We start from the raw sequence: 115,343 nt of genomic DNA, 5'->3' as shown, positions 1-115,343 counted from the left end.
GAAATCCGTGTCTTGGACGAGTCCTTACAACAAGTTCTTCTCTCCATTCCGAATATGCCGCATGCCAGTGTTCCTGTAGGCCGTACGGAGGAAGAGAACGTAGAAGTACGCCGAATTGGCGACATTCCTACGTTCGATTTCGAAGTGAAGCCGCACTGGGAAGTTGCACAGGACCTAGGCATTCTGGATTTCGAAGCGGCGGCGAAGGTAACAGGTTCGCGTTTCGTGTTCTACAAAGGGCTTGGAGCTCGCCTAGAGCGCGCATTGATCAACTTCATGATGGACTTGCACAGCGATGAGCATGGCTATGAAGAAATGCTGCCTCCTTATATCGTCAACCGTGATAGCCTAACAGGTACAGGACAGCTTCCGAAGTTTGAGGAAGATGTGTTCAAGCTGGAGAATTCGGAATATTTCTTGATTCCGACAGCGGAAGTACCGGTCACGAATTATCATCGTGAGGATATTCTAACGAATGAACAGCTGCCGGTTAACTTCGTGGCGTTCAGTGCTTGTTTCCGTTCGGAAGCAGGATCCGCTGGTCGTGATACACGGGGCTTAATCAGACAGCACCAATTCAACAAAATTGAGCTTGTAAAGCTTGTTAAGCCCGAAGACTCCTACGAGGAGTTGGAGAAGCTTACAGGCCATGCTGAGCGCGTTCTACAGCTGTTGAAGCTGCCTTACCGTGTGCTGTCACTCTGCACAGGCGATATTGGCTTCACATCCGCGAAGACGTATGATCTGGAAGTATGGCTGCCTAACAGCGGCGCATACCGCGAGATCTCCAGCTGCTCCAATTTCGAAGACTTCCAAGCGCGCAGAGCGAACATTCGCTTCCGCCGCGATGCGAAGGCGAAGCCGGAGTTCGTGCATACGCTGAATGGATCAGGTTTAGCTCTGGGTCGTACAGTCGCTGCGATTCTTGAAAATTACCAGCAAGCGGATGGTTCGATTATCGTTCCAGACGTGCTTGTACCTTACATGAACAACGTAAAAGTCATCACGAAAAAATAGCACTTGCAACGAGTTGCGATTATGTGCTACAATGCTTTTTGTCACTGCACAAGGTCGTCTCCCTAATCGGAGACGCCTATCGTGGAGAGGTGGTCGAGTGGTTTAAGGCAGCGGTCTTGAAAACCGCCGAGGTCGCAAGGTCTCCGTGGGTTCGAATCCCACCCTCTCCGTAGCCAAGGTAATACCCAACCAAAAAGTCATGCGATTCTTGAAATCGTGTGGCTTTTTTTGTTTTCATTTTGATAGGGCATCGAGGGAGCGACATTTACATAATCTAAATCATATTTTAACAAAAAGTGGGTATTTAGTAGCTGGAGCTTTTCTTATAATGGACGAGATTATCCAATATGAGGAGAGTGAAAACCCTGTGAAGAAGGTTGGAACGAAGGTAGTCTCGGTACTTTTATCCGTGGCCGTCACGATAAGTTCTTTAGCAATAGCCACTCCAGCAAGCGCTGTAGCGATAACACCAGGAACGCCGTATCAAGCGAATGGCACTTACGATGTGACGGTACCGCATGTATTCATCAATCAGGTCTATGGCGGCGGCTTGAAAACGGACACAGGGAATACAGCATCTTCCCATGGATTTATAGAGTTGTACAACCCAACGAGCAGTGATATCAGCTTAACGGGCTGGTCTTTGCAATATGCGGATCGTGGATCATCTGATCTAATAGGGCCAACTGGAGATTGGGATAAATTAGACCTTGTTGGCACGATTAAAGCTAAATCTTCATTCCTCATTCGTGGGGAAGCGACGTTAGCATCTGCACCCAAATTGAATCTTACAACAACTTATGATCAATTATGGAACAATCGTTTTATTAATAATAAAGGCTTAAAAGTTGTTTTGATGAGCAATCAGACGAAGCTTGATATAACCAATAAAAATCCATTCTCAAATGTACCTAAACCGACTGGCTATGTTGATATGATCGGTACAGGAAGTAATGACGGCGATAATATAAATATTCAAACGGACATTGATGGTTTTGAATTTGAATATCCGAGAGGATCTTCAGAAGGTACTTCCAAAAAGATATCTGTCCGTCGCAAAGCACTAACAGATACGGATAATAACAAGCAGGATTTCGGGCAGTTCGGGATTGCAGATTCGACTACGCAGGAATTGGCAGTTAAAGGACCTAAATATGGCGCATTCGGGCAATGGGACAATAATGTGTCCGTGCTTGGATACTCGAATGAAACGTTTCCTATAGCTTATGAGCAAGAAGACTACTCGGTATTGATGAATGTCTATGGAGGGAGAGCTCCATTTACGTTCGCAGCTACAGGATTACCTGCTGGATTAGCTATTAATTCTGTCACGGGTGAAGTCTATGGGAAGCCGACGGAAGTAGTTACTTCTAATGTATACGTAAAAGTGACGGATAGTTTGTTAGCGCAATATGGCCGTTATTTGACGATTAAGGTTGAACCCGCTTCTAACCTATTCAAAGACACGTTGAGCATTACGAAGCTCACTGATTTTAAAGTAGGGATTACGAATAGTAACGGCGGTGTCGCCGAGATTGTTAAATACAATAAGGATAACAATAAGTTCTATCTGGTTAATGGATCAGGGAATCCACCTAGCTTAGATATCGTTCGTTTAGATCTTGTGCAGGGCCTAGTTAAAGAAAAAACGATTAAAGTAAAAGATTTAGTTGAAAATAACGGCTTCCTATACGGTGACCTGACAAGTGTGGATGTGAATACGACCACCAAGAAAGTATCCGTATCTGTGCAAGAGTTAGATTCCAAAAAAGCTGGTAAAATCGTCGTTCTGGATTATGATGGCAACGTAGTGAAAACGTACGACGCAGGTATTCAGCCGGATATGATTAAATCCACAACAGATGGCAGATATATTTTAACTGCGAATGAAGGCGAGCCTCGCACGGCTGGCATAGATCCAGAGGGAAGTATAACTATTGTAGATACGATTATGGATAGCGTGACGCAACTAAGATTTGCCGATCCTTCTGTCATCGATAATAACGTTCATATTCGTGGTGCATCTAACCCTATACAGATTACGGGTGAAGGCACGAAGCAAGACGCAATTTTTGATCTGGAACCTGAGTATATTGCACTTTCGGAAGATAATAGCAAAGCTTATGTATCCTTCCAAGAGAATAACGCGATTGGAACGATTGATTTAGCGACGAAAGCTGTCATCTCGATTAAAGGGCTAGGACTAAAGGATTTGAGCCTTGAGCGTAATTCTTTGGATCTTGTAAAGGACAATGCGATAAAGTTTGAAAATGTCCCGTTCTACGGCATGTACATGCCAGATGGGATTGCAAGCCAAACCATCAATGGTATCCCTTATGTCTTCTCTGCTAATGAGGGAGATGTCACCGAGTGGCCAGGTGTGAGACTCAATGGAAGCACGATTGGCGCGATGAAAGGCAGCTTGGCACCTAATTCACCTGCAGCGCAATTCTTGGCTGGTAAGACGACTTACGACGGCGTAGAAGTAGCTAGTGATATGGGGTCGGATAGTATCTATCTATACGGAGGCCGTTCCTTCTCAATTTGGCAAGCAAACACGATGGCTCAAGTTTATGATAGTGGGAATGAATTTGAGAAAGTGACTGCACAGCGCGTTCCTAACTATTTCAACACGAGTAATAGCAAGACAGCTTTAGATGATCGCAGCTCGAAGAAAGGGCCAGAGCCCGAAGATGTTAAAGTGGGGAAAGTGGGAAGTAGAACACTTGCTTTTGTTGGACTCGAGCGTGTCGGAGGTATTATGACCTATGACGTATCGGATCCAGTGAATGCGAAGTTCGTGAACTATACGAATTCACGTGTGTTTACACCGAAGGACAATCTGAATACAGATACGGGGCCAGAAGGAATCGATTTCATCCCTGCCGCGATCAGCCCGAATGGGAATCCACTGCTTCTAGTTGCAAATGAGGTCGGTGGAACGGTTGCTGTCTATCAGCTTAATGTACAACGGATTAGCGTGGAAAGGTCCTCACTTTCTTTTACCAAGGGAGACGCTGCAAGCAAGCTCACAGCAACAGTGACGACGGCTGCAGGAGATGCTGTTGGCTCAGGTACGATTACTTGGAAATCTTCGAATTCAGCGGTTGCAAAGGTGAGTGCAGAAGGTCTAGTGTCAGCCGTGGATACGGGTAGCGCGGTAATTACAGCTATAAGCCCTGATGGATATGCGACAACGGAAGTACCGGTAACGGTATCTTCTTCCGGCACATCTTCCTCCGGTCCAGGAGCGGGAACTACACAACCTAGCCAACCAACAACCAAGGGAGACACAACGACGATTACAAGCTCAACTGTCAAAGATAGCACAGGTACTTCAACGGCTAATCTTACAGTTGCACAGGTAACGGATGCTTTAAAACAGTTGACCGAATCAGCAGGGAAATCATCTATTCTTGAAATTAAAGCAACTGTAGATGCTGCTTCGAAAGAAGTGGTTATCAAATTGCCTGCGGAATCACTCGTTAAGGTTGCCAATAGCTCCACTACAGCAGTAAGGCTAGACTTAGGTATTGGCTCCGTGAATTTGGATAAAAATGTGCTGACTGCCATCGCCTCTGCCGCGACGACGGGTGAAGTATCCCTGTCTATCGCTAAAGCGGATCTAACCGCGGTCACACAACAAATGTCAGTAAAGGATAGTGATGCGGTTAAAGCGGCTATTGGTGAACGCCCCGTTTTCGATTTYACCATCACAGCCGGTGGAAAAACGGTTTCCACCTTCAACGGAAGTTCAGTTGAGGTTGGAGTACCGTATAAACTAGCGGCTAATGAAGATACGAATGCCATTATAGCCTTTTACATTGCAGACAATGGCGAGCTCGTCAAAGTCTCGAATAGCTACTACGACGCGGCTACAGGTACGCTAGTTTTCAAAGTAAGCCACTTCTCGCAGTATGCGGTTGGTTATGCACCCGTTGCGTTCGGCGATACGTCAGCAAGCTTTGCTAAGAGCTATATCACATACCTAGCGGCTCGTAATATTATCAATGGAACCGCAGAAGGCCAGTTCTCACCAAATGCTCAAATCAATCGTGCCGATTTCACGTTGATGCTGGCTCGTATGGCTGGCGTGAATCTTAGCGCCTACAAATCGTCTATTTTCCGCGATGTGAAGGCGGACAGCTATTATGCCCAGTCTGTCCAATGGGCAGCTGAGAGCGGCCTTACAAGCGGTGTAAGCGAGGGCGTATTCGCACCTGCTGCCAATATCTCACGTGAGCAAATGGTCACGATGATCGCGAGGTTCGCTAAGTTTCAGAAGTTTACCTTGCCGCAAGCGGTGAGCGCTGCACCTTTTGCAGATGGTGCAGAGATTCCTGCCTTCGCCGTAGACGCGGCGAAAGCGTTGCAGCAGGCTGGTATTATTTCCGGGAAATCGGGAAATACATTTGCGCCGAAGGATTTCGCTTCGCGTGAGGAAGCCGCGAAGATGCTGGGTATGCTTCTGCAGCAAATCGTAAAATAAATGATGATGCATTAGCACTTACCCTCGGCACGAATCTGATTCGTGCGGGGGAGTAGGTGTTTTTTTACATGGATAAAACACGGGCGGCTTCCGCATTTTAATCATGTGGAGGTGTTACCTATGAGCAAATCAGATAAGCCTAGCGTAAATCAAGCTGAAATCGTGAAAGAGTGGATGAATGTCATGCCCACTGTTCTGCAGCCCTCTGATCAAACAAGGGTTTGGGCAGATGAAGGCGATGCCGATGCCATCCGCGTGCACATTATGACGGCGGGGCATACCGGCTATTCGTTTGATTTTAAAGTGACGTATGTGGACGCCAGAGAAGTGAAGGTAGAACTAACTGATGTACAGCAAGGAACCACACATATTGACGAACGCAGCGATGTTATACAGTCGCTAGTCGATGATTATGTGCGACATATTCATGAGTGTGCACAGGCTTTGCAGAAGGTCACCCACGCCTAAGTAAGAAGGAGGACACCGTGATGACGAAGCAAAAAAGTCCCGATAAGAATTTGCAAAATGTAGCTAAAGATTTGGATGCCAATCCAGTCAATGCCCATAATGCGCAACAGATCCAGCAGCAGGTCAACGACCACCGCCATCAAGATGCTCTAAATCACGAAGGAACAAATTCGTAAAGGGAGAGGATGAGGAGCTATGTCTAAACCTAAAAACTATTCCGCAGGCGACAATCTTGTTCATAATGGCAATGTAAAAAACCGAAACAACGCGGGTGGCAATCAGGAGCCGTTGTCGGGATCTAAGAAAGTGAAGAACCAGAATCATCACGGCGGGCACGCTGCGGAAGGGCATGGACACGGTGGCGACTAATTTTTTTATAAAAAATGATTAAGATTTTGTAAATGGGTCATACTATTATTGTCGGCAAGCAGAGAGGTGTGGTTCCGTTGGAGCAATTAGCGAAAGGGAAACAACCATTGCAAAGAGGACTTTTCTACCTGTTATAATCAGGCTGGAGGGCGATGTGCTAAAGACACTTACCGTGTTTTATACGCAGATTTAACTTAAGTTTTATTTGTAACAAGGTTCAAGGAAATATCATCAATGCCGACGAAAAAAGAACCCTTAGGGGTTCTTTTTTTCGTTGTCTATGGAGGCGCCCTGTTGCTTACGATTCAGTAGTAACCGAATGCCACCTCCGATGAGGAGCACAGCGACAATGAAGGTCTGGCTGAAGTTGTTGATCAAATACATGTAATTCCGCGAAGCGGGTAGGAACTGATACATAAATTGCACAAAGACGTCGCTGAAGATATAATAGCCGCCGAATACGATGAGAACAGCGCCAATATAGCGTTGGTAGGCTGTCCAATTTTCGACAAGAGGCTTGTCAGTTAAAGTCCCATTTTCATACTTAGAAATACTCTGCAAGGCATCAAAAAAGCTAAAAAACCATAGAATCGGAATCAAAAAGAAGAAAAGGGACAGCCGCAACACATCCAACACGTAAATGGAAAAAAGAAACACAGCCATCAACTGGATACCGCGTTTGGTCATCGATAAGTACAGGTGCGCCGCACCTGGGAAAATGGCGATAATCGTGGCAAGGGTCCGATTTTTGCGTCCATGTTCATCGCGTTGGAAATCTTCAAACATACTGCGATCTACGAGCTCATATCCAGCTTGCTTGCGATCCAACTGCTTCAACGCATCGAACATGGTATAAAACCAGAGCACTGGCAGCGCCAATAGGAAAACGATAAAACCTTGGTTATGCGTCAGAATGGTGATGAAGAACACGAGAATAGCGATTCCGAAGAAGGAGATCATGGCTGTAAGGCCTCTTTGCATTAAACCAAGCCAGAAATGGCCAACGCCTGGAATGAAGGAGAGCATGAGAACTTTAGATCTTTCTTGTCTTCGTGCTAGTTGAACATAATAGGAAGCGGCATCCCCATTCCAAGATGGAACCTCTTGCTCAGATGGATAAGGACCATAATAAGCTGGCATCGGTTGTTGATAGGTTGTTGGAATTGGCATAGGCGCTGGAGCGTTCAATAGGTAGATAATGATATCAACCATATTGAGGATCCACGTGAGCCCAATAGGAATAAGCAGAAAAGCGAATTTGTCGGCATCATGAGACACAATACCTAAAAAAAGTAAGAAACATAGCCCGAAGAATAGGAAGCCATATAATAAACCGCGAACAGTACGATTCATATACAGATGACCCACACCAGGGATGAAAGATAGTAGGAATGCAACAAGATTACTTTTGGTAGGCATTAAGGCTCTAGGCCTCCTTTTTTGTGTTCATTTTGTAAGGTGTCTAACCATGTTAGTGTTTTATGGATAAGGTGATCTGAAATCGGTACTTGAGCTTCAAGTGAGGCAGGCGCTTCCAGAGGAGGAGCGGGCTTGAAGGCACTGAACGTTCCTAATTCCTGTGATATGCCATGGAAAAAGCCAGTCGCCACAAGCACAAGCGTCGCGGCAGCCGCAATCCCATAATGGAACATGGTCGAGCGGTGCCAAGCAGGCTTCATTCCTACCGTTCTGGCTATGATGCCATTCACATAAGCTGTTGTTTGTTCACCGTCCATGTCTGTTATAGCAATTACTTGCTCCACACACTGCATATAGTTGGCTAGACATTCATCACATTGATATAGATGACTTTCCATCTCATCTTGTTCTTGTAACGGCAGGCGCTCCTCCACATACTGCAACCACGCTTGCTGGTTAAAATGACGATCCTTCATCGAAACTCCTCCTCCTTCCAGTGATTTCGCAGCCACATCTTGGCTCTGTATAACTTTGATTCGACCGTTTTGATTGTAATGCCTTGAGCATCGGCAATATCTTGATACGATTGTTGATGAATATAATAGGCCAATAACACATCTTGGTAGTTTGCTGGGATCTGATGGAGCTTGTGACGAACGAATTCCGTCGTTTCTCTGACTAACACTTCCTGCTCCACGCTCTGCTCTGGAGGCTCTGGTCCTGCTGAAGACAGTGCCTCCTCGAATTCGGCGACGCTGTCCTCTTTGCGCCGGCTGGAGGCGCGTTTGAAATCAATAGCCCGATTCACTGCGATGCGCGTCATCCAGGTTTTCAGGCCTTTCTTTTCATACCGAGGGAGAGAGAAGTAAATGCGGGTCCAAACCTCTTGGGACAAGTCTTCGGCGTCCTTCTGATGACGAACAATCGCAGTGATCGTCTGCAAAATATACGGACGATACCTTGCAATTAACTCACGGAAGGCCGCTTCATCGCCTTTTAGAATACGATCAATTAGTAGGTGCTCCTCAATATGCTTCTCCTCCTCTCCGCATGAATAGACGTGTCCAACCGATCTTACCCCTGCACCTTTATGAAAAAAAAGAGCGAATCGTGAGATTCACTCTTTACAATCATTGCGCCATTGTAGATTTGTTTGTCCCCAGAGGTTGTTTCTTAGCGGAGCTTTGAACGAACAGATATGCGAGTAGTGCACTGCCGGCACCGAGGATGCCGAGTACAATAAAGCCCTCATTGAGCGAGAAATAGTCACCGATGATGCCCATAAGGACAGGCCCTACGAACATACCGAGTCCATAAATCGCCTGGAAAAAGCCCATCGCTGTCGCCCGCTTATCCGCAGGCATATGCTTAATGCTCATCCCCATGAGCAGGGTAAACGAAAGTCCACGACCAAAGCCAGCAAATGCCTGTGTAATCATGAGCAGCCAGAGATGATGGGTGAACGGCACCGTAAAGGTGAAGATCCCCATAAGTAGGAAGCCGGCTACAACCATGCGTTTCTCGCCATATTTCATCGCCCAACGCCTTCCACCGAATAAAGAGGCTAGTGCAACAGGCACGTTAGCGAATAAAGAAAGCATGGAGAGCGAGAATTTATCTGCGCCAAGCTGCATCGCATAAACCGGTGTGAAGCCGAACACCGTAGCAAATATCAGCACCTGCGATAGGATAGCGAGCAGAGAAACAAAGAGAAGTGTGCGATCCGTCGCCACGTTTCCGATTCCGCGCATGGTGATTTTGGGCGCGTCTTTCTCTACTTTTTCGATGAGGAAGAAAGAACCGACCATGCCTAACAGTCCAAGCACTGCACCGAGAATGAACACGGATTCCCAACCCAGCTTGTCTGCTGCCCAGCCTGCACTAAGTATGCCCAGCACCTGACCGAGTGAGTTGAAAAAGGAGATCGTACCGATTGCCTTCGTAGACTCTTCATGCTTGTAATAGCTCGTGAATAGTACTGTAAAATCAACCCAAGTCGCTGCGGCTGCCCCTGCAAGTGCTCGGAGGATCAAGATCCACGTAAAATCGTGCGTGAACCACAGACCGAGTCCCGTAATCGCAGTGAAGAGAAGACCGAAGGTGATGAATAGTCTTCTTTTATGAAATCGATCCGACATAATGCCTACAGGGATACGGAGCAGCATCTGCGAGATGCCATACATGCCGACAATCCAGCCAGCCAATTGATGACTTCCCCCGAGGAATTCCACGTAAGGCGCCATGATTGGAACGCTGGTGTACATCGACATCCAGAACAGCATCGTGACCGCACAGAATAGCGGGATGCGATAAGATGAAATAGCGCGAGTTGTCATCGGAGTGAGGACTCCTTTCGAATATGAATCGATAATGGCAATAACAAAGAAAGGGATTGTCAACCTGAGTTGAAATCCCCTATTACGTATGTTTGTTTAAAAAGAACTATACGCGCCCGATACGATTCGAACGTACGACCTACAGTTTAGGAAACTGTTGCTCTATCCTGCTGAGCTACGGGCGCATAGTATCGTCATTCTAACACGAGATGTTTTCGGGGTGCAACCATTTTAACCCACGTTCAAGCAGGAGGTTTGATTTGGAGTAAGGAAAGTACATAGTGGAAAAAGAAATCCAATCGAAAGCAGGTGTCGTATGGAGCAACGTCCGGTGATTCATCTCGATAGATCTAAAGTTGAAATCATACTCGATGTCATTTCCCTGATCGTTATCGTAAGTATGATCATTTATGTCGCCTACGTGTGGCACGATATGCCTGAGCGAATTCCGATGCATTTTAACGGGAAAGGGGAGATCAATGGCTGGGGGAACAAAATGAGCCTAGTAGCCTTTCCACTCATAGGCGTTATCATCTATGTTGGCTTGACGCTCCTAAGTAAGGTTCCTCATGTGTATAATTATCCGACTCCCATCACATCACAGAATGCCCGAGTGCAGTACCAGAATGCGCGTTTATTAATAAACAGTCTTAAAACAGTGATTGTCATTCTGTTTGGCTTCATTGAATGGTCTGTTATCGAAAGTGCAAAAGAAGGTACCGCGGAGCTTAATTTATGGGTATTAGGATTTATCCTATTGATGCTGTTTGGCACGATCATCTTCTTCATCATTCGTTCCATCCAATTAAAGTAAGGGAGGCAAGCCACAATGACGATTTATGTTGGTTTTCTGCGTGGGATTAATGTAGGAGGCAAGAACAAGATCAAAATGGCTGACTTAAAAAAAACGCTAGAGGCCTTAGAATTAACGCAAGTGCAGACCTATTTGCAAAGCGGCAATGTGTTGTTCCAATCCGAAGAGTCAGGAGAAACCCTACGCCCGCGTATTGAAAAAGCAATCAGCGATGCGGCAGGCGTAGCGCCTACCGTTATTTTGCGCACCGCAGCGGAGCTAGCTGAACTTGTAAGGAATTGCCCCTATGACGCAGAAGCTTTGTCCGAAGGGGAGAGCATTCAAATTTCTGTTCTAACAGAAGAAGCCCCGCAGACATTCACCGACATCTTATCCAAGGGACAGAGTGAAGTAGATGAATTTCAGATACGGGGCTGCACCATATATTTTCTGTTTCGGCAAAGCGTGTTGGATTCGAAGCTGGCAAGTAACATTCAGAAGCTTGGCAATCAAACGACGGCGCGTAATTGGAATACGATGAGTAAGCTCGTAGAGTTAGCCGAGGGCTTAGGCCTTGCCCCGTAATTTCCGGAAAAACTGCGTTAACATCGTGGAACACTCCTCTTGCAAAACACCGCTAACCACGTCGACTCGGTGATTGAATCGGTCTTCCTGCAGCAAGTTCATTAACGTTCCTGCACAGCCGGCCTTCGGATCCACCGTACCATAAATAACTTGAGGTACACGCGCTTGCACGATCGCACCCGCGCACATCGGACATGGCTCCAATGTCACATAGAGCTGGCAATCCAGAAGGCGCCAAGCCTGCAGATACTCGCTCGCTTGTTTAATAGCAATCATCTCTGCATGCGCAAGAGGATCAAGGGTTGTTTCACGTAAATTGTAACCGCGGCCAATGATTTGACCTTGATGGACGACGACCGCGCCGATCGGAACTTCGCGAATGGCTTCGGCTTTCAGCGCCTCACCGATCGCTTCTCTCATCCAAGGGATATGTTGATCCACAGGGGGACACCTCGCAATAATAGTTTATCCACATGTGTATAGAGATCCGAACAAATATTCGTTGTTAACAAGCTGTGGATAACAATGTGGATAACTTATAAACCTGTGGATATTCAATTTCCACTACACATTCATACAATAAAAATAGGGTCCATGCAAGGATTTTAGTTGAAAGAAGTGCATGAGCTACGTATAATGGTGAGTACAGTGGGTCTTTTAGACCAGTTTGGACGAAAGATAGATCATTTAGACCAGTAACGAACAACGATATCTACATAAATGAATAGCAGGGTTCGACAATGGCAAACTTGTTGAAAGGCAAGGACGCAAAGCTGAGGGTCTACGGTTCTTATGAACTACGGCAGCCTGGTTACCGAAAATCGATGCTTTTATTGATTGCGGTGGTAGGCTGTCCCTGTGTGGGGCAGTCTATTTTGTGCGGAAAAATGCTATGAAATCCATCAATAGGGAGGGTGAAGATGAGCATGGCGATGAAGCAGGATACTTTGAAGCGATATGGGAGTAAAGAAGGATATGATGCGGAGGTATTAATGCATTGCCGAGCTGTAGTGGCGAAGGATGATTTCGTGTCAACAGGTATTCTTACCTATGCACAAGGAGACATCATGGAGATTGAGCTGCCGGAATACGATGTATTTCAACTGGGTGATAAAACGAAAATGACGTTATATACGAAATCGGGTCTATTCGTTTTTCATTCGACAGTCGTAGCAAGAGAGCCTGGTTCACTGATCGTGATCAATCCACCTGAGAATCGGAAGAAATTTTCAGAGAAACGGGAGTTTCCGCGGGTCGATGTGAAGAATGTAGGATACATTGTAGGATTTCAAAATATTACTCAAAAAGAGCAGCATCACTTGGAAAATCCAATTGAAATTTCGATAAAAAATATTTCCATGAACGGAATTGGTTATATTATTAATGATAATTCCATGATCGATGGTATTCTTCATAAGAAATGTATGTTGCAAGTTGAGTTGGATTTAGGTTTTGAGATGCCGTGCAGGTTGGAAATTATAAGGAAAGAAAAGCAGGAAGACGGCTACTATTACGGAGCCAGCTTCGAGAGTGTTCCTGCCGAGCAAAGCAATACATTACGGGGGTTTATTCTTCGTAATCAGATTGAAACTTACTTCGAACAGAAGCGGGATGAAGAGTTCAAAAAAGCAAYGGAAAAAAAGTCTGCAGCCAATCAATAGCTTGCAGGCTTTTTTTTGCCCGCTAAGTACTATATAATAAGAAGGATGATTTTCGAAAATTAAGGAGTTGTAACGACAATGGCTTTGAAAGCAGGTATCGTCGGTCTACCGAACGTAGGAAAATCGACATTGTTTAATGCAATTACACAGGCGGGGGCAGAATCTGCGAATTATCCGTTCTGTACGATCGATCCGAATGTTGGGGTAGTAGAAGTACCAGACGAGAGATTGCAGAAGCTGGTGGAAATCGTTGTGCCTAAGAGCATCGTGCCGACGGCTTTCGAATTCGTTGACATTGCGGGTTTGGTTAAGGGTGCGAGCAAAGGCGAGGGCCTTGGAAATAAATTTCTAGCACACATCCGTGAAGTTGATGCGATTGTGCATGTTGTCCGTTGTTTTGAGGATGATAATATTACTCACGTTTCTGGGAAAGTCGATCCGATTGGCGACATCGAGACGATTAATCTTGAATTGATTTTGGCAGACATTGAGTCGGTTGATAAAAAGATCGAGCGTTCACGTAAAAACCTCAAGGGCGGCGACAAGAAAGTGGTTGCTGAAGTTGAGTGTTTGGAACGTATCAAAGAAGCCTTATATAATGATATGCCAGCACGCAGCTTGGATTTGACAGAAGATGAGCGCCTCCTGGTTCGCGATCTACATTTGCTAACAATGAAGCCAGTGCTCTACGCGGCGAACGTGAGTGAGGATGAAGTTTCAACAGCGGATGAGAATGCATATGTTAAAATTGTGAAGGAATTCGCAGAGAAAGAAAACAACGAAGTCGTTTCCATTAGCGCGAAGGTGGAATCCGAAATTGCTGAGCTGGAAGACGAAGAAAAAGCAATGTTCCTGGAAGAGTTGGGACTTCAAGAGTCCGGCTTGAATAGATTGATTAAAGCTGCTTATCGCAAACTCGGCTTGTACACGTATTTCACAGCTGGGGTTCAAGAAGTTAGAGCATGGACGATTCGTAAAGGAACGAAAGCTCCTCAAGCGGCTGGCGTCATTCATACGGATTTCGAACGTGGATTTATTCGTGCAGAAGTTGTTTCTTATAACGATTTGGCTGCTGCTGGATCCATGGCGGGTGCGAAGGAAAAAGGGCAAGTTCGTCTTGAAGGTAAAGACTACGTGGTAAATGACGGCGACGTTATGCATTTCCGTTTCAACGTTTAATTGATGATAAAAATAAGAAAGGAGTGATCCCCTATGTTGGATCGACTTCAGTCCATTGTGGACCGCTACGACAAACTAAGCGAGTTATTGTGTGACCCGGATGTAACGAGTGATACGAAGAAACTAAGAGAGTATTCCAAAGAGCAATCTGATCTTCAGGAAGCTTACGATGCTTATAATGAATATAAGAGCGTGAGCGAACAGCTAGCTGATGCGAAAGTGATGCAGAATGAGAAGCTGGATGATGAGATGCGCGAAATGGTCAAAATGGAGATCGACGAGCTTAGCGAGCAATCCGCTAAACTAGAAGAACATCTTCGCATTCTGATGATGCCGAAGGATCCTAACGATGATAAGAACGTCATCGTGGAAATTCGCGGTGCGGCAGGCGGCGATGAAGCTGCGCTGTTCGCAGGCGACCTCTACCGGATGTATACGCGTTATGCGGATGCGCAAGGTTGGAGAACGGAGATTTTGGATGCATCCGTGAATGATTTGGGCGGATTTAAAGAAATTATTTTCATGATTACGGGTAAAGGTGCTTATAGCAAGCTCAAGTTTGAGAGCGGTGCGCACCGTGTTCAACGTATTCCAGTAACGGAATCCGGTGGACGGATCCACACCTCCACGTCGACGGTTGTTGTTATGCCGGAGGCAGAAGATGTGGAAATCGTGATCCACGATGCGGATATTCGCGTAGACACATTCTGTTCCAGTGGAGCAGGCGGTCAGTCCGTTAATACAACGAAATCCGCTGTGCGTGTAACCCACGTACCAACGGGTATCGTCGCAACGTGTCAGGATGGTAAATCGCAGAACTCCAATAAAGAGTCAGCGCTTCGCGTACTTCGTACGCGGATTTCAGATAAATTGCGTGAAGAAGAAGAAGCGAAATATGCCGGCGAGCGTAAAAGCAAAGTCGGAACGGGCGACCGTTCAGAGCGTATTCGTACGTACAACTTCCCGCAAAGCCGAATTACCGACCACCGTATCGGCTTGACGCTTCACCGTCTAGAGACAGTTCTTAACGGCGATATGGCGGAAATTGTGTCAGCGTTAACGATTGCTGCACAATCCGATGCCTTAGAGGCGATGTAATGACGACTGCAAACATGAGTGTGAGAGAAGCCTTTGTGAAGGCTTCTTCTTTTTTAGCGGAGCAAGGCGTCGCAGAGGCTTCGTCTTGCACAGAGTTATTGTTGCAGCACCTCTTAGGAGGCTGCACGCGGACTGAACTGCTGTTCCGCTGGTGGCAGGAACAGATGCCGGTAGAGCTGGTCGCGACGTGGGACCAGCTCATTGCAAGGAAGGCCGCGGGTGAACCGGTGCAATACATCACCGGTGAGCAGGATTTTTTCGGCCTTCCCTTTGAAGTCGGGCCGGCCGTGCTGATCCCGCGGCCGGAGACCGAGCTGCTCGTGGAAGAGATGCTCCATGAGGGCTCGCGTCTGTTCCCGCAAGGCGCTCCGCTCCTTGCGGATGTGGGCACCGGGAGTGGCATCATCCCGGTGACGATCGCGCACGCGCGCCCTGCGTGGCGTGTGGCGGCCAGCGACATCTCCGCGGCAGCGCTGGAGATGGCTCGCAAGAATGCGCAGCGCCACGGGGTGGCTGCGCGGATAACCTGGCTCGAGGGCGACCTCCTCGAGCCTTATATTGAGCGCGGGCTCGCGCCGGATATGGTGGTGTCGAACCCACCATACATCCCGGATGGCGACCTGCCTGCGCTGATGCCTGAGGTGCGGCTATTCGAGCCGCACACAGCTTTGTTCGGCGGTGCCCTCGGACTCGACCTGTACCGCCGTATGATCTCGCAGCTGCACCGGCTGCCACGAATCCCGACCGTGGTCGGGTTCGAGGTGGGCATCGGGCAGGCGGAGGCGGTTGCGGCGTTGCTGCGCGCCGCCACGGATTGGTCGGAGATCCGCTTCGTGCAGGATCTCCAGGGGATCGATCGCCATGTGATCGCGATCCGCTCCATGGAGTAGCCGATTTCCTTCTAGGATCGGCTGCTTTCTCTCCGCCTTTTTCCCTTGGCGGACCAACTCTATCATTTTACAAAAATAATAGATTCATAGGTTTAGCCCCACCCACTATTGTCCATACTGGCTAGTAGAAGACGGGAACGGGAAAGGGGCTACTCTCCATGGTTAAGAGAACGGAGCGCCACTCAGTTAAGAGCTTATCATTCATTGTTTTTGCACTTATACTTATGATTATGTGTTGGGAATCCAATCGTACGAATGCGGCGGTTATTTCGCCTACGATACCTGAAGAATCGATTCGTTTGCGTATTCTAGCAAACTCGGATTCTGCGCAGGACCAAGCTTTGAAACGCGAGATTCGCGATGCGATTATTGCTCGTATGTCAGATTGGGTTGCCCAACCCCATTCCTTGGACGAGGCCAGAGCGGTTGTGAATGCGCATTTGCCTGAATTCGATCAACTCGTTGGCGAGATGATTGCATCCCGCGGCTACAACTATCCGCATACAGTGGAGCTAGGTGTTGTCCCTTTTCCAACCAAAATGTACGGTAATGACGTCTACCCAGCTGGGGATTATGAAGCTTTGCGCGTTGTGATTGGTTCTGGTGAAGGACAAAATTGGTGGTGCGTCTTATTTCCACCGTTATGCTTTGTAGATTCCGTATCGGGTGAAGCGGTTGCTTCGGCAGCAGTTGTGGTGGCCAAAACGACGGATGAGAACGGCAAGGAAAAGCAGCCGGTAAAAGAAGATAAGGCTAAAACTAGCAAAGACAAAGCTGCTTCTACTGAGAAAGTTGTAAAGAAAGACGCTAAACCTGAGGTCGTAGCAGCTTCAGTTTCAACTTCCACGACCGAAGAGCCAGCGCAACCGAAAGTGAAGTTCTTCATTTGGGAAATGTTTAAAGCGATCTTTTCGTGGTTTAGCTAATTTTATTTCATACAAGTAAGGATGAGAGTGATAGTGACAACCTATTGGAACGTGAATCAAGGCGAACAGAGAGCGTCAGCCCAGGATATAGCAGAGGCAGCGAGTCTCTTGCGACAAGGGGATACCGTCGCTTTTCCGACTGAAACGGTTTACGGACTTGGTGCCGATGCGACGAATACCGAAGCGGTTTTACAGATTTTTGCCGCAAAAGGGAGACCCTCCGACAATCCTCTAATCGTACATATCGCTGATGTGACGCAGCTCTCAGGCCTTGTTCAGCCAGATAGTCTCACACCTTATCATCAAGCGCTTATGAATGCTTTCTGGCCTGGACCACTAACCATTGTGCTACCTGTTCGCGCAGGTAGCCTTTCGCCGTTCGTTACAGCTGGACTGCAAACGGTCGGTATCCGTATACCTGATCATCCAGTGGCACTACAGTTGCTGCGAGAAGCGGGACTTCCGATCGCAGCGCCGAGCGCGAATAGCTCGGGTAGACCGAGCCCTACGCTGGCATCGCATGTGCGTGATGATTTGGATGGAAAGATTGGCGGGATTGTAGACGGTGGTGCAACGGGTGTCGGTGTAGAATCAACAGTTATTCAACTTGTAGGCGGTGAGTTATACGTGTTGCGGCCAGGTGGTGTGACTGCGGAGCAGTTGCAGGAGGTTTTGTCAGACTTGCATATTCATGTGGCTGAACCGACAGAGGTTGAAGTTGCGGATACGCCTCGGGCGCCAGGTATGAAGTACACGCACTATGCGCCGAAAGGCTATATGCACATCGTTCAAGGGGACGACCAGCTGGAAGTCTCAGCATGGATTCAACGCGATATCGATGCCGCGAAGTCACGGGGAGAGTCGACGGGTATTCTCACTTTCGAAGAAAGAGTAGGTGGATACCGAGCGGATCTCGTTGTCGCATGCGGTTCCTTATCACAGCCAGAAACGATAGCTCGAGACCTTTATGCCGCACTGCGAACTTTTGATCACAAGGGCATTAGCTATATTGTTGCAGAAGGTGTTCCAGATGCAGGGATTGGCAGCGCCATTATGAATCGACTACTCAAAGCAGCGGGTCATGAACGGGTCCGCCTCTAAAATATAAGCTTTTATAAGTTTCACGCACTAAATTGTCTTATATTTCTGGATAAACGCTACCGTCCAAGTAGGACGGCGTAGCCGTTTATTGTGATTAGCATGATTCCCAGTTTGTCCGCATATCTTGAGAAAGAATCGTGGACAAGGGGGATCGTGCTATGCTCGCATCTGGGGTACAAGTTGGGGAACTCATGACAATTGGAATAATGGCGATTGCTTTGGGTCTAGATGCTTTTTCATTGGGAATTGGCATAGGGATGAAGGGCATTCGTTTGATTGATATTTTGAAAATTAGCATTGTCATCGGCCTTTTTCACGTGCTAATGCCATTGATGGGGATGTTTATGGGGCAGTATGTCTCCCTCCTTCTGGGGAATGTCGCTACGGCGGCAGGGGGATGTTTACTTATTTTGCTTGGCGCACATATGGTATATAGCTCGATACGCGGGGAAGAGGCTTCGGCCTTTGATCATCGAACGTTATGGGGGCTTATTATTTTTGCCCTCAGTGTTAGTATAGATTCCTTCTCAGTGGGCGTTTCTCTTGGGATGTTTGCCACGGACATTGTGCTTACAGTACTGATCTTCGGTCTATTTGGCGGCTTGCTCTCGATAGCGGGCTTACTGCTAGGCAGACGAGTTAGCGGTTGGGTTGGGGAATATGGTGAGGCATTCGGTGGACTTATTCTATTAGGGTTTGGGATCAAGTTTTTACTATGATACAATACGGGTAAGTACGAACGGTGATATAGCCGTTTATTCCAGGGAGGATTTCATGTTGCGAATTCTATTTGTCTGTACAGGAAATACGTGCCGCAGTCCGTTAGCTGAAGGTTTGCTGCGTATGAGGGTGCATCAAGAGGGGCTTGCGGCGGAGGTTCGTTCGGCAGGTGTATCTGCGATGACGGGTGGTCCGATTTCGCGAAACAGCCAGTCACTTCTTCATGAAGCGGGTTTCAAGGAGTCGATTAGTTCGCTAGCGATTAGTGCTGCGGATCTCGATTGGGCTGACCTGGTCTTGACGATGACGACAGGGCATAAACGTACCGTGATTGGGCGCTTTCCTCATGCGGTCGAGAAGACATATACGCTCAAAGAATATGTAGAGGACGATGCTCGCATTCTCAAGGCGATTGAAGAGCGAGAGCAGCTTGCGGCAGAGTTTCAGCTCAAACAAGCGCTATCTCAGACGGTAACTGTGGAAGAAAGAAGCCGCTTGTATGCGTTGGAAAACACGATTCCAGACTATGATATTTCGGACCCCTATGGCGGGTCACTAGCCGATTATCGGTATACAGCCGAGGAAATTAGTCGGAGTCTAGATAAATTGGTGAAAAAAATACGTTAGTCTTCCAAGGCTAACACAGACGTTTGTTTTTTCCATCAAGGTCCTTAGTGGGATAGGTCAATAGAGCTTTACACATCGCTGGGAATGCGATAAAATACAAGTAACAAGCAAGACTCAATGTAACTGGCGACGAGTGGGAGTAACCACAATGGAGCATTGAGCTATACGGCCGGTCGCCTGGGCAAAAGAGCAACGCGCGTTTTTTAGCGTGTGCGCTCTTTTTTTCGTTTTTGGTGAGCTTTGGGATATAATAGGATGGTCGAATTCGAACAGTCAAAAAGGAGCGTTTTATTCATGAAAATTGCTTTAGGTGCAGATCATGCAGGCTATCGTTTGAAAGATGTTATCATTCCTTTTATTGAATCATTAGGTCATCAAGTGATCGATTTCGGATGCAGCTGCGGCGACTCCGTCGATTATCCGGATTATGCACTTCAAGTTTGCGAAAAAGTTGTATCGGGAGAAGCAGATAAAGGTATTCTGCTTTGTGGAACTGGCATTGGGATGTCCATTGCTGCCAATAAAGTTCCGGGAATTCGCTGTGCACTTGTGCATGACCTCTTCTCCGCGAAAGCGACACGTGAACATAATGATACGAACGTGCTAGCGATGGGTGAGCGAGTTGTTGGACCTGGGGTAGCTGAAGAAATCGTCAAAATCTGGTTGGAAACCGAGTTCTCGGAAGGTGTCCGCCACAAGAACCGCATCAATAAAGTGCAGAGCATCGAAGATCGTTTCACGGTACATCCCTAGAAATGAGGGAGCCACAATGACAGATTCTATGTATGAACCTATCGCAGAAGCTTTGGAAGCGAATCTGCGTGAGCTGGTAACTGTCGGTAGCTTACGTCCCGGTCATATCTTGGTGATCGGTACGAGCACGAGTGAAATCCTCGGACATCGGATTGGGACATCGGGCACGTTGGATGCAGCGAAGCCGATTTTCRAGACGGTTGCGCGCATTTGCGGCGAGTTTGGGCTGCATGCGGCGTTTCAATGCTGCGAGCATTTGAATCGTGCGCTGATTGTGGAAGAAGAGTTGCTGGCGCTGGTGCCGCAGCTTGAACCTGTATCTGTAATTCCCGTGCCGAAGGCCGGGGGTTCGATGGCTTCCTACGCGTACAGACACTTCGCGAAGCCGGTCGTTGTCGAGACGATTCAGGCGCATGCAGGCATCGATATCGGCTCAACGCTGATTGGGATGCATCTGCGCCGAGTCGCTGTTCCCGTGAGGCCGCCGGTTCGCCATATTGGCCAGGCTTATGTCACGATGGCATTCGCGCGGCCGAAGCTCATCGGTGGTACTAGAGCTGTGTATTCCGCGGATCAGGCGGATCAACTTTATCAACAAGCTGCACCTGATGCAGATTGCTAATTACATGTTAACTATCATCTTTAGGAGGAATTCCATATGACAAACTTTTTGAGCAAGCAAGATCCGAAAATCGTAGAAGCAATGAACCTTGAGCTTGGCCGTCAACGCGACAAAATTGAGCTAATTGCTTCCGAAAACATCGTGAGCCAAGCGGTTCTTGAAGCTATGGGTACTGTACTTACGAACAAATACGCAGAAGGTTACCCAGGCAAAAGATACTATGGTGGCTGTGAGTACGTAGACATCGTGGAAGACATCGCTCGTGATCGCGCGAAAGAGCTTTTCGGTGCTGAGCACGCGAACGTTCAACCACATTCCGGCGCACAAGCGAACATGGCTGTTTACTTGGCTGCCCTAAACCCTGGTGACACGGTTCTTGGTATGAACCTTGCGCATGGTGGTCACTTAACACACGGTAGCCCGGTTAATGCTTCCGGTATCCTTTACAACTTCGTAGCTTACGGCGTAAGCGAAAAAGATTTCCGCATCGACTACGATGATGTTCGTAAAGCAGCTTTCAAACATAAGCCTCGCATGTTAGTTGCTGGTGCAAGTGCGTACCCGCGTACGATTGATTTCGAAGCTTTGGCTTCCATTGCAAACGATGTAGGTGCATTGTTCTTCGTTGATATGGCGCACATTGCAGGTCTAGTTGCAGCTGGTTTGCACCCGAACCCAGTGCCGCACGCACATTTTGTTACAACAACAACACACAAAACGCTTCGTGGTCCTCGCGGCGGTATGATTCTTACGAAGAAAGCTTGGGCTGCAGCAATTGATAAAGCGGTATTCCCTGGTTCCCAAGGTGGTCCTTTGATGCACACGATCGCAGCGAAAGCTGTATCTTTTGGTGAAGCTCTTCAACCGGACTTCAAAGTATACGGTCAAAATGTAATCAACAACGCACAAGCTTTGGCAACTGCTCTTACAGCTGAAGGCATCAACCTTGTTTCCGGCGGTACGGACAACCACTTGATGTTGGTTGACTTGCGTAACCTGAACATCTCAGGTAAAGACGCAGAGCACGTTTTGGATGAAATCGGTATTACAGCGAACAAAAACGCGATTCCTTTCGACCCAACTAGCCCGTTCGTAACAAGCGGTATCCGTTTGGGTACTCCGGCTGTAACTTCCCGCGGCATGGACGAAGAAGCAATGAAAACCATCGCGAAAGTTATCGCTCTTACGTTGAAAAACCCGAAAGACGAAGCTACGCTTGAGAAAGCTCGTGGCATGGTGTCCGATCTAACGGCGCAATTCCCGCTTTACCAAGGTTTGACTTACTAATAGCTAATTTTGTAGGGCCAGCTCTTTGGAGCTGGTCTTTTTTTGTTTCTACCCAACCAGGCTACCTCCAGCTTCCACTCAGAGATCTAGCTCCCTTTTCCGCAAACTAGCTTTCCTTAACGCTTTCCATTATCCTCGACTTCCACCTAATTTGGTTACCTTCACCTCCCCCTCCATATGACCGCTGCAATCCCAAAACTATCTCTCCCTAGCCACTTTACACATATTTCACCTTCATCTCCAAGCCCCCGAATTAGCTCCCCGCCTTCATCTGGCACATCCAACCATCTCGGGCCTCCCCCGCAAACTAACTGGATTTTCTCCATCTATTTGAACCGGATTTCTCGAATCTGAAGAATTAAATGTATTTCCTGTAGTTAAATTCCCTCGATTCGCTCGATTCTGCAAGTGTGAGATAAATTAGATGTACCTTTTCCATTTATTCACGAAAACACGTTAGATTCGAGCAAATTAGCTGTAGTTTATACATCTAAACACGAATCTTCAGTCACCAGTCGCTCACCATGCGTCCACCAGCTGTCACCAGCTGTCCACCAGCCGCAAAACAAACATAATCCAGCCTCAATCCTACGCCAAATGTTCAAGTACACACCAATCCGCCAAAGACACATCCCCAAAACTTCAAACCATCTTACGAAAATATGAAACCTTTCCGCGCAGCAAACGCCTTACACTGGTTTTGTACGAATGTAAACCCTTATACAGCTAAGTTAGGAGAGGTGTGCATGAATTTTCAGGAGATGCTTCAGCCAGTGCCGGCTGGGGCGAAGTTCGAGTTAGAAGGATGGCATGTTTGGTGTGGATCGATGACACGAGATGCGGAGGGAAGGTATTACTTGTTTTATTCGCGTTGGCCGGAATGTGCTGGTTTTGAGGCTTGGGTCACGCATTCCGAAATCGCTTATGCGGTTGCGGATAATCCGCTGGGCCCGTTCCACCATGTGGATACGATCTGGACTTTCAGAGATGGCGCAGCGAGCTGGGATCGGGATGTGGCACACAATCCAGCGATTTTGCACCACGGTAACCGTTATTACCTGTATTACATGGGGACGTATGGCCCTGATTTTGATCTCGACCAACCTGCCGATGAGGCAACATGGTGGGCGTATCGAAACCATCAACGTATCGGGGTTGCGGTAGCCGACCATCCAACAGGTCCATGGATCCGTGCGGCGTCGCCGGTGCTCGATGTCTCGCCAGGAGAGTGGGACGGACTCATGACGAGCAATCCCACAGTTTGTGAGACTATGGATGGTCGGATTTTGATGATGTACAAAGGTGTGGCCGAGGGTCCTCCGCCAAAGGGCGGAGCTGTTAACGCTGGCGTAGCTTTTGCTGATCATCCGCTAGGACCGTTCAGCAAGCAGCCGGAGCCAACAGTAACGAACCCAACGAATGATTGGGCGGTAGAGGACCCTTACGTATGGTGTCAGGGCAACGCGTACTATGCATTGATGAAGGACTTTCAAGGTTATTTTACGAAATCTGAACGTGGTTCTGTGGCCTTATTTGAGTCATCAGACGGCATTGTGTGGCGGCCATCGCGACATGTACTGGCTTTTGATCTTCAAATTCCCTGGGCTCATCAGGCTGCACAATCTGTCCTTAGACTGGAACGCCCCCAGCTATGGTTCGATGAGAGCGGGTTGCCTGCCATCCTGCTGTGCGCTGTACTTGAACGGGAKGGAAGCCGATCGTATAACATCCGAATTCCATTAGGAGGAGTTTTAATGAAGCCGTCTCCCCAGTAGGAGACGGCTTTCAGGTTTCCGAAGATTTTAGACCATCTGCCAAAGATATGAAAAGGATCGCCCCTTCCGCGGCGCTACAATAAAGGTATAACAAACAGAGAGAGGAGAGGCAGCTCATGCATCGAACGATGAATCTACTGCGAAGATACGGTGTCATGTATACCCTGTTAATTCCGGGCTTGCTGTACTTTGCGGTATTCAAATATGTGCCGATGGTGTACATCGCCGCTGCATTTAAGAACTACAACGTCCTGCAAGGACTCTGGGAAAGCCCGTGGGTCGGCTGGCAGAACTTTCAGCTATTTTTTGATGGTGTATACTTCAAACAAATTATCGGAAACACCATTCTGATTTCGTTTTACAAGCTCGTTTTTTCATTTCCAGCACCGATTATTCTGGCGCTAATGCTCAATGCCGTTACTGGGGCAGGGTTTAAAAGAACCATTCAAACCTTGACCTACCTGCCTCACTTTCTATCATGGGTCATTATTTACGGCTTGCTGGTGGCTTTCCTCGCACCTGGAACAGGGCTTGTTAACCAATTGTTAACCGCCTTCCACTTAGACCGCATATCCTTCTTAACGGAGTCTGGTCTGATCCGAACGCTTATCGTAACGACAGACATTTGGCAGTCAGTCGGCTGGGGAGCCATCATTTATTTGGCAGCGCTCACAGGTATCGATCCAAGCCTATACGAAGCAGCAACGATGGACGGCGCGTCTCAGTCCCGTCAGTTACCAATCGGCTAAGCCGGTGGAAGCTGACAAGAAGTATAAAGTTAGCTTTTATAATACAGTTGGTTATCGGTTAACAACGCCAATGCCAGCGAAAGAGCAGGATCCGATTCGTCAAATGATCGAGAAAGACAATAATATGGATCTCGATATGATCATGGGCGGTGAGAACTGGAAGGATAAGCTCAACTTGCTGATCTCGTCTAATCAAATTCCGGATATCGTCTCTTTTCCTGACCGTGCCTCTGCGATTAAATATTACGATCAAGGCTTGCTTGCCGATCTCGATGAATTGTTGAAGGAGTTCCCAGAGCTTCCGAAAGCATTCGACCCTTCGCGCCTCGAGCCTATGAAATATAAAGGTCATACGATTGGTTTACCGGCTTCCGAAGCCGTTGGCGGCGTGAATGGTTGGTGGATCAACAATACGTGGCTCAAAAAGTTGAACCTGTCGGTTCCCACTAATCCACAAGAGTTACTCAACGTTATGAAAGCGTTCACGTTCAACGATCCAGATGGCAATGGCAAGAACGAAACGTATGGCTACGTCGCTATGCTGCCGAAAGACGGCTCACTTGGATACAGTACGAGTGGTGCGCAAGGCTTCCAACAGATTTTCTGGATGTACGGTGTACAGCCTAACTTTGTAGATGTGAAAGACGGTAAGGTTATTGTCTACAACACCGACGCGAAAACGAAGGAAGCACTGACGTTCATTAAAGAAATGATCGATGCGAAGGTTGTTGATCCGGACTGGGTAACAATCGATGACGGACTCAAACGTGATAACAAAATGTACCAAGGCAAGGTCGGTATTATGATCGAAGACTGGCGCCGTTCGGAGCCTGCGGAAGCGAAGAAAATGCAGGATGCCGGAGGAAGCGTGCCGGATTGGAAGCAAATCGCGCCTCCAAAGGGACCATATGGGGATCAAATCCTTGATGTAAAGCCATTCCAGCAGTCACTCATTGGACTTTCCAAGGAAGCGATGAAGGATGCAGGCAAAGCGAAGCGTGCGATGCAGTTCATTCAATATCTTTACACCAATAAAGATGCGTATCCGTTCCTAGCTTATGGTATCAAAGATAAGTCCTTTACGGTAACGAATGGCACACCGAAGTTAATTGATAGAGCTACTTATAACGAGAAGGAAATTGAATGGCGCTATAACTATGCTTTCGTTCGTAAAGCGACGGACGGCGTGTACTTCGACTTCCAGAAACCTGATATCACCAACGCGAACCAGAAGATTAACACGAGTTATTTGAAGGATAACAACGTCAATCCACGTGTTTTTGACGATCCGGCTGACCCGATGTCGCAAGATCGCCTCAAATACGCGAATGAAATGATGCTCAAATTCGTAACGGGGAAAGAGCCTTTAACGAACTGGGATACGTACGTGAAGACGCTGCAAGACAAATTCAAGCTGAACGATGCGATTGCGAATTATACGAAGCAGTTGCAGGGTGACGGTGTAATAAAATAAAGGGTCGGGAAAAGGGGAGGAGTCTCCTCTTTTTTCCACATTTCTATACTAGCTACGAGGGGTGCGCACATGCGAGATTGGATCAAGAAATGGTTTCACAACATATCATTCCGATTGTTTCTGGTCTGTTTCGTCTTCGTACTCAGCTCGGAGGCTATTCTAAGCGGGTTATCCTACCGTTACATTAAAAATGAAATTACCTCGAGTCAGCTCAACCAAGCGACACAGTTGCTGCATAAGGAAGAGGAATATATCGATCTGTACTTTCTTCTTGTGCAAAATACGATCGGCCAACTCTCCACTTCAGCGGCTTCGTGGCGTAATGATCTGACAGCTGCGCAGGCTGCGCTGGAGAATGCCTATCGGGAGAACGCGATCATGCTGACAGACGTGTACGTGATTCGCAAGGATTTGTCCATTCTGGGCGGAAATCCTGTAACCAAGGTCATTAACGATTCTAGAGATGATCGTGATCCAATATATAAAATGGCCTACAGTAACGCCTACGGGGCCGTGACAGTTAGTCAGCCGTATCAGAATTTCTTCTCCGGTTGGACAGTCACTTTCACCAAAGCAATTACCATAGCGGGCGAGCCCATGGCCGTGGCTGTGGATCTGAATCTAACTGCGATGCAAGAGCGATTGCAGAAGGTTGGTGGTGGCAGCAACGATTTGCAGCTAGGCATTATGGACAAAGAGGGACGTGTCATTCTGGAGCCAGCGGGCAGCCGCCTGTTCAGTATCGTCGATCATCGTCTACGCTTTGATGACCGAGATGGTCGGGAGCTTGTCGAGTCCAAGGATGATGTCTTTACTGACCATATGAATGGCACGGCTGTGACCATTATGAAGAGCATTAATCCACGAACCAAATGGATTGTATTTGCCTTCTATGACGGAACGACGCTGCAAACCTCTCTTAAGCGGATGGAGACATTTTTCATAGGCCTGCTGTTGCTGGGCTTCTTGCTGAGTGTGTTGACGGCTGGCTTCGTGGCCCGCATGATTCGAACGCCTGTGTATTATCTGATTCGCAAAATAAACCAAGTCGGTCACGGAGATTTGAACGTTAGCATATCGAGCGCACGCCGGGATGAGTTCGGCAAACTGGCAGCAACATTCGACGACATGCTAGGTCAGATTCGCACCTTAATTGAGCATGTGAACCGTGGTGAGCGCAAGAAGAAAGAGTTAGAGATTCAAGTGCTGCAGTCTCAAATCAATCCGCATTTTCTATACAACACGTTAGGTTCAATCTCCAATGTGGTTGCATTTGGGCGATATCATGAGGTCGATAACATCATTGAAGCACTGATCTCGATTCTGGAGTATGGCATTACAGAGTTCTCAGACCGTGTCAATTTGGAGCAGGAACTGCGAAATGTGAAGGATTATTTGTATATCCAAAAGATCCGTTATGACTGTGAATTTGAGCTCATTGAAGAGATTGATCCAGCTACCTTAGAACTTCCTGTATTACGAATGGCGTTGCAACCGATTGTGGAGAACAGCATTTTCCATGGCTATGCAGGTGGACGTAAGTCGGGGGCTATTCGGTTGTCTGCTATCCGTCGTGATGGCAATCTCATCGTTGAGGTTGAGGATCAAGGGATTGGTATGACACCTGATAAGACAACGGAGCTACTGATAGAGGATCCTGTGGGGAGAAATTTTGATCACCGTAAACGAATAGGCTTGTATAACATCCATCAACGCATCCGTTTGAATTACGGGGAGCCTTATGGGCTTAGTGTAAGGAGTGAACCAGGTCGTGGAACATGTGTAACACTGACATTCCCTGATGATACAGCACACAACCAGCTTGAGGAACGCGGAAGGGGTGAGGCGCAATGAGAGAGGTGACTTGCCTCGTTGTGGATGATGAGCCGCCGATGGTGCAGCGGCTAGAGACATACTTCGGGCGGTGGGCGGAGCGGCGGATGCCATTCCGGCTTGTTGGTCGTGCTTATTCGGGCGCTGAAGCGCTGGAGAAGGCTACGGAGCTGCGTCCTGATCTCATTATTACGGATATCGTGATGCCTGGCATGGACGGGATAGAGCTCGTTCGTCAGCTGCGGGAGCGGTTGCCTGGCGTGGAAGTCATCATTTTAAGCGCCTACTCGGATTTCGCCTATGCCAAACAAGCAATTGCCATGGGTGTGTTTGAATATTTGGTCAAGGTGCCCCTGCGCGAAGAAGACGTACGCACCGCCTTGTCCAAAGCACGCGATAACGTGATCGCACGCGAAGAGAAGGAACGACGCCTACAAAGTCTCAGCGGATCTGTGAAGGAGAATTCCTATCGTCTGCGTAAGCATCTACTGGAAGAATTGCTCCGTGGAGAGGTATCTGATCCTGTTATGGAGAGAAGAAATGCGGAGCTAGTGCCAGGCTTTGAGCCGCGGCAGTATGGGTGCTTTGCTGTGCGTTTTGATAATTACGATGTATTCTGCTCGGAGTATTCACCAGCGGATCGTAACATGCTCAAGTACGGCATGTTAAATATTATCGAGGAAGTGCTCCGGGAGAATGGGAGCTGTTTCGCTTGTGAGTTGCAGCAGGGCGTCATCGTTGCTCTGGCTACGATTCGGGCAGGCAGCGAACAGTCGTTCGACCGGAACTGTTACGAGCTTGGGGAAAGTATCCGTGATGCGATCAAAACGTACTTGCGGATCTCGGTTTCGATGGGTGTGAGCCGGATGTACAACGGTTGGGGTTCCGCACCGACGGCCTACGAGGAAGCCAAAGGTGCACTTGAGGACACTTTCTATGCCAGCTTTGGCACGGTTATTACGCCAAACCGCAGATTAGGCTATAGCGAAAGTGACTGGCGCGAGCTCACAGAACGTTTTGAGCAAACGCTCGAGCGCTCTAGTGCGAAGTCGTCGGGCGGCGAAGCACTTGCGCCTTTGCTGCATATTTTGCATAACCATCAGATTATGCCTGGCAAACTGCTGGGTTATATCGAGGGCTGGTGCGCACGCCTTCGCCAGCGAATGATACCAACTGATCATGAAGTTACAGCCGATGTAGTTACATTTGCGGACTGTACGCATCTGCATCAACTGGTGGAGCGTCTGCGCGTGGAGTGGGAGAAGCTGCACGCCCGTGCAGAAGGGAGCGGTTTGCGCCTCGAAATGGTGAAGGCGATGCGTTTCGTTGAGGATCACCTGAAGGAATCGATTTCCCTAGGCGTTGTAGCAGAGCATATTCATTTGAATCCGACGTATGTGAGTGAGCTCTTCAAGAAAGAATTAGGGATCAATTTCACTGATTATGTCTCCAAGCGTAGGATTGAGCGGGCCATCGAGCTGTTGCGTAAGCGTGATTATTCGAATTTAGAGCTGGCAGAGGCTGTTGGCGTTCATAATGAGAAGTATTTTTGTACCTTGTTCAAAAAAATAACCGGGACCTCTCCACAGAAGTTTGTCTCAGCAAACTGGAGGGATTGACGAGGAGAGAGTTGCTTTGTTACCAAAGGAAGCTCGAGATCAATTCGAAGCATCGATTTTTCATAATCCACCTGCTACCTATAGAAGCACGCCATTCTGGTCATGGAACGATAAGCTGGAACCCGAGGAGCTTCGCAGGCAAATTGGTGAAATGAAGCGGGCCGGGTTAGGCGGCTTCTTCATGCACACGAGACAAGGGTTGCTTACACCCTATATGGGTGAGGCGTTTCTGGACGCGGTTGAGATATCGGCGGACGAGGCTAAGGTTCAAGGGCTCGAAGCTTGGTGTTACGATGAGAACGGTTGGCCTAGTGGAACGGCGAATGGCGTTGTGCCAGCATTAGGGGCTTCCTATCAACAGAAGTCTCTAGAGGGTATCCGAGTCGAAAGAGTGGATGCAGGGCAACAGGTTGAAGCGCTTAGGCAGGATCAAGATTTCCTGTACCTGCTTGTTCGTCGAGAGAACGAGCAGCAATGGCGGGTACAAGAGTCGGCTGTGGCGCTGGAGGATGGGGATGTCGCAGTGGCTGTAATGTGCCGCGTGAATCCTTATTATATTGATATTCTCTCTGAAAAAGCCATGGAGGCTTTCCTGCAGGCGTGTCATGATGTTTATTTCCAGCATATGGGGGACCGCTTCGGTGAAAGAGGAATGCCGGGCATTTTTACCGATGAGTTTAAATTCTCAGGCGTGCCGTGGTCCGTTGATTTGGATCAGGACTACTCGGAGCGTTACGGGGAATCGGTTGCGAATGCGATCGGTTGGCTGCTAACAGAAGCGGATGAGTCTATGAAAGATGCGGCCTATCGAGCACGCTATCAGTTCTGGCATCTAGTAAGTGAACGATTCCGAACGTCAGTTCGATTGGTAGCTGACTGGTGCGATGCACATCGCTGGCAGCTGACAGGTCATTTCATGGGGGAAGACACCCTCATGGACCAGATGCAGTACACGGCCGGAGTGATGCCGCTGTATGAGCGGATGCACATGCCGGGTATTGATATGCTGGGGCGGACGCCGCGAAGCGTCTTGCTGCCTAAGCAGGCTGCCTCGGTAGCGCGGCAGTTGGATAAAACGTTCGTAATCACAGAAACCTTCGGATGCTGTGGCTGGAACTTGAGCTTTCACGAGATGAAGCGGATCGCGGAGTGGCAGTTTGTCCTAGGCGTAAACCGACTATGCCCGCATCTGCAATCGTATTCGATTCGCGGGGTTCGGAAGCGGGATTATCCGCCATCGCTTTACGTTCAGCAACCATGGTGGGACGTGTACAGCCAGTTTAATGATTACTTTGCTAGACTTACGTATTTGTTGACGCTTGGGAAGGCAACGCCAGGGCTTCTTGTGCTGCATCCGATTCGATCGGCATGGCTGCTGAAGAATGTTCGTGCTTTGGAACGCATGCAGGACCGTATGGATGCGTTAGCGGATGACTTATTAGCGCTTCAGCGCGATTTCGATTATGGGGACGAGGCGTTGATGGAGCGTTACGGCAGCGTTCTGGGCAGCGTTTTGCAAATTGGGGAGCAGGCATACGACACGGTGATCGTGAGCGATGTGCTAACGCTGGAGGCTTCAACCTTAGCATTGCTGAAATCATTCGCAGAAGCCGGTGGCAAGATCATCTTGGTGGGCAAAGCACCAGCTTACTTGAATGGTGAACGTTGTGAAGAATTGACATCGTGGTTTTTGACCGATAACGTGGTTCGCGTTGCGGATTTAAGGGACGTGCGAGAGCATGTGCAAGTGCGCCAGGATTGGCTTCCAGTGAAGGGCACATCGCAGGAAGCATTGCGGAAGCTCTATGTGCAGGAGAGGCGATTGCCGGGCGTGACTTTGCTGTATGCCGTGCATACGGGAGATACCGAGACGATCGAATTGAAGATTCCTGCGTCTGATCAGCGAGTATGGATGGAGATGGATCTGGAAAACGGGGAAAAGGCCGAAGCTGATGCACGTATGTTGTCGTTGAGTGTGAAGCTGGCTCCAGGCGATTCGAAGCTCTTCGCCGTTTGGGATGGCGAGGCTGCGAAGATGGAACTAGCCCCATTCGGACAGCCGCCTCAGGCAGCAGCACTTTCACCGATTGAGAAATCATTCTCAGTGGTTGGAGCGAACATTGATGCTCCGTGGGACTACCAGTTGTCCGTACCTAATGCCCTGACACTGGACTATGCCATCTATCGCTTAGACGGAGCGGAGTGGTCACCCCCGACTTACGTACTCAACATCCAAGAACAGTGTATCGCGATGAGGAGACCCGTGTACATTGAGCTCGAGTTCACATTCGAGACGGATACTGAGTTAATGCGGCATACAGATCGCTCACTGTGGAAGCTCGCTATTGAGCGCCCTGAGCATTGGGAGCTAGCGATCAATGGACAGCCTGTGCGTGAAGAGGATGCTGACGGCTGGTTTGGCGGAGACCGCAGCTTCCCGACGCTGAGAATCGGCGAATTCGTACGGGAGGGTCGTAATCGTATTCGCATCTCAGGCGACTTTTACTGTAACGACGATGTCTATCGGTTTTTCGGCGTGGCAGGCGCCAATTTGGCCCCGATTCGCAATAAGCTCTTATTCGATGTTGAAGTCGAAAGCATTTATGTGCTAGGACCCTTCGCCGTGAAACCGCGTGTCGGCTGGGAACAAGCGGAGCGTGAGGCACTGTGGACGGAAGGTCCGTTCACTTTGACCACATTGCCGAAGCAGCTCCAGTTGACCGATGTCACGACGCAGGGATTGGTGTTCTACTCGGGACGAGTGACCACAGCCAAAACGATTACCCTACCCACGTCTGTATTGAATCGTATGCGGGACGAGGGCAGCAGGCTTGTCTTACAGTGGGACGCTATGCGCTGTCCAGCTATGAACATCACAATAAATGGTGGAACCACCCATACGATCCTTTGGGGAGCTCAAGAGCAGGATGTAACAGATGAAATAGCAGGCGAGCAGCTGCAGCTTCAAATCGAGTTGCTAACCAGTGGTCGCAATACATTTGGACCTCATCATCTAAAAGGTGAAGTCACTTTCGTCGGCCCCACCAGCTTTACCGATAAAATCGGTTGGGTTGATGCAGGTGCCGATCGAATATGGACGGATCGCTATTGTTTTGTCAGCTGCGGGCTGACGGGCTTACAGCTACGACTTAAGCAATAATGAAAAACTTCGCTACCCCATTCTCAGATGTAGAGTGGCGGGCTGGCGAAGTTTTTTTGCAAATATAGAAGCTCTATCTAAGTAGGATACCGCTCGCTCCAGCTACGCTCCCCTATCTCAACTCCCCCCCTACTTCATACACCAACTTTGCTCGCCCCAAACTAAATGGATTTTATACAGTTATTTCACCCGAAATTTCACGAAATTAAGCAATAGCTGGATTTTATGTAGTTAATAATTGAAATTTTGAGTGAATTAGGTAAATGAAGTGAAATTAACTACAATTATTCCATTTAACTTACAGAAGAGGCGAGAATCTTGATAAATAGCTGGAGTTTTTGTAGTTAATTACATCAGTCCCTCCCTTCACTAGCGTGGAGCGTGGAAAAATGGAGGTTGTCTGAAACCAGTTCATATTGTTCGTTTCTACAGCAGATAAGTTGGATAACATATGATATAATGGACGAGGTTTGCCTGACCTATAAGCTTAATTAGGAGGAACATATGGGTAGAGTACATATTTGCGATCATCCGCTTATCCAGCATAAGCTTACTTATATTCGGGATGAGAACACGACAACGAAGGATTTCAGAGCGCTTGTCGATGAAGTTGCTACATTAATGGTTTACGAAATTACAAGAGATCTGCCACTACAGCAAATGCAGGTGAAAACGCCCGTTACAACAGCAGATTGCCAAGTTATCTCGGGTAGAATGTTAGGGCTGATCCCTATTTTGCGAGCAGGTTTAGGTATGGTTGACGGTGTATTAAAGCTGATGCCAGCTGCAAAAGTAGGACATGTTGGTCTCTATCGCGATCCGGATACGCTTCAACCTGTTGAGTACTATGTGAAGCTGCCAACCGATGTGTTGGAGCGGGACTTGCTCGTTATTGATCCTATGCTTGCAACAGGTGGATCTGCCAATGCAGCGATCGAGGTGCTGAAACGCAGGGGCTGCTCACGTATTAAGCTAATGTGTCTCATTGCAGCACCTGAGGGCGTAGCTTCTGTACAAAAAGAACATCCTGACGTCGATATTTACGTCGCAGCTGTTGATGATCATTTGAATGATCACGGCTACATTGTGCCAGGTCTCGGGGATGCTGGGGATCGTTTGTACGGCACGGATTAATTTTTTTGAACAAAAGTAAGGCTTACGAAGTCAGTTTTCCTGTAAGAAAACTAAGCTCATGCTTACGAAGGTAGCTTTCCGTAGGAAAGCTTAGCTCATGCTTACGAAGTCAGTTTTCCTAAAGGAAAACTTTAAGGGGAGAAGAAACCGATGAAACGTTTAAAAGTGATTACGATCTTCGGAACAAGACCTGAAGCTATCAAAATGGCTCCGCTCATTCTCGAGTTGGAGAAGCATCCTGAGCAGATTGAGTCTCTGGTATGCGTAACCGCACAACATCGTCAGATGTTGGACCAAGTGCTTGATATTTTCAAAATCACACCGAACTTTGATCTTAACGTTATGAAGGATCGCCAAACACTGAATGAGATTACGATGCGCGTGCTGCAAGGCTTGGAGCCTGTGTTCCAAGAAGCGAAGCCAGATCTGATTCTTGTGCATGGGGATACACTAACAACGTTCCTTGCCAGCTATGCAGCCTTCATGCAGCAGATTCAAGTAGGACACGTGGAAGCGGGCCTTCGGACGTGGAACAAATTGTCGCCATATCCGGAGGAAATGAACCGTCAATTAACGGGCGTTCTCGCTGATCTTCATTTTGCGCCAACTGGGCAATCCGCTGAAAACCTGCGCAAAGAAAATAAATCAGAGTCCCAAATTTATGTGACAGGAAATACAGCCATCGATGTGTTTAAGTACACGGTGCAGGAGAATTTCGAGCATCCCATTCTAGAATGGGCGGCGGGCCGCAAGTTGATCTTGATGACAGCACATCGCCGGGAAGCTCAAGGTGAGCCGCATCGTCAAATATTCCGTGCCGTGAAACGTATCGCCGATGAGTTTGAGGATATTGCGATTGTTTACCCGGTTCATCCGAACCCGGTGGTTCTCGAGCCTGCTCATGAAATTCTAGGCAACCATCCACGGATTAAGCTGATCGATCCGCTTGATGTGTTCGAACTGCATAATTTCTATCCCCATACGTATATGATTCTGACAGACTCCGGTGGGCTTCAAGAAGAGGCGCCGACCTTCGGAGTTCCAGCTCTTGTTCTTCGCGATACAACAGAGCGTCCAGAAGGCATCCAAGCGGGAACATTAGAGCTTGTTGGGACGGACGAAGAGGTGGTCTACACACGTGCGCGCGCGCTCCTGACAGATCCAGAACAGTACAATAAAATGAGCCAAGCTGCGAACCCTTACGGAGATGGAAAAGCGTCAGAACGCATTGTTCAAGCGATTCTTCATCACTTCGGTAGGACTACTGAACGCCCGGAATCTTTCTAACCGTGACAAAATCATGACAAACGCTACAGCGTACAGTTGGACTGTTCGGTTTGAAAAAGCGCAAACCTTAGAGCCGCAAGGCTCTAAGGACTTTTGTGAGATGTGACAAATGAAGTTCCGTCAATTGACAAACTTAGCATGGCTTCGATACAATGAATGAGGATTCGTAGCAGATGAGCTACGAGACGCGTTTTCCCATGTGGAAAACACCCAGGAGGGTGCAATGAAACGGCCAAATTCCAATGATAATCCTTGGCGGGCAGTAGCGTTAACTAGTGCAATTGGCATAGACCTTGTCGTATGTTTGGCAGCCGGATATTTCTTCGGTGATTGGTTGAGTGGCGCACTGGGCGGACAGATCTGGTTGCTAGTCGGATTTTTACTTGGGCTTGTAACCGGCATCATGAGCATTTACTTCATGATTAAGCGGTACGGAGGGCTATGATGGACGACTTTTCAGCCACTCTGAAAACGGTTCAAAACGTATTTCTATTCTTTTTATCCTTTTGTTTGGCTGCATGGGCGCTTCTTGTCGATTACCGGGTTTACGTTGCGGGGATAATGCTCGGAGCTTGTGCGAGTATGATCAATGCAAGGTTCTTAGCCTGGAAGATTAACAAGCTGGCAGCAGCTGCGATAGAGCAGTCAGGGCGCAAGGTAACCCTTGGCTTTCTGACAAGGGCAGCAATCGCGGGTTTTGTCGGTTTGATTGCCGTCAGGTATCCCGAACATGTTGCATTGACCACGACGATTGTTGGATACTTTTTTGCTCAATTGGCAACACTCGTACTGGGTATTCTTTCTATTAAGAGGTCTAAGAAGTAATTCCACGATGTAACTTCAACGGATGAAAGGGGTGAAAATGGAAAATATGGAACATCACGCGCCAATATATAATTGGTTTGGTATTGATTTCGACGCATCAGCACTATTGATGATCGGGATTACCACAGTTATCGTGCTAATTCTTGCTATTGCAGGAGCGAGCCGAGCATCCGTAACAAATCCTTCGAAACTTCAAAACTTCATGGAATGGACGATTGAGTTCGTAGAAGGCATTATTGGAAGCACGATCGGTTCCAAGCATGGCAAAGGATTTATCGCACTTGGTCTTACGCTCATTATGTATATCTTTATCGGCAACATGCTCGGCCTTCCTTTCTCAATCGTGACGGAAGATCATGTATCTTGGTGGAAATCACCGACAGCTGATATCGCTGTTACAGGAGCACTAACAGTAGTTGTTATCGTACTAAGTCATTACTTAGGGATAACTCGTAACACGAAGCATTACTTCGCGCATTACTTTGAGTTCAAAGGGGCAATGTTGATCCTTCATTTAATTGAAGTTGTATCGAAGCCGCTTACGCTTGCGTTCCGTCTTTACGGTAACATTTATGCAGGTGAAATCATGATATCTGTCATTATTGGAGCAGGTTGGTTTGGAATTGCGCCTCTCTTCGTATGGCAGGGCTTCAGTGTGTTCGTAGGTGCGATTCAAGCCTTCGTATTCACGATGTTGACCATGGTTTATATCTCACAAACATTGATTCATGAAGAAAAGCACTAAGTATTAGACTTACCTCGGGAAGTCTCGAGTCACTTATAAAACAACAAAAAACCTAAGAGTTTAAGGGAGGATTTTATCAATGGGAGCAATAGCATTAGTAGCAGCAGGTATCGTATTCGGTTTGGGAGCACTAGGTGCAGGTATTGGTAACGGTTTGATCGTAGGTCGTGCTTTGGAAGGTATTTCTCGTCAACCAGAACTTCGTGGTACGCTTCAAACAACAATGTTTATCGGGGTAGGTCTAGTTGAGGCAATGCCGGTCGTTGCATTGGTTCTTGCGTTCATCTTTATGGGAAAAGCTTAAGAAACCGCTTGGCGTTGATGGCCGAAGTCGCCACCACGCCTTCGTTTTGCCCATGTTATCAGAAGGGAGTGACGTTACTTGCATATTGAATGGTCCACATTTTGGATACAACTTGTCGCGTTTTTAATATTATATTTGTTGCTTTCTAAATTTGCGTTCGGTCCTCTGTTCGGCATGATGGAGAAACGCAGACAATTGGTGAAAGACCAAATTCAAACAGCTGAAACTAGCCGTAAACAGGCAGAGCAACTGTTGGAGGAACAAAAGCAAGCGCTGCAACAAACTCGTAAGGAAGCTTACGACATCATTGAGCAAGCGAAGCACACAGGCTCCAAGCAAGCTGATGATATTATTCATGCAGCTAGTGCAGAAGCAAACCGTCTGAAAGACGAAGCGCTTAAAGATATCGAAAATGAGAAGAACAAAGCGGTTGCCGCTCTTCGCAGCCAAGTTGGCGCGATGTCCGTTCTGATCGCATCCAAAATTATTGAGAAACAAATCGACGAAAAGTCACAAGAAGAACTTGTTGAGCATTACCTCAAAGAGGTAGGAGGCAACGTATGAGTGACATCGTCGTAGCGAAGCGTTATGCCAAAGCTTTATTCGAAGTAGCGAAGGAAAAGAATATTATTTCCCAAGTTGAAGATGAGCTTAAATCTGTAGCTAGTGCGATTAGGGATAATGCAGACTTGCAGAAGTTCCTGAACCATCCGAACATCGGGAATACCGCTAAAACGGACCTGCTGAAGCAGATTTTCGAAGGCAAAGTTTCCGAACCGGTGTGGAACACGCTGCTTGTCTTGATTGATAAAGGTAGACAGTCCATTGTTTCAGCGTTGGCGAACGATTATGCCAAAGTTGCGAATGAAGCGCTTGGTCAAGCCAGTGCGACTGTATACTCTGCATACGTACTTTCGGATGCACAACAAGCTGAGATAGCTTCACATTTCAGTAAAGTAACTGGTAAAACGATCCGTGTTTCGTCTGTAGTTGAGCCTAAGCTGCTCGGCGGCATTCAAGTGCGTATCGGTGATCGTTTATATGATGGAAGCTTGGCAGGCAAACTTGATCGTTTGGCCAAAGCGTTAGTTTAATATAACCACTGTAAGAATAGGGGTGAAGTTCGTTGAGTATCAAACCTGAAGAAATCAGCTCATTGATTAAACAACAGATCGAAAACTATAATTCCGATATCCAAGTAGTTGATGTAGGTACAGTCATTCAAGTAGGTGACGGTATTGCTCGTGCTCACGGCTTGGAAAACGTTATGGCAGGCGAGCTGCTTGAGTTCCCGAGCGGCGTACTAGGCTATGCTTTTAACCTTGAGGAAAGCAACGTAGGTATCGTTATTCTTGGACCTTACCGTGATATTCGTGAAGGAGACCAAGTTAAACGTACAGGCCGTATCATGGAGGTTCCAGTTGGTGAAGAACTTCTAGGTCGTGTAGTTAACTCCTTGGGTCAACCTGTCGATGGCAGAGGTCCAATCAACACAACAGCATTCCGCCCTGTAGAGAACATGGCTCCAGGCGTAATGGCTCGTAAATCCGTACATGAACCAATGCAAACAGGTATTAAAGCGATTGACGCTATGGTACCAGTTGGCCGTGGTCAACGTGAGTTGATCATTGGTGACCGTCAAACAGGTAAAACGGCGATTGCGATCGACGCAATCATCAACCAAAAAGGCAATGGCGTTAAATGTATCTACGTTGCAATTGGTCAAAAACAATCCACAGTTGTAGGTGTTGTTGAAACCCTTCGTGCTGCTGGTGCGCTTGACTACACAATCGTAGTAACAGCTTCCGCTTCCGAGCCTTCACCGATGCTATGGTTAGCTCCATACTCCGGTTGTGCTATGGCTGAGTACTTCATGTACAAAGGCGAGCACGTTCTTATCGTATACGATGACTTGTCCAAACAAGCTGCCGCATACCGTGAGTTGTCCCTCTTGCTTCGTCGTCCACCAGGTCGTGAAGCTTATCCAGGGGATGTATTCTACTTGCACTCCCGTTTGCTAGAGCGTGCTGCGAAATTGAACGATGAGCTTGGCGGCGGTTCCATTACGGCGCTTCCATTCATCGAGACACAAGCAGGCGACATCTCAGCTTACATTCCAACGAACGTAATTTCCATCACAGATGGTCAAATTTTCTTGGAATCCGATTTGTTCTACTCCGGTCAGCGTCCAGCGGTTAACGTTGGTAACTCTGTATCCCGTGTAGGGGGCTCCGCTCAAACGAAAGCGATGAAAAAAGTTGCGGGTACACTTCGTGTGGACTTGGCACAATATCGTGAGCTTGCTGCGTTTGCCGCATTCGGATCCGATTTGGATAGAGCGACTAAAGCTCGTTTGGATCGTGGGGTTCGTACGCTTGAAATCTTGAAACAAGGCGTTCACCAACCAATGTCTTTGGAGAAGCAAGTTGCTTCCCTTTACACGGTTGTCAAAGGTCACGTGGATGATATCCCAGTTCAAGACGTAACGCGTTTCGAAGCACAATTCTTGGCTTTCTTGGAATCCAACCGTCCTGAAGTTTTGAATAGCATTCGTGATACGAAAGATATTACTGCGGATAACGATAAAGCATTAGTTGATGCAATCAATACATTTAAAAAGAGCTTTGCTGTTTCTGAATAAATCATGAAGGCAGGGCTTCATGTCAAGTGAAGCTCTTGCTACCATGTGAATCCTGGGCAGGCGGACGCCTGAATTCAGGTCTTCGAATGAAGGCTTTTTAAGCCTCAAAAGAGAGGTGAGCAGGTATGGCAAAAGGAATGCGCGAGATTAAGCGCCAAATTAAATCCACACAAAGCACGAAGCAAATCACGAGAGCAATGGAAATGGTTGCAGCAGCTAACTTACGTAGAGCACAGCAATCAGCGGAAGCGGCACGTCCGTACTCCGAGAAGTTGAAAGAAGTGGTTGCAAGCATTGCAGCTGGCACCAAAGGCGTGAAGCACCCGATGCTACAATCACGTGAAGTGAAGAAAACGGCCTATTTGGTCATTACTTCCGACCGTGGTCTCGCTGGTGGTTACAACGCAAACGTGTTGCGTAAAGCAATGACTGAAATTCGTGAAAATCATAAATCTACAGCTGAGTACTCCGTCTTCGTTATCGGACGTAAAGGAAGCAATTTCTTCTCGAAACGAAATATTCCGATTGTTGAAGAAGTAACCGGTGTTCCGGACACGCCTAAATTCTCGGATATTAAGCCTGTTGCAACAGCAGCGGTTGCTAATTTCGTTAACGGTACGTATGACCAACTGTTCCTGATTTACAACAAGTTCCAAAACGCGATTACCCAAATTCCAACCATGATTCGTCTGCTTCCTATGGAAGATGTATCCGGCGTGGCTGCAGCTAGCTATGAGTATGAGCCGTCACCGGAAGGCGTTCTGGAAGTACTGCTCCCTAAATATGCTGAGACGCTTATTTACAGTGCTGTTCTGGAAGGTAAAGCGAGTGAGTTTGGCGCGAGAATGACAGCGATGAACTCCGCAACGAAGAATGCAACGAAGATGATCAGCAGCTACACATTGGCTTACAACCGTGCACGCCAAGCTTCGATTACGCAAGAAATTTCGGAAATCGTCGCTGGAGCAAACGCGAACGCATAATGAATAAACGGTCTCGATGGAGACACAAGCTTTACTTAGGAGGGAAACCATGAGCAAAGGGCGCGTTGTGAATATTACAGGGCCTGTCGTCGACATTGAGTTCGAACGCGGACAACTCCCTGAAATTCTGAATGCTATCAAAATTGAAAGAACCGAAGGTGGACAACAGTCCACTATGACGGTTGAAGCGGCTGTTCACCTTGGTGACAACCTCGTACGTTGCGTAGCAATGTCCTCAACAGACGGACTTGTACGTGGTGCCGTAGCAACAGATACTGGCGCAGCGATTACTGTACCGGTTGGTGCAGCAACACTAGGTCGTGTATTTAACGTATTGGGCGATCCGATCGATGGTAACGAAACGGTTGACCGTACATTTACTAGCCCAATCCACAAAGAAGCTCCTGCATTCGACAACTTGTCGACAAAATCAGAGATTCTTGAAACGGGTATCAAAGTTATTGACTTGATGGCTCCTTATGCAAAAGGTGGTAAAATTGGTCTCTTCGGTGGTGCCGGCGTAGGTAAAACGGTAACCATGCAAGAGCTAATTCACAACATTGCACAAGAGCACGGCGGTATCTCCGTATTTGCGGGCGTTGGTGAGCGTACTCGTGAAGGTAATGACCTTTACCACGAGATGAAAGACTCCGGCGTTATTGCAAAAACAGCGATGGTATTCGGTCAAATGAACGAACCTCCAGGCGCGCGTCTTCGCGTAGCTTTGTCCGGTTTGACAATGGCTGAGTATTTCCGTGACGAAGAAGGAAGAGACGTTCTTCTTTTCATCGATAACATCTTCCGTTTCACACAAGCAGGTTCCGAGGTTTCCGCTTTGTTAGGCCGTATGCCTTCCGCGGTAGGTTACCAACCAACCCTTGCTACAGAAATGGGTCAATTGCAAGAGCGTATTACCTCCACGAAAAAAGGTTCCGTTACATCCATTCAAGCGATTTACGTTCCTGCCGATGACTATACGGATCCGGCTCCAGCTACGGCTTTCGCTCACTTGGACGCAACAACGAACTTGGAGCGTAGCATCGCGGCTGCAGGTATTTTCCCTGCGGTAGATCCACTAGCATCATCTTCCCGTGTTTTGACACCAGAAATCGTTGGTGAAGAGCACTATAAAGTAGCACAAGGCGTTAAACAAATTCTTCAACGTTACAAAGAGCTTCTGGATATCATCGCGATCTTGGGTATGGATGAGTTGTCTGATGAGGACAAATTGGTCGTTACTCGTGCGCGTCGTCTTCGTCTGTTCTTGTCTCAGCCGCTTCACGTTGCTGAGCCGTTCAACGGATTCCCAGGCTTGTATGTACCAATGAAAGATACCGTGCGCAGCTTCAAAGAAGTTCTTGAAGGTAAGCACGACAACCTTCCTGAAGTAGCTTTCCACAACGTTGGAACGATCGAGGACGCTATCGAGAAAGCAAAAACACTGTAAGCTTGGCATCTTGCTAAGATCAGCTTTTGCTACACTCTAAGCAACGCTTACGAAGCTAGTTTACCTATGGTAAACTTTTAGGAAGGAGAATCCAAGTGAGTACATTCCTACTGGAAATTGTAACACCGGAGCGCAAAGTGTACGCTGAACAAGTAGACATGGTTAGCGTGAAGGGTGCTGAAGGGGAGCTTGGAATTCTGCCGAATCACATTCCATTGGTCACTCCACTTAGAATTGCTCCGATTACTGTGAAGAAAGCGGGCTCCAAAGACGAAGTCATCGCAGTGAACGGCGGATTCATGGAAGTGCGCAAGGATAAGGTGGTTATTTTGGCGGAAAGCGCCGAGCTGCCTGAACAAATTGATATCGATCGTGCGAGAGCAGCGAAAGAGCGTGCGGAGAAACGTCTTGCAGAAACGAAGCAAGATAACGTGGATTTCAAACGTGCTGAAGCTTCTTTACAAAGAGCAGTGAATCGTATCGGTGTGTCCGGGAAATAAATAGATGGAATAAAAGCGGGGGAACTTCGGTTCTTCCGCTTTTTTGCGTATAAATGGCGAAGAAAAAGCTGCCCTCTCGATGAGAGGAACAGCTCGCGTTAGGGTTTCATTTTAAGCGTGATGCCAAATGGTGGATTCCCCTGTTTTCGGGCACGGAGGGAAGGTTTCACCTGCGGTTAGTTCAATGCTTTGCCCGTCGGCATCGCGATAGCGGCCGGTTTCGGTAACTTTGTCATTGGTTCTATGTTGGTGATTAGCGTTCGATGCATTTGCCATAAGAAATTGCTCCTTTCGCTTATCAAAATAGGGAACTTGGACAAGACTGGAATGCCCAGTGAATAGTATTACCCACATCTGTGAAATGCTACTCATACATGGAAAGAATTAATGTCGACGCCCAAACCCCTTTTTGTTATACTAGTAAAGGTGATTATTACCAAAACTATCGATATCGTAAGGAATGCAAATAAGAAATGGAGGCGGTTACATTCACATGATGTATACAAATAACTATGTAATCGTAGCGGTTTTTCTAGGGTTAGGTATTTTCCTTCCCATAGCAGCGCTGACGATTGGCAAATGGTTAAGACCGAGTAAACCCATCGATGAGAAGTATACGACGTATGAGAGTGGGAACGAACCTGTAGGTGAGGGACAAATCCGGTTTAACATTCGATATTATTTGTACGCTTTGATGTTTGTCATCTTTGATGTGGAGACCGTATTCCTGTATCCGTGGGCCGTTGCCTTTAATCAACTTGGATTATTCGCATTAATTGAAATGTGTATTTTTGTAGCCTTGCTTGCCATAGGATTAATATACGCTTGGAAGAAGAAGGTGCTGCGATGGACTTCAGTCTAGAATCAATCTCTCCCGAGGAACGGGAAGAAATAAACCGTAATGTATTTATGACAACCCTGGAGCAGGTAAAAGCTTGGGCTCGCAGTAATTCGCTTTGGCCATTAACCTTTGGCCTAGCTTGTTGTGCCATTGAAATGATGGGAACAGGCGGTTCTCACTATGATTTAGACCGATTCGGAGTCATCTTCCGTACGTCACCAAGGCAATCAGATGTCATGATTGTAGCAGGGACAGTTACGAAGAAAATGGCTCCTTTGTTGCGCCGACTTTATGAACAAATGCCTGAACCGAAGTGGGTTATCGCGATGGGTTCCTGTGCAACAGCAGGCGGACCGTATGTGAAATCGTATTCGGTCGTGAAGGGTGTCGACCAAATCGTTCCAGTGGACGTGTATATCCCAGGTTGTCCGCCGAATCCAGCTGCACTGATCTATGGCATCAACAAGCTTCAGGAGAAGATTCGTTATGAAGCGAAGACTGGGAAGCAGGTGATCAATCGATGAGTGAGGAGAACAAGCCGGAAGAAACCACGGTTCCGACTCCTCCTTTTGGTGAGGATGGGAAAGAGGAAGAATCCGCCCTCGAGGAAGCAATTGCTGAGGTAGGCAAGCTTACCCCGGAAGCACGAGCGAGTAAGACGCCGCTTAGCGCAGACGTGCAAGCATCCGTGGACCGCGCAGCGGAGAAGCAAGCTGCTGATCCAGATGTGCAGACGACAAGCGAGCCAAGCGATGCGCCTGCGGCTGAGCTAGCGGAGCGTGCGCAGGGCGCCGATGTCCCGACGGCTACGCAGAGCAGCGACGCGGCGGCAGAGCGCGCCGCGGCAAGAGCCGCGCGCCTCGCAGCACGCGCGGCAGCAGAGGCGGGCGAGCCTGCGCCCGCCGGGGCAGCAATGCCAGCGTCCGCAGACGCTGGCTCTGACGAAGAGAAGGCGGCCAAAGCCCAGGCCGCCGCAGAAGCCCGTGCCGCGCGAGCCGCAGCACGCGGAGCAAAGCCCGAATCGGCGGATCCAGCCGCGCCGAAGGAGCCATCACCGAACCAGCCGCTGCTGGACCGGCTGGTCGCGATCCTGAAAGCCGAGGCAGGCGAAGACGCCGTCGTCGAATCTTTCATCAACGAAAGGGACGCGCATCGTCCTTACGTCATCATTCACAGCTCGCGCTGGCCGCAGGCCGCGCTGACGCTTCGCAATCACGAAGAGCTGCGCTGTGATTACTTGCGCAATCTCTCCGGTGTGGATCAAGAAACGCACCTTGAGGTGGCGTATCATCTGCTTTCCCTCACACACAAGCATGAGTATTGTGTGAAGGTGAAGACAGACCGTGAGCAACCTAGCATCCCTTCGGTAGCTGATGTCTGGCCGACGGCCAACTGGAACGAGCGCGAAGCTTTTGACCTTTTCGGCATCGATTTCCCTGGCCACCCGAACTTAGTACGGATCATGATGCCTGATGATTGGGTGGGTCATCCACTGCGCAAAGACTACGAACCGCTTGACCCGGAGGTGTAGCACGTGTTACGGACAGAAGAGCTCCTGTTAAACGTTGGTCCTCAGCATCCAAGTACACACGGCGTTTTCCGCGTGATTGTAAAGCTGGATGGTGAAGTCATTCGAGAAGCCATACCCGTTATGGGCTACTTACATAGAGGAACAGAGAAATTGGCTGAGAACCTCAGCTATACCCAAATCATCCCATACACCGACCGCATGGATTATGTGTCGGCGATGACGACCAACTACGCGTTAGTTAACGCCGTTGAGAGAATGATGCAACTCGAAGTACCCGAACGAGCGGAATTTCTTCGCTTAATCGTAATGGAGCTGCAACGGATCGCGTCACACATGGTGTGGTGGGGAACGTACCTGCTGGATATCGGGGCAATGAGCCCGTTCTTGTATGCGTTTCGTGACCGTGAAATCATTATCGATCTCTTCAACGAACTGTGTGGAGCTCGTTTAACGTACAACTACATGCGTGTAGGAGGCGTGAAATGGGACGCACCAGACGGTTGGATCGAGAAAGTGCGGAAATTCGTTCCGTATATGTACGGCAAATTAGAAGAGTATCATACACTTGTCACCGGGAATGAGATATTCCTGTCACGGATCAAGGGGGTAGGTAAATATGACGCTGAGACAGCCATTGCGTATGGCCTTAGCGGGGCGAACCTACGTTGTACGGGTGTAGATTGGGATATTCGCAAAACGCAGCCCTACAGCCTGTACAGCCGCTTCCAGTTCGATGTGCCTGTGCGTAGCGGCGGGGATTGCTATGACCGTTATTTGATACGTATGGAAGAAATTAAACAATCCCTTCGTATCCTGGAACAAGCCTTAGACGTGTTCCCTGAGGGTGGCGAAACGATGGGCAAAGTGCCTAGAGTCATTCGCCCGCCAGAAGGCGAAATTTACGCAGCAATTGAGTCTCCGCGAGGAGAAATTGGCTGCCATATTATTTCCCGAGGTAAGCAAGAACCGTACCGCTTGAAATTCCGCAGACCGTCCTTCGTAAATCTGCAAATATTGCCCAAGCTTCTGGTCGGGGAATCGATGACCAATCTAATTACGATTCTGGGCGGCATCGATATTGTCGTTGGGGAGGTGGATGCCTAATGGTCAATTTATTGGAGGAGAGTCTGACATGGACGAACTTCTTCGTATTCCTATTCTGGGGCATCGTAATGCTCATGCTCGTGTTGGGGTTCGTTACCTATGCGATCTACTTCGAGCGTAAGGTCATCGGTTGGATGCAGTTGCGGATCGGGCCGAACCGGACAGGACCTTTTGGGCTGCTGCAAAGCGTCGCCGACGTATTCAAGCTTCTCATTAAGGAAGATACGATTCCTAAGAAAGCCGAGCGTGAACTTTTCATACTCGCACCGATCATTACCTTTATCCCGTCCTTTACGATCATTGCGACCATTCCGTTCTCGGATCGGATGTTTGGTGCGAATCTGAATGTGGGATTGCTTTATTACGTGGCACTAACAGGGATCTCAACCATCGGAATTATTCTGGGTGGTTGGGCATCCAACAATAAATATGCGTTGCTGGGCGGCATGCGTTCGGCAGCTCAAATGATTAGTTATGAAGTACCGTTAGTTATTTCGGTTGTTGGTGTAATTATGATGACGGGCAGCTTGAATCTACATACGATTGTCGATCATCAAACAGGCGGCTTCTGGCATTGGAATTTCATTCCGCAGATCCTGGGTTTCATTATTTTCGTGATTGCGGGTGTGTCGGAGCTTAATCGTACGCCGTTTGACTTGCCAGAAGCAGAATCTGAGCTCGTTGCGGGCTATCATGTGGAATACAGCGGTTTCCGCTTCGCTTTCTTCATGCTATCCGAGTATGTGTACGTCTTCGTCATTGCTTCACTGGTGAGTCTGATTTTCCTTGGTGGGTGGCACGCGCCATTCGGATTCCTTGATTTCATACCAGGCGTTATCTGGTTCCTGTTGAAATTCTCGTCGGTCGTGTTCTTCCTCTTCTGGCTGCGGGCGACACTGCCACGTGTTCGAATTGATCAATTGATGGGGTTCGGCTGGAAAGTGCTGCTTCCACTGGCACTGGTCAACATGCTGGTGACGGCGATTATCATGACCATCTTCTAAGCAAGCAAGATAATTGATCTTGGTCGGATCTTTCCTCTCCGCAAAACTTTAAGTCCATGCTTTCGAAGTTAGTTTTGCTAACGCAAAACTTGAAGGAGTTGAAACACATGAAGGGCATTATGAAAGGTTTAGGCTTCACGTTCAAGCATTTGACTGAGAAGAAAGTAACGTACGCATACCCGGAAGTTCCGATTAAAATGCCGGATCGCTTTCGTGGTATTCAATATTTTGATCCCGAGAAATGCATTGTGTGCAATCAATGTGCGCGTGTGTGCCCGACGGAGTGTATTACGTTAACTGGAAAAGCGAACCCAGACCCTGAGAAAAAGGGGAAGGTCATTGATACGTATGACATCAACTTCGAAATTTGTATCCTGTGCGACCTGTGCACAGAAGTGTGTCCGACAGAAGCGATCGTGATGACGAATAATTTTGAGCTTAGCAGCTACAGTCGGGATGATTTGTTCAAAAATATGGAGTGGCTGAGTAATAACACCCAAAACATTCGTCAAGAGAACAATTCTGCGATGCCTAAAGGGGGCGCGAAGAAAGATGTTTAGTGGACTCGGCGATTTCTTATCCAGTGGTACGAGTTGGGCGTTCTTCATTTTCGCGTTGCTCGCGATCGGCGGGGCGATCTTTATGATCTCTTTTACGAAAGTCGTGCACATGGTTGTTGCAGTGGCCCTCACGTTTATTAGCTTGGCTGGCTTGTATGTCATTCTTGAAGCAGAGTTTGTCGCTTTCGTGCAGGTCTTGATTTATGCCGGTGCCATCTCCATTCTGATGATTTTCGGCATTATGATGACGAAGCATAGACAGGGTGAAGACGAGGGACTTAAGCGTCCATGGCATGAAGGCTTGGCCATTCTTGGCGCTGTGGGATTGTTCGGCGTTTTGTTCTATGCGATTCAGAAATCGACCTTCGTCTCTTCGGGGACATTGGATGCTGGCAAGGATAATACGCTCGAAATCGGGAAGTTGCTGTATAACGTGCATGTCATTCCCTTCGAAATCATGTCCGTGCTGCTGACGGTAGCGTTCATTGGTGCCATCGTAGTTGCAAAGAGAGAGGAGGATTAGCGTTGGGTAACTTAATTACTCCTTATCTTACATTAGCGGCGATCCTATTCTGCATTGGACTATACGGTGCATTAACGAAGAAAAACGGGGTTATCGTCTTGCTCTCCATCGAGCTTATGCTCAATGCGGTGAACTTGAATTTGATTGCCTTCTCAAAACTAGGAGATCACCCCGCATTGACGGGGCATATCTTCTCCCTCTTTAACATTACGATTGCAGCTGCAGAGGCGGCTGTGGGGATTGCGATATTGATCACGATTTACCGAAATAAAGGCACCGTCGAAGTGACAGATTTGGATTCTATGAAGCGCTAGGAGGCTAACAAGGCTATGGTATCGGACTATTCACAGTACGCCTGGCTCATTCCATTGTTTCCGTTGCTTGCTTTTCTAGCGCTTACGGCAATGGGGCGTCAACTAAAAGATTTAGGCATTTACATTAGCATTTTTGCGATGCTGCTTTCGTTTATTGTGGCTTTGCTCATTTTTGTGGAGCGGATTGGCGGCAATGTTGAGGATTTCACGTGGGATAAAATGAATTGGCTGCAAGTGGGCGATTTTACGCTGAAAATGGGGTTTGAGGTCACCAATCTAAACTCCCTGATGCTCGTAATCGTCACGCTGGTTTCACTGCTGGTGAACATTTATTCCAAAGGCTACATGAAAGGCGACGAGCGTATTCACGTGTTTTTCGGTTATATTGCGCTGTTCTCCTTCTCCATGCTAGGCCTTGTTATTTCTGAAAATATGCTGGAACTCTACATCTTCTGGGAGCTAGTAGGGGTATGTTCCTTCTTGCTTGTTGGATTCTGGTACTTCAAGCCAGAGGCGAAGGCTGCCGCCAAAAAGGCATTCATCGTCACCCGTATCGGGGATGTGGGCTTGTTTATCGCGATCCTGTTGTTGTATCTCTACATGCCAGGACATGCGCTAGATTTCACATCGATACATAACGCCTTCACCACTGGCAAAATCGACCCTACAATCGTCACGTGGATCGCAGTTTTGATTTTTATCGGGGCGATGGGTAAATCCGGTCAATTCCCGCTGCACACGTGGCTACCCGATGCAATGGAAGGACCGACGCCGATTTCCGCGCTGATCCATGCCGCAACGATGGTTGCTGCTGGGGTGTACCTTGTGGCACGGACGTTCGATATTTTCCACGCCTCGCCGGATGCGTTGACGGTCGTTGCTTATGTGGGTGGATTTACCGCCATTTTTGCTGCAACAATCGGTATTGCGCAGAACGATATTAAACGGATTCTCGCGTACTCGACGGTAAGTCAACTTGGTTATATGATGATGGCGCTGGGGATTGGCGTTTCATTCACCTCAGGAATGTTCCACTTGTTTACACATGCCTTCTTCAAAGCGCTGCTCTTCTTGGGTGCAGGTAGTGTGATTCACGCGGTTCATACGCAGAATATCAACGAAATGGGCGGCTTATCCCGCAAAATGAAGATTACAACCTGGACTTTCGCAATCGGAACGCTGGCTTTAGCCGGTATCTTCCCATTCGCAGGCTTCTGGTCGAAGGATATGATTCTCACGGAAGCATACGAGCATAACCAGCTTCTGTTCTGGGTCGGTGTGATTGCGGCTTTCTTCACCGCTTTCTATATGTCACGTCTGTTCTTCCTCGTGTTTATGGGCTCACCTAGAGCGAAAGCAGTGGCTCCGGAGGATCACGATGGTCATGGGCATGACCACGCGCATGAGCCGCATGAGTCTCCAGCTTCGATGACGACTCCGCTTATTATTCTTGCTGTGCTTGCTGTCGTGGCAGGCTTCGTGAATACGCCATTCAATGAATGGCTGGGCCACTGGCTAACAGGGCAGGAACATGAGGAGACGGCCAATTGGACGGTTATTATTTTGTCTACATTAGCTGGATTGCTTGGTATTGGCCTTGGTTACCTCATTTATCTGAAACGCACGATCCCTCGGGACATTGTTTCGGGCAAAATGCCTTGGTTGTACACGTTGCTAAATCGCAAATATTTCATCGATGAAATTTACGACGCCATTGTAGTCAAACCGCTTCGTGGCCTTGGCTATATCTTGGAATTGATTGATATTTACATCATTGATGGGATTGTTCGCTTAGTTGCTTTCACGGTGGTTAGTCTTGGACGCTTAGGCTCCCGACTCCAAAATGGTCAACTGCAGTCCTACGGGGTCATCATGCTGCTCGGGATGCTGATTCTGGCACTTGCCATTGCAGGAAKGAGGTTCATACATGCCGGCTAATTTACCCATTCTTAGTATGATTGCCTTCTCCCCTCTGCTTGGTGTGCTCGTCCTGCTCTTCCTTCGGGGTGATCGTGGACGTTTGATCAAAACAGTTGGTATCGTCACGACGCTGATTCCACTGATTTTAGCGGCATGGCTGTACGTGGACTATAACTATCAAGGGGATCCATTACAGTACAAAGAACAGCTCGATTGGATCAAAGTCCCTTTAAACCACGAGGGTATTCAGCAAATTACACAATTCTTCTTCGAGTTTAAATATTCGTTAGCTGTCGATGGCATTTCGTTGCCGCTCGTCTTTCTAACGGCACTAATTTCGTCGATGGCCGCTTTAGCGTCTGTTTACATCAAGAAACGTTGGAAAACGTATTTCATTTTGTTCCTTCTGCTAGAAACGGGTATGTTCGGTGTATTCATGGCACAGGATCTCTTCTTATTCTTCCTGTTCTTCGAAATTACACTCGTGCCGATGTTCTTCTTGATCGGAATTTGGGGGTATATGAACCGAGAGCAAGCGGCAAACCGCTTCTTGCTGTATAACGGTCTTGGCTCAGCGATTATGCTGATTGCCTTCCTTATTCTGGTTACGACTGCAGGATTTAACCAAGATCCATCGCAGACAGAGGCTATCATTTACTATAGCGGCGACATTCATACGATAGCTCATAATCTATTGCAGGCTCCTGAGGCTTATGTGAATCAGAGTGGTACGCCATTCTTTATGAGTCAAAACATGAAATGGACTGTGTTTATCATGCTGCTGGTCGCTTTCGGGATCAAGCTGCCGATCTTCCCGTTCCATACGTGGATGCTGAAAGTACATACAGAGGCTCCGCCTGCTGTCGTTATGATTCACTCCGGGATTTTGCTCAAAATGGGGGCCTACGGCCTCATCCGTTTTGGCATTCTGTTCTTCCCGGCGGAAGCCCAGCAATGGGCGTGGGTGCTTGCGCTCCTCGGCGTTATTAACATCGTGTACGGTGCGCTTCTTGCGATGGTCCAGAAGGACTTCAAACTCGTGCTCGCTTACTCGAGTATCAGCCACATGGGCATCGTCCTGTTGGGACTTGCTGCGTTCAACATTGCAGGTCTGCAAGGGGCCGTGTTCCAGCTGATCTCACACGGTTTGATCTCAGCCCTGATGTTCTTGCTCGTCGGCAGCATCTACGAGCGAACCGAAACTACGCAGCTTGATCGCTTGGGCGGTCTCGCTCGCAATATTCCCTTCATCAGCGGTATTCTGCTGATCGGGGGCATGGCCTCGCTCGGATTGCCAGGCTTATCCGGCTTCATCAGTGAGTTCCTCGCGTTCGTCGGACTCTTTGAAACCCACCGTGTGTACGCGATTGTCGGTACACTGGGTATTATCTTCGCAGCGGTTTACGTGCTGCGCGGGGTACTGAACATCACGTTCGGCCCTAAGCAGCCGAGCTTACTGCAGCAAGGGATGCGCGACGCGCGTCTCATCGAGGCTGTGCCGATGATTACCTTGGTCGCGTTCATTCTCTTGCTGGGCGTGTACCCAAGCGTGCTGAGTCAGCCGCTTCAACAAACCATTGGCAGCTTGGATCAGTTGATCCATAGCGTAGCCGGGAAGATAGGAGGTTAGTCCAGTGGAACAGATTAGACTCCATGCTAGTGATTTATCGTATCTGCTCCCTGAGCTTGCGCTGGTTGCTACCGCGATCATCCTATCTCTCTTGGATTTGGTTCTGCCGAACCGATTCAGTCGTTCGATTATCGGATGGTTGACCCTTGTCGGCCTCGCGATTTCCGCCGTGTTCGTTGTTCTGCAGCTGAATCCGGATGAGGCGATTCAACTCTTAAATCAAAGTTATCGCGTCGACGACTTCTCGAACTTACTTAAATTATGCACCCTTGTCGGTACGGGACTCATTGTTTTCATGAGCCTAGGCTTCGTGAAAGAGGATAGCATCCCGCATGTCGGGGAGTATTATTACTTCTATTTGCCTGCTGCACTAGGGGCAATGATCATGTCATCCTCGGGTGATTTAATTACACTCTACGTTGGGTTGGAATTGCTGAGTATCACTTCTTACCTCATGGTGGCTATGAAGAAGAAAGACAAGAAATCCAATGAAGGAGCATTCAAATACTTGGTGATGGGTGGTATCTCATCCGCGATTATCCTGTATGGTATGTCCTTCCTGTATGGGATGGTCGGTTCTGCGAATCTGCAAGAGATTGGCGCAGCACTACCTACGTTGGTCACATCGTACGAGCCGCTGCTCTACGTTGCTTTCTTCTTGCTGCTAGCGGGATTCGGTTTCAAAATTGCCGCCGCACCTTTCCACAGCTGGGCGCCGGATGTATATGAAGGTGCGCCAACACCGGTTACGGCATTTTTGGCTGTCGTGTCCAAAGCGGCCGGATTCGCCATCTTGTTCCGTGTCTTCTATGTCTTGTTCGGATTTAGCGACTTCGGCGAGAGTAAGTTGCAATCCGATGTCTTCCTAGCGATATCCGTTATGGCGGCTATTGCGATGGTCGTGGGGAATTTCATTGCGCTGAAACAAACGAATATGAAAAGGCTACTCGCCTATTCGGGAATTGCCAATGCAGGTTATCTGCTCGTTCCGATTGGAACGTACTTTTCGGCCACGCATTACGCCAATTTCTCGGAATTCATATTCTACTTAATCGCGTATATGTTTATGAACATCGGAGCTTTCGCTGTATTGATGATTATCGAGCAGGCTGAAGGTCATACCGAAGCCAAAGGCTTCGCGGGTCTGTACTATCGCGCACCTTTGACAGCTGTGGCGATGGTATTGATCATCCTTTCCTTAGCTGGTATCCCGTTATCAGGCGGATTTTTCGGTAAGCTCTACATCATCTTAGGAACGATGCAGACGCAGCAATACTGGCTTGGTGCTCTAATGATCGCAACCAGCGTTGTTTCGTTCTACTACTATTTCAGCATCGTGCGTCAAATGTTCATGCGCAGCGATTACGAGCCAGCCGCGATCAAAGTGTCCGTGCCGTTAGGCATAACCGTTTGGTTATGTGCGCTAATCAGTGTAGCGCTTGGTGTGGTACCTCATTTGGTGCTGAAAGGCATCGAAAGCGTCTTTACTTTGACGAAGGATTTTATTATCCAATAATCCGTACCCTAGAAACCCTTCCTACGTAAATGTAGGGAGGGCTTTTTTTGCTGCGAGTAGAGATGGTGTGAGTGGAGAGGAGTAGAAGTAAGAGTAGAAGTAAGAGTAGAAGTAAGAGTAGAAGTAAGAGAAAGAGAAAGAGTAAGAGTAAGAGTAAGAGTAAGAGTAAGAGTAAGAGTAAGAGTAAGAGTAAGAGTAAGAGTAAGAGTAAGAGTAAGAGCATGAGTTGCTAAGTCAGAATAGTGAGTTGATCGGATGGAAGTTTCGTAATTCTCCTGTGCGCTTGATGAATAGATGGATTTTATCCAGTTAAATATTGGGGTTTTCCGACTGAACGCAGAATAGATGGAAAACCTGCAGTTAATTTTGATCAATCCACCCAATCTGAACAAAACAGGCGGTTTTAACTACATGTTATACAGTTAAATCAAGTTTCAGAGGAAATTTCACTTAAATAGCTGTACATTTTCCAGTTAATACAAATGTGTAGAGCATGAGACCTTCCAAACCTTGCTAAGCATCTCCCCCAGTCCCCAGCCCACCACCACCGACGTCCCCATCACCCCCATCAGCACCCATCCCACAATCACTACACCACCCGCATCACCACCAACACCGTCCGAGCGCCGAGATTCCGTGTTTTGCATTTCATACTCGCATCCCGTGCGCCGTAATGAGCACTTAACTTTGCCCCAATTTTTGAAGTTGTTGGCCCAAAGGCATTTGCCATCGATTTCACCTCATTTCCCCGGAAATAAAGGTTGATAGGTCCATCGTCCCCCACTTGTACACATCAATTAAATCAGTCATTGACCAACTCCCAAAAAATACTTTAAAAATTTATTGTAAGATCTGAACTTTTTGCGAAGTTGAACCGTTATAGGTATCGAGAAGATGTTTAATATGGTATAGATATATAAGTAACTGACAAAGAGAGTTATTTTGGGATAAAGGACCTGATGTGATGACATATTTTCGATACGTAGGCCCCATGATATTAATGACAATGCTAGTCCTAGGACTAACGGGTTTCGTGCCTAACGTAGATGCGGCTTATGCGGTGTCTTCGGATCCCATGAGAGTGAAGCAAACTTATTTGGATATGATTCGCGTTGATCAAGCATGGGCTGCGGCAGGTGATGCCCGTACGCCGATCATCGTCGCCGTGGTTGATACAGGCGTTGACCTTGGACATCCAGATTTAACTGGCAATTTAGTGGATGGTGTGAACTTGCTGCAGGCTTCGAAGAAGCCTTTTGATGATAATGGACATGGAACGAACGTAGCTGGCTTGATTGCCGCTACGATTAATAACGATAAAGGCATCGCGGGAATTGCCCCTAATGCCAGAATTATGCCAATCAAGGCGCTTGAAGCAGATGGAACTGGCGGCGAAGCCAAGCTGGGTGAAGGCATTAAATATGCCGTGGACCATGGGGCGAAAATCGTAGTCCTTTCCTTGGGATTGAACAAATACTCGGATTATCTGGCAGGTATTGTGCAATACGCAGAGGACCGTAATGTCTTACTCGTCGCCGCTGTTGGTAATGAAAGCACGAGTGTGAAATACCCCGCGGCGTATCCGACTGTACTTTCTGTTGGCGGTGTGAGTATCAATAAACAGGCTGATCCACGATCGAATTACGGCCCAGAGCTCGACATTATGGCGCCTTGGGACGTCTATACGACGGCGCTTGGCGGTGGCTACCAGTACCAAGATGGAAGCTCAATGGCTGCGCCGCAAGTGGCAGCTGCAGCTGCGCTGGTCTGGGGGAAATATCCGGCAATGTCGGCGTATCAGGTGCGTTCACAGATCGAGCAAACAGCCACGGACTTAATGTCCAAAGGGTGGGACGCTAAGACGGGTTACGGCTTATTGAATATCGAAAAGGCACTGACGGAGCCTTATAAGCAAGATCGCTTCGAGCCGAATGATGTTGTAAGTCAGGCTGCTTCGCTTCCTAATCATACGTTAGTCAAAGCGAACCTCAGCTCGGGGCAGGATCAGGATTGGTATGCGATTGATGCAGCTTACGACGGCTATATCCAGTTAGCAGTACAGCCCGAGGACGGCGCAGGTATTCGTGTGAATTTTGATTCCGGACAGAGCTTTGTCGCGGCTAGTGGAGATGCTGTAGCAAACCAGTCGTTCACTGTGGCTGTGACCAAAGGCATTACTTATGTGCAGTTGGAGAATGTTGATCGAGCACGCAAGACCCTGCTTAATTACACGTTGCGAACGGATTTTGTGATTTATACGGATCCTTTTGAGGATAATGATAAGCAGTATAAAGCTTTTACATTGCCAGAACGCAGTCAGACCATTCGAGGTACGTTTCATAAAACAGACGATATCGATTGGTTCGCACTCACGCTTGAACACTCTGGCACAATGCGCCTCAGACTATCGACGGATACGGGACGGATCGACCCTATGCTTCTTTTCCAGAAAGAAGGGGAGAAGTCGACGACGATCGACCAAGCTGGTGATGGCGGTATAGAAGTGAGTTCCCAGATGGAAGTACTGCCTGGCCAATATTATATTCGTGTTAGCAATGTGAAGGATTATACCGGACCGATTACGGGTGAGTACACGTTAGAGATAGAGTATACGCCTAAATTGATTGACGCGAACGAACCGAATGATAAATCGTATCAAGCTACTTTTGCTGCGATGAATGCAGGGTATGAAGGTGTTTTTAGTAAAAATGAAGACGTTGATTGGTTCGAATTCCGATTGACTTCCGATAGTTTGGCCCAAATCAGATTGACGAATATTCCTACCTCACGTACGTTGTATGCTACGTTGTATAATAATTCGTTACAGGAACAAGGCACCTATCGTAGTGATAGTGGTTCGAGTCAGCTTAATTTCGAGAAGCCGTTGCCCGAAGGAACGTATTATATTAAACTCCAGGCGAATCAGTGGTTCATGAGCCAGATGTATCGCTTGCAGTTGAATAGTTATGGGCTGGTCAGCGGTTATGTTGATATTGCTGGACATTGGGCACAAGATGCCATTAGCCAGCTTACCGAGCAAGGGATGATTAGCGGCTACGGGGATTATCGGTTTGCACCGAATCAATCCATTACAAGGGCTGAAGGAGCTACCGTGCTATCCCGTGCTTTGCGTTTATCGAAACGCAAGGATTTGCGATTCAGCGATTTGGCCGTTTCACACTGGGCTTACGCGGATATAGCCAAAACCGTTCAAGCCTCTATTGTAGATGGTTACCCGGATGGAACGTTTAACCCGGATGGCAAGCTAACCCGTATGGAAATGACGCAAATGCTTGCGCGCAGTATGAATATGACAGGGAAGCTGAGAGGCAATACACCTTTTAGCGATGTAAGTGAATCTTACTGGGGTTTAGGCATCCTCAAACAGATGGCGGCAGATGGTTGGGTCAGCGGATTTCCCGATGGTACCTTCCATCCAGAAGATCAGGCAACACGGGCTGAATTTGTGACTTTGCTGGCTAGAGTCGTAAATCGGTAAAATCGAAGAGGAGTGACCTATGGGCGAGACGGACAAATGGAGTGAAGTGGCGCAATATGCGTCGTGGATGAATATGGCTAGTATAGCTGTCTATATTCTTTGCATTGGGTTGGCATGGTGGTCGCTGCAAGCGTTCCGCTTTGATGTTTTGCTGCGAAGCCCCAAAGGCGCACAAGCGATTATGCTGCAAATTTTACTTTCGATCGGACTCGGGCAGCTGGTTGCAGGGTTTTTCATTCAGTATTTAGGTCTGTCGATGAGCTTCAGCAAGATGTTTTAATGCGATTTTCCGAATAATGCAGAAGTTTGTTGTCAACAATGGATATAGAACGGAATGAAAATCACATGACGCTTCGAACTCTATGTAGGGCATCTCTGACTGCCAAAAGAACACAGTTGTATCTATGTGGCTCCAAATGATAAACTTAGGAAATGTGCAAAACCTGTCTTTTAAAATAAGTGCGCGGAGGGACCATGATGAGCAAAATTATCGTCCGCGGTGGCCGAAAGCTAGCTGGCAATGTAAAAATCAACGGAGCAAAAAATGCGGTACTGCCGATTATTGCGGCTTCCATTCTGGGGTCGGAAGGTGAAAGCGTCATCCATGATGCGCCTCCCCTTGACGATGTGCTAGTCATTAATAAAGTATTACAAAGCTTAGGAATTGAAGTCGAATATAACCGTCAGGTGATTCGAGTAAGAGCTGGGCAGATTAATACCTGTGAAGCTTCCTATGATCTAGTCCGTAAAATGAGAGCCTCTTTCCTCGTGATGGGTCCTTTGTTAGCTAGGTTGGGTCAAGCGAGAATTTCGCTTCCAGGCGGTTGTGCGATTGGCACAAGACCGATTGACCAGCATCTCAAAGGCTTTGAAGCGATGGGTGCCGATATTGAACTAGGTCAAGGCTATATCGAAGCTAAAGTGAAAGGGCGCCTGAAGGGTGCCAAGATTTACTTGGATGTCGCCAGCGTAGGTGCAACCGAGAACATTATGATGGCTGCAACGCTTGCAGAAGGCACGACAACGATTGAAAATGCGGCAAAAGAGCCGGAAATCGTTGATTTGGCTAACTATCTGAATGCGATGGGCGCTGTAATCCGCGGTGCGGGAACGGGTGTTATTCGTATTGAGGGTGTAGAGAAGCTTCGTGGTTGCGTACATACGGTGATCCCAGATCGCGTAGAAGCCGGCACATACATGATCGCTGCAGCCATTACAGGCAGTGAGCTGTATATGGAGGGCGCGATTGGAGACCACCTTCGTCCTGTCATTTCCAAAATGCAGGAAATGGGTGTTACGATCGAGGAAGATGAGAACGGCATTCGCGTTCGAGCTACAGGCCCGTTGCGCGCGGTAGACGTGAAAACGTTGCCGTATCCAGGCTTCCCAACCGACATGCAGTCGCAAATGATGGCACTGTTGATGGTAGCGGACGGAACAAGCCTTGTAACGGAGACGGTGTTCGAGAACCGTTTCATGCATGTAGAAGAATTCGCGAATATGAATGCAAACATTAAAGTGGATGGTCGCACAGCGATCGTAAGCGGTAATTCCAAACTGCGTGGTGCCAAGGTATGTGCAACAGACCTGCGCGCTGGTGCAGCGCTCATTCTCGCGGCATTGGCGTCTGAGGGTGAGACGGAGATCACGGGAGTTCACCACATTGATCGTGGCTATGTAGATATCACCGACGTTCTACGTGAACTAGGTGCCGATATTTATCGCTCAGTCCCACAAGAAATTGAGCAAGAAGTGGCGGAGCTTGGATTTTTCAATATCCAGCCGACGCTAGCGTAAGCAAGAGGAATCATCAGGGAACGGACCTGATGGTTCTTTTTTTTGAATTAACTCCTATACTTAACTTGACCTCTATTTTCACACCTACTTCTACGTCTATCTCTACACCTCCCCCGAAGCTAGATTTTACGCTACTCCTATCCTCTCTTCCTGCTTCTATGGCATGTAAAGTAACCCTCTCACATGGTTAACTGTAAAAACTACAGTTAATTCCGCCACTTTTCTCGCTTAATATGAACTAACTGGATTTCCTGTAGTTAATTTAGCGAGATTTTACTAATATAGCCGATTGAGGTGATTTTACCTGTAAGTTTTCAATCTATTTGGAGATTTCGGGCCTTCCCGGCGAAAATAGATGGAGGTTTTCCAGTTAACCCTCTGCCCGACAAGGGGAGCATATCAGATGCCTATCAACTACTTCCCAGCCTCGTTCGTGTTCTATTCTAGCAACCCCTCTCATAAGCTAAGACATACCAAAATTGCTGCTAGTAAACGCGCTTATGGAGGCTGCTCAGACATATGTTTAAAAAGAAACGCGTGCTCAGAAAAGAAGTCATCCTGTGGATGACTGTTTGCTTATCTTCCATGTTGTGTGTCACTATCATCGTGCCTGGATTGCTAGTCAAGAAGATTCCGACCGACGAGGTGTACCCGATCCCCATTGAAGGCACAACTTTGCAAGAGACTAGCGCGGGGCAAGGTTTGATGATTCCCGTGTATTTAACGAAGCAGGAAATCGTGCAAACCGTTCCACTTGAACAGTATGTAAGAGGTGTGCTGGCTGCCGAAATGCCCGTAGATTTTGAGTTAGAGGCACTCAAAGCGCAAGCGATGGCGGCAAGAACCTATGTTGTGCGTAGAGTCATAGAGATGGATCATAGCAATATGCCCGTGAATGATGCACTAGTGACAGACACGACAGCCCATCAGGCCTATCTAACGGATCAAGAGCTTCGAATGAAGTGGGACAAGACCAAGTACGAAACGAATATGGCCAAGATTGATAGAGCCGTCAATGAGACCAAAGATAAGATACTTACGTATGGACATGTACCGATCAACGCGACTTTTTTCTCAACAAGCAATGGGTATACCGAGAATTCAGAAGAATATTGGCCGTTCGCAAGCCCTTATTTACGCAGCGTGCCCAGTCCGTGGGATATTAAGCTCTCCTCTCGCTATCAAGAAAGTGTCACGATTAGCTATAAGACGATGCTTCAGAAGTTAGGTGTAGCTAGTATCTCAACGACAGATACCAGTGCCAAGGGCATGAAAGTACTCTCTTGGTCTACTGGACATCGTATTAAAAGCATGACGATAGGAGGCAAGGTATTCTCAGGACGCGAAGTAAGAGAGAAGCTAGGTCTAGCATCCTCTCAATTCGCTTGGAAATGGGCGGGCTCTCAAATCACGATTACTACGTTCGGATACGGACACGGAGTAGGTCTCAGTCAATGGGGCGCCAACGGTATGGCGAAAGAAGGGAAAACCGCGGAGGAGATCGTAACCTATTATTACACGGGCATCTCTATTGAAAATGCAGCTTCTTTTCTGGGCAAATCATAAACTTTTAATGTTTCTATAAAAATATCTTTCTGTAAGTATAAAACCTTGTAAAGTGTCAAGAATGGTTGATGAGGTGATAACCATGAGTGATAATAACAAAGGTTTTCAGAAAGAAGAAGCTCCTAAAACTGTTCAAGGAGCACAAGGTCCAACATCTGCATGGAAGAGGTTGCTTGCTAAGAAATGGGTATTCCCAGCGACGTATGTGGCAGCAGCAGCAATTATCTTAACCTTAATGTGGGTGTACCAGGGAGCAGGAACGAAAACAGTCAGCCTAGATGATCCAGGTCTTAAGGTTAGCAGCAGCGAACAAACCGATAATCCGAAAGCACCACATGATGGGGCTATCGCGGTTAATGGAACCACGGAAGCCATGCAATGGCCTGTGAAAGACAGAGCTGCTGTCGAAGTGGCAATTCCTTACTATGACACGAATGCATCCAATGATGTGAAAGCAGCGGCAATGATCGAATACCTCGATCAACTGACACCGCACACAGCAATTGACTTGAAAGCCAAAGATGGCTCAGCATTTGATGTTCTAGCGGCACTGGGTGGTAAAGTTACAGCGGTTGAGCAAAGCCCTGTTGTTGGTAAGCTAGTTGAGATCACACACAGTAACGGGTTGATCAGTATTTACCAAAGCTTATCTGACGTGAAGGTAACGAAAGGTGCAGAAGTGAAGAAGGGCGATATCATCGCCAAAGCTGGCAGCAACGATTTCGAGAAGGAAGATGGCGTGCATTTACACTTTGAAGTACGTCAAGTTAGCGACAATGCAGCCGTTAACCCAGAAACCCTCTTGAACGTGAAGCAATAAGCAGCATTTCGAGCATTACGATACATGAGGCTAAGGCCTACATACAGTGAACGGCAGCGGGTATATACCTGCTGCTTTTTCACATTTTTATTGAACATTTGACCCGGAAAGGCGTCTAAAGCTGATTTTCTTTGATTATTTTGAAAATAAATATGGGAAATGAGCTTGTCAGGCTTGGTTACGTAGAATATCTAGTCATGCCCCTCATATACTTTACCAAACTATCTCGAGTAGGGAGGCGAGGGGAGTGCACGATTACATCAAAGAGCGAACCATTAAGATTGGTACCTGTATCGTCGAGACCAAGAATACGGTTCGCACCATTGCTAAGGAATTCGGCGTTTCCAAAAGCACAGTGCATAAGGATTTGACGGAAAGACTACCGGAAATCAACCCGGACCTGGCCAATCAGGTGAAGCACATTTTGGAGTATCACAAGTCAATTCGGCACCTTAGGGGAGGAGAAGCGACGAAAATTAAGTATCGTAAGACCCGTAATCCTAAGCTTTCCGAGGTCTTGGTTACGGTTAAGTCCTAAGATACCCTTCATCCCGAGATGTTTCCTATGTTTCCTTTAACTGGGCGTGTCGAAATTTCACGGAAAAAGAGGAAAACATGCATTTATAGCGAATTTAGCTTATAATTAGAACTGTATATCAGAGCGCCGATTCTTCACGGGATGGACGGTAGGTTTAGGGAGGATTAATTAGAAATGTTCAGCAAGGATATTGGAATAGATCTCGGCACGGCAAATGTGCTTATTCATGTAAAAGGTCGCGGAGTTGTGCTTGATGAGCCATCCGTAGTTGCGATTGAAAGTGATACGAAACGTGTATTGGCTGTTGGAGAAGAAGCCTTCCGCATGGTAGGTAGAACACCTGGTAACATTATTGCGATTCGTCCTCTTAAGGATGGTGTTATCGCGGATTTTGATATTACGGAAATGATGTTGAAGCATTTCATTGCCAAAATTGGGGGCAAGAATTGGTATTCTCATCCGAGAATACTGATCTGCGCCCCTACCAACATTACCTCAGTTGAGCAGAAAGCGATTCGTGAAGCAGCTGAGCGCAGCGGTGCCCGAGAGGTATTCATGGAAGAAGAACCGAAGGCGGCGGCAATTGGCGCTGGTATGGACATCTTCCAACCTAGCGGTAACATGGTTGTTGATATTGGTGGAGGGACGACGGATGTTGCCGTGTTATCCATGGGCGACATCGTCACCTCCTCTTCCATCAAGATCGCGGGCGACAAGTTCGATATCGCGATCACGAAGTATATCAAAAATAAGTACAAGCTGTTGATCGGTGAACGGACAAGCGAAGATATTAAGTTGAAAATTGGAACGGTATATCCACATGGGCGTGATCAAGAGATGGATATTCGCGGAAGAGATATGGTTTCTGGACTTCCATTGACGATTACAATTCACTCCAGTGAGGTACAGGAAGCGTTATGGGATCCAGTTTACTCCATCGTCACAGCGGCGAAGAGCGTACTTGAGCGGACACCTCCTGAGTTGTCTGCGGACATTATTGACCGTGGCGTAATTCTGACAGGCGGCGGCGCATTGTTGCATGGTCTTGATCAACTGCTTGCGGATGAGTTGAAAGTACCTGTACTTATCGCTGAAGATCCAATGTCTTGTGTGGTTAAAGGCACAGGCATTATGTTGGATAATTTAGATAAAGTAACCAAACGTAAATTTTAATGATGAAATAACAACCTATCTAAGAGGTGACTAGATGTTAAGAGGACTGTATACCGCGGCGGCAGGGATGATTTCTGAGCAACGCAGACACGATACCATAACGAATAATATTGCTAACTTGAATTCCCCAGGCTTTAAACAGGGTAATGCCTTGTCGCGTTCGTTTCCAGAAATGCTGATCTCTACGATTCGCGGTGGACAAGGTGCCTCTCCAGCACCGCTTGGGAGGATGAGCTTAGGTGTGTTCTCAGAGGAGAGTATCTCCGTTCACACCCAAGGTGATCTGCAGGAAACGCAGAATCCCTTCGATTTCGCATTGGTTTCCAACATTCAACTACCGGGAATTGCATTTGATGCAACGGGTAAATACGTAAATGCAGAAGGGGAGCGAACGTTCCAACCGCAGGCACTATTTACCGTCTTAAACCCGAATGGCGAGCAACGGTACTCTTTAAACGGGAAGTTCACTGTCGATGCAGCAGGTCAGCTTATTAATGCCAATGGCGAACAAGTATTGGGCCGAGATGGACAACCCTTAGTTTTGTTGGATGGAGCCGGGCAGCCGATCTCCAATTTCAAAGTAACGGCTAAGGGCGAGTTCATGGATAGCGACGGACGCCCGATTCTTGATGGGGCAGGTGCTCCGATTGGTTTGATGCTTTCGCGTGCAGAGAATCCGAATCTATTGCTCCGCGAGGGGAATGGGTTGTTGCGTATTAATCCAGGAGATGAAGCGACGATCTCGCAAGTAGCGCCAGGCGACCAAGTTGAAGTGCGCCAAGGCTTTATCGAGCGATCGAACGTGGATTCCGCGCAATCCATGGTGGATATGATGTCGGCGCTGCGCGCCTATGAGGCGAATCAGAAAGTAATCCAATCGTATGATAAAAGTATGGACAAAGCAGCAAATGAAGTAGGACGCGTCTAAATCTAGCTTGCGAAGGAGCCAGCCATGAACAATTCCATGATCAACTCATCGGTATCCATGCACAGCTTACAGCAAAAGCTGGATATTCTCTCCAATAACATAGCAAATGTGAATACAAACGGCTTTAAGAAGAAGGAAGCCTCTTTCGAGGATGTGTTGACCAATGTACAAGCACAACCTGAAGGGTTCCGTCAGCAAGGTCGCTTCTCGCCACTCGGTTTTAACCAAGGCTGGGGATCAAGGCTTGTGCAAATTCAGACGAATTTGGCGCAAGGGCCGATTCAGCCAACTGGCAATACAACGGACTTCGCCATTCAAGGCGATGGCTTGTTTGAAGTAGCTGTCAGCAAAGTGGACGATAATGGTAATCAAGTATTTCAGCCGGCTTGGACGCGTAACGGAGCATTCAGCTTAACGCCGGACGGACAAGGCGGAACGGTGCTTACGACGAAAGAGGGCCATTATATCTCAGATATCGATGGAAGCCCGATTAACGTACCATCAGGGACTCGACCAGTCGTTGAGAAAGACGGTACGATCAAAGGCTACAATGAACAGGATCCAGCTGCTGCACCCGTAATATTAGGTCAAATCAAGCTGGTGCGTGTCGTACGACCGCAACTTCTTCAAGATGTGGGGGATAATTTATACACACTTCCAACAGGGATTACTGCGGCTGAGAAAGCGAATATCTTGCAAGATGTGAACGGTGTGGCTGCAACAGAAGCGACTCGCGTTAGCTTAATGCAGGGCTTTCTGGAACAATCGAATGTGACACTCTCGGATGAAATGACGGACCTAGTTATTGTCCAACGCGCATTGCAGCTGAATTCCCGTGCCATCACATCCTCTGATCAGATGATGAATATAGCTAACAATTTACGTGCTTGATCCAAAATAAACGGCTATTATGTCCTTTAAGGACGTATCACAGTGTTTATGGAGAAATATAAGCATCGTATAAAGTGAAACTTATACTTTCTTATATTTGTTGAAAGGTAGGGATAGGCTCGATGGCAGACAAGCCAGCTCCAGTCAAGAAGAAGCCAAGGCCGAAATGGCAGAAGATCCTATGGCTTATTTTCAAAATTGTACGTATTCCCGTGCTAGCCGTTGTAGCGATCTATGTTGGTTTATGGGTAGGCTACACGAAGCTCGGAAATCAACCTTCATCAGAAATCTTACATATTAGCACATGGCGGCATTTATACGATCTCGTTTTTGCGAATTAATCGAACTCCCGTATGGGAGTTTTATTTTAATATAGACATTATTAGTTTCACTTCATAAGTGAGCTATATTTCTAGATAAACCCATCCGTCCAAGGAGGACGGGTTAGTGGTTTATTTTGTGTAAGAGCAGTTGTATAATGAAGAAAGACTTTATCTACCAAATATTGAAGTTTCGGATCGGATACTTAGGCGCAGGAGGAGTACCTTGAATATACCGAACATGCTCACGATCAGCAGGTTTGTACTAATCCCCGTGTACCTCGTGCTTTTTTTCAATGGCTACATCCGAACCTCCTTCATCATTCTACTTGTAGCTGGATTAACGGATATTCTAGATGGCTATATCGCTAGAACGCGCAAGCTGGTCACCCCGATGGGTGTTATGTTAGATCCGCTTGCCGACAAGTGCATGATGATTGCGGTCATCCTCTCCCTCCTCATCTCAGAGATGATTCCTTGGCAGGCAGCAGTGGCCATGTTCATCCGTGACGCAGGCATGATTATAGGCTCCGCCTTCTTTCATTTCAGAGGCAAACTGACCGTTCCAGCGAACGTTATGGGGAAGCTAACGACGGTACTCTACTATTTCGCCATCCTCTTTATTGTGTTTGAATTCGACTTTGCCATCAGCTATTTGTGGTATGTGATCGGAGTCTCTTTTTTAACGTCATTCATTTATATTTTCCAGTTCCTTCTATTGAATCGTGGAGCTCGAGCGAAATAATCGTTATAGGCTAAATGAAAAAAGAGCCTATGTAGGGGTCTGTCATACAGACCGTTACATAAGCTCCCCTTATATGAACCTTCACTTCTGCAGGATATGAAGGGACCTCCCTAGTGTAAGTAATTCCCTTGTATTTTATACAGGTATTCGAAAGGAGCACGAACGCAAGATGCTAGATATCAATCAAATTCAAGAGATCATTCCTCATCGCCCGCCTTTCCTTCTGGTCGACCGTATTTTGGAGGTAGAAGAAGGGGTTAGAGCAGTAGGAATTAAAAATGTTACGATCAATGAACCTTTCTTCGCAGGGCATTTTCCTGGCTATCCAGTTATGCCGGGGGTTTTGATTGTTGAAGCATTAGCACAAGTTGGTGCTGTAGCTGTATTGTCCATGCCTGAGTATAAAGGCAAAATCGGCCTATTCGCAGGTGCAGATGGCATTCGCTGGCGTCAGCAAGTTGTACCAGGAGATACACTTACCTTAGAAATGACCATCACACGGGTAAAAGGCACCATTGTGAAAGGTCAAGCTGTGGCTAAAGTTGGCGACAAAGTGGTAGTCGAAGGTGAGCTTATGTTCGCCCTTGCTAATAAATAGCCCATACATATAAAGGAGATGAACCTACGACGATGACGCGTGTGCAAACAGAGTATCAATTATGGCTCCAAGATCCAGCTGTCGATGAGCAAACGAAGCAAGAACTTCAAGCTATTCGGGAAGATGAAAGAGAAATCGAGGATCGCTTTTATAAAGATCTTGAATTTGGGACAGGCGGTCTCCGTGGGGTCATTGGTGCAGGTACCAATCGTATCAATGTATACACCGTTGGTCGTGCTAGCCAAGGCTTAGCACAATATGTAAACGGAACAGGCGCGGCTAATCCGGCTATCGTTCTAGCCTATGATTCCCGCCACATGTCACCTGAGTTCGCATTGGAATCCGCGCTTGTTTTTGCGGGTAATGGGATTAAAGCCTATCTGTTCCAGACGCTGCATGCGACACCTCAGCTTTCTTTTGCCGTGAGATACCTAGGCGCGACAGCGGGTGTGGTTGTTACAGCGAGCCACAATCCACCAGAATATAATGGATATAAAGTGTACGGTGCAGACGGTGGGCAATTGGTTCCTGAGTTTGCAGAGCAAGTGATTGAGCAAGTACAGAGCATCAACACCTTTGATAAAGTGAAGAAGTTGTCTCAGCAGGAAGCGGAAGCGCAAGGGCTTCTTGCTTGGTTAGGCGATGATGTTGATCAGGCTTACATACAGGCGGTTACGGACGTTAGTCAAAATCCAGACGTCATTAAGGAAATCAGCGATGATTTCCGTGTGATTTTTACACCGCTGCATGGTGCAGGGAATATACCGGTACGCGAAGTTCTGAAGGCCGTTGGCTTTGAAAAAGTGCGTGTTGTTGCTGAACAAGAACTGCCGGATGCACAGTTCTCAACCGTCAAATCGCCGAACCCAGAAGAGCGTGAAGCGTTCACACTAGCGATTGCACAAGCGAAGGAATGGAATGCCGATATTATTATCGGAACCGATCCGGATGCTGACCGTATGGGTGCCGTAGTGAAAGATCCAAATGGTGAATATGTCGTGTTATCCGGTAATCAATCCGGTGCGATTATTGTGAACTATTTATTGTCGAGTATGAAAGAACGTGGAACACTTCCAGCTAACGGTGTTGTGATCAAAACGATCGTAACGAGTGAGATGGGTGCAGTTATCGCGAATCACTATGGAATTCCAACACTGAATACCTTAACGGGCTTTAAGTATATCGGTGAAAAAATGTCGCAATTCGAGAAAACGGGTGAACATACCTACCTGTTTGGCTATGAAGAGAGCTATGGTTACCTGGCCGGCGATTATGCAAGGGATAAAGATGCAGTCATCGCAGCTATGTTAATCGCGGAAGCTGCGGCTTACTATAAGAAGCAAGGCAAGACCCTGTATGAGGTGCTGCAAGAGCTGTACGAATCCTTTGGTTACTTTTTGGAAAAACTGGAATCAAGAACCCTTAAAGGGAAAGACGGCGTGGAACAAATTGGCCGCATGGTGGAAGCTTGGAGAACGAATCCGCCAACTGAGATCAGCGGTACACGTGTAATCGCGGTTGAGGACTATGCACAAGGGATTAATGGTTTACCTAGGGAGAACGTTCTTAAGTTCAAGCTAGAGGACGGTTCATGGTTCTGTTTACGTCCATCCGGCACAGAGCCGAAAATTAAATTTTATTTTGCTGTCCAAGGAGCAACAGGACCTGAGGCTGCACAGCAGCTAGATGGCATCATACAATACGTACTTAATCGTGTAGACGAATAGTACAAATAGGTGTACAAAACCTCTTCAGAACCTAAGTGAGGGATAGCTCGTCTAATACATGGCTGGATATGTAATCTACCATGTAGTGGGCGTATTCCCCGCGTTTGGGGGCGGAGAGGTTTTCAAATGTATACGGGATTGGAAAGTATTAAAAAAAGTAGATGCTCTAAGGAGTGGACGAACTAGTGAATTTGTATCAAACCTGGAATAACCCGTTAAGAAATATTTTGTGGTGGATCGTGATTTTGGGGATGCTGTGTTCCTTGCCGCTGGCCTATACACGTCACCAAACCGAAACGTCGGCGAATCAAGTTGAATTCGTGTTCGACTATCGTGATTTATTGGATATTGCTGATGTGCAGACCAATCCACAGAACTTTGTGAACACAGAGCTAAAGAACATGAAAGCCGCGGGGATAAGTTCTATGGCTGTTTACGAAAGTACGCTGGGTGAGTTCAAGGAGAGCCGTCGCATTGAGATGTACAACTCTCGTGACGCGGCTATGCTGACGCAAACACTTGGTAATCCTAGCGAGAACTATACGTATATTCTGTTCGCAGATAACCAAACGCAACAGAAGCTAGAGCCGCTTATCCAGAAAACCTTTGCGGATTTGAATGTAGGCGTAAAGCCGTGGAGCTTCAAAAACCGTAATGGTCTCATCATTCAGATGAGCACGGATGATGCTTCTATTAAGGCGATGGACCCCGATCCGATCACGTTACAAATGCTGAAAGAGCAAGGATTCCAAATCGTCGTACGGTTAGCGAATCGCAGACCGTTTCACACCAATGAGATGGATGCTATGCTCAAGCAGTTCCATGATCTTGGTGTAAAACGCATCATCGTGGATGGGAATGAAGTCCCTGGGTATACCGAAGAAGATACAGAAGTGAATTTGAATAAAATGGCTGATCTGCTTAATAAGTACGGCATCGGACTCGCAGCAATTGAGTTATTGAAGGAGCCGCAAAAAGGATTCAGTACATTAGCTAAGCAAACGAATTATAACGTTGTGCGTCTGCACTCTTTTACAGAGAAAGATGGCGAGAAACTAACAGAGCCGCTGAAAAAAGCGGAGCTTGCAGATCGTGTGCAAGGTGTGTCAGATCGGCTTGTATTGGCTGTGAAGGATCGTAATATCCGCATGGTATTTCTGAATGCTAGACCGGTGAAAAGCTTAGATAAAGGCAAGATTGTTGACCCGCTTTCGTCCTATTATGCAGCCTTACAGGGTAAAGACGGTGCGATTCCTCGTATCCAAGACGTAGGCTTTACATTAGGACCAGCTGAGGCATTCGATGTACATACAACAGGTTGGCAGAAGATTGCTCGATTCTTCTTACTGTTAGGCGGACTAAGCTTGATTGTATGGATGATTTCGTTCTTCTTGCCTGAATTGACGATTGTTTTCTTCGTTGTGGGCTTGCTTGGTTTAGTTGCTCTACACACGCTTTCGGCGAATTTGTACGCGCAAGGACTTGCGTTGGCGACAGCGATTAGTGCACCTAGCGTTGCGGTTATGCTGGCGATCCGATCAGTGAGATCTGGTGTTGCAGCGAAGTGGAAATCAGGACTTGCGTTTGGGTTATGGATGCTGCTTCGAACATCGCTAATCTCACTGCTCGGTATGGTGTATGAAGTAGCGCTGCTGAATCATGTCACGTACTCCCTGGTGTTGCAGCAGTTTAGAGGTGTCGGCATGCTGCATCTCCTACCGATTGCCATTACTGGGTTGTATCTCTTGTTCTTTAGTGAGAATAATACGTATAAGGAAAAAATCGCGAACGTTCGTCGCATACTTTCTTCGTATATAAGTGTGCTGTGGATCGTCATCGCAGGTGTAGGTTTGGCCGCAGTGTATTACTACTTGTCTCGTACAGGCAATGAAGGACAAGCTTCCACTATTGAAAAACTATTCCGTTCCTTCTTAGAAAATACATTAGGCGTACGTCCGCGAACCAAAGAGTTCTTAGTGGCTCATCCGATTTTCTTGCTTGGTGCGTATTTGTCGGTCCGCTATCGCCATGCTGTGTACTTGCTGTTCATCGGTGTCGTTGGTCAACTTTCCTTAGTGGATACGTTTGCTCATCTGCACACACCGCTGCACATTTCCTTAATCCGTATCTTCTACGGACTTGTGCTAGGTGCAATCATCGGGTTAGTTCTCATTGCAGCTTGGGAAATCATCACAAGGAGTTGGAAACGATGGGTACAGCCCCAATTGTCAAAATAGCGTTATCCGGCTACTACGGTTTCGATAATAGCGGGGACGAGGCTGTACTGCAGTCGATTTTGTTCGCTTTGCAGGAGCAAGGTCAAGAGCAGGGCATTCAGATTGAACCTATCGTGCTTTCGGCCAATCCAGAGAAAACAACAGCGATGTACGGGGTGAAAGCTTATCATCGCATGAAGCCAGGCTCACTATTGCGAGCTTTACGCGAATCGGATGGGCTAATTAGCGGCGGTGGCAGCTTATTGCAAGATGCCACTAGCTCGAAGACGATTCCGTATTACTTGGCTGTGTTGAAAATAGCACAATGGCTCGGGAAGCCAACGTTTATTTATTCGCAAGGCATCGGGCCGGTGAGCCGGCCGATGTTTTACGGCTGGATCCGCAGCGTGTTCAAGCGCTGCGCCTTCGTGTCGGTCCGCGATACAGAGTCCGCGGACTTATTGGGTAAGATGCGCCTCCCGCGGGAGCGCATCACGGTCGTGCCTGACCCGGTGATGGGCTTGCCCCTCCGGGATGCAGTGGAAGGCGGTGGCGCGACGGTTGGAGCCGCGCTTAGTGGTAGTGCGGTGCGGACGATCGGCGTGTCCGTCCGCTTCTGGAACGAGGACCGCTCCGAGCTGGAAGCTCTCGCGCGGTCCCTGCAAGAGCTGCTCGCAGCACGCACGGACGTGCAGCTGCGGTTCTTGCCCTTCCACCTCCCTTCGGATGAGGTGGCCTCGCAGTTCGTGATCGATCGCTTGGGCGATCACAAGAACAGGGCGGAGATGGTGCGTGGCATCACGCATCCGCAGGATATGCTCGCGCAGGTCGCGGCGTGCGACCTGCTGATCGGGATGAGGCTGCATTCTTTGATCTATGCAGCCTCGCAGTTCGTGCCTATGGTGGGGATCTCGTACGATCCGAAGATCGACCAGTTCCTCCATAGGCTTGGTATGAAAGCCGCCGCATCGACAGCTAGCTTCGATGCTTCTGCCTTTACAGAGGAGGCGCTGGGCCTCCTCGATGCTCGCGAGCAGTGGGCGGCGTCGAGCCGCGCCGCCATCGAGCAGCTGAAGGCGCAAGCGCAGCTGCCCGCGCAGCGGATCATCTCCTTTTACAAAAGGAAATAGTAGATAGATTTTCATCCACATTCCACCAAATAGCAACCAAATAGCAACCTACAACGTCAATAATAAGGAAGAGATATAATGAGCTCTACTTCTGTTACCAATCAGCCAGCAGCACTGGCATCCTTGCAAGCCATACCGAAAGTGCGAATTTACGGTGTACCTATCTCCAAAATGAGTATGAAACAAACCGTCGACTACTTAACGAAGGTCATTGAGTACAAACAGCCGCATCAGGTGATCACGGCTAATCCCATTATGGTGATGGCTGCGCAAGAAGATCCTTCTTACCTAAAAATGATGCAGCGCGCAGAGTTGATCGTTCCAGATGGAACAGGTGTCGTTTGGGCTGCTAATCACGTCGGTCAACCTGTCGCAGAACGAGTGCCTGGTTACGATTTAATTCACGAACTAATGAAGGTCGGGGAGAAGAAGGCGTGGAAGGTCTATCTTTTAGGTGCTTCTAATGAAGTTATTCAAGCCGCGGCGGAGAAAATTCGCACGACTTATCCGAAGGTAAACTTGGTCGGAGTAAGGGATGGCTATTTCGGTGATGCCGAGGACGCGCAAGTGATCCAAGCCATTAGAGATGCTGAACCAGATCTGCTTCTCGTAGGTAGAGCGGCAGCGAACCAAGAGCCATGGATCGGGAAATACAAAGAACAACTGGGTGTACCCGTAATGATGGGAGTCGGCGGAAGTTTTGATGTGCTTTCGGGCAAGCTAAAGCGAGCACCTAAATTTTTTCAAAAACTACGTCTTGAATGGTTCTACCGCCTTCTTCAGGAGCCGTGGCGCTATAAGAGAATGCTTCTATTACCGAAATTCGCAGTGAAAGTGATGCGCGACAAAGAGAACGTCACAAAATAATGAAAATATCTTTGGAAATTGGCTGAAAACGGTCATTTCAGATGAATTTAGCAGTAGTATTTGTGACGGAATGGGAGTATAATTCATTTCGGCGGTCATCAGCCTGCCACCCATGACAAGAGGAGCTGTGAAGAAGACATGTATGGATTATATGCGATAGGGTTTATTGCTGCGTGCGTTATGGCGTTGTTGCTGACACCCCTGGTCAAAAAATTTGCCTTCTGGGTAGGAGCTGTTGATGCCCCGAACCATCGGAAGGTTCATACGCGAATTATGCCGCGTTTAGGAGGATTAGCGATATTCCTCGCGTTCGTGGGAGCTTATTTCGTCGTCTCTCCAGCACTTGATGCTGTGAACTCAGATGCTGCTTTTGGACTTCTGCTCGGAGGCTTTGTGATTGTTGTCACAGGCGCTCTGGATGATCGTTTTCAATTATCTCCCAAATGGAAGCTTTTAGGACAGCTTATTGCTGCCTGTATCGTTGTTTCATTTGGACTCAAAATAGACTTGGTTAATATTCCGTTTGGCGAAACGAACTTGCCGATAGGCTGGTTGAGTATCCCGATTACAATATTGTGGATTGWTGGTGTATCCAATGCGATTAACTTGATTGACGGTCTAGATGGCCTGTCAGCAGGGGTATCGGGTATCGCGACAACAACCATTCTCATTCTTGCCCTGATGATGAATAATGTAACAGTTATTTTACTTTGTGTGATTTTGCTAGGAAGTATTTCAGGCTTTATGTTCTTTAACTTCCATCCGGCCAAAATCTTCATGGGCGATTCCGGCGCCTTGTTCCTGGGCTTCGCCCTTGCGACACTTTCGATTCTCGGCTTTAAGCAAGCTGCTGTTGTTTCACTACTAATCCCGATTATGATTTTAGGCGTGCCATTATCCGATACTTTCTTCGCTATGCTTCGCCGTTATGTGAATAAACTGCCCATCTCGGCTCCGGACAAAAGCCACTTGCATCACTGTCTATTGCAAATGGGCTTCAGTCATCGTACAAGCGTTCTGATCATCTATGGAATTGCTGCTATTTTCGGTGGTAGCGCGGTGGTCTGCTCGGTATTTATTTCCCAAGACTCTACGTGGGGATTGATTATGATTATAGTCACCTTGTTCCTCGTAATGCTTGTTGGGGCAGAAGCTATCGGTATTATTAGCAAAAGCCGCAAGCCTGTGATCAACTTCCTGCAAAGATTAGTTGGTAAACAGGTACAGAGCGATCGCGTAGGTAAATAACTTTATAGGAATTATCCAATCCAGCCTTCGGGGCTGGATTTTTTGTATTTATAAGGAAAAACGTTCTTTCTCTAAACATTTCAAGGTGATCTACCGATAAGTAATGTACAACAACTTTTGGCGTTCAGCCACGTCTAATCATGTAGAATGGTAGAAGGAAATAGGAGGGATTGTCGAATTTAGTAAGTGATAAGTGAAAGTGATACACCTGCCCCATACATAAACAGCTAATAACATTTAGATAACATAAGGAGGAAATTGCTTTGAAACGATTACAGACCAAACTAGCAAGCATACTGTTGATCCTATCATTGATGATTAGTTTAATGCCTGCGATGACAGCGAGTGCAGCTTCAACGCTAGTTATCAAAAACTTATACACGGAAACCGATAATGCTGGTACATCCACAGCTCGGCCTACGGATAACAACTTGGTAACACGGATTACTCAACTGCCCTTTGTTTTAAATGTAGAAACAACGAATTTAACGGATTCACAGATTCCATCCATCTATTTTGAGATCACGAATATTAACTCTGGTGCTGTTGTAACAGAGAAGAATAATAAGGCTCAAATTGCTGGATCCAATCTAGTTAAATTCGATAACATTCAGTTGTCGGAAGGTTTGAATAAAGTTGTTGTATATCTAGGAGAATCGAGTGCTATCGCGTCTGCGCCAGGCTGGCTCTACTATGCCCCAACGACGAATTTATCTAACATTACCGTTAATAATGAGCAACTTGACGATGGTAAGATCTATCCAGTCGACCGCGGCCCGCTGAAAGCAGGCACAACAGGTATTCAAATCAAAACAAAAGCCTCCAATGCAAGCGCAGTCCAAGCTACTCTTTCAGGGGATAGTCTGCCTAAGCTGGGGTTCAAAAGTAATGATGGTTATTTCTATTTCACAGGGGATGATAAGAATAAGTCGTCTTCCACTTGCTCTTCAGTGACAAGCTTCTGTTTGACCGCAGGGGATAATATTATTAACTTCACAGCAAGCAATGACACGAACAAGTATCAAGTCGTCAAAAAACTATGGTACGACAATGGTCAGCCATTTGCTTTTAATGGTAAAGTCTTAGCTACAGGGCATCCTGAAACTTCGAAAGATTTAATCAACATCCCGACGTTTCAAACCAGTGCGCTTACTTTTACAGCGAATGTTAAAAGTGACTTTGATGCTACAGGTACATCTTTGAAATATCGTTATGTCGATGTTGCGATAAATGATGCTTCCGTTGGTATTATTGATTTAGGAGCAGTTGGTGATGTATTGGCTGCACCCGGCTCTGTTACCGGCTCAACGTACTCTTCGGTTAGCTCCTCTCTAACACGTAGTCAGGAGTATGCAGTTAAGAGTGTATCGGTAGAAATCCCTACCCTTACGGGTTATGCGCTTAATGAACAACGACTTACGTTTACATTTCGCGATATCTCGAATAGTCTAATACCAGTAACGACAGAATATAAGTTCAAATATGTAGATCCAGCTAAACCTTATATTGATAAGACAACACTTACCAACGGAACGATAGAGAATGAACTAAGCTTAACGGATGACAATTTAGTGAATGAGCTGCCAGGGCTAATTCATATTTACACCAATACTATAACTGATCATATTAGAGTCAAGCTTGATGGTTTTGATTATCCGGATAGTAATGATGTGCAGGGCACTGTTTATGGAACAACTGGTCTGAAGAAGTTTGATATAACGCTGCAAGGGATTAGCGACGGTAACAAGAAGCTGAGCATCGAGCTTTATGATGTTAATGATGTGAAATATAGTACGACGGACTACAAGCTAACCATCAGCAATGCACCTTATGTTATCATCAATAATATTTCGAATAGCATGTCCATCAGAAATATCAAGAATTTGACTTGCGGAACGACGGAGGCTTGTATTTCAGGTCGATTAGTGAATTTTTATCAAGATCCTGTTGTGGCTCCAGCCGTACCAGGGAATAAAGTAGAAGTGTTTATGAATGAGAGCTTGTATACATTGGACTCTCAAACAATCGACACCATATTTGCGCCAGGAACCAATGCTTTTACATTGCCTTTAAACTTGTTTAATCCCACGAATCCTACAGATATTTCCAAGGTTTTAATCGAAGGGAAAAACACGTTAAAATTCAAAATTTACGTCAACAATGTCTTCATTACAGAGCAATCCTATGACATCTACTTGTTTTCAACTGATGCGCCGCAATTCACCTTGATTAAGCCAGTAGAAAATGGTGCAATCGGTGCAGGTACCCAATATGTCGCAGGAAAAGATGCAGACACCTACACAACAACCCAGCGTACCGTTTCCTTTAGTGGTATATTTACGAGTCTTGATGCGAATGGAGCGGCTTCGCCAATTAAAGCACTGACACTAGTTGTGCATACGAAGGATGCCAAGGGTGATGCCTTGGTGTATCAGCAAACGATTAAAGATACGATCACTGTTATTGACCAAACACCTAATTCGAGGATAGTTACATCCTTGGGAACAGATTTCTTCTCAGGCGTATCCAATACACTTCCTGTACAAACCTTTACGACGAATGCATTCAAGTTATTAGATGACTCTGATGTTGTATTTGAATTTAGAATTACGAACAATTCCAACATCACATCAACCAGATCTATAACGATTACTAGACAAAATGTCCCTTATACAGTTGTTCAACCTCTCCTGATTAAAAATCCAAAAGGAGAACTGCAATCCAATATTAATAGTGACTTCTATAATATTATCCTTGAAGCAGAGAATGCGGATAGTGTCGTGTTTGGAAAAGATGAAGCGACGAAACGCACGGTGAATTCTGTGGATCAGTACTTGTATCAAGTGAGAGGGTTGAAACCTGGCGCGAACGCGATCAAGTTTACGATTACGCGTAAGGGTGCCAAGGTGAATGGTAGTTTCGTTCTCTTCAATACCAATACGAATGTGCAAGGAATGCAAACATTACAGTTAATGAATACTAAATTCAAGATTTTTAATGGAGGGGTTCAATTATCCTTCCCTAAAGACACTAAATTAATGAGAAATGTTCCAGATAGCAATAACAATCAGTACATTTCAACGAATCGTAAAATCTTATTTGGTATAGCGGACACGGATGATGGAAGAATGGATAAGACCCTGTATCCGGTAGCGAACGGTTATTTTAAATCTAAGATCAGCGTTAAGGTGCCAGAAGATACATTCCATGCAGCGAGTAATCTATACTACATGGATGCAGGTTACATTCCTGCGCCAAGTACAACGACAACGACAGCAGACGATTTGAGCAAAGGTCTTAATGGAACAGGTTTGGATCCCTATGATGCTACAACTTTAGGCCGTCCTTATTTCAATCGCCTTAACGATGAACTCGTTGTGCCTTCCCAAGAAGGATCATTACTGTTGCAGTTCGATCCAGCTATTCGTCAAGATGCAGGTAAGTATATTACTGTATTCTTCTATGACATTTATGCTAATTACGCGAACACGACAGATTATGGTTGGAAGAACCTTGGTGGTGTAGTAGATAACAAGAATAACACGATAACAGTGCCATTCCGAAAGTTTGGTTACTATCAAGTTATGTACATGGATCRCAGCTTTGATGATATGACTGGTCATTCCTTTGCGAGAACGGAATTAGAAACTCTCTACTCCAAAGGGGTTATGAGAGCCAAAACAACATTCTCATTTGGACCAAATGACTACATTACACGTGGTGAGTTTGCTCAAATCTTAGTGAAGGTCTTTAAGCTTCCTATGAACTATAGTGGCAGCTCAACGTTCTCAGACGTATTGAAAATCGATAATGCCATCGGCATGCTTTATGATTATAAGTACATTGAGACCGCGGCAAGAGCAGGTATTATTCGTGGTCAGGCAAGTAATAGATTCAACCCTAGTGGATCCATAACGCGTCAGGACGCCGCTGTCATGATTGCTAGAGCCGCTGAAATGAAAATGAACACGGACCTTGCGAAATCACTGACGACGTTGCAGAAGACATTTACGGACGCCGACAATATCGAGTCCTACTCCAGACCGGCTGTTGAAGCTGTTTCTAAGGCTGGATTAATTGAGGGCATCGAGAATACCTTGCTGGTGGGGCAAACAAAATCAACCGTTCGCTTCGATCCAACCGAACTGTTAACGCGCGCCCAAGCCTCTATCATTTCTTATCGCGTTATGAAACAACAGAAGATGGTTCCTTAAGCAAGAGTTGATAAGAACTAAAAAAACAGCCCCGTCACCTAATGGTGATGGGGCTGTTTTTGATGCGATCATAGAATGCCGTGAGAGACTTATTTGGAAAATACTTATCAATGAAATGTAGTATAGAGTGTCGTATACTAAGTTTGTAGACGAGGTGATAGACGCGAAGCTACACGAAAGAGAATCAGAGATCGCCGAGTAAGTAGATTCAAAAGTCGCCCCGTTGGTTATAAGTTTTTATAACAAAAAAACTTTAAAATATTAGGAGGAAATACCCTTTATGAAGAAAACTCTATCCGTAGTTCTTACGTCCGCAATGGCTCTTTCCATGTTTTCATCCGTAGCATTTGGTAAAACATCTGCAGATTTCACGGATTTGAAAGACCTTGACGCAGCAACAAAAGCAAAGTTTGACGCGATGATCTCCGCTGAAATCTTTGATGGCGTAAGCGACACAACATTTGGTTTGAAAGAAGAAATGAACCGCGCACAATTCGCTAAAGTAGCAGCTTTGATCATGGGTCTTGAAGTAAATAAAGATCTTAAAACATCAAGCTTCACTGACGTTAATGTAACCGACCCAGCGAATGGTTATGCACTTCCTTACATCGAAGCATTGAAAACTGCTAACGTAACTGATGGTTATGCAGAAGGTCAATACAACCCAGCTGGTAAAGTAACAAAAGAACAACTAGCTACTTTCTTGGTTCGTGTACTTGGTAAAGACGCAGAAGCAAAAGCTTTAACTGGTACAGATAAAACAGTTTCTGGTTGGGCACAAGGTTATGTAGCTGAAGCACTTGCATTGAAAGTTCTTGCTAACAATGCAGACGGTACTTTTGGTGGTATGACTAATGCAACTCGTGATCTTCTTGTAACTGGCGCATACGAAGCAAAACAACAGTACGTACCAGCTGGTCAAGTTTCATTGACTGAAGCAAAAGCTACTGGCGTACAACAAGTAACAGTAACGTTCAACAAACCAGTTGATACAACGAAAGCAACTGTTGCTTTGACAAAAGGTACAACTAACGTTGCAACAACAGCTAAATTTGCAGATGATAAGAAATCAGTTGTTCTAACTTTGACTAACGTTAAAGTAACAGAGGGTAACTACACAGCAACTCTTTCCGGTTTAGATGCAGCTAATATAGCTAAAGCAACAGCGACATTTACAGCTGAAAATGAAAAAGTATCAAAATTAAGTTTTGTAAATGCAAGTGATGTAGTTCCACAAGTAAAAGATTTCATTATCCAACTTAAAGCTGAGAATCAATATGGTGAAAATGCAACATTAAATGGTGGTAACTACTCAGTATTCGGTTACACAGGCACAATTACCCGTAACGCAGATAATGGTTACCTTGAGCTTAAAGTAGATACGAGCGACACATCCAAATATCCTACGGAAATCGGTGTATTACCAATCACAGTTAGCTTGAATCAGTCAGCTGTAACAGTATCCAAAACGTTCAAAATTGGTACTGAACAACGTGTTTCCAAAGTTGAGCTAGGAACTGCAACTTACGAGAACGGTAAAACGGCTCTATCAAGTGAAGGCGATAAAGTAACGTATGACATCACAAGATATGATYAATACGGTTACAAAGTAGTAGCGGATGCTGCTGCATCAATTACGCCTGTTATCACACCTACTGACATGAATATTTTAGATAAAAAAGTTGAAGATAACAAAGTAGTAGTTACAGTAGCAGCTGGTAAAAAGGTAGATAAAACGAGCGATTACACAGTAACTTACTACGAAGGCGGAGCTTCTGCGACAGCAAAAGTATCACTAAAAGCTGGTTCTGTACCAACTAAACTAGAATTCGGTACTTATAATGGAGTGGTTGCTGAAGGCGACACAAATGCGAAATACATTCCAATTACTGCATATGATGCTGATGGTAAAGCACTATCCGCACAAAACATTGTTGACAATGCAGATAGCATTAACTTCACGATTTCTGGTGCAACAGTAGCAACGGGTACGGATGTAACTTCGAATGGTATTGTAAAATACGGCGAAAACAAAGGTAAGTTAAAACTAAGCTCCATTCAAGCAAAAGAGAGAGGCGTTGTATACCTATACATGTCCATCTACAATGCTAACGTACAAACACAAGCCCAACTTCCATTGACTGTAGTTGCAGCCCGTACACCAGAGAGCGTAGTGCTATCAGGTAGTGAGCCAACGACAAAAGCATTGGTAGATGCTACAACAACGTTTAAAGTTCTTGTAAAAGACCAATATGGTGAAACACTTGATGCAGTTCCTACAGGATACGAAGTGAACGTAAATGTAGACGGAACAACTGCAGGTGTTACTGTAGATTCCGCAGCACAAGCTGCTGGAGATAACTTCAAGACTGATCTAAAAGGAAAGCTTAATGACAAAGAGATTAAGTTCACAGCAGCTTCCCTGGGTAAAACAACAGTTAAAGTTGCACTTACAAAAGGTGGGCAAGAAGTAGCACCAGCTTTGAAAAGGACTGTAGAAGTTGTAGATAACACAGATCTAACATACAAAGCGAAAGCAATTTCTGACGTATTTGCAATTACAACTAATGAAGTAGCAAAAACAGGTGATTTTGCAAATGGAGCAGTAAGTAAATTTGCGAAAGCTGTAGATGTTACTGTGACAGACAAATCAGGTAATACAGTTGCAGTGCCTAGTACTCTTAAAGCGGTAAAAACAGCTTATACTTCCGATTCCAATATTGCTACAGTAACAACTGATGGTAAAGTATTAGGTCAACGTGTAGGTACAGCTACAATTACAGCTGTGGTATTGAAGGCAAATGGTGAAACACAAGACTTCACATACACAGTGAATGTAAAAGCAGATGCTCCTACAGTGGCAACTCTAACTGCAGATGCTAATGCAACATACAGCGCTTCTAAAACTGTTGCTCAAATGTTGAATGTAAAAGCTGTTGATAACTATGGCACAGAGTATAAATTCAATACAGACACTAACGTGAACGAAGTTAGTAAGTACAAAGAGTTCTTGGGAGTTCAATACATTATCTCTGACGTTCAAGGTGGAGGTACTGTACAATACGATCCAAGCACTGACAAAATCACTACAAGCGGAACAGTTAATGAGTTTGTTGTAAAAACAATCGCATCTAACGGTAAAACAACAACTACTTTGGTGACGAAGTAATAAAAAAATAATGCTTACCCAAAAGGAGACCTCATGGTCTCCTTTTGGATTTTAATAAGTATTTGGCGATTGAAAAGTTGGGATTTGGCTGAGAGCGGTTAACTATACATTCAGCATTCTTTCAGGTAACTTTTAAGTTCTATTAAGCTTCCATTCAAATTTTTTTTACAATTATTGATTACAATTTAATTAAGTAGTCGGGATGTGGCAAACGGTGACGGCCATGTTTGGAAAATACTTAGCAATGAAATATCGCATATATTATCGTATACTCAATTTGCAACAAAAGATGATATACGAAATTATATACGAGTGATATTGCAATGTTAATAGAAAGTGTTACATCAATTTAGTTATAAGTTTTATAACAAAAACTTTAAATATTAGGAGGAAATACCCTTTATGAAGAAAACATTATCCGTAGTTCTTACTTCCGCAATGGCTTTTTCCATGTTCTCGGCTGTCGCTTTTGGTAAAACATCTGCCGACTTCACTGACTTGAAAGATCTTGATGCAGCAACACAAACGAAATTTGATGCTATGATCTCTGCTGGTATCTTTGACGGCGTGAGCGACACGACTTTTGGCTTGAAAGAAGAAATGAATCGCGCTCAATTCGCTAAAGTAGCAGCTCTGATTATGGGTCTTGATGTAAATAAAGATCTTACAACTTCAAGCTTTACTGATGTTAGTGTAACCGACGCGGCTAATGGTTATGCACTTCCTTACATCGAAGCTTTGAAAACAGCTAATGTAACGGATGGTTATGCAGAAGGTCAATACAACCCGGCTGGTAAAGTAACAAAAGAACAACTAGCTACTTTCTTGGTACGTGTTCTTGGTAAAGACGCAGAAGCAAAAGCTTCGACTGGTACAGATGCGACAGTTTCTGGATGGGCACAAGGTTATGTAGCTGAAGCACTTGCATTGAAAGTTCTTTCCAATAATGCAGATGGAACGTTCGGTGGTATCACGAATGCAACTCGTGATCTTCTTGTAACTGGCGCATACGAAGCAAAACAACAATATGTACCAGCTGGTCAAGTTTCTTTAACGGAAGCGAAAGCTACTGGTATTCAACAAGTAACAGTAACGTTCAATAAACCAGTTGATACGACGAAAGCAACAGTTGCTTTGACTAAAGGTACAACTAACGTTGCAACAACTGCTAAGTTTGCAGATGATAAGAAATCAGTTGTGCTAACTTTGACTGATGTTAAAGTATCAGAAGGCGAATATACAGCAACACTTTCCGGCCTTGATGCAGCTAGTGTAGCTAAAGCTACGGCAACATTTACAGCTGAGAATGAAAAAGTATCAAAACTAAGCTTTGTAAATGTAAGTGATGTGGTTCCGCAAGTAAAGGATTTCGTCATTCAACTTAAAGCTGAGAACCAATATGGTGAAAATGCAACATTAAATGGTGGAAACTACTCGGTATTCGGTTACACAGGTTCAATTACCCGTAATGCAGATAATGGCTACCTCGAGCTTAAAGTAGATACGAGCGACACATCCAGATATCCTACTGAAATTGGTGTACTACCAATCACGGTTAGCTTGAATCAGTCGGCTGTATCAGTATCCAAAACATTTAAAATTGGGACTGAACAACGCGTTTCTAAAGTTGAACTAGGAACTGCGACTTATGAAAATGGTAAAACGGCACTATCAAGTGAAGGCGATAAAGTAACATATGACATCACAAGATATGATCAATACGGTTATAAAGTAGTAGCTGATGCTGCTGCATCAATTATGCCTGTTATTACACCTACTGACATGAATATTCTAGATAAAAAAGTTGAAGATAACAAAGTGGTAGTTACAGTAGCAACTGGTAAAAAGGTTGATAAAACGAGTGATTACACAGTAACTTACTACGAAGGCGGAGCTTCTGCGACGGCTACAGTATCTCTAAAAGCTGGTGCTGTACCAACTAAACTAGAATTCGGCACTTATAACGGAGTTGTTGCTGATGGTGATACTAGTGCAAAATACATTCCAATCGTAGCTTATGATACGGAAGGCAATGCTCTATCCACACAAGATATTGTTGACAATGCAGGTAGCATTAACTTCACAGTTTCTGGTGCAACAGTAGCTACAGGGACAGATGTAACTTCGAATGGTATTGTAAAATATGGTGAAAACAAAGGTAAACTAAAACTAAGCTCGATCCAAGCAAAAGAGAGAGGCGTTGTATACCTATACATGTCCATCTACAATGCTAACGTACAGACACAAGCACAACTTCCGTTGACTGTGGTTGCAGCTCGCACACCAGAGAGTGTATTGCTATCAGGTGATGAGCCAACGACAAAAGCATTGGTAAATGCTACAACAACATTTAAAGTTCTTGTAAAAGACCAATATGGCGAAACGCTTGATACAGTCCCTACAGGATACGAAGTGAATGTAAATGTAGAAGGAACAACTGCAGGTGTTACTGTAGATTCCGCAGCGCAAGCTACTGGAGATAACTTCAAAACCGATCTAAAAGGAAAGCTTAATGATAAAGAGATTACTTTCACGGCAGCTTCCCTGGGTAAAACAACAGTTAAAGTAGCACTTACAAAAGGTGGGCAAGAAGTAGCGCCAGCTTTGAAAAGAACTGTAGAGGTTGTAGAAAACTCAGATCTAGTGTATAAAGCAAAAGCAGTTTCAGATGTATTTGCAATTACAACAAATGAACTAGCAAAAACAGGCGATTTTGCAAATGGTTCAGTGAGTAAATTTGCAAAAACATTAGGGGTTACAGTAACGGATAAATCAGGTAACACAGTTGCTGTACCAAGTGATCTTAAAGCAGTGAAAACAGCTTATACAACTGATTCTAATATCGCTACAGTAACGACGGATGGTAAAGTATTAGGTCAACGTGTAGGTACTGCGACAGTTACTGCTGTGGTGTATAAAGCGAATGGCGAAACGGAAGACTTCACTTACACAGTAAATGTAAAAGCAGACGCGCCAACAGTTGCAACACTGACTGCAGATGCAAGTGCAACATACAGTTCAACTAAGGATGTAGCTCAAATGTTGAATGTAAAAGCTGTTGATAACTATGGCACAGAGTACAAATATACAGATGGTGGCGTAAATGAAGTCAAAGCATACCAAGATTTCTTAGGGGTACAATATATTATCTCTGATGTTCAAGGTGGCGGAACTGTAGTATACAACCCGAGCACTGATAAAATAACAATTAGTGGAACTGTTAATGAATTTGTTGTAAAAACAATTGCATCTAACGGTAAAACAACAAGCACTGTAGTTTCGAACTAATAAATTTAATAAAAAAGGAGTCATCTTTGGGAATTTCCCAAGGATGACTCCTTTTTGTTTTTAATTATTTTTATAAGTTCAAGCGATTCAAAAATTATTTTTTATTTTTTTATAGGTAAACGCAACTTTTTAAGATTATATGCGTTTAATACTTTGAAAACAAAATGAAGTGATCAAAAATAAAAAAAACTTTACGGAGCTATTCGACCATTGTATAATGTGAATTGGTATGAATGGATATTATCGTGAAATTACTAGTTTCTAAAGTAGCCAATAGAGCTACTAATGAACTTAGTTATACTTTATGCTCTAACTCTGGAAAGGAGGTGAACCAAAAATGAGTACATCGAGCTCAAATAATAATGGTTTTAAAGAAAAAAATTATACAGATATTCAAGGAGGAGAAAAAAAGGTTATGAAAAAAAGTTTATCCGTAGTTCTAACAGCAGCAATGGCATTATCCATGTTTTCTTCCGTAGCATTTGGTAAAACATCCGCTGATTTCACAGATCTTAAAGATCTTGACGCAGCTACAAAAGCAAAGTTTGACGCTCTTATCAGCGCTGGTATTTTTGATGGCGTGAGCGACACAACTTTCGGTTTGAAAGAAGAAATGAACCGTGCTCAATTCGCGAAAGTTGCAGCTTTGATCACTGGTATCGAAGTTAATAAAGATCTTAAAACTTCCAGCTTCTCCGATGTTAAAGCGGATGACGCAGCTAACGGCTACGCACTTCCTTTCATCGAAGCTTTAAAAGCTAATGGTATCACTGATGGTTACGGTGAAGGCACTTACAACCCAGCTGGTAAAGTAACAAAAGAACAACTTGCTACTTTCTTGGTTCGCGTTCTTGGTAAAGATGCTGATGCTAAAGGCAAAACAGGTACTGATGCAACAGTAACTGATTGGGCACAAGGTTATGTAGCACTTGCACTTGAATTGAAACTTCTCTCCAATGGAGCAGACGGTAAATTCGGTGGTACATCCAACGCAACTCGCGATCTTCTTTTGACTGGTGCATACGAAGCGAAAGCTCAATACGTATCCCCAGGTAAAGTATCCGTTTCCGAAGCAAAACCAACTGGCGTACAACAAGTAACAGTTAGCTTCAGCAAACCAGTTGATGATACTAAAGCTAAAGTTGCTTTGACAAAAGGTAGCTTGGCAGTAGCAACAACTGCAAAATTTGCAGATGACAAAAAATCAGTTGTTTTGACTTTGACTAGCGTTAAACTTACAGATGGCAGCTACACAGCTACGCTTTCCGGTCTTGATGCAGCTAATGTTGACAAAACAACAGCTACATTCACAGCTGAGAACGAAAAAGTTACTAAACTTAGCTTCGTAAACGCTAGTGATAAAATTCCACAAGTAGCTAACCTAGTTCTTTCAGTTAAAGCTGAAAACCAATATGGTGAGAATGCTACTTTGAACGGTGGTAACTACTCCGTATTCCCTTCAACTGCTGGTACATTGACTCGTAATGCTGACACAGGTTACCTTGATTTGAAAGTAGACACTCATGACGCAGGATTATATCCAACCGAAATTGGTGTGTTCCCAGTAACTGTAAGCTTGAATCAATCTGCTATTTCCGTATCCAAGACATTTAAAATTGGTACAACGCAGCTAGTATCCAAAGTTGAGCTTAAAGATGCAGTTTATGCAACTGGTAAAACTGCTCTATCTGCTGAGGGCGACCAAGCTACATTTGATATTACAAGATATGACCAATATGGATTCAAAATGGTAGCTAATGCTTCAACTAGTATTACTCCTGTTATTACACCTACAGACATGAACATCTTAGATAAAAAAGTTGAAGATAATAAAGTGAAAGTTACAGTAGCTACAGGTAAAAAGGTTGATAAAACTGCTGATTATACTGTAACTTATTATGATACTGGAGCTTCAGCAACTGCAAAACTATCCTTAAAAGCAGCAAGTGTACCTACGAAATTAGAATTTGGTAGTTTCACTGGAACAATTGCAGACGGTGATACAGCTGATAAGTTTATTCCTATCGTTGCTTACGATGCTGAAGGGAAACAACTTTCTGCACAAGATATTGTTGACAATTCCGACAGCATTAGCTTCACAGTTTCAGGTGCCTCTGTTGTTAATACTGGTTCAGAAGTAACTTCCAAAGGTATTGTTAAATATGGTGAGAACAAGGGTAAATTGAAAATTAACAATGTGACTGCAAAAGAGAGAGGCGTAGTTTACCTCTACATGTCAATCTACAATGCTAACATTCAAACGCAAGCTCAATTACCATTGACGGTTGTGGCTGCACGTACACCTKAGAGTGTAATTCTTTCTGGAACTACAGAACCAGCTAAAAAAGCTCTACCTACTGCAACTACAACTTACAAAGTTTTGGTTAAAGACCAATATGGCGAAACATTGACAGATGTACCAAGTGGTTATGCAGTAACAGCAAATGTTGAAGGTACTTCCTCTGTTGTAACTATCGCTAATGCAACAGTAACACCAACAACATTAAATACAGGCGACAATCCTATTAATTCTGTTCTTAAAGATAATCTGAATGACAAAGAGATTAAGTTCACTGCAGGCTCAACTGTAGGTAAAACAACTCTTAAATTCACGATTACTAAAGGTACGACTGAAATCTCTACACCGTTCAAGAGAACTGTTGAAGTTATTGAAAACAAAGACTTGACATACTCAGCTAACACGCTTTCCGATTTGTTCGCTATTCAAACAAATGATAAAGCGAAAGTAAGCACAAGCATCTTTGCTGACGGAGCTCAAAGTAAATTTGCTAAAGGTGTAGCTGTTACTGTTAAAGATAAGGCTGGCGACACTGTAGCAGTTCCAGATGCATTGAAAGCAGTTAAAACTGCATTTGTGGTGGATCCTAACATTGCTACTGTAACTGCTGCTGGTAAAGTGCTTGGTCAAAGAGTAGGTACAACTACTGTTACCGCTGTTGTTTACAAGGCTAATGGTGAAACACAAGACTTCACTTACACTGTAAATGTAAAAACTGATGCACCTGTAGTTGCAACATTAACAGCTGATGCAACTGCAACTTACAGTGCAGCAAAAGATGTTGAGTATTTGGTTAATGCTAAAGTTGTTGACAACTACGGTGTTGAGTACAAATATGTTACTGGAAGTCCAGATGTGAACAACATCAAGGTATACAATGACTTCTTTGGAGTTCAGTACATCATCTCTAACGTACAAGGTGGCGGAACTGCGAAAATTGATACAGATCCAGCAAACACTGCAACATATGGTAAAGTAGTTTTGACTGGCGTTGTTAACGAATTTGTTATCAAAGCAGTTTCTAGCAATGGCAAAACAACAACAACACTTGTAACAAGATAATAATTAATGTTAAGTTTAAAGAGACCCTTCGGGGTCTCTTTTCTCATTTATTCAAACGGAGGAACACCAAATGAACAAACAGAAAAAGCTCCTACTTCTGAGTGCTTGTAGCTTTATAGTTTTAACTTTTTCATCTACTTCCCAAGCCGAAGCCCCATCACCAGGTACAACCGACCCGCTGATCACCCAAAGCTATTTCGAACTGCACACATTGAGCGAAGCCAAGGTGAAGGAGATTGTGGCCTCCGCGATCGCAGCGAATGCTGGCGGGAGCAACGGAGGCACGAGCACTACCCCTACGGCAGCTGCGATTATGAAGGTTGTCCAATTGGAAAATGGACAAACCTTGTATGCCGGCGCTGGCGCGGAATTTATCGTGCGAAGCGGCAAAGTACTAGCCGTGAGCAACGATGAGAACGGCATCCCGGATGTAACGGGAGGCAAGGATCTGCCAGCAGGGACGGAAGTCGCGCTGAATCATCTTTTAATTTTCCCAACGGAGGGCCGCGGGATTAAGCCTTCGCCAAAAAATGACACGTCCATATATGTCATGGTACGTGGTGGATTTTTGATTTTGAATGCAGACGGTAGTAAAGTTCCGCAATAAATAAATGTCTACTCCATAATTTTACCCAAAATGACAACTTCTTATTCGGTTCACGGAGCCGATTCTAGCCATACTATTAGCGTATCCCGTTAATCGGGTAGCTGCTTATGGAGTGCATGATCTGAACAAAAACTCTAAGGAGGCGTTTGGGTATGGCTAGAAATAAAGTGGTTCCGGAATCGAAAAAGGCTTTGGATATTTTAAAATACGAAATTGCTGCTGAATTAGGTCTGCCAGTAGGCCATTCGATGTCTGCCAATGCAGATACAGAATTTGCGGGTGAGCTTGGTTCTATTCCTTCAAGTTCTATGAAAAAAGACTACTGGGGACATATCACCTCCAGGGATGCAGGCGCTGTAGGCGGGCGTATTACGCAGCGTCTGATTCAGAGAGCAGAAGAAACCTTGTTTACCTTGTAGGTATTATTCCTTCTATTATAGTGATGAGAAAGAGGTCGGCTATAGGCTGACCTCTTTCTTCAAATTTTCAGAGATTACAAAATGTTCACGAACTCAGTTGTTAATATATAGAGTAGTATAGATAATAGCTGTGAAAAAAAAGTGAAGCGTACCTTAAAGTAAACTTAATAAGAAGATTAATGATATTGGAAATTATAAATTGACATTACACGACAAATAAAGTAGGATGGTTAATTGAAGGTCAATATTCAATTTAACCTTTTCCAATAGGGGAAGGTTCATTTTAATGTTGTCTTTATTCATGTATTGTCTTTATTTATGCTTTATCTATTTGTACCAGTGCGGAATTCAAAGATCTTATCAGCGCATGAGCGCAAAAGAGGGATTCCGTTTGGCGAGAAAAGCTAACGCTAAAGCCGGGCCCGATTTTTTTATCATAGAGGCATCGAGTAGAAGCTTTTCAAACATACTAAATGTAATGTAGGAGGATGAATAATATGGCTCAAGTTCGTGGACGTCGTTTATTTACATCCGAATCCGTAACAGAAGGTCATCCAGATAAAATTTGTGACCAAATTTCTGACTCGGTTTTGGATGCATTTCTTGCTAATGATCCGAATGCTCGTGTAGCATGTGAGGTATCTGTAGCAACTGGTTTGGTTTTGGTAATTGGTGAAATCACTTCGAAGTCTGAATATGTAGATATTCAAGCAATTGCAAGACAAACAATTAAAGACATTGGTTACACACGCGCGAAGTATGGTTTCGACTCCCAAACATGTGCGGTTCTCGTTTCGTTGAACGAGCAATCTCCTGATATTGCACAAGGTGTTGACAGAGCCCTTGAAGCAAGAGAAGGTAACATGTCTGATGAAGAAATCGAAGCAATTGGTGCTGGTGACCAAGGGTTGATGTTTGGTTTTGCAGTAAATGAGACGCCTGAGCTTATGCCTCTTCCGATCTCTATTTCTCACCAATTGGCTCGTCGTTTGACTGAAGTTCGTAAGAACGGCACTCTTCCATACTTGCGTCCAGATGGTAAAACTCAAGTAACTGTTGAGTACATCGATGATAAACCTGTTCGTGTAGATGCAATCGTTGTATCCACACAGCATGATGAGAACACAACTTTGGAGCAAATCCAAAAAGATATTAAAGAACATGTTATTCTTCCAATCGTTCCAGCACATTTGTTGGATGAGAAGACGAACTACTTCATCAACCCAACTGGCCGTTTTGTTATTGGCGGTCCTCAAGGGGATGCAGGTCTTACAGGTCGTAAAATTATCGTTGATACGTACGGTGGTTATGCTCGTCATGGCGGCGGCGCATTCTCCGGTAAAGATCCGACAAAAGTTGACCGTTCTGGTGCCTACGCGGCGCGTTATGTTGCGAAGAATATCGTAGCAGCTGGCCTTGCTGAGAAATGTGAAGTTCAATTGGCTTACGCGATTGGTGTTGCTCGTCCAGTATCCATTGCTATTGATACGTTCGGTACGGCTAAAGTGAGTGAAGAGAAGCTTGTAGAGCTGATCCAATCCAACTTTGACCTACGCCMAGCGGGTATCATTAAAGAACTTGATCTTCGTCGTCCGATTTACCGTCAAACTGCGGCTTATGGTCACTTCGGCCGTAACGATCTAGATGTTCCTTGGGAGCGTACAGATAAAGCAGAATCATTGAGAACTCAAGCGTTAGAGCTTAAGCATTAATAGAGAGAGGCCGTCCTTTTGGGGCGGCTTTTTGTTTGTATATTACCAACAAAATCTTAATTTGCTACAGTAAACATTTTATTTTCCTTTTGCTAATAAACGTGGTACTATATATATATGTCATCTGATGCTAATTCATAGGGAATTATGTTATGATGAATACTAGATAAGTTCTGGTTTATTAGAGGAAGGGAGAGCGATATCTTGGAAAACGAATTGAAAGACGCACTTGCCGCTATACTTAAAGCAGAATTATCACCAGTACTTATGGGCCTTGATGGGATTGATTCTCGATTAAATGGTATGGATGTAAGATTTGATAGTATCGATGCTCGCTTAGGGAGAATAGAGTTAGAACAAGCGCAAATCAAACAAGCCGTATTGGAAACTAATGAGATTGTGAAGCGGATAGAACTTGTTCAAGCGCAACAACATGAAATTATTGTTCTTCTGTCAGCACGTTCGATTGAACACGAGGCTAAACTTAGACGAATTTTGTAAACATATATAAGCATCTCAAGCAGAGAGCAAACCCAGTAGGGTTGTGCTCTCTTTTTACTTTTTTACCCATTATCTGTGACATATGAATACAACATGGGGAATATCGTAACTTTTTCCATAGTTTAAGAGTCTATATAGTTATCGGTTTAAAGATAGATACTAGACTTAGATTAAAAAGAGGAGTGGAACGGCAACGTGAAGGTACAGAGGCAAGTAGGAGTAGCAGCGCTGGCTTGCGCTATGGTGTGGCAGTTGGTATCGGGAGTTACGGTAAATGCGGCAGGCACGAAGCTGACGTTGAGCTCGCAAGAGACGATCACATCAGGTGCAATTATGAAGAATTATGTATGGTCGACAACACGAAGCAATAAGGATGTATCGGTGAACGCCAATGTGATCGAAGTGGATCTGACGAACCCGAACGTGAAGATAGACGCAATGGCAGGAACAAACAATCAGTTCACGAAGAACCAGAGTGTGCTCGGCATGGTGAAGGATACAGGCGCTGTAGCAGGCGTGAACGGGGATTTCTACAATACCCAGGCGGAAGGCGTACCAGAGGGGGCGCAAATCACGAATGGACAGGTGATGGCGACGCCAGCGAAGATTTCGGGATTGTACTCGTTTGCTATTACGAAGACGAATCAACCAATTATTGATATTTTCGATTTCCAGGGTACGGTTACGGCAAAGGATGGGACAAAGTTCGAGCTGGGTGGCGTGAACAAAACGTTCTACTGGGACGATAACGATGTTCCGCTGATTGCGGATGGTCTTTTCCTTTATACAAGTGCTTGGGCGATGACACAGCGAGCTGTGGATGGGACACACGTACCTACTGAGGCGCTTATCCAGAACGATATCGTTAAGGAAATTCAAGTTGATACGAATGTGAAAATGATTGCTCCTGCAGATGGGTATATCCTTAGGGGCTCCGGTTTGGCTAGAGAATTTATTGTAAATCATCTCAAGGTTGGCGATAAAATCTCGACGAAGTACGACATGATTCCACACGATGCGTCGAAGACATATGATTGGAAGAACTTCAAAATGCTAATCGGCGGTAGCACATTGCTGGTGGATGAGGCGAAGCCGAGCTATTTTACGCGGAATATTAATGATTTCAACGGATATAGTCCCGTTTCTAGGACAGCAGTGGGTTACTCCAAGGATCTGAAGAAGGCTTATATTATAACAGTGGATCGCAACGGTCCTAGTGCAGGGATGACGCTGCCAGAGCTGCAGCAATTCATGATTGATGCTGGTGTATGGAGAGGGATGGTCCTCGACGGCGGTGGATCGACACAGATGGTGTCTAGGCCGCTTGGTGATGTAGATCCGAAGTTAGTGAACAAAACACAGAACGGGAATCAACGTGCGGTAGCAAATGGTTTGGGCGTATATTCGACAGCGCCAAAGGGTGATTTGTTAGGTCTTATTTTAAAAGGGCAATCCTTATTATTCGTAAATGAATCCAGCACTTATCAATTCAAAGCTTATGATGATTATTATAATCCTATAGCCGTAACAGGTATTGTACCACAATGGAGCAGCACGATGGCCAATGGCTCGTTCAAGGATAACGTATATACACCAACAATGCCTGGGAAAACGCAGATTGTCGCAAAATCAGGTAAAGGATCCGCAACGATGGATGTCGAAATTGTCGGGCGTGATCAAATTACGTCGATGGCTTTTAGCTCAGGGTCATTTTCATTGACAGAAGGTGGCGATTTCAAGCTTCCTATTACTGTTACAACACGAAGTGGAGCAACTCGGGAATTACCCGCGGCATCAGCGACTTGGGAGCTAAGCGGAGTTAAAGGTACCATTACGAACGGGGTTCTCCACGTAGATAGTACAGCGGGCGCACAAACGGCTCAGGTTATCGCACGATACGATGGGTATAGCACCATGGTCACTTTGCCTGTAGGACAGGAGAAAGTGTGGTACGATTTAGATAAATTTGCTGTTATGACAACAGGGGACAAATATCCGGCTGAGGTCGTTTCCACCGTTAATATTGTGCAAAACAATGGAAATAAGAACTTAGAAATCGCCTATGATTTCTCCAAGGGACAAGGAACGAAAGCAGCTTATGCAAGGTTTAATAATGGGAATGGCGCGCCGATTGAGGGTGAACCTGAATTTATAACGGCTAAAGTCTTGGGTGATGGCAGCTTCAACTGGGTCCGTGCAGAGGTCATTGATGCGGATGGTAAGTTGAATTATGTTAGTTTTACGGAAAATATGAACTGGACAGGCTGGCGCAAGGTGACGGCGGATGTGTCGGATCTGAAGGCACCGTTCCTTGTGAAAAGCATTTATGTCGCAAATCCAGCTAACGGGCAGGATGAAAGAGCCGCGAAAGGGAAAATTAATATTGACGATATTTCATTCATTTATAAAGGACAAATGCCAGCGCTACCGAAGAGTGCAGTTAAACTTACTGTAAATAAGAAGCAAGCAACTTTGAATAGCAAGCCGATGACGTTGGAACAAGCACCGACGATCGTGAAGGATAATACGTTGGTTCCGATTCGTTTTGTCACAGAAGCATTGGGTGGCACTGTAAAGTGGGATGACAAAGAACGTAAGGTAACTGTCCTTCGAGGTGATAAACTAATTGACCTATGGATTGATCAAGCTGATCTGCTTGTAAATGGCGGTCGTGTCACGGCAGAAGTGGCTCCAGCGATCATGAATAATGTGACAATGGTCCCATTACGGCTCATTTCGGAGCGATTAGGCTTCAAAGTAGGCTGGGATCCCCAGAATTACGGAATTTCTATTGAATAAATAGTACTAGAAGTACACGGCAAACGGGAAGAACTATGCTACAATATGGGGTAGACAACTTACTATTATAAGGTTTTATTAAAAGGAGCTCGTTTCATGTGCAACCAGACGCTATAGACAAGGTCATAACCAACGCCATTAACGTCATGGAAAGCAGCAAGTATCAATTGTTTGAGATTGCTGAGTCATCACGCTTAGAGAAGGAGTCGCTTACTCGGGAGCTCAATGACATTAAGCATGAGACGGGTGTCACGATTGATCTCGTGGATATGTTAGAGAAAGAATATAAGAGGTCGCGGATCCGGCTCACGGAAGTGAGTCGAGATTTCAACAAGTATCGAGAAGAAGATATCAAGATTGCTTATGAAGCCGCTATCGCTTTTCAATTACAGCTAACCGTTGCGCGGGAAAAAGAGAATAATCTCAAGATCCGCCGCAATGACCTGCAGGTTCGCATGAAGAATGTGGACAAGCAGGTAGAACGCGCCGAAACGATCGTCTCTCAGATGAATGTTGCACTGGAATATTTATCAGGGGATCTCAATCAGTTAACCCGTATTATTGAGTCGGCTAAGAATCGACAACTGCTGGGGCTCAAAATTATTTTGGCCCAAGAGGAAGAACGCAAACGAATCGCTCGCGAAATTCATGATGGAATGGCTCAAACCTTGGCGAATGTTGTGCTTCGGACTGAAATTGCCCATCGGATGCTCGTCAAGGAAGATATTTCGGCGGTGAAGGATGAGTTAGTTGATTTAAAGGGACAAGTCAGAAATGGCCTTGAAGAGGTTCGCAAAATTATTTTCAACCTCCGACCAATGGCGCTCGATGATTTAGGGATTGTGCCTACATTACGGAAATATGTGCAGGATTTCGAAGACAAATATCGAATCCACACACAGTTTAACTTGGTCGGGAAAGAAACACGCATCCCGTCTGGGTTGGAAATTGCCATTTTCCGCTTGGTGCAGGAAGCTTTATCGAATATAAACAAACATGCCAAAGCAACCTTCTTGTCTGTTGAACTCACGCTAGAACCAGATCAAGTACAGATTTACGTTGTAGATAACGGAATCGGCTTTGATGTTCCGCTAACAGAACTAAGAATAGCCAAGGGGAATAACTTTGGTTTACTGGGAATGAGAGAGCGTGTGGAGCTGCTAGAAGGTACCATGGTTCTGGAGTCCGAGAAAGATTCAGGAACAAAAATTACGATGCTCATCCCTATCGGCGGCGTTGGAGAGAACAAGGAGGAAAACTAGAATGGACAACACGGCGAGTCACAAACGCAATGTACATATTGTCATTGCAGACGATCATCAGCTTTTTCGTGAAGGTGTTAAACGGATCATTAATATGGAAGATGACATGGAAGTTATCGGCGAGTGTGGCGACGGCATCCAAGTCATTGAATTGTGCAATCAAATCACGCCCGATATCGTGCTCATGGACATCAATATGCCTCTGGAGAACGGTGTCATTGCAACAGAACGTCTGAAACTGATTTTTCCTGATATTAAAGTCATCATTCTATCTATCCACGATGATGAGAGCTACGTGTTTGAGACGCTTCGTAAAGGAGCTTCAGGTTACTTGCTGAAGGATATGGAAGCAGAGTCGCTGATTAATGCGATTCGTTCTGTCGTTGCAGGACACGCCTACATTCATCCTAAGGTAACGGGTAAGCTAATCAATCAACTAAGACGTATGACGTATCTGGATGACGTTGGTGTGGTTGGTACGGGCACAGGCGTGAAGGATTCCGGATTGAAATACATACATAATGCGAATAGCCCACTAACCAAAAGGGAAGCAGAAGTGCTTCGACTTATGGCGGAAGGCAAGAGCAATAAGCTGATTGGCGAATTCTTGTACATCAGTGAGAAAACAGTGAAAAACCACGTGAGTAGTATTCTTCAAAAAATGGAAGTCGATGACCGTACGCAAGCGGTAATTATTGCAATCAAGAATGGTTGGGTAACATTGTAACTCGCTATCCTGCTTTTCTGCGCCTATAGGAACCCCCCTTTGCACTGTCGCATACACTGCAGGTAAGGGAGGGACCCGCTATGTGGATTGGATTGCTTTGTATCTTCGGTTGCTATGGCGTGAGCATTATCGTGCTGCATCTCTTATTGGGTACCCGTAAGGGAATGAAGAAGAAGCCTGCTACAGTGTTACTTGTTACGAAAAACAATCAAAATCAAATTGAGTGGGTTATTCGCTCATTATTTTTCTTTTCACGTGTAAGAGGAAACCAGGTCAAGGCTACGGTTATTGACGAGGGGTCGTCTGACGATACAAGAGAGATCATTGAGCGTTTATCCCAAACGTATGCCATAGAGCTGCGTGTACAGTCTGACTATGATGCTGTTGATCGTTTTCTGAGTCAGCATGATGAAGATCCTGTTATACTTGTTCACCTCAGTAATAGGGAGGATCTCGTGAAGATTCCTGTTGTCTGAGAGCAAACGCTTTCAATAAATCCTACACTTCAACCGACATACGCGCCAAATAATTTGATGAAGAGAGTACGGTGAGGAATGAAGGTTCAGATCTATGCCGTTCACAAGGGACATGTGTGGGAGTGGCAATTCACGATACATGCCCAGACAGATATCCAATATTGGTTCGAGCACTACGCAGCCGACGCCGGCCTCGTATTGTTCGAACCTTTTGTTTCGTTAKGGCAGGGCATGGAACTGCTTGAGAAGTTAAGAAAAAGTGATGCGATTTCTAAGGATACTAGTGAGAGTCGCTTACTTGCAATGATTAAGCGGGAAGCCGCTGTGCTTGGAATAGCGAAGGTGGATGAAATGCGTTCGGAAGTGATGGACTATAAGTTGTGGCGTGCTAAGCATGTGCGCAGCTTCCAGCTACACTCGTCCACTTATATTAGTCTCGTTGAAGCTTGCAGAGGGCGTTCGCTGTTGGTGGATGAGCTTCAGCAGCTAATAGATGCTTCTGGTGTTGAGTCGGCAGGGTTGGCGGGGTTGGAAGCTTCGTGGCCAGCCTATTTGCAACTCGCCTATCTCAATGGCGATGTGTCGCTTACGAGTGGCTTACACTTACAGGTAAAGCGTGACTGGCGGCGATGGTTCAGGAAGACTTCGCATTACGCTTGTAAACGCTGCGGCAGCGGCGAAGAGCGGATGTTCTGGTCGCCTTGCATGCATTGCGGCCAAGACTGCCCCTATTGTGAGGAATGCCTCACAATGGGCAGGGTTCGATCCTGCTCCTTGTTAGTGCTCGGCGGCTCGGGTGATGCACTGTCCACCGCTGCCGCAGAGGCTGCCGACGAATTTCAAGCTTACATAGAGCCCTGGGGGCTCAGTGATGCTCAGACCCACGCTTCCATGGAGGGGCTGCGCTACATCCAAGGCAAGCAACCTGGCCGCCCAGGCAAGTTCCTCATCTGGGCCGTTACAGGCGCCGGGAAGACAGAAATGATCTTCCCGTTCATACACTACACCGCCGCCCGGGGCGGGCGTGTCCTCATTGCTACACCACGCAAGGACGTGGTGCTAGAGCTGCAACCGCGCATCCAGCGTGCGTTCGCTGCATACAGCGTGGTCACGCTGTATGGCGGAAGCGAGCAACGCTGGGAGCAAGGGCAAATCACCATCGCAACAACGCATCAGTTGTTGCGGTTTCATCAAGCTTTTGACCTCGTCATCATCGATGAAATCGATGCCTTCCCGTACCACAATAACCCTATGCTAAGCTATGCAGCAGAGAAAGTGTGCAAACCCAGCGGGACGAATATCCTGTTGTCAGCGACTCCGCCTACGTGCGTTAGGCGCGCCGCAGAGCGCCGACGTCTTCCACATGTTCGTGTTCCCGTACGATTTCATAAACATCCCCTACCAGTACCTCAGTTGATATCTACGCCTACATTAAGAAAATCCATCGCTGCTCAATCCATCCCGCAGTCGATTCAATCCCGATTAGAAGTATCTATTGAACGTGGAGCGCAAGTTTTTGTGTTCGTTCCAAATATTCAGCTTGTGGAGCCGATGGTCATGCTGCTGAGAGAGAAGTTGAGCAAGGCCCCTAAAAGCGCAGCGGTTCGTGTAGAGGGCACCTCATCCAAAGACCTTTCGCGTACAGAGAAGGTACAGCTTTTCCGAAATCGGGAGATCCGCGTACTTGTCACGACAACCATCCTCGAACGTGGGGTAACAGTGCCCCAATCCGATGTTTTCATTTTGGATGCAGACTCGAAGTTGTTCGATGAAGCCGCGCTTGTCCAAATGGCAGGTCGAGCTGGGAGATCGAAGGATGACCCACATGGCAAGGTATACTTGGCAGCTGCAGAAATAACGAAATCACAGAAAGAGGCTGTTCGACAGATCCGTACGATGAATCGGATTGCGCGTAAACAGGGATTTCTACAAGGAGGCCAGGTATGAGCAAGTGGAGGCGGCTGGGGAACACGCTATTCTCACTATTAAGCCCTAAGCGGGAAGTGTGTTTATTGTGCAAACAGGCGACTAGTCTGGAAAGAGGCCAGTTGGGGCTTTGTCACACGTGCTACACCCGAATTCCGTGGATTCGAAAGGTGATTTGTTTATCTTGTGGACGAGGTGAGTATTGTCCAGATTGTCGTCGGAAGCCGCACACCTATTTCGCCAAAAGCCGAAGTGCCGTCCGATATGATGAGACGATGAAAGAGCTGCTGGCTAGATACAAGTATCGGGGAGACGAGCGTTTGAAGGCAGTTTTCGGTCATATGCTGGTTCATGCGTTTCAGCAACTTCAATTGGATCGGGTGCCAGCGTCAGCGGAGCGAGTTCGAGAGGTTATCACCTACGTGCCCGTAAGTGAGCAACGCATGCAAGAGCGTGGATTCAATCAAGCGGAACAAATGGCGAGAGAGTTAGGTAGAAGAGTTGGCCTCCCGGTCGTACGTCTACTCAATCGTTCCAAGCATACGGCGAAGCAAAGTTTTAAAAAGCGAAGTGAACGGATCGATGACCTTGCGCATGTTTTTAAATTTGATGTCACGGAATTGCGAGAAATAATGGGTAACGGGAACGCCGTCATCATTTATATCGTAGATGATGTGTACACAACGGGGAGTACGATGAATCAATGTGCGATGGTGTTAAAAGAGAAATTGTCGATACCTGTCGAAATTTGCGGACTTACCTGGGCGAGATAAATAGGTCAAAGTCCTATTTTCACAAAAATAGTATTAGGCAAAAGCTGTCGAATTGCGGTAAACTGGAATTAAAAAGTGGAAACTGGGCATGCTGAAAAGGGGGACATACTGTGAGTATGAATGTGGCAAATTGTCCGCGTTGTGGGAAAATATACGTGAAGGGCTTCGTAGAGCTTTGTCCGAATTGCGTGAAGGAGCAGGAGCTGCAATACGAGAAGTGTTTGAAGTACCTGCGTGAGAACAAGAGTGTCAACATCACTGAATTAAGCGACGCGACTGGGGTTAGCATTAAGCAAATCACTAAGTTTGTTCGTGAAGGTCGTATCTCCATTTATAATGCTCCGAACATGTCTTATCCGTGCGAAGTTTGTGGAACGCTCATTCGTGAGAACACGATTTGTGAGTTGTGTCGTCAGAAACTTGTGAAGGATGTTAGGAATACCTCGGAAGATGAGCGGCGGGATGAAGAGCGGAGACAGCAAGAGAATAAAATTACCTATAACATTCATGATCGACTGAAAAATAAGCGGTAATTTGAAATAGGTCTACAGAGATATAAAGTTTTATATAGAAGGTGCCGATAATAGTACTAACGATTATCGGTTTTTTGTTTTTTTTTAGGTCAGTGAGCATAGGAGTGTATCGGTATGAAAATTAATGAGAATGGTCGCATCGGCGCTGTGAATCCGTATAAGAAAGCTGGAGAGGCAACTTCCGCACAAGCTGCTGGTAAGAAAGGTAAAGCGAAGGATCAGGTTGAGATCTCTGCAGAAGCGAAGGAGCTTCTAGGAGCTTCAGGCAGTGCTCGTACGGAAGAGCAAAGCCTCAGAATCGAGTCATTGAAGAATTCGGTTTCTTCAGGGACTTATCACGTAGATGCTAAGAAAATTGCAGAGAAGCTGCTCCCTTATTTGAAATAAGTGTTTATATAGATTTATAAGGATTAGGAGAACGCACATGTCTATTCAACCGTTGATTACGATATTGGAACAGCTTCTTGAGGCGCACGAATCGCTGCTGGAGCTTTCCAGAGAGAAGACCCAAGAACTCGTCAGCAACAATGTGAATCAACTTAATCTAATTGTGAATAAAGAGAGCAAGCTTGTTAGGCATATTAGTGAGCTAGATAAGCAGCGGTTTCATGAAATCGGTAAGTATCTCATTTCGCGCGGTTACAATCCGAATCCTCAAGTAACAGTGAGCGACTTGATTAGGTTGATTTTCAAAGCGGAAGAGAAACAAGCCCTTTTGCATGCACATAAGCAGCTTGTAGTTGTTTTGGAGAAGTTGAAAGAGATCAATATATCCAATCAACAATTGATACAGCAATCACTTTCATTTATAGATTATACCATCGACCTTGTGATGGGACCCTCTGAAGAGGATGTCGTTTATCGAAATCCCACCCTCCAGAAGAGTGACAAGCGAATGGGGATGTTTGACAGAAGGGCATAGCTTTAAATCGGATCTGACTAAGAACATCTAGGGGGAATTGCTGTGGGATCTACATTCTCTGGCATTGAAATTTCAAAACGAAGTCTATTCGCACAACAAACGGCATTGCAGACGACCGGACATAACGTAGCGAATGCGAATACGCAAGGATATACAAGACAAAGAGTAAATATGGTTGCTTCTCTCCCCTATGAACCTGCGAGCATGACAAGAAGCGCAGTGCCAGGTCAGTTGGGACAAGGTGTTGAATTTGATCAAATCAAGCGAGTTCGCGAAAAGTTTCTTGATACGCAATTTTATGATGAGAATAAGACATTAGGCGAGTGGACTATTCGTAGAGATACACTAGAGAAGTTGGAAGCTATCGTGAATGAACCTTCGGATACAGGGATCAGACAAGTGGTGGAGGGCTTTTGGAGTGCTTGGCAGGATGTCAGTAAGGAACCTGATAACCTGACAGCTCGTGCCGCACTTAAGGAAAAAGCATTAGCTATGACCGATGCTTTTAATCATACAGGCAAGCAATTGGATGATCTAACCACGAATCTGACTGATAATATATCGGTTAAGGTTTCTGAAGCCAACACGATGTTGAAGCAAGTTGCCAATTTAAATAATGAAATTTTTAAAATAGAAGGATTGGGCAATAACGCCAATGATCTAAGAGATCAGAGGGATCTATTAGTTGATAATTTGTCCAAAATAGTGAATATAACCTCTGTTGATACAACTGGCGGATATACATTGAGAATGGGCAGCGTTGAGCTAGTTAATGGGATTAATGTCACCACCCCAATTGATGCCAGTACAGTTGCTGCTAATTTGAAATCAGGTGATCTGCAGAGCGGTGAGATCTATGGAATGCTAGTTTCCCGAGATCAATACTTAGACAGTTATAAATTTCAATTCAATTCTATGGTTAAAGCACTTGTCCAAGGTCCGGTATCGATAACGTTGCCTGCAGGCTCGGTAATCCCGGCTGGAGCAACACTGACTGGAGCGACACCAGGAACTACCCTAGCAGCCGACACGAAAGTCACGGTCAATGGAATTAACGGTCTGCATGCATTGGGATATACGTTGGAAGATCCACCGAAAAGCGGAATTCCGTTCTTTACTTTAAAAGAAGGTGCAACTGAGTTTAATGCAAACAGCCTTACCGTAAATCCTGAAATCGTCAAGAAAGTGGCCAATATTGCTGCTTCCTCTCGTACATATGTGGATACGGATGGTAACACCAAAGTAGTCAGAGGGAATAATGATATCGCATTAGCGTTGGCATCTTTCCAGAATCAGAAGTTTGACTTTGATCCAAGTTCTAACGGAACACCGCTCTTGACTAGCGGTACGTTTGATGAGTTCCTTCGTGCTATCGTAGGACAGTTGGGTGTACAGTCACAAGAAGCTACAAGACAAACTACAAACCAACAAGCACTTGTGGATCAGGTCGATTCGAGAAGACAGTCTGTTAGCGGTGTATCTTTGGATGAAGAGATGGCGGACATGATTAAATATCAACACGCCTACAACGCTGCGGCTAGATCATTAACAACATTTGATGAAATGCTGGATAAAGTAATTAATGGTATGGGAACCGTTGGCAGATAATTATTTTAAATGAAAGGTGGGGACTTAATGCCAACCAGAATCACGCAAACGATGATTAATACCCAGATGGTTCGAAATTTGGGAACGAACCTCAATCGTATGGATAACTTGCAGAACCAGTTAGCGACTGGAAGAAGAATAAATAAGCCATCGGATGATCCGGTTGGACTTAGCTTTGCTATGAGATACCGCAGTGAGTTGTCTGCGAATGATCAATATCAAGCGAATGTGGAGTCTGCTACATCTTGGTTGGATTATACAGATTCGACGCTTGGCAAGGCAAATGAGGTCCTTCAGCGAGTACGCGAGCTTACTGTTAATGCAGCTAATGGATCAAACCCACAAACGGCTGAAGACGCTATTAATAGCGAAATTAAGCAGTTATACAGCCAACTCGTCGAGTTGGGCAATAGTGAATTTAATGGTAAACATGTGTTCAATGGACAGTTGACGGATTTAGCACCGTATACGGAGGAAAATGCTGCTACAACCGATGCGGATAGTTCAGCCATTCAATATGAAATTGGTGCAGGTGTACGGATTTCCGTTAATATTACAGGTGAACAAGTGTTTGGCAAGTCAACAGATGCAGACAATGCATTTAAAATCATGCAAGATTTAATGACCGCTATGGGGACAAGTGATTTTAAGGGGATCAGTGATGGTTTAGCTCGTTTGGATACCAGAATGGAGAGTTTCTTATCCGTTCGCGCTGATGTAGGGGCCAAGATGAACCGTGTGGACTTATCAAATGAACGCCTGAAAGATATTAATACTAATCTACAGACACTGCAAACGCGAGTGGAAGATGTAGATGTTGCCGAAGCGATGACCAACCTCAAAACTTCGCAGAATGTGTATGAAGCTTCCTTGTCGATAGGTTCACAGATTATACGTCCAAGTCTAGTTGATTTTCTCAAATAAGGCGGTGTAGATCATGTCGTCCGTTCCTTTGATTAGACTTGATATTCAGTCTGGCCGAATTGGTATAGATGTTCAGCGTGGACAGTGGGATATTCGTCAGCCTAAAGCTGACATGGAGATGCATACGACTCCCCCTTCTATGGAAATACGCTCTCCTCAAGGGGAGCTGCACATTGATCAGAGTAGTGCTTGGGATGCGCTTGGGATGGGAAGCCACACAACCTTTATGAATCGGATTTACAGCGAGTCGAAGAATATAGCTCTACAGGGAATCGCAAGCATTGTAGAAAAAGGAAATCGACTAGCTGCCATACATCAGGGCGGAAGCCCGATTGCCGATTTGGCAGCACAACGGGCTTTTGAACCAAGCACTATGAATTATCTCGGTGAGGCCTCTTACGACAATGTCGAGCTGGATTATACGGCGCACAAGGTAGAGATCGATGTGAATCCGGGGAATGTCGATATACAAATTACACCGCATCAAGCTGAAATTAATTACACGCCTGGTAAGGTTTCGATTTATATGCAGCAATATCCGAAGGTTGAGATGATTCCACCTGAAATCGATATGAAAGTATGATTGCCCAACAATGTAGGGTATAGTTGAAACTGTAGATTGCCAAATCTATAGTTTTTTGTTTATTCTTTAACCACTAATCCGTATAGGAGTTGTCACTCATGAATATAACCACGTTGCAGTTCGGTGAATTAACGATTGCCGAGAAAGAGGTATTCACTTTCCCTCAGGGTATTCCAGGGTTTGAGCAGTATGTTCGTTATATGTTCATTCAACCTGATATGGAGTCGCCGTTTATCTTCTTACAGTGTGTGGACGATGGGAATGTAGCACTTTTATTAACGAATCCATTCGAATTCTTTCCTGATTATGATATGGAATTATCAGATAGTGTCGTTACGGAGTTGGGGATTGAAAGCAAGGAAGATGTGGCTGTTTGGTCGGTTGTATCCGTAGGAGTACAGCTGGAAGAAGCAACGCTAAACTTATTAGCCCCTATCATTGTGAATGTGAATACGAGATTAGGGAAGCAGGTCATCCTTCACGGCTCTTCCTATAACGCCAAACATAAATTGATGCAATCGGTTCCATCCGATAACAAATAAGGGGTGACAGGCATGCTTGTTCTAACTCGTAAAAAGGGTGAAGCCATTATGATTGGCGACCATATTGAACTTATCGTATTGGGTACGGAAGGGGATACAGTTCGTTTAGGTATTTCCGCTCCTAAAAGTGTTGAAGTATTCCGGAAAGAGATCTACCTATCTATTCAGCAAGCTAACAAAGATGCCCTTGGCAGCGCATCAAATTATAACGGTCTCAATGAAATGTTCAAAAAGCGAGAAAAACAGAGTAAATAGGCTAAGTTTGGGCGAAATGAAATGATATCTGGGACTTTATAGTTGTAAATGTCGGAATTTCGCGAAAATAGGACTTCAGAAATAGTCGCCCCCTGTCGATATTAATAGTATGAGCGATTCCAAGGGCGGCCGACCTGGAAGAAACGCTAATCCACATGGATGTGGAATTCATATATTCAGGGAGGAATTACCAATGAGAATTAATCACAACGTAACAGCATTGAACACGCACCGTCAATTGTCCACGAACACAGCTAACCAAAGCAAATCCATCGAGAAATTGTCTTCCGGTCTTCGCATCAACCGTGCAGGTGATGATGCAGCTGGTCTAGCAATCTCCGAAAAAATGCGCGGTCAAATCCGTGGTCTAGATCAAGCTTCCCGTAACGCTCAAGATGGTATCTCTTTGATCCAAACAGCTGAGGGTGCATTGAACGAGACTCACGATATTCTACAACGTATGCGTGAACTTTCCGTTCAATCAAGCAACGATACAAACACTTTAGACGACCGTAATGCTCTTCAAGAAGAAGTAAAACAGTTGAAATCCGAGATCGACCGTATCGGTAACACAACTGAGTTCAATACACAAAAATTGCTTGATGGCTCCAAAGGCGCTAAGACTACTAGTGCATCACTGACGGCTGGTCAAGTTGTTGCAGCTTCGGCTGCTAGCCCAATTAAAATCGTTGATGGTACTGAAAGCAAAAACAATGTCATTAATGTTGTAATTAACGACAGTGCTTCTGGTGAAGATTTTAATATAGCAGTTGAATTAACTGAAGGAAGTTATAACGATCTTGTATCTTTCACCAAGGAATTTAACACAAAGTTCAACGAATCCTTGGATGCAATGAAGAATGCTGGCGGTAAAGATTTAACAGCCTATAAAGATAAAGTTAAATTAGGCTTCGATATTGATACCGCTACAGGTAAAGCTACATTCCAGCTGCAAGAGGTTGCAACTAGTGGTTTGACTGCTACTGACACTGTAAAAATTAATTTTTCTTCCTTGGATTCTGATATTGCCACCAAGTTGAACGTAACTGCAGATATTACATTGACTATTGATGGAACCAATGCAGGTGCACAAGCTTTTAGTGGTAACGCAGGAGATTGGGACAAGTTTAGCGTTGAATTTGAAGATGGACTGAATCAGGATGTCAGACAGAACAACCAACTTAAAATTACCGTTGATGGAAAAGAATATACAGCAAATATTGCAGAGAAAAGCTATACTGATTTGAATGGCGCAGGTTCCTTATCCGAAKCTGTCAAAACAGCTATTACTTCTGCAATTACAACAGACGTGGGATCAATGTCTAGTGCTGACCTTACAGCTAAAGGTTATAAAGGTGCAGTAGCTGATCAAAGAACTGCGTATATCAGCGATTTGACAGCTAACTTAAATGTTTCATACAATACGGATGGTAAATTGGAGATTTCCAATACTGTTGAAATGAAAGTTGATGAAACTTCCAAAGGTGCTATTGCTGCTGGCATGACTAACGTTAATGCTGACATCAAGAACTCCKGTGTATCCTTCCAAATTGGTGCAAACGCAAACCAAACGCTACAAATTAGCATTGCTGATATGAGAACAAGCGCAACTGGTAAAACAACAATTGACGGAGTAGATAAATTCGTAGCTGACGTTGATATCTCCAGTAAAGAAGKGGCTCAAAATGCTACAAAAATTCTTGACGAAGCTATCAAGAATGTATCTGCTGAACGTTCCAAATTGGGTGCTTACCAAAACCGTTTGGAGCACACAATCAACAATTTGAACACATCTTCCGAGAACCTGACAGCCGCTGAATCCCGTGTTCGCGACGTAGATATGGCGAAAGAAATGATGCAACAATCCAAAGCTAGCATCTTGGCACAAGCTGCTCAAGCTATGCTCGCACAAGCAAACCAACAACCACAAGGCGTGCTTCAATTGCTTCGTGGCTAATATTAGCCCTACTGAAGGGGACTCTAGACTCTCTAGAGTCCCCTTTTCATACGCTGAAATAACAGCACGATCTTGACCTGAATAAAATTAGTGGAGGTACTAAAATGGATATTGCGGCAATGTCAATGGTTATGAGCCAAACTAGCTTAGTGCAAAATGCAAGCTTGTCTGTAATGAAAATAGCAATGGATTCAGCTAAAAATGAGTGCAACTAATCTTACGGAGATGTTAAGTCAAAATACAGTTATACAGCAATCAGTACAGCCACATCTCGGTGGGAATTTTGATGTGAAGGTATAAATAATAGACTGTAGTAGTTAGTGGCGTTTTCCCGCAACTAATCGTATCTAAAGGCGGTTAATAGTATTAAGTTTAACTACGAAGTAGACCGTGACCTTAGCTAGCTCGGTCTATTTCTATTTGTTGTAGTAGCTAATGATTAGAGTTAATAATTTTGATGAAGGGATTCAGAAAAGTGATGCTAATACCGATATAAAGAGTAGAGAATACTTTCCGGGATATTGTTAATAAATTTAATGTTAAGTGGAGGAATCATGATGACATCGGTCACTCGAATCAGTGGAATGGCCTCAGGTCTGGACACAGATGCGCTGGTAAAAAAGATGATGGCGGCTGAAAGTATCAAATTAAACAAAATGAAGCAAACTCAGCAAAAGTATACCTGGCAAAGTGATGGCTACCGTCAGTKGAATTCAGACTTATTTGCGTTTAGGAGTAACACGTTATTTAATATGAAGCTATCGAGCAACTACAACACTTATTCGACAACTCCCTCTAGTCCTGATTCGATGAGTGGTGTATCATCAGCCGATGCTGTTGTGGGAACATATAGTTATCAGATTTCAAATCTTGCCCAATCGGCAACGATGAAGTCCAATATCGATATTGATCAGACTGCTGAATTGGGGAGTGCGACGGAGTTAACTATAACAACCAAAGATCAGACGGGTGCTTCCTATACGACGAAGGTCAGCATTGCTGCCAAGGATAAGATAGCTGATGTGATTGCTAAATTAAACGCGGCTAAAGATACTACAACTGGTAAACCGGAATCTGGAAAGAGCATGGGTCTCAAAGCGATCTATGATTCCACTCTCAAACAGTTTATTTTGAAAACAAAAGATACTGGAGCGAACACACAAATCTCAATTTCAGCAACAAATACCGATACTACCGACACTACGCCTAATACATTCCTGGATACAACACTCGGTTTTAGCAGCTCCGCAGATACTGACTTTGCTAATGGATTTAACGGAGGCTCTGGGTCCTATACGACAGCTCAAAAAACAAGTGCAACTCGTGTGCCAGACACTAATGCGACTAACTATGTAGCTGGTTCAGCAAATATGTTTAATATGAGTGCTACTGATGCTACAAAGAATGCCAGTATTACAGTTGACGGCACAAACTTCGATATTGCTTTAGCTTTGCAAAAAAACTGGTCTGGTAAGACACTTACTGATGTGGTTGCCGAATTAAAGAAAGTAACCTCTGGCACTAGTAAACTATCTGATTTGCTTGATATTACGACAAACGGTACAGATATTAGTTTCAAGACTAAATCGGCGGGTCCTTCGAGCTCTATTGAGATTGATGTAGGTGATGGTACAATGGCTGACGAAGTAGCAAATCTTTTCTCGCTCATAAATGTATCCGCAGCGACCGCATTGGGGAAAATCGTTGGCAAGGGTAGTTCTGATTCAACGAATCAAAATATTGCACAAGACGCTAAGATTAAGTTTAACGGTACGGACGTAACCTCAGCATCTAATAATGTAAAAATTATGGGTGTCAATTACACACTAAAAAATGTTACGACAACTGCCCAGACGGTGACTGTTGCAAGTGATATAGATGCTGAGATTAAAAATATTAAAGATTTCGTAACTAAATATAATGAGATGTTGGATAAACTCAATAAAGCGATTAATGAGACTGTCTATAAGGACTATCTGCCCTTGACCGATGAGCAAAGGGAAGCCATGTCAGAAACACAGGTAACAGCATGGGAAACGAAGGCTAAGAGCGGATTGTTTCATAATGACAGTAGCTTAAAAGAATTGATTAATAGTATGCGAAATCATATCACATCTAAGGTGGATAATGGGAGCAGTTACAACTCTCTTTCCTCAATCGGTATCGCTTCTCAAAATTATACGGATAAAGGAAAGCTGTATATTGATGAAACGAAGTTACGAGCGGCGATTGTGGCTGATCCAGAGGCAGTTAAAAACCTATTTTCACAAACCTCCAGTGATACAACGACAGATGCGAAAAAAGGGTTGGTAGTTCGTTTGTATGATGATTTCCAAACAGCATTTACTAAAATTAAAGATAAAGCGGGGAGTGCTGGAAATACTCAGTTTGATCAAAGTGTGATCGGAAAGTTGATGAGCAAGACATATAAGGACATTAATACCGAGACAGATCGACTTAGCAAGAAAGAAACTAATTTTTACAAAAAATTTACTGCTATGGAAACAGCGATGAATAACTATAATTCGCAAAGCTCTTACCTTTCACAATCTCTATCAAGTGGTAGTTAATCATTTCCTATAAATAATATGTAACTGTTCACCGATATTAGTAATAACTATTATTTTAGGAGGTCCTTGCTTTGAGTATGAACCCATCGATTGGAAATGTTCCAAAGTCTAGCGTTAACGTAGCTCCTGCAGCACCTAAAGTTTCGAGCAATGACGGCATTCAAAGTGTTCATGATTTGAAGCAAGCTCAAGCACAAGGTCAGAATATCCCTATTAGTGAGCAACAACTTGTAAAGGCTATTGAACGTGCAATTAAAGCCGTAGAAGGTACTTCTACAACGCTTGATTTTTCAATTCACGAACAGACAAAGCATATTATTGTTAGAGTATTAGACAAAAGCAATGGTGAACTTATTCGAGAAATCCCGAATGAGAAATCGCTTGATTTTCTAGCTAGGGTATGGGAAATGGCTGGAGTTATGGTAGATGAGCGTAGATAATAAAGAAACAAGACAAAACTTTAKGGGGCATTCTCATGATTTCGGCGCAGCAGAATAAGTATATGCAAAATTCAATTCAAACAGCGAGCCCAGCTCAGCTGCTCATCATGTTATCAGATGGTGCTATCCGATATTGTAAGCAAGCCATTGAGGCACTCTCGCAGAAGAATTACCAAGATGCTAATAACTATCTGATGAGAGTACAAGACATCATCCAAGAGTTTATTATCACTTTAGATAAGAAAGCTCCTGTGGCTGACGAGTTGCTACGCCTATATGATTATTTCCTCTTCCGCCTAGTCGAAGCGAATACGAAGAAGCAGGTGGAATCCGCGGAGGAAGTATTAGGGTATCTAGTAGAGTTGAAAGAAACGTGGGTTCAGGCAGCCAAGCTTTCTTTGGCGTCGAAAAATGGATAAGCTACTTCAAACGTTACAGCGGATAACGCATGAAATCATCATAGAGCTGGATCAGATGGAGTATGAGCAGTTAGCTAGCTTTGTTGAGGACAGACAACTCATTATTGATGAATTACAATCGATGAATCAGCGTTATACTGATCAGCAAAAGTTGGTGATTCAAGTCATTCTCCAACATGATGAGGCGATCGTAAGGCGCATGCAGCAATTAAGAGATGAAGCGAAGATCGGCATCGATAAAATAGAACGGGCCCGTGTGCATAACAATGCGTATGAGCAACCCTATGCACAGGAAAGTTACTTCTTCGACAAGAAGAAATAGTCTATCCACACCAACCTTTTGCCGCGGCAGGAGGTTTTTTCTTTTATCCCCTGTTTTCCTCATACCCCTACAGTATTCCGTGGATAAACAATCCGATCTGACCCCACGATGTGAATAAACGGACCGTTTTAGCGCGAGTTATCCATAATTCTCTCCATTCTATCTGTGGATAATGTGCATAAACTTGTGAATAACTTTGTTAATAACATGTAAAGAAGCCCGCCATGACAGGATTCTACAAATTCTGCAGTTATCCACGGGATGTAAATACTCGAATTTTCTAAATATTCAATCTTATTAAAAGTTATAAATTGACAGGTCAAGCAGATAGATGGTATAGTCAAAATGTAAGGGTTTTCATTTCTCGCTCTTATCATTTATATTTTTTAAAACGAAAGGATTGTGTACGATATGCAAGGTAAAGTGAAATGGTTTAACGCAGAAAAAGGCTATGGGTTCATTGAGCGCGAAGATGGTGGGGATGTATTCGTTCATTTCTCCGCGATTCAGTCCGAAGGGTTCAAAACGCTAGACGAAGGTCAAGCTGTTGAGTTTGATATCGTAGAAGGCGCGCGCGGACCACAAGCTGCAAACGTAAGCAGACTATAATTATTTGGCACGTATTGTGCCATCGCATACAACGATGAACAAATCACCCTGGGGACATACTCTGGGGTGTTTTTTATATTTTGGCTAGAAAGTTTAGCTCGGAATTTAAAGGAATTATGAAGTTGGAGTGGAATGTAGTATAATGTAAGAAGGAAGGGAGATGTTTAACTATGGAAATTAGCATTCGCGGAGAACACCTTGAAGTTACTGAAGCCCTCGGAGACTATGTCGACAAGAAGTTGAATAGACTAGAGAGGTATTTTGAAGCTCCCCTTACATCTGATGTACAAGTAAAGCTAAGCGTGGTTAAAGGTCTTCAGACCATCGAAGTAAGCATCCCGTTAACAGGTGTGTTACTACGAGCAGAAGAACGCAACACCGACATGTACGCATCCATTGATCTGGTTGTGGACAAATTAGAACGTCAAATTCGTAAGCACAAGACTAAGACGAATCGTAAAATTCGCCAAGATGGCGGCAAGCGTGATCTGTTCAAGGCAGAAGTCGCGGCAGCTTCCTACATGGAAGAAGAAGAGGACTTCGAACTCGTGCGCAACAAACGCTTCAATTTGAAGCCGATGGACGTGGAAGAAGCGATTCTCCAAATGAATATGGTGGGTCATAACTTCTTTGTATTCTCGAACATGGAGACAGACACAGTCAATGTGGTCTACAAACGAGACGACGGTAAGTACGGTTTAATCGAACCGGCGATGTAATGCATAAACAAATGGCCTAATACATTTAATCAACATTCCTATACAAAATGATCAAGTGAGCTTAATTCGATATCATCGGATTAAGCTCTTTCCTTTAGCGATGAAGTCATAATCTTTGCTATGCATGTTAGCGGCATCTCCATTTCATACTAAGAAATACGAAAAGCATGGTTTTTAAGTCCTATTTCTATAGGTTTTAGAAGGAAGAGAATGCTCGTTTGTTGCGGCAGGACTGTCATAAGTGGTACAATTTAAGGATACGAACGCAAGGGAAAGGGGTTCACCGATGCTAGGACTAGTGAAGAAAATTTTTGGTGATTCCAATGAACGGGAGATTAAACGGATGCTCAAAGCCGTTGACTACATCAACGAGCTTGAAGCCAGCATTAAACCGCTGACCGATGAACAGTTAAAAGGGAAAACAATCGAGTTCAGAGAACGTCTTGAGAAAGGCGAAGAAATCGATGATTTATTGCCTGAAGCTTTTGCAGTAGTTAGAGAAGCAGGTATCCGTGTACTAGGAAAACGTCATTATGACGTTCAACTTATCGGGGGTATGGTGTTGCACGAAGGCCGTATCGCGGAGATGAGAACAGGGGAAGGGAAAACGTTAGTTGGAACACTTCCTGTTTATTTGAATGCTTTGCTTGGTAAAGGCGTACACGTTGTTACCGTCAATGACTATTTGGCACAACGGGATAGCGCCGAAATGGGCCAAATCTACGAGTTCCTCGGCTTAACCGTTGGGGTTAACTTGCATGACTTGTCTCATGAAGAGAAGCAAGCAGCTTATGCTTGTGATATTACGTATGGCACGAATAACGAATACGGGTTTGACTACCTGCGTGACAACATGGTGCTGTACAAAGAGCAGATGGTTCAACGTCCGCTGTACTATGCGGTTATCGATGAGGTGGATTCCATTCTAGTCGATGAAGCGAGAACACCATTGATTATTTCTGGACAAGCTGCGAAATCAACAGATATGTACTTTACGGCGGACCGTTTTGTATCGACGCTGAAAGAAGAAGAAGACTACACGATCGATATCAAAGTGCGTGCTGTCGCGTTAACGGAAGAAGGCGTGGCGAAAGGTGAACGAGCTTTCGGTATTGAGAACTTATTTGATCATCAAAACGTAAACATCAACCACCACATCACACAAGCGCTCAAAGCTCGTTTCATTATGAAACGTGACGTGGACTACGTTGTTCAAGAAGAAGAAGTTATGATCGTTGATGAATTTACAGGCCGTATCATGACTGGCCGTCGCTATAGTGATGGGTTGCACCAAGCCATTGAGGCGAAAGAGCAGCTGAAAGTTCAGAATGAGAGCATGACACTCGCTACGATTACGTTCCAGAACTATTTCCGTATGTACCGCAAGCTAGCGGGAATGACGGGAACGGCGAAGACGGAAGAAGAAGAGTTGAAGAAAATTTACGGCCTTGAAGTTATTATCGTTCCGACGAACCGTCCAATGATTCGTAAGGATCTACCGGACGTGGTGTATAAGTCAGAGAACGGTAAGTTCAGAGCTGTTGTTGAGCAAATTCTAGAGCGTCATAAGCTGAATCAGCCAGTACTTGTGGGTACAGTATCCATTGAGAACTCAGAGAAGCTTTCCGAGATGCTGAAGAAGAAAGGCGTTCAACATAAAGTATTGAATGCCAAGTATCATGCGGAAGAAGCGGAAATCGTTTCACGTGCAGGTCAACCAGGTTCCGTTACGATTGCAACGAACATGGCGGGTCGTGGTACTGACATTGTGCTTGGTCAAGGCGTACATGATGCTGGCGGTTTGCATATCATAGGTACTGAACGTCACGAGAGCAGACGGATTGATAATCAGCTGCGTGGACGCGCAGGACGTCAGGGTGACCCTGGATCCTCACAATTCTACCTTTCTCTTGAAGATGAGTTGATGAAACGATTCGGCGCTGAAAATATTATGGCGATGATGGATCGTCTCGGGATGGAAGAAGATCAACCAATTGAGAGCAAATTGATCTCCCGTGCCGTGGAATCCGCGCAAAAGCGCGTTGAGGGTAACAACTTCGACGTACGTAAAGTCGTCCTTCAATATGACGATGTCATGAATCAACAACGTGAGATTATATATAAACAGCGCCGCGAGCTGCTGGAGTCTGAAAATATCCGCGAGGTAATTGAGGGTATGATCAGTGCCGTGATCGAGCGTATCGTGAAAGCCCACTGTCCAGAGGAGCAAATTCCGGAAGAGTGGGAACTGCAAGAAGTTGCGAACTTTGTGAATAACAACTTGCTGCACGATGATGCACAAATTACCGATCAAACCATGTGGGGTAAAGAGCAAGATGAGATCATCGAGCTGATCAAAGATCTTGTGAGCAAACGGTATGATGAGCGTGAAACGGAAATTGGCGCAGAATTCATGCGTGAATTTGAAAAAGTCGTAGCGCTTCGTGCAGTAGATAGCAAATGGATGGATCACATCGATGCGATGGATCAGCTGCGCCAAGGTATTCACTTACGTGCATACGGCGGTACAGATCCACTTCGTGAGTACCAATTCGAAGGCTTCGAGATGTTCCAAGAGATGATCGACAACATTCGTGAAGAAGTCGCCATGTACATCATGAAAGCACACGTACAGAGCAACCTGGAGCGCCAAGCGGTAGCAGAAGGTCAGGCTGTTGATACGAAGAATGAAGCCGGCGGCAAGAAACCACTAGTACGCGGTGAAGAGCAGCGTATTGGACGCAACGACCCATGCCCATGCGGCAGCGGCAAGAAGTTCAAGCAGTGCCACGGGCAAGGCATGTAAGCAACTAAACCACTTGTCTAGGTACATGCAAGCAGAATAAACGAGGTGTACGACATGCTAGAACCAGAAGTAAAACAAGACTTAAGAGAAACAGCGAAGCGACTAACCGAATTACGGGGGTCTCTTTGACTTAGATCATAAGCTAGAAGCTATTGGGGATTTTGAGGAAAAAATGGGCGCTCCAGACTTCTGGGACGATAATGAACGTGCCCAGAAGACGATCGCTGAGCTCAACGTGATCAAGAGTGTCGTGGAGGAGTTTCAAGGCTTCACGAACGCGTTCGAGGATATTCAGGTGATGGTTGAGCTCGAGGAAGAAGAGAGCGATGCGGGTCTTGTCAAAGACATTGAAACCGGCATCGCGGCGCTCGTTAAGAAGCTCGAATCCTTCGAGCTTGGTTTGCTGCTCAATCAGCCGTACGACCGGCTGAATGCGATTCTAGAGCTGCATCCAGGCGCCGGCGGCACCGAGTCGCAGGACTGGGCAGAGATGCTGCTGCGGATGTACCGCCGCTGGGCGGAGAAGCGGGGCTACAAAGTCGAGGTACTCGACTATTTGCCCGGCGACGAAGCCGGCGTGAAGAGTGTCACGCTGCAGATCACAGGCTTCAATGCCTACGGCTACTTGAAGGCAGAGAAGGGCGTGCACCGGCTCGTCCGGATCTCGCCGTTCGACGCCTCTGGCCGTCGTCATACCTCGTTCGCATCGTGTGACGTGATGCCAGAGATCGAAGACGACACCGACGTGGGTGAGATCCGCTCCGAGGATCTCAAGATCGATACGTACCGCGCAAGCGGCGCCGGCGGTCAGCACATCAACACCACGGACTCGGCTGTGCGGATTACGCACATTCCGACTGGTGTTGTGGTGAGCTGTCAGCAAGAGCGCTCGCAGATCAAGAACCGCGAGAAAGCGATGAAGATGCTTCGCTCCAAGCTCTATGAGCGGAAGATCGAAGAGCAATTGAAGCACCTAGCCGAGATTCGCGGCGAGCAGTCGGATATTGCGTGGGGAAGTCAGATTCGCTCCTACGTTTTTCATCCGTACAGCATGGTGAAGGACCACAGAACCTTCGCA

103 protein-coding genes, 2 tRNA genes and 2 riboswitches (2 of these 107 cut by a window edge) are annotated in these 115,343 nt (G+C 45.8%); of the genes, 98 read left to right on the top strand and 7 right to left on the bottom strand.

What is annotated here, in order from left to right; all coding sequences use genetic code 11:
- The 6 genes from serS to AC1DLM_RS10195 form a co-directional block, all read left to right on the top strand.
- Positions 1-1,017: the 3' portion of a serine--tRNA ligase gene (gene serS, locus AC1DLM_RS10220; protein WP_477569895.1), read on the top strand. Its footprint begins 264 nt before the window's first position; 1,017 of the gene's 1,281 nt are visible here — the last part of the coding sequence; the start codon falls outside the window, past its left edge; its stop codon occupies positions 1,015-1,017.
- An 83-nt stretch (positions 1,018-1,100) separates the two neighbouring features.
- Positions 1,101-1,187 (top strand) — tRNA-Ser (locus tag AC1DLM_RS10215).
- Between the two features lie 158 nt (positions 1,188-1,345).
- Positions 1,346-5,506 carry a choice-of-anchor I family protein gene (locus tag AC1DLM_RS10210; RefSeq protein WP_441991578.1) on the top strand — a complete coding sequence of 1,387 codons (4,161 nt, stop codon included), beginning with the start codon at positions 1,346-1,348 and terminating at the stop codon, positions 5,504-5,506.
- Between the two features lie 120 nt (positions 5,507-5,626).
- Positions 5,627-5,974 (top strand): hypothetical protein, encoded by a 348-nt coding sequence (locus tag AC1DLM_RS10205; protein WP_441991577.1) that lies wholly within the window; start codon positions 5,627-5,629, stop codon positions 5,972-5,974.
- A 20-nt stretch (positions 5,975-5,994) separates the two neighbouring features.
- Positions 5,995-6,150 (top strand): hypothetical protein, encoded by a 156-nt coding sequence (locus AC1DLM_RS10200; RefSeq protein ID WP_200963579.1) that lies wholly within the window; start codon positions 5,995-5,997, stop codon positions 6,148-6,150.
- A gap of 19 nt (positions 6,151-6,169) precedes the next feature.
- Positions 6,170-6,343, top strand: a complete 174-nt coding sequence (locus AC1DLM_RS10195) for a small acid-soluble spore protein P (RefSeq protein WP_441991576.1) — start codon at positions 6,170-6,172, stop codon at positions 6,341-6,343.
- A gap of 255 nt (positions 6,344-6,598) precedes the next feature.
- On the opposite strand, the gene AC1DLM_RS10190 is transcribed toward AC1DLM_RS10195, so the two are convergent.
- The 5 genes from AC1DLM_RS10190 to AC1DLM_RS10170 all read right to left on the bottom strand — a co-directional run bounded on the left by AC1DLM_RS10190 (position 6,599) and on the right by AC1DLM_RS10170 (position 10,283).
- Complete coding sequence (locus AC1DLM_RS10190; RefSeq protein WP_441991575.1) at positions 6,599-7,762, bottom strand: hypothetical protein; 1,164 nt, start codon at positions 7,760-7,762, stop codon at positions 6,599-6,601.
- Entirely contained in the window at positions 7,762-8,238 is a 477-nt protein-coding gene (locus AC1DLM_RS10185) for an anti-sigma factor (protein ID WP_441991574.1), read from the bottom strand. The genes AC1DLM_RS10190 and AC1DLM_RS10185 overlap by 1 nt, the downstream gene beginning before the upstream one ends.
- Positions 8,235-8,765: an RNA polymerase sigma factor gene (locus tag AC1DLM_RS10180; RefSeq protein ID WP_441991585.1), complete on the bottom strand. Its 531-nt coding sequence runs from the start codon at positions 8,763-8,765 to the stop codon at positions 8,235-8,237. Before AC1DLM_RS10180 ends, AC1DLM_RS10185 begins: the two co-directional genes overlap by 4 nt.
- A 127-nt stretch (positions 8,766-8,892) precedes the next feature.
- A complete protein-coding gene (locus AC1DLM_RS10175; RefSeq protein ID WP_441991573.1) occupies positions 8,893-10,098 on the bottom strand; it encodes an MFS transporter in 1,206 nt (401 codons plus the stop codon).
- A gap of 111 nt (positions 10,099-10,209) precedes the next feature.
- Positions 10,210-10,283 (bottom strand) — tRNA-Arg (locus AC1DLM_RS10170).
- Between the two features lie 131 nt (positions 10,284-10,414).
- On the opposite strand from AC1DLM_RS10170, the gene AC1DLM_RS10165 reads away from it, so the two are divergent.
- Both AC1DLM_RS10165 and AC1DLM_RS10160 read left to right on the top strand, forming a co-directional pair.
- On the top strand, positions 10,415-10,912 hold the full coding sequence (locus AC1DLM_RS10165; RefSeq protein ID WP_441991572.1) for a DUF1648 domain-containing protein: 498 nt from the start codon (positions 10,415-10,417) through the stop codon (positions 10,910-10,912).
- Between the two features lie 15 nt (positions 10,913-10,927).
- Positions 10,928-11,476 carry a DUF1697 domain-containing protein gene (locus AC1DLM_RS10160; RefSeq protein WP_441991571.1) on the top strand — a complete coding sequence of 183 codons (549 nt, stop codon included), beginning with the start codon at positions 10,928-10,930 and terminating at the stop codon, positions 11,474-11,476.
- Here the strand turns inward: AC1DLM_RS10160 and tadA are convergent.
- A complete protein-coding gene (gene tadA, locus AC1DLM_RS10155; protein WP_477569894.1) occupies positions 11,459-11,917 on the bottom strand; it encodes a tRNA adenosine(34) deaminase TadA in 459 nt (152 codons plus the stop codon). The genes AC1DLM_RS10160 and tadA overlap by 18 nt on opposite strands.
- Before the next feature lie 291 nt (positions 11,918-12,208).
- Positions 12,209-12,295, top strand: a riboswitch (cyclic di-GMP riboswitch).
- 101 nt (positions 12,296-12,396) lie between these two features.
- Here tadA and AC1DLM_RS10150 point away from each other — a divergent pair.
- The 29 genes from AC1DLM_RS10150 to AC1DLM_RS10010 all read left to right on the top strand — a co-directional run bounded on the left by AC1DLM_RS10150 (position 12,397) and on the right by AC1DLM_RS10010 (position 42,816).
- On the top strand, positions 12,397-13,137 hold the full coding sequence (locus tag AC1DLM_RS10150; protein WP_477569893.1) for a PilZ domain-containing protein: 741 nt from the start codon (positions 12,397-12,399) through the stop codon (positions 13,135-13,137).
- Between the two features lie 78 nt (positions 13,138-13,215).
- Positions 13,216-14,316: a redox-regulated ATPase YchF gene (gene ychF / locus AC1DLM_RS10145; protein ID WP_441991568.1), complete on the top strand. Its 1,101-nt coding sequence runs from the start codon at positions 13,216-13,218 to the stop codon at positions 14,314-14,316.
- A 33-nt stretch (positions 14,317-14,349) separates the two neighbouring features.
- Positions 14,350-15,414 carry a peptide chain release factor 1 gene (prfA, locus tag AC1DLM_RS10140; RefSeq protein ID WP_171633392.1) on the top strand — a complete coding sequence of 355 codons (1,065 nt, stop codon included), beginning with the start codon at positions 14,350-14,352 and terminating at the stop codon, positions 15,412-15,414.
- On the top strand, positions 15,414-16,304 hold the full coding sequence (prmC, locus tag AC1DLM_RS10135) for a peptide chain release factor N(5)-glutamine methyltransferase (protein WP_477569892.1): 891 nt from the start codon (positions 15,414-15,416) through the stop codon (positions 16,302-16,304). The genes prfA and prmC overlap by 1 nt, the downstream gene beginning before the upstream one ends.
- A gap of 158 nt (positions 16,305-16,462) precedes the next feature.
- The gene (gene spoIIR, locus AC1DLM_RS10130; protein ID WP_477569891.1) at positions 16,463-17,230 is read left to right on the top strand and encodes a stage II sporulation protein R; all 768 of its coding nucleotides are present in this window, start codon (positions 16,463-16,465) and stop codon (positions 17,228-17,230) included.
- Positions 17,231-17,263: 33 nt separating this feature from the next.
- Entirely contained in the window at positions 17,264-18,331 is a 1,068-nt protein-coding gene (locus AC1DLM_RS10125) for an L-threonylcarbamoyladenylate synthase (RefSeq protein ID WP_477569890.1), read from the top strand.
- A gap of 158 nt (positions 18,332-18,489) precedes the next feature.
- On the top strand, positions 18,490-19,050 hold the full coding sequence (locus AC1DLM_RS10120) for a manganese efflux pump MntP (protein ID WP_441991564.1): 561 nt from the start codon (positions 18,490-18,492) through the stop codon (positions 19,048-19,050).
- A gap of 55 nt (positions 19,051-19,105) precedes the next feature.
- Positions 19,106-19,678, top strand: a complete 573-nt coding sequence (locus AC1DLM_RS10115) for a low molecular weight protein arginine phosphatase (protein WP_441991563.1) — start codon at positions 19,106-19,108, stop codon at positions 19,676-19,678.
- A 109-nt stretch (positions 19,679-19,787) separates the two neighbouring features.
- A riboswitch (ZMP/ZTP riboswitch) is annotated at positions 19,788-19,868 on the top strand.
- 104 nt (positions 19,869-19,972) lie between these two features.
- Positions 19,973-20,431, top strand: a complete 459-nt coding sequence (gene rpiB / locus AC1DLM_RS10110) for a ribose 5-phosphate isomerase B (RefSeq protein ID WP_056611733.1) — start codon at positions 19,973-19,975, stop codon at positions 20,429-20,431.
- A 16-nt stretch (positions 20,432-20,447) separates the two neighbouring features.
- Positions 20,448-21,053, top strand: a complete 606-nt coding sequence (locus tag AC1DLM_RS10105; RefSeq protein ID WP_477569889.1) for a TIGR01440 family protein — start codon at positions 20,448-20,450, stop codon at positions 21,051-21,053.
- 36 nt (positions 21,054-21,089) lie between these two features.
- Positions 21,090-22,340 (top strand): serine hydroxymethyltransferase, encoded by a 1,251-nt coding sequence (locus AC1DLM_RS10100; RefSeq protein WP_441991561.1) that lies wholly within the window; start codon positions 21,090-21,092, stop codon positions 22,338-22,340.
- A gap of 746 nt (positions 22,341-23,086) precedes the next feature.
- Positions 23,087-24,115, top strand: coding sequence for a glycoside hydrolase family protein (locus tag AC1DLM_RS10095; protein ID WP_477569888.1), 1,029 nt, complete (start codon positions 23,087-23,089; stop codon positions 24,113-24,115).
- 116 nt (positions 24,116-24,231) lie between these two features.
- Complete coding sequence (locus AC1DLM_RS10090; protein ID WP_477569887.1) at positions 24,232-24,864, top strand: ABC transporter permease subunit; 633 nt, start codon at positions 24,232-24,234, stop codon at positions 24,862-24,864.
- A gap of 4 nt (positions 24,865-24,868) precedes the next feature.
- Complete coding sequence (locus AC1DLM_RS10085; RefSeq protein ID WP_477569886.1) at positions 24,869-26,338, top strand: type 2 periplasmic-binding domain-containing protein; 1,470 nt, start codon at positions 24,869-24,871, stop codon at positions 26,336-26,338.
- A 69-nt stretch (positions 26,339-26,407) separates the two neighbouring features.
- Positions 26,408-28,192, top strand: coding sequence for a cache domain-containing sensor histidine kinase (locus tag AC1DLM_RS10080; protein ID WP_477569885.1), 1,785 nt, complete (start codon positions 26,408-26,410; stop codon positions 28,190-28,192).
- Positions 28,189-29,790: a response regulator gene (locus AC1DLM_RS10075; RefSeq protein ID WP_477569884.1), complete on the top strand. Its 1,602-nt coding sequence runs from the start codon at positions 28,189-28,191 to the stop codon at positions 29,788-29,790. The genes AC1DLM_RS10080 and AC1DLM_RS10075 overlap by 4 nt, the downstream gene beginning before the upstream one ends.
- Positions 29,791-29,806: 16 nt before the next feature.
- Entirely contained in the window at positions 29,807-32,950 is a 3,144-nt protein-coding gene (locus tag AC1DLM_RS10070; RefSeq protein WP_477569883.1) for a glycosyl hydrolase, read from the top strand.
- A 504-nt stretch (positions 32,951-33,454) separates the two neighbouring features.
- Positions 33,455-34,084: a uracil phosphoribosyltransferase gene (gene upp / locus AC1DLM_RS10065; RefSeq protein WP_477569882.1), complete on the top strand. Its 630-nt coding sequence runs from the start codon at positions 33,455-33,457 to the stop codon at positions 34,082-34,084.
- A gap of 150 nt (positions 34,085-34,234) precedes the next feature.
- Complete coding sequence (gene wecB / locus AC1DLM_RS10060; protein ID WP_171633367.1) at positions 34,235-35,371, top strand: non-hydrolyzing UDP-N-acetylglucosamine 2-epimerase; 1,137 nt, start codon at positions 34,235-34,237, stop codon at positions 35,369-35,371.
- A 223-nt stretch (positions 35,372-35,594) separates the two neighbouring features.
- Positions 35,595-35,816 (top strand): AtpZ/AtpI family protein, encoded by a 222-nt coding sequence (locus AC1DLM_RS10055; protein WP_056611689.1) that lies wholly within the window; start codon positions 35,595-35,597, stop codon positions 35,814-35,816.
- Positions 35,813-36,196, top strand: a complete 384-nt coding sequence (locus AC1DLM_RS10050) for an ATP synthase subunit I (protein WP_477569881.1) — start codon at positions 35,813-35,815, stop codon at positions 36,194-36,196. Before AC1DLM_RS10055 ends, AC1DLM_RS10050 begins: the two co-directional genes overlap by 4 nt.
- A 37-nt stretch (positions 36,197-36,233) precedes the next feature.
- A complete protein-coding gene (atpB, locus tag AC1DLM_RS10045) occupies positions 36,234-36,941 on the top strand; it encodes a F0F1 ATP synthase subunit A (protein ID WP_310501116.1) in 708 nt (235 codons plus the stop codon).
- Between the two features lie 79 nt (positions 36,942-37,020).
- On the top strand, positions 37,021-37,245 hold the full coding sequence (gene atpE, locus AC1DLM_RS10040; protein ID WP_028556930.1) for a F0F1 ATP synthase subunit C: 225 nt from the start codon (positions 37,021-37,023) through the stop codon (positions 37,243-37,245).
- A gap of 78 nt (positions 37,246-37,323) precedes the next feature.
- Positions 37,324-37,809 carry a F0F1 ATP synthase subunit B gene (gene atpF / locus AC1DLM_RS10035; protein ID WP_056611682.1) on the top strand — a complete coding sequence of 162 codons (486 nt, stop codon included), beginning with the start codon at positions 37,324-37,326 and terminating at the stop codon, positions 37,807-37,809.
- On the top strand, positions 37,806-38,339 hold the full coding sequence (locus tag AC1DLM_RS10030; RefSeq protein ID WP_056611679.1) for a F0F1 ATP synthase subunit delta: 534 nt from the start codon (positions 37,806-37,808) through the stop codon (positions 38,337-38,339). Before atpF ends, AC1DLM_RS10030 begins: the two co-directional genes overlap by 4 nt.
- Positions 38,340-38,371: 32 nt before the next feature.
- Positions 38,372-39,886 carry a F0F1 ATP synthase subunit alpha gene (gene atpA, locus AC1DLM_RS10025; RefSeq protein WP_056611676.1) on the top strand — a complete coding sequence of 505 codons (1,515 nt, stop codon included), beginning with the start codon at positions 38,372-38,374 and terminating at the stop codon, positions 39,884-39,886.
- A 125-nt stretch (positions 39,887-40,011) separates the two neighbouring features.
- Positions 40,012-40,869, top strand: coding sequence for an ATP synthase F1 subunit gamma (gene atpG / locus AC1DLM_RS10020; RefSeq protein ID WP_029195659.1), 858 nt, complete (start codon positions 40,012-40,014; stop codon positions 40,867-40,869).
- A gap of 49 nt (positions 40,870-40,918) precedes the next feature.
- A complete protein-coding gene (atpD, locus tag AC1DLM_RS10015) occupies positions 40,919-42,316 on the top strand; it encodes a F0F1 ATP synthase subunit beta (RefSeq protein WP_477569880.1) in 1,398 nt (465 codons plus the stop codon).
- Between the two features lie 95 nt (positions 42,317-42,411).
- Entirely contained in the window at positions 42,412-42,816 is a 405-nt protein-coding gene (locus AC1DLM_RS10010; RefSeq protein WP_441991548.1) for a F0F1 ATP synthase subunit epsilon, read from the top strand.
- A 111-nt stretch (positions 42,817-42,927) separates the two neighbouring features.
- Here the strand turns inward: AC1DLM_RS10010 and AC1DLM_RS10005 are convergent, their stop codons facing one another.
- Positions 42,928-43,092 carry a hypothetical protein gene (locus tag AC1DLM_RS10005; protein ID WP_477569879.1) on the bottom strand — a complete coding sequence of 55 codons (165 nt, stop codon included), beginning with the start codon at positions 43,090-43,092 and terminating at the stop codon, positions 42,928-42,930.
- 220 nt (positions 43,093-43,312) lie between these two features.
- Between AC1DLM_RS10005 and AC1DLM_RS10000 the strand changes: the two genes are divergently transcribed.
- From AC1DLM_RS10000 to prfB, 61 genes are all read left to right on the top strand, one after another.
- Entirely contained in the window at positions 43,313-43,678 is a 366-nt protein-coding gene (locus AC1DLM_RS10000) for an NADH-quinone oxidoreductase subunit A (RefSeq protein WP_057313434.1), read from the top strand.
- On the top strand, positions 43,663-44,181 hold the full coding sequence (locus AC1DLM_RS09995; RefSeq protein ID WP_056611667.1) for a NuoB/complex I 20 kDa subunit family protein: 519 nt from the start codon (positions 43,663-43,665) through the stop codon (positions 44,179-44,181). Before AC1DLM_RS10000 ends, AC1DLM_RS09995 begins: the two co-directional genes overlap by 16 nt.
- Positions 44,178-45,188 (top strand): NADH-quinone oxidoreductase subunit C, encoded by a 1,011-nt coding sequence (locus AC1DLM_RS09990; protein ID WP_477569878.1) that lies wholly within the window; start codon positions 44,178-44,180, stop codon positions 45,186-45,188. Before AC1DLM_RS09995 ends, AC1DLM_RS09990 begins: the two co-directional genes overlap by 4 nt.
- A 3-nt stretch (positions 45,189-45,191) precedes the next feature.
- Positions 45,192-46,292, top strand: coding sequence for an NADH-quinone oxidoreductase subunit D (locus tag AC1DLM_RS09985; RefSeq protein ID WP_056611664.1), 1,101 nt, complete (start codon positions 45,192-45,194; stop codon positions 46,290-46,292).
- The gene (gene nuoH, locus AC1DLM_RS09980; RefSeq protein WP_056611661.1) at positions 46,292-47,296 is read left to right on the top strand and encodes an NADH-quinone oxidoreductase subunit NuoH; all 1,005 of its coding nucleotides are present in this window, start codon (positions 46,292-46,294) and stop codon (positions 47,294-47,296) included. Before AC1DLM_RS09985 ends, nuoH begins: the two co-directional genes overlap by 1 nt.
- 107 nt (positions 47,297-47,403) lie before the next feature.
- Positions 47,404-47,856 carry an NADH-quinone oxidoreductase subunit NuoI gene (gene nuoI / locus AC1DLM_RS09975; RefSeq protein ID WP_056611658.1) on the top strand — a complete coding sequence of 151 codons (453 nt, stop codon included), beginning with the start codon at positions 47,404-47,406 and terminating at the stop codon, positions 47,854-47,856.
- A complete protein-coding gene (locus tag AC1DLM_RS09970) occupies positions 47,849-48,379 on the top strand; it encodes an NADH-quinone oxidoreductase subunit J (protein WP_056611655.1) in 531 nt (176 codons plus the stop codon). The genes nuoI and AC1DLM_RS09970 overlap by 8 nt, the downstream gene beginning before the upstream one ends.
- 2 nt (positions 48,380-48,381) lie before the next feature.
- Entirely contained in the window at positions 48,382-48,693 is a 312-nt protein-coding gene (gene nuoK, locus AC1DLM_RS09965) for an NADH-quinone oxidoreductase subunit NuoK (RefSeq protein ID WP_056611652.1), read from the top strand.
- A 15-nt stretch (positions 48,694-48,708) separates the two neighbouring features.
- Complete coding sequence (gene nuoL, locus AC1DLM_RS09960; protein WP_477569877.1) at positions 48,709-50,631, top strand: NADH-quinone oxidoreductase subunit L; 1,923 nt, start codon at positions 48,709-48,711, stop codon at positions 50,629-50,631.
- Positions 50,621-52,243: a complex I subunit 4 family protein gene (locus tag AC1DLM_RS09955; RefSeq protein ID WP_056611647.1), complete on the top strand. Its 1,623-nt coding sequence runs from the start codon at positions 50,621-50,623 to the stop codon at positions 52,241-52,243. The genes nuoL and AC1DLM_RS09955 overlap by 11 nt, the downstream gene beginning before the upstream one ends.
- Positions 52,244-52,247: 4 nt before the next feature.
- Positions 52,248-53,759 carry an NADH-quinone oxidoreductase subunit N gene (locus AC1DLM_RS09950; RefSeq protein ID WP_477569876.1) on the top strand — a complete coding sequence of 504 codons (1,512 nt, stop codon included), beginning with the start codon at positions 52,248-52,250 and terminating at the stop codon, positions 53,757-53,759.
- A 964-nt stretch (positions 53,760-54,723) separates the two neighbouring features.
- Positions 54,724-57,258, top strand: coding sequence for a S8 family peptidase (locus AC1DLM_RS09945; protein WP_477569875.1), 2,535 nt, complete (start codon positions 54,724-54,726; stop codon positions 57,256-57,258).
- Positions 57,259-57,277: 19 nt separating this feature from the next.
- On the top strand, positions 57,278-57,538 hold the full coding sequence (locus tag AC1DLM_RS09940; RefSeq protein WP_235549894.1) for a DUF1146 domain-containing protein: 261 nt from the start codon (positions 57,278-57,280) through the stop codon (positions 57,536-57,538).
- A gap of 197 nt (positions 57,539-57,735) precedes the next feature.
- Positions 57,736-59,055, top strand: a complete 1,320-nt coding sequence (gene murA / locus AC1DLM_RS09935) for a UDP-N-acetylglucosamine 1-carboxyvinyltransferase (RefSeq protein ID WP_171633436.1) — start codon at positions 57,736-57,738, stop codon at positions 59,053-59,055.
- 519 nt (positions 59,056-59,574) lie between these two features.
- Positions 59,575-60,621 carry a stage II sporulation protein D gene (gene spoIID, locus AC1DLM_RS09930; RefSeq protein WP_477569874.1) on the top strand — a complete coding sequence of 349 codons (1,047 nt, stop codon included), beginning with the start codon at positions 59,575-59,577 and terminating at the stop codon, positions 60,619-60,621.
- A gap of 82 nt (positions 60,622-60,703) precedes the next feature.
- On the top strand, positions 60,704-61,441 hold the full coding sequence (locus tag AC1DLM_RS09925) for a peptidoglycan DD-metalloendopeptidase family protein (protein ID WP_441990904.1): 738 nt from the start codon (positions 60,704-60,706) through the stop codon (positions 61,439-61,441).
- Positions 61,442-61,688: 247 nt separating this feature from the next.
- Entirely contained in the window at positions 61,689-61,979 is a 291-nt protein-coding gene (gene spoIIID, locus AC1DLM_RS09920) for a sporulation transcriptional regulator SpoIIID (RefSeq protein WP_057313422.1), read from the top strand.
- A gap of 174 nt (positions 61,980-62,153) precedes the next feature.
- The gene (gene mreB, locus AC1DLM_RS09915) at positions 62,154-63,152 is read left to right on the top strand and encodes a rod shape-determining protein (protein WP_056611625.1); all 999 of its coding nucleotides are present in this window, start codon (positions 62,154-62,156) and stop codon (positions 63,150-63,152) included.
- Between the two features lie 34 nt (positions 63,153-63,186).
- The gene (locus tag AC1DLM_RS09910) at positions 63,187-64,080 is read left to right on the top strand and encodes a flagellar hook-basal body protein (protein ID WP_441990902.1); all 894 of its coding nucleotides are present in this window, start codon (positions 63,187-63,189) and stop codon (positions 64,078-64,080) included.
- A gap of 24 nt (positions 64,081-64,104) precedes the next feature.
- Positions 64,105-64,971, top strand: coding sequence for a flagellar hook-basal body protein (locus tag AC1DLM_RS09905; RefSeq protein ID WP_477569873.1), 867 nt, complete (start codon positions 64,105-64,107; stop codon positions 64,969-64,971).
- 122 nt (positions 64,972-65,093) lie between these two features.
- A complete protein-coding gene (locus AC1DLM_RS09900; RefSeq protein ID WP_477569872.1) occupies positions 65,094-65,312 on the top strand; it encodes a DNA-directed RNA polymerase subunit beta in 219 nt (72 codons plus the stop codon).
- Between the two features lie 205 nt (positions 65,313-65,517).
- Positions 65,518-66,036, top strand: coding sequence for a CDP-alcohol phosphatidyltransferase family protein (locus AC1DLM_RS09895; protein ID WP_477569871.1), 519 nt, complete (start codon positions 65,518-65,520; stop codon positions 66,034-66,036).
- A gap of 169 nt (positions 66,037-66,205) precedes the next feature.
- Positions 66,206-66,634, top strand: a complete 429-nt coding sequence (gene fabZ / locus AC1DLM_RS09890) for a 3-hydroxyacyl-ACP dehydratase FabZ (RefSeq protein ID WP_029195635.1) — start codon at positions 66,206-66,208, stop codon at positions 66,632-66,634.
- Between the two features lie 32 nt (positions 66,635-66,666).
- Positions 66,667-68,361 carry a phospho-sugar mutase gene (locus AC1DLM_RS09885; RefSeq protein WP_477569870.1) on the top strand — a complete coding sequence of 565 codons (1,695 nt, stop codon included), beginning with the start codon at positions 66,667-66,669 and terminating at the stop codon, positions 68,359-68,361.
- Positions 68,362-68,546: 185 nt separating this feature from the next.
- Positions 68,547-70,598 (top strand): DUF5693 family protein, encoded by a 2,052-nt coding sequence (locus AC1DLM_RS09880; protein WP_477569869.1) that lies wholly within the window; start codon positions 68,547-68,549, stop codon positions 70,596-70,598.
- Positions 70,571-71,707 (top strand): polysaccharide pyruvyl transferase CsaB, encoded by a 1,137-nt coding sequence (gene csaB / locus AC1DLM_RS09875; RefSeq protein WP_477569868.1) that lies wholly within the window; start codon positions 70,571-70,573, stop codon positions 71,705-71,707. Before AC1DLM_RS09880 ends, csaB begins: the two co-directional genes overlap by 28 nt.
- Positions 71,708-71,785: 78 nt before the next feature.
- Positions 71,786-72,574 (top strand): WecB/TagA/CpsF family glycosyltransferase, encoded by a 789-nt coding sequence (locus AC1DLM_RS09870; protein WP_441990911.1) that lies wholly within the window; start codon positions 71,786-71,788, stop codon positions 72,572-72,574.
- Positions 72,575-72,712: 138 nt separating this feature from the next.
- Positions 72,713-73,822, top strand: coding sequence for a glycosyltransferase family 4 protein (locus AC1DLM_RS09865; protein ID WP_477569867.1), 1,110 nt, complete (start codon positions 72,713-72,715; stop codon positions 73,820-73,822).
- 263 nt (positions 73,823-74,085) lie between these two features.
- Positions 74,086-78,036 carry an S-layer homology domain-containing protein gene (locus AC1DLM_RS09860; RefSeq protein ID WP_477569866.1) on the top strand — a complete coding sequence of 1,317 codons (3,951 nt, stop codon included), beginning with the start codon at positions 74,086-74,088 and terminating at the stop codon, positions 78,034-78,036.
- Positions 78,037-78,316: 280 nt separating this feature from the next.
- Positions 78,317-81,205: an S-layer homology domain-containing protein gene (locus AC1DLM_RS09855; protein WP_477569865.1), complete on the top strand. Its 2,889-nt coding sequence runs from the start codon at positions 78,317-78,319 to the stop codon at positions 81,203-81,205.
- A 402-nt stretch (positions 81,206-81,607) separates the two neighbouring features.
- On the top strand, positions 81,608-84,493 hold the full coding sequence (locus AC1DLM_RS09850) for an S-layer homology domain-containing protein (RefSeq protein WP_441990891.1): 2,886 nt from the start codon (positions 81,608-81,610) through the stop codon (positions 84,491-84,493).
- Between the two features lie 337 nt (positions 84,494-84,830).
- Positions 84,831-87,854, top strand: a complete 3,024-nt coding sequence (locus tag AC1DLM_RS09845) for an S-layer homology domain-containing protein (protein ID WP_477569864.1) — start codon at positions 84,831-84,833, stop codon at positions 87,852-87,854.
- A 70-nt stretch (positions 87,855-87,924) separates the two neighbouring features.
- On the top strand, positions 87,925-88,461 hold the full coding sequence (locus tag AC1DLM_RS09840; protein ID WP_441990889.1) for a hypothetical protein: 537 nt from the start codon (positions 87,925-87,927) through the stop codon (positions 88,459-88,461).
- A gap of 152 nt (positions 88,462-88,613) precedes the next feature.
- Entirely contained in the window at positions 88,614-88,880 is a 267-nt protein-coding gene (locus AC1DLM_RS09835; protein WP_441990888.1) for an alpha/beta-type small acid-soluble spore protein, read from the top strand.
- A 497-nt stretch (positions 88,881-89,377) separates the two neighbouring features.
- On the top strand, positions 89,378-90,592 hold the full coding sequence (metK, locus tag AC1DLM_RS09830) for a methionine adenosyltransferase (RefSeq protein ID WP_477569863.1): 1,215 nt from the start codon (positions 89,378-89,380) through the stop codon (positions 90,590-90,592).
- 204 nt (positions 90,593-90,796) lie between these two features.
- Positions 90,797-91,093, top strand: coding sequence for a hypothetical protein (locus AC1DLM_RS09825; protein ID WP_441990886.1), 297 nt, complete (start codon positions 90,797-90,799; stop codon positions 91,091-91,093).
- A gap of 195 nt (positions 91,094-91,288) precedes the next feature.
- The gene (locus AC1DLM_RS09820) at positions 91,289-93,892 is read left to right on the top strand and encodes a stalk domain-containing protein (protein WP_477569862.1); all 2,604 of its coding nucleotides are present in this window, start codon (positions 91,289-91,291) and stop codon (positions 93,890-93,892) included.
- 98 nt (positions 93,893-93,990) lie between these two features.
- Positions 93,991-95,154 (top strand): sensor histidine kinase, encoded by a 1,164-nt coding sequence (locus AC1DLM_RS09815; protein WP_171633325.1) that lies wholly within the window; start codon positions 93,991-93,993, stop codon positions 95,152-95,154.
- A 1-nt stretch (position 95,155) separates the two neighbouring features.
- The gene (locus tag AC1DLM_RS09810) at positions 95,156-95,881 is read left to right on the top strand and encodes a response regulator (RefSeq protein ID WP_056611570.1); all 726 of its coding nucleotides are present in this window, start codon (positions 95,156-95,158) and stop codon (positions 95,879-95,881) included.
- An 80-nt stretch (positions 95,882-95,961) separates the two neighbouring features.
- On the top strand, positions 95,962-96,357 hold the full coding sequence (locus AC1DLM_RS09805; protein WP_441990884.1) for a glycosyltransferase family 2 protein: 396 nt from the start codon (positions 95,962-95,964) through the stop codon (positions 96,355-96,357).
- A gap of 78 nt (positions 96,358-96,435) precedes the next feature.
- Positions 96,436-98,304, top strand: coding sequence for an ATP-dependent helicase ComFA (locus AC1DLM_RS09800; RefSeq protein ID WP_477569861.1), 1,869 nt, complete (start codon positions 96,436-96,438; stop codon positions 98,302-98,304).
- Positions 98,301-99,056, top strand: coding sequence for a ComF family protein (locus tag AC1DLM_RS09795; protein WP_477569860.1), 756 nt, complete (start codon positions 98,301-98,303; stop codon positions 99,054-99,056). The genes AC1DLM_RS09800 and AC1DLM_RS09795 overlap by 4 nt, the downstream gene beginning before the upstream one ends.
- Before the next feature lie 116 nt (positions 99,057-99,172).
- A complete protein-coding gene (locus AC1DLM_RS09790) occupies positions 99,173-99,589 on the top strand; it encodes a TIGR03826 family flagellar region protein (protein ID WP_477569901.1) in 417 nt (138 codons plus the stop codon).
- A 114-nt stretch (positions 99,590-99,703) separates the two neighbouring features.
- Positions 99,704-99,976: a flagellar biosynthesis anti-sigma factor FlgM gene (flgM, locus tag AC1DLM_RS09785; RefSeq protein ID WP_477569859.1), complete on the top strand. Its 273-nt coding sequence runs from the start codon at positions 99,704-99,706 to the stop codon at positions 99,974-99,976.
- A gap of 37 nt (positions 99,977-100,013) precedes the next feature.
- Positions 100,014-100,511, top strand: a complete 498-nt coding sequence (locus AC1DLM_RS09780) for a flagellar protein FlgN (RefSeq protein WP_477569858.1) — start codon at positions 100,014-100,016, stop codon at positions 100,509-100,511.
- Positions 100,512-100,553: 42 nt separating this feature from the next.
- Positions 100,554-102,119: a flagellar hook-associated protein FlgK gene (flgK, locus tag AC1DLM_RS09775; RefSeq protein ID WP_477569857.1), complete on the top strand. Its 1,566-nt coding sequence runs from the start codon at positions 100,554-100,556 to the stop codon at positions 102,117-102,119.
- A 27-nt stretch (positions 102,120-102,146) separates the two neighbouring features.
- Complete coding sequence (gene flgL / locus AC1DLM_RS09770; protein WP_477569856.1) at positions 102,147-103,043, top strand: flagellar hook-associated protein FlgL; 897 nt, start codon at positions 102,147-102,149, stop codon at positions 103,041-103,043.
- A 13-nt stretch (positions 103,044-103,056) separates the two neighbouring features.
- A complete protein-coding gene (locus tag AC1DLM_RS09765; protein ID WP_477569855.1) occupies positions 103,057-103,626 on the top strand; it encodes a DUF6470 family protein in 570 nt (189 codons plus the stop codon).
- Between the two features lie 98 nt (positions 103,627-103,724).
- Positions 103,725-104,168: a flagellar assembly protein FliW gene (fliW, locus tag AC1DLM_RS09760; RefSeq protein WP_477569854.1), complete on the top strand. Its 444-nt coding sequence runs from the start codon at positions 103,725-103,727 to the stop codon at positions 104,166-104,168.
- 12 nt (positions 104,169-104,180) lie between these two features.
- A complete protein-coding gene (gene csrA / locus AC1DLM_RS09755; RefSeq protein WP_477569853.1) occupies positions 104,181-104,423 on the top strand; it encodes a carbon storage regulator CsrA in 243 nt (80 codons plus the stop codon).
- Positions 104,424-104,616: 193 nt separating this feature from the next.
- Positions 104,617-106,380 carry a flagellin N-terminal helical domain-containing protein gene (locus AC1DLM_RS09750; protein ID WP_477569852.1) on the top strand — a complete coding sequence of 588 codons (1,764 nt, stop codon included), beginning with the start codon at positions 104,617-104,619 and terminating at the stop codon, positions 106,378-106,380.
- A gap of 104 nt (positions 106,381-106,484) precedes the next feature.
- Positions 106,485-106,595 (top strand): putative motility protein, encoded by a 111-nt coding sequence (locus AC1DLM_RS09745; protein ID WP_477569851.1) that lies wholly within the window; start codon positions 106,485-106,487, stop codon positions 106,593-106,595.
- The gene (locus AC1DLM_RS09740; protein ID WP_477569850.1) at positions 106,582-106,680 is read left to right on the top strand and encodes a putative motility protein; all 99 of its coding nucleotides are present in this window, start codon (positions 106,582-106,584) and stop codon (positions 106,678-106,680) included. The genes AC1DLM_RS09745 and AC1DLM_RS09740 overlap by 14 nt, the downstream gene beginning before the upstream one ends.
- Positions 106,681-106,934: 254 nt before the next feature.
- The gene (fliD, locus tag AC1DLM_RS09735; protein ID WP_477569849.1) at positions 106,935-108,950 is read left to right on the top strand and encodes a flagellar filament capping protein FliD; all 2,016 of its coding nucleotides are present in this window, start codon (positions 106,935-106,937) and stop codon (positions 108,948-108,950) included.
- A gap of 77 nt (positions 108,951-109,027) precedes the next feature.
- Positions 109,028-109,390 (top strand): flagellar protein FlaG, encoded by a 363-nt coding sequence (locus AC1DLM_RS09730; protein ID WP_477569900.1) that lies wholly within the window; start codon positions 109,028-109,030, stop codon positions 109,388-109,390.
- A 35-nt stretch (positions 109,391-109,425) separates the two neighbouring features.
- Positions 109,426-109,809: a flagellar export chaperone FliS gene (gene fliS / locus AC1DLM_RS09725; RefSeq protein WP_441990872.1), complete on the top strand. Its 384-nt coding sequence runs from the start codon at positions 109,426-109,428 to the stop codon at positions 109,807-109,809.
- Complete coding sequence (gene fliT, locus AC1DLM_RS09720) at positions 109,802-110,131, top strand: flagellar protein FliT (protein ID WP_477569848.1); 330 nt, start codon at positions 109,802-109,804, stop codon at positions 110,129-110,131. The genes fliS and fliT overlap by 8 nt, the downstream gene beginning before the upstream one ends.
- A gap of 411 nt (positions 110,132-110,542) precedes the next feature.
- Positions 110,543-110,740, top strand: coding sequence for a cold shock domain-containing protein (locus tag AC1DLM_RS09715; RefSeq protein WP_028556842.1), 198 nt, complete (start codon positions 110,543-110,545; stop codon positions 110,738-110,740).
- A gap of 170 nt (positions 110,741-110,910) precedes the next feature.
- Positions 110,911-111,459 (top strand): ribosome hibernation-promoting factor, HPF/YfiA family, encoded by a 549-nt coding sequence (hpf, locus tag AC1DLM_RS09710; RefSeq protein WP_441990870.1) that lies wholly within the window; start codon positions 110,911-110,913, stop codon positions 111,457-111,459.
- A 286-nt stretch (positions 111,460-111,745) separates the two neighbouring features.
- The gene (secA, locus tag AC1DLM_RS09705; protein ID WP_477569847.1) at positions 111,746-114,265 is read left to right on the top strand and encodes a preprotein translocase subunit SecA; all 2,520 of its coding nucleotides are present in this window, start codon (positions 111,746-111,748) and stop codon (positions 114,263-114,265) included.
- Positions 114,266-114,319: 54 nt separating this feature from the next.
- Positions 114,320-115,343 (top strand): peptide chain release factor 2 gene (gene prfB, locus AC1DLM_RS09700; RefSeq protein WP_477569846.1). Its coding sequence is split into 2 segments (ribosomal slippage): positions 114,320-114,391 and positions 114,393-115,343, totalling 1,113 coding nucleotides (it continues 90 nt past the right edge of the window); the frame shifts between segments, so codons are not numbered across the junction.

The organism is Paenibacillus sp. 01T442 (assembly GCF_056398345.1).
This window is presented reverse-complemented; position numbering and strand designations above follow the sequence as displayed.

What these genes read in the sequence shown, in the direction of transcription:
- AC1DLM_RS10120 (WP_441991564.1), top strand. Translation starts at nt 18,490, where the DNA reads ATGCTCGCATCTGGGGTACAAGTTGGGGAACTCATGACAATTGGAATA.
- AC1DLM_RS09910 (WP_441990902.1), top strand. Translation starts at nt 63,187, where the DNA reads ATGTTAAGAGGACTGTATACCGCGGCGGCAGGGATGATTTCTGAGCAA.
- fliT (WP_477569848.1), top strand. Translation starts at nt 109,802, where the DNA reads ATGGATAAGCTACTTCAAACGTTACAGCGGATAACGCATGAAATCATC.
- AC1DLM_RS10205 (WP_441991577.1), top strand. Translation starts at nt 5,627, where the DNA reads ATGAGCAAATCAGATAAGCCTAGCGTAAATCAAGCTGAAATCGTGAAA.
- AC1DLM_RS10200 (WP_200963579.1), top strand. Translation starts at nt 5,995, where the DNA reads ATGACGAAGCAAAAAAGTCCCGATAAGAATTTGCAAAATGTAGCTAAA.
- atpE (WP_028556930.1), top strand. Translation starts at nt 37,021, where the DNA reads ATGGGAGCAATAGCATTAGTAGCAGCAGGTATCGTATTCGGTTTGGGA.
- murA (WP_171633436.1), top strand. Translation starts at nt 57,736, where the DNA reads ATGAGCAAAATTATCGTCCGCGGTGGCCGAAAGCTAGCTGGCAATGTA.
- AC1DLM_RS10160 (WP_441991571.1), top strand. Translation starts at nt 10,928, where the DNA reads ATGACGATTTATGTTGGTTTTCTGCGTGGGATTAATGTAGGAGGCAAG.
- AC1DLM_RS10000 (WP_057313434.1), top strand. Translation starts at nt 43,313, where the DNA reads ATGTATACAAATAACTATGTAATCGTAGCGGTTTTTCTAGGGTTAGGT.
- hpf (WP_441990870.1), top strand. Translation starts at nt 110,911, where the DNA reads ATGGAAATTAGCATTCGCGGAGAACACCTTGAAGTTACTGAAGCCCTC.
- AC1DLM_RS10115 (WP_441991563.1), top strand. Translation starts at nt 19,106, where the DNA reads ATGTTGCGAATTCTATTTGTCTGTACAGGAAATACGTGCCGCAGTCCG.
- fliS (WP_441990872.1), top strand. Translation starts at nt 109,426, where the DNA reads ATGATTTCGGCGCAGCAGAATAAGTATATGCAAAATTCAATTCAAACA.
- AC1DLM_RS09955 (WP_056611647.1), top strand. Translation starts at nt 50,621, where the DNA reads ATGCCGGCTAATTTACCCATTCTTAGTATGATTGCCTTCTCCCCTCTG.
- AC1DLM_RS09885 (WP_477569870.1), top strand. Translation starts at nt 66,667, where the DNA reads ATGACGCGTGTGCAAACAGAGTATCAATTATGGCTCCAAGATCCAGCT.
- AC1DLM_RS10190 (WP_441991575.1), bottom strand. Translation starts at nt 7,762, where the DNA reads ATGCCTACCAAAAGTAATCTTGTTGCATTCCTACTATCTTTCATCCCT.
- mreB (WP_056611625.1), top strand. Translation starts at nt 62,154, where the DNA reads ATGTTCAGCAAGGATATTGGAATAGATCTCGGCACGGCAAATGTGCTT.
- csaB (WP_477569868.1), top strand. Translation starts at nt 70,571, where the DNA reads ATGGGTACAGCCCCAATTGTCAAAATAGCGTTATCCGGCTACTACGGT.
- AC1DLM_RS10100 (WP_441991561.1), top strand. Translation starts at nt 21,090, where the DNA reads ATGACAAACTTTTTGAGCAAGCAAGATCCGAAAATCGTAGAAGCAATG.
- AC1DLM_RS09810 (WP_056611570.1), top strand. Translation starts at nt 95,156, where the DNA reads ATGGACAACACGGCGAGTCACAAACGCAATGTACATATTGTCATTGCA.
- AC1DLM_RS10075 (WP_477569884.1), top strand. Translation starts at nt 28,189, where the DNA reads ATGAGAGAGGTGACTTGCCTCGTTGTGGATGATGAGCCGCCGATGGTG.
- atpD (WP_477569880.1), top strand. Translation starts at nt 40,919, where the DNA reads ATGAGCAAAGGGCGCGTTGTGAATATTACAGGGCCTGTCGTCGACATT.
- rpiB (WP_056611733.1), top strand. Translation starts at nt 19,973, where the DNA reads ATGAAAATTGCTTTAGGTGCAGATCATGCAGGCTATCGTTTGAAAGAT.
- secA (WP_477569847.1), top strand. Translation starts at nt 111,746, where the DNA reads ATGCTAGGACTAGTGAAGAAAATTTTTGGTGATTCCAATGAACGGGAG.
- csrA (WP_477569853.1), top strand. Translation starts at nt 104,181, where the DNA reads ATGCTTGTTCTAACTCGTAAAAAGGGTGAAGCCATTATGATTGGCGAC.
- prfA (WP_171633392.1), top strand. Translation starts at nt 14,350, where the DNA reads ATGTTGGATCGACTTCAGTCCATTGTGGACCGCTACGACAAACTAAGC.
- AC1DLM_RS09795 (WP_477569860.1), top strand. Translation starts at nt 98,301, where the DNA reads ATGAGCAAGTGGAGGCGGCTGGGGAACACGCTATTCTCACTATTAAGC.
- AC1DLM_RS09780 (WP_477569858.1), top strand. Translation starts at nt 100,014, where the DNA reads ATGTCTATTCAACCGTTGATTACGATATTGGAACAGCTTCTTGAGGCG.
- AC1DLM_RS09905 (WP_477569873.1), top strand. Translation starts at nt 64,105, where the DNA reads ATGAACAATTCCATGATCAACTCATCGGTATCCATGCACAGCTTACAG.
- AC1DLM_RS09805 (WP_441990884.1), top strand. Translation starts at nt 95,962, where the DNA reads ATGTGGATTGGATTGCTTTGTATCTTCGGTTGCTATGGCGTGAGCATT.
- AC1DLM_RS09740 (WP_477569850.1), top strand. Translation starts at nt 106,582, where the DNA reads ATGAGTGCAACTAATCTTACGGAGATGTTAAGTCAAAATACAGTTATA.
- AC1DLM_RS09945 (WP_477569875.1), top strand. Translation starts at nt 54,724, where the DNA reads ATGACATATTTTCGATACGTAGGCCCCATGATATTAATGACAATGCTA.
- AC1DLM_RS10185 (WP_441991574.1), bottom strand. Translation starts at nt 8,238, where the DNA reads ATGAAGGATCGTCATTTTAACCAGCAAGCGTGGTTGCAGTATGTGGAG.
- AC1DLM_RS09900 (WP_477569872.1), top strand. Translation starts at nt 65,094, where the DNA reads ATGGCAGACAAGCCAGCTCCAGTCAAGAAGAAGCCAAGGCCGAAATGG.
- wecB (WP_171633367.1), top strand. Translation starts at nt 34,235, where the DNA reads ATGAAACGTTTAAAAGTGATTACGATCTTCGGAACAAGACCTGAAGCT.
- AC1DLM_RS09730 (WP_477569900.1), top strand. Translation starts at nt 109,028, where the DNA reads ATGAACCCATCGATTGGAAATGTTCCAAAGTCTAGCGTTAACGTAGCT.
- spoIID (WP_477569874.1), top strand. Translation starts at nt 59,575, where the DNA reads ATGTTTAAAAAGAAACGCGTGCTCAGAAAAGAAGTCATCCTGTGGATG.
- AC1DLM_RS09850 (WP_441990891.1), top strand. Translation starts at nt 81,608, where the DNA reads ATGAAGAAAACATTATCCGTAGTTCTTACTTCCGCAATGGCTTTTTCC.
- spoIIR (WP_477569891.1), top strand. Translation starts at nt 16,463, where the DNA reads ATGGTTAAGAGAACGGAGCGCCACTCAGTTAAGAGCTTATCATTCATT.
- AC1DLM_RS09970 (WP_056611655.1), top strand. Translation starts at nt 47,849, where the DNA reads ATGTTTAGTGGACTCGGCGATTTCTTATCCAGTGGTACGAGTTGGGCG.
- ychF (WP_441991568.1), top strand. Translation starts at nt 13,216, where the DNA reads ATGGCTTTGAAAGCAGGTATCGTCGGTCTACCGAACGTAGGAAAATCG.
- AC1DLM_RS09940 (WP_235549894.1), top strand. Translation starts at nt 57,278, where the DNA reads ATGGGCGAGACGGACAAATGGAGTGAAGTGGCGCAATATGCGTCGTGG.
- AC1DLM_RS09765 (WP_477569855.1), top strand. Translation starts at nt 103,057, where the DNA reads ATGTCGTCCGTTCCTTTGATTAGACTTGATATTCAGTCTGGCCGAATT.
- AC1DLM_RS09790 (WP_477569901.1), top strand. Translation starts at nt 99,173, where the DNA reads ATGAATGTGGCAAATTGTCCGCGTTGTGGGAAAATATACGTGAAGGGC.
- AC1DLM_RS10090 (WP_477569887.1), top strand. Translation starts at nt 24,232, where the DNA reads ATGCATCGAACGATGAATCTACTGCGAAGATACGGTGTCATGTATACC.
- upp (WP_477569882.1), top strand. Translation starts at nt 33,455, where the DNA reads ATGGGTAGAGTACATATTTGCGATCATCCGCTTATCCAGCATAAGCTT.
- fliW (WP_477569854.1), top strand. Translation starts at nt 103,725, where the DNA reads ATGAATATAACCACGTTGCAGTTCGGTGAATTAACGATTGCCGAGAAA.
- AC1DLM_RS10030 (WP_056611679.1), top strand. Translation starts at nt 37,806, where the DNA reads ATGAGTGACATCGTCGTAGCGAAGCGTTATGCCAAAGCTTTATTCGAA.
- AC1DLM_RS09870 (WP_441990911.1), top strand. Translation starts at nt 71,786, where the DNA reads ATGAGCTCTACTTCTGTTACCAATCAGCCAGCAGCACTGGCATCCTTG.
- AC1DLM_RS09990 (WP_477569878.1), top strand. Translation starts at nt 44,178, where the DNA reads ATGAGTGAGGAGAACAAGCCGGAAGAAACCACGGTTCCGACTCCTCCT.
- atpG (WP_029195659.1), top strand. Translation starts at nt 40,012, where the DNA reads ATGGCAAAAGGAATGCGCGAGATTAAGCGCCAAATTAAATCCACACAA.
- AC1DLM_RS09840 (WP_441990889.1), top strand. Translation starts at nt 87,925, where the DNA reads ATGAACAAACAGAAAAAGCTCCTACTTCTGAGTGCTTGTAGCTTTATA.
- AC1DLM_RS10195 (WP_441991576.1), top strand. Translation starts at nt 6,170, where the DNA reads ATGTCTAAACCTAAAAACTATTCCGCAGGCGACAATCTTGTTCATAAT.
- flgL (WP_477569856.1), top strand. Translation starts at nt 102,147, where the DNA reads ATGCCAACCAGAATCACGCAAACGATGATTAATACCCAGATGGTTCGA.
- AC1DLM_RS09835 (WP_441990888.1), top strand. Translation starts at nt 88,614, where the DNA reads ATGGCTAGAAATAAAGTGGTTCCGGAATCGAAAAAGGCTTTGGATATT.
- AC1DLM_RS10080 (WP_477569885.1), top strand. Translation starts at nt 26,408, where the DNA reads ATGCGAGATTGGATCAAGAAATGGTTTCACAACATATCATTCCGATTG.
- prmC (WP_477569892.1), top strand. Translation starts at nt 15,414, where the DNA reads ATGACGACTGCAAACATGAGTGTGAGAGAAGCCTTTGTGAAGGCTTCT.
- flgM (WP_477569859.1), top strand. Translation starts at nt 99,704, where the DNA reads ATGAAAATTAATGAGAATGGTCGCATCGGCGCTGTGAATCCGTATAAG.
- AC1DLM_RS10055 (WP_056611689.1), top strand. Translation starts at nt 35,595, where the DNA reads ATGAAACGGCCAAATTCCAATGATAATCCTTGGCGGGCAGTAGCGTTA.
- AC1DLM_RS10050 (WP_477569881.1), top strand. Translation starts at nt 35,813, where the DNA reads ATGATGGACGACTTTTCAGCCACTCTGAAAACGGTTCAAAACGTATTT.
- AC1DLM_RS09745 (WP_477569851.1), top strand. Translation starts at nt 106,485, where the DNA reads ATGGATATTGCGGCAATGTCAATGGTTATGAGCCAAACTAGCTTAGTG.
- AC1DLM_RS09715 (WP_028556842.1), top strand. Translation starts at nt 110,543, where the DNA reads ATGCAAGGTAAAGTGAAATGGTTTAACGCAGAAAAAGGCTATGGGTTC.
- nuoH (WP_056611661.1), top strand. Translation starts at nt 46,292, where the DNA reads ATGGTCAATTTATTGGAGGAGAGTCTGACATGGACGAACTTCTTCGTA.
- AC1DLM_RS10005 (WP_477569879.1), bottom strand. Translation starts at nt 43,092, where the DNA reads ATGGCAAATGCATCGAACGCTAATCACCAACATAGAACCAATGACAAA.
- AC1DLM_RS10175 (WP_441991573.1), bottom strand. Translation starts at nt 10,098, where the DNA reads ATGACAACTCGCGCTATTTCATCTTATCGCATCCCGCTATTCTGTGCG.
- fabZ (WP_029195635.1), top strand. Translation starts at nt 66,206, where the DNA reads ATGCTAGATATCAATCAAATTCAAGAGATCATTCCTCATCGCCCGCCT.
- AC1DLM_RS09995 (WP_056611667.1), top strand. Translation starts at nt 43,663, where the DNA reads ATGGACTTCAGTCTAGAATCAATCTCTCCCGAGGAACGGGAAGAAATA.
- nuoI (WP_056611658.1), top strand. Translation starts at nt 47,404, where the DNA reads ATGAAGGGCATTATGAAAGGTTTAGGCTTCACGTTCAAGCATTTGACT.
- AC1DLM_RS09925 (WP_441990904.1), top strand. Translation starts at nt 60,704, where the DNA reads ATGAGTGATAATAACAAAGGTTTTCAGAAAGAAGAAGCTCCTAAAACT.
- atpB (WP_310501116.1), top strand. Translation starts at nt 36,234, where the DNA reads ATGGAAAATATGGAACATCACGCGCCAATATATAATTGGTTTGGTATT.
- AC1DLM_RS10165 (WP_441991572.1), top strand. Translation starts at nt 10,415, where the DNA reads ATGGAGCAACGTCCGGTGATTCATCTCGATAGATCTAAAGTTGAAATC.